The organism is Reyranella sp. (assembly GCF_965279625.1).
Lineage (GTDB): Bacteria > Pseudomonadota > Alphaproteobacteria > Reyranellales > Reyranellaceae > Reyranella.
The window spans coordinates 844883-957228 of record NZ_OZ257251.1; the positions used below are offsets into that span (position 1 = coordinate 844883).

A 112346-nucleotide genomic window follows, 5' to 3' on the forward strand; every position below is an offset into this window, starting at 1 on the left:
AGCGTGGTCGTCGTGCCGCTCACGCGGAAGCGTCACTCGTTGCTCTGAGAGCGACCCGTCAGTCGGTGGACGGCGCGCGATCGACCATAGGCAAAGTAGATGATCAGTCCGATCGCGATCCACACGACGAGCCGCGCCCAAGTCAAAGGCGCCAGTCCGGCCATCAGACCAAGACAGGACAGGATGCCCAGCAACGGCACCAACGGCACGGCCGGCACCCGGAAGGGCCGGAGGGCGTGCGGCTCCAGATGACGAAGCCGCACCACTGACGCGCAGACCATCAGGAACGAGAACAGCGTACCGACGCCAACCAGCTCGCTCAGCGTCTCGATCGGCGCCACGGCGGCGATCGCCGCGACGATCACGCCGATCAGGATCTGGCTCATCCAGGGCGTCTCGAGCCGCGGATGGATGCGGCTGAACACCGGCGGCATCAGCCCGTCATTCGCCATGGTCGCGAAGATGCGACATTGCCCATAAAGCAGAACGAGGATCGCCGTCGTGATTCCGATCAGCGCCCCGAGCTGGATCAGGGCCGCGAACCAGCCGATACCCAAGCGATTCGCCGCCAGCCCGACCGGCGCCGCCACGTTCAATTCGGGGTAAGGCACGACGCCGACGAGCACCCCCGCCACCAGGATATAGAGGACCGTCGAGATCACGAGCGCGCCCAGGATGCCGATCGGCATGTCACGCTGCGGTCGCCTTGCCTCCTGCGCACAATTGGAGACGGCGTCGAAGCCGATATAGGTGAAGAACACGACCGAGGCGCCGTGCAGGACACCGCTCCATCCGAAGGTTCCGAAGGTCCCCGTGTTCGCTGGCACGAACGGCTTCCAGTTGGCGACCGAGACATGGCTGATCCCGAAGCCTATGAAGGCCAGGATGACGACCAGCTTGATCGCGACCATGAGATTGTTGATGCGCGCCGACTCGCGTGTGCCCCGCACCAGAAGAAGGGTCAGCAGCGCCACGATCGCCGCGGCCGGCAGATTGGCGATAGCGGTCGCCGTCGTGCCGTCGGCGAGCTGGACGACCTGCCCGGTCGAAGTCGACAGCCGGGGCGGGATGGCGAGACCGACGGAGGCCAGGGTTCCGTTGAAATAGCCCGACCATCCGACGGCCACCGCCGCCGCGCCGATCGAATATTCGAGAATGAGGTTCCAGCCGACCAGCCAGGCCGCGAGCTGGCCCAGGCTCACATAGGTGTAGGTATAGGTGCTGCCTGAAACCGGCATCAGCGCCGCCAGCTCGGCGTAGCAGAGCGCGACGAAGGCGCAGGCGATGCCGGCCAGCACGAAGGACAGGACCACGGCAGGCCCGGCATAGAGGGCCGCCGCCGTACCGGTCAGGACGAAGATGCCGGCGCCGATGATGGCGCCGATGCCCATGAAGACGATACTGATGGGGCCCAGAACCTTGGGCAAAGAGGCAACATGGCTGGCCGGTGCCATGATATCGGAAAGCAACTTACGCGACGCGGCGCCCGTGAATTTCATGCGTATCCCCCGCCCTTCTCATAGCAAGAGCCGGCTGGACAACCCATATAAACTCCATGCGTACCCTCCTCCTCGCTGCCGTCTTCGCGATGGCCCTGGTCGCTGCGGCGGACCCGGCGCTTGCTCAGCTCGTGCCGGGATCGATCGGCAATGGCGGACGCATGCCCGACACCATGTCGCCGGGCGCCTTGCTGCCGCCGCCGGTGGCGCCTCCGGCGCCGGTCATGGCCCCCCCGGCGCCTCAGCCCAACACCTACTCCCTGAACCGCGACCGTCTCGAGAACCAGGGCTACAAGGTCCAGCGCCTGGAGCAGGAGAACGATGGGTCCTGGCGCGCCAGGGTGACGCGCGATCCCGTCCCGACCCGGCCGCAAGGCGTGCCGAAGCGGGTCACGATCCATCCCAACGGCCAGGTCATCGAGGAATACTAGGCCCGGCGCTTCCGCCTGAAAGCGCTGTGGTCCAGGAAATTGCAAAGCCGATGTCGGTTCGGGCGGCCCTCACCCGTCCTTGGGACAGACACATCGGAGTATTGCCATGAGAAAGATCGTAGCCGGCGCCTTCGTGAGCCTGGATGGCGTCATGCAGGCGCCGGGTGGTCCCCCGGAAGATCCGACGGGCGGCTTCGAATACGGCGGCTGGACGGTTCCCTATTGGGACGAGCCGATGGGCCAGTTCATGGAGGAGTGCTTCTCGCGGCCCTTCGATCTACTGCTCGGTCGCAAGACCTATGAGATCTTCGCCGCGCACTGGCCGTTCGTTGGCGAGGACGATCCCATTGGAAAGACCTTCAACGAGGTCACCAAGTACGTCGCCACCTCCTCGGCCGAGCCCCTTGCCTGGAAGAACTCGGTCGCGCTGAAGGGCGACGTCGCCGCGGAAATCGCCAGATTGAAGGAGGGCGACGGACCGGTTCTGCTGACCCAGGGCAGCAGCGTGCTTCTGCAGACCCTCCTGGCCCACGACCTGGTCGACGAGTTCCGCCTGCTCAGCTTCCCGCTGGTCCTCGGACACGGCAAGAGGCTGTTCGGGCAAGGAACGAAGGCGGGCGCGCTGAAGCTGGCCGAGAGCAAGGTCTCGACGACGGGCGTCACGATGAGCGTCTACGCGCGCACGGGCGCCGTAAAGACCGGCAGCTTCGAGCTGCCGGAGCCTTCGGACGCCGAACTGGCTCGCCAAGAGAGGATGAAGCGCGAGGGCTGAACCGCTACTGCCCCGTCTTGATGTTGGCGTCCTTGATGACCCTGGCCCATTTCGGGATGTCGGCCGCGATGGCGGCGCGCGTCTCTTCCGGCGTGCTGCCCACGAGGTCGAGCCCCATGACCGCGAACTTCTTCTGCATTTCCGGATCGGCCAGCACCTTGAGCGACTCCGCTCGCACCTTGTCGACGATCGGACGCGGCAGGTTGGCGGGCCCCATCAGCGCGAACCACGATGTCGCCTCGAAGCCCGGAAATCCCTGCTCGGCCAGAGTGGGCAGCTCGGGCGCACTGGAGGCGCGCTTCAACGAGGTGACGGCGATGCCGCGCACGCGGCCGTCGCGCACCATTGGCATCCCTGCCCCGGCATTCTGAATCCCTACAGGCACCACGCCACTCATCACATCGGTCAGGTTGGCTCCGCGATACGGAATGTGTTCCATCTTGATGCCAGCGAGGTGGCAGAAGAGCTCTCCCGCGATGTGCTGGGGGGTGCCGACACCCGGCGTTCCGTAGGAAAGCTTGCCCGGGTTTGCCTTAGCGTAAGCGACCAGTTCGGCGATCGACTTTACGGGCAGGTCGTTGTTCACCACGAAGACCGACGGCATGACCAGCGACGTCGAGATCGAGGTCATGTCATTCAAGGGGTCGAAGGGCAGCGCCTGCAGCGACGGCAGGATGGTGATCGCGGCATTTCCCGACCACATGAGCGTGTAGCCATCCGGCGGGGCCTTGGCGACCCGGTCGACTCCGATCGCACCGGAATTGCCCGAGACGTTCTCCACGACGACGGGCTGGCCCCAGGCTTCGGTGAACTTTTGCGCGAACATCCGGGCCGTGACATCGGTGGCGCTGCCGGCCGTGAAGCCGACCACGAGCTTGACCGGCTTGTCGGGCCAGTTGGTTTGAGCGAATGCCGACTGCGCGCAGACCAACGCGAGCACGCATGAAGTAGCCACGCGAATGAGACTTAACATGAGTATTCCTCCCGTAGGCGATCTGTGCCGCCTGAGGGAACAGTAGCATCTTCCAGCACACACAGAATTGCATCGCCGGTGCGGATAGATGAAAGGTAGCTGTAAGACCTACGTGCGATACCCATATTGATTTTCGGAGGTATGTTTGTGACGCTTTCCCATCCAGTAGACACCCACGTGGGCAGCAGGTTGCGCCAACGCCGCGCGCTGCTCGGCATGAGCCAGACCGACCTCGGTAAGGCTGTCGGACTTACCTTCCAGCAGGTTCAGAAGTACGAGCGCGGCTTCAACCGCATCAGCTCGAGCCGCCTGTTCGAATTCTCCAAGGTCCTCGATGTTCCCGTCACGCATTTCTTCGACGGGATGGATTCCTCGGTGGGCACCACCAAGCGCAAGCCGGGCCGTCCCAAGGCTGCCGAAAAGGCGACGGATGCTCTCAACACCAAGCGCGAAACTCTCGAGCTGGTGCGGGCCTACTACAAGATCCGAAGCAAGAGTCTGCGTACCAAGACCCTCGACCTTATCCAGGCCCTCGCCAAGGATTGACAGCCACCGGCAACATTCTTTCTTGAGATACGTTGAGGGGACTGCCGCGCCACCGTCGTGCCGTCTGCGGCTCTGGAGACGTTCGATGACCCATCCGCTGGCATTCGCCGCTTTGGTGCTGCTCGTTCCGGCGGTTGCCGCCTGCAATGACGGGCCGCCCCTGAAGGCACCGTCTGCCGATGCTCCCATGTCGACGGTCCGGTATCAGTGCCAGCAGAACAAGACTCTGGTGGCTGACTTTTACGACGGCAAGTCGAGCGTGGGGCCCGATGGGCGACCCATTCCCGGTGGCCGTGCCGTGGTCCAGCTGAGTGACGGCCGAAAGTTCAGCCTGCCGCAGACCCTGTCGGGCTCCGGGATCCGCTACGCCGATTCCAGCGGGACGTTCGTCTTCTGGAGCAAGGGCGACACGGCCTTCGTCGAAGAAGGCGCAAGCCAGGCCGTGACCTACGCCGGGTGCGTGCCGAAGCGCTGAGGCGCCTGGATCGAAGCGCTGAGGCGCCTGGATCACCGCCGCCCGGCGAGCGCCCGGTTCTCCAGGCGGCTCAGCAGCCGCACCAGCGGCCAGAGCAGCAGGAAATAGATCACTGCAGCCATCACGATCGGCGTCGGATTGTAGGTGATGCTCTGTGCCTGGCGCGCCTCGTAGAGCAGCTCCGGCACCGCCACGACCGAGCCCAGCGAGGTCAGCTTGACCACTTCCAGCGTGTTGGAGAGCAGGTCCGGCATCACGTTGCGCACGGCCTGGGGCAGCACGACATAGCGCATCGCCTGCATCCGGGTGAGGCCGGTGGAGCGCGCCGCCTCGACCTGGCCCCCCGGCACCGAGTCGATGCCGGCGCGGAAGATTTCTCCGTAGTACGAGCCGGTATTCAGAAAGAAGGCGATCGCCACGCAGGCGAAGCCGCCCAGCTCGAGGCCGGCGAACGGCAGTCCCGCGAACAGCAGGACCAGCAGGACCAGCGGCGGGAAGGCCCGGAAGAAGTCGACCCACGCCATCAATGGCCAGCGCACCAGCGGATGCTTGATCGAGGCAAGCAGCGCCAGGATCAGGCCACCGAACAGACCGAGCGGCACGACGATCAGGGACAGCAGGATCGTGTTCCAGAGGCCCGTCAGCACGATCGGCCAGGCCGCCTTCATGATCTCGATGTTGAAGAAGGCCTCGATCATCGCTTCCACGCGAACTTGGCCTCGACCCAGCGGGCCGCAACGACGACCGGGAAGAACAGCACCACGTAGGCCGCCGCCCCCATCATCAGCGGAGAGGGATTGTAGGAGTTGGACATCGCGGAGCTCGCCTGTCCCAGGATCTCGGTCACCGCCACGACGGTCCCGAGCGCCGTCCCCTTGGTGATCGAGATGGTGCGGTTGGTGAGCGGCGGGATGGTGAGCCGGAAAGCCTGTGGCAGCACGACGTTGAACAGCGTCTGGCCGAACGACAGGCCGGTCGAGCGCGAGGCCTCCCATTGGCCCTTCGGGATCGACGTGATGCCGGCCCAGAAGATCTCCTCGGAGAAGGCCATCAGGACGAAGGCGAGCGACAGCCAGGTCGACACGAAGCCGGACGGCGCCGGTCCTGCGTAAGGCAGGCCGAAGTACATCAGCACGATGATGACGAGCGGCGGCAGCGACCGGAACAGGTCGACGATGAAGATGATCAGCCAGTTGAGCGGCCGGATCGCGAGGCTGCGCAACAGGGCGAGCGCGAGCCCCGCCCCGAGGCCGGTGACCACGATCAAGAGCGCGAGCTCGATGGTCACCACCATGCCGGACAGGATGTCCGGCAGGTACTTCCACATGACCTTCGCATTGAAGAAGGTGTCGACGAACTTGTCCCAGCCGCTCATGCCAAGCCGGTCTCAGTGCCGCTGGATCTGGCCGATGAAGGCGCGCGTGCGTTCGTGGCTCGGAGTCTCGAAGATCGAAGCGGGCGGCCCCTGCTCCACGATCAGCCCGTCATCCATGAACACGACTCGATCGGCCGCATTGCGCGCGAAGCCCATCTCGTGGCTGACCACGATCATGGTCATGCCGCTCTCGCGCAGGCCGCGCATCACCTCGAGCACCGATCCGACCAGTTCGGGATCGAGCGCGCTGGTCGGCTCGTCGAACAGCATCACGCGCGGCTCCAGCGCGATCGAACGGGCGATGGCGACGCGCTGCTGCTGGCCGCCGGAAAGCTGGCCCGGCGTGTGGTCTGCACGCTCGGCAAGGCCCACGCGTTCGAGCGCCGCCCGCGCCAGCGCCTCGGCCTCGGCGCGCCCCTTGCCGGCCACCTTGCGCAGCGCCAGCATCACATTCCCCAGCGCCGTCATGTGCGGGTAGAGATTGAACGACTGGAACACCATGCCGATGCGGCGGCGGGCATGGTTGATGTCGGTCTTCGGGTCGAGCATGTCGATGCCGTCAACCACGATCGAGCCGGAGGAAGGTTCCTCCAGCCGGTTGAGGCAGCGCAGCAGGGTCGACTTGCCCGAGCCCGATGGCCCGATGACGAAAACCAGCTCACGCTCCGCCACCTTCAGATCGACCCCCTTCAGGACATGAAGGGTGCCGAAATGCTTATGGATCGCGCGCGCATCTACGATTGGGTTGGCTGTCATGACATCGGTCTGTCGCCTCGATCGAAGGCCGGCAGCGGAGGCCACTCTCCTCCGCTGCTCTCCCCTCGGGACGACGAGAAGGGTTCAGTTACACTTCAATTCGTGCGGCGTCGGGTCATATCCGGGCATGCCCGGCACGCCGTAGCCCGGCGTGACCACGACGGCCAGATCGTCGGCCGCCGGCTTCTTGTTGAACCACTTTTCATAGAACTTCGCCATCGTGCCGTCCTTCTTCATGCAGTCGAGCGCATCCTGCAGCTCGGCACGAAGCTCGGGCTTGTCCTTCGGCACGGGCGCAGCCCAATGGGCACGCGTTTCGGCGAGTTCGAGGTCGGCGATGAACTGCGGGTTCTTGGACGCGGCATAGACGATGGTCGTGTTGCCGCCCAGCGTCGCGTAGGCGCGGCCGGAGAGCACCGCCTGCGTGGCATCGGGCTGCGTGTCGTAGACCTGCACGGTGAAGCCGTGCTCCTCACCCATCTTCTTGGCGAGCGTCTCGTAGGGCGTGCCCTTGTTGACCGCCACGGCCTTGCCCTTGAGATCGGCCCAGCTCTTGATCGGTGCGCTGCCCTTCTTGATGCCGAACTGGAACGCGGTCCACAGATAGCCGGCGGTGAACAGCATGTTTTCGGCGCGCTCCTTGGTCACCGTCGTCGGCGCCGCAATGAAGTCGTAGCGGCCAGACTGCATGCCGGGGATCAAGGTCGAGAAGCTCACGGCATCGATCGTGATGTCGCGCTTCATGCGCTTGGCCGCTTCGGTGAAGACGTCGATCTGGAAGCCCTCGACGCCGCCGCCCAGCTTCGGCATCGCGTGCGGGGCAAATGTGCCGTCGACACCGGTGCGCAACGGCGGCTTCTTGTCCTGGGCGAGCGCCGGGCTCACGCACATCAGTGCCGCAACGGCCAGCGCTGCAAAGCGACGGTGCATCATTTCGTCAGTTCCCTTCCCATGAAATCCCCAAGCAGCAACGTTAGATCAGGCGTTGTTCAATAGCAATTTAGAGGCCATCCTGCGGCCCATGTCCGACCGAATCCTCGTCATCAATCCCAACTCCACTGACGCCGTCACCCGCGGTATCGACGCCGCCATGGAACCGCTGCGCATGCAGGGCGGCCCGGCCATCGAATGCGTCACGCTGAAGGACGGACCGCCCGGTATCGAGAACCAGGGCCATGTCGAACAGGTCGTGCCGCTGATCGGCGCGATGGTGAAGCAGCGCGACAACGACTGCTCGGCCTTCGTCATCGCCTGCTATTCCGATCCCGGCCTGCATGCCGCGCGCGAACTCACGACCAAGCCGGTGCTCGGCATTGCCGAATGCGGCATCCTGACCGCCCTCACCCTCGGCCAGCGTTTCGGCGTGATCTCCATCCTGAGGAAGTCGATCCCCCGCCACCTGCGTTATGTCGGCCAGATGGGCCTGAACGACCGCATGGCCGGCGACCGTGCGATCGGCTTGGGCGTCGTCGAACTCGCCGACGAGGCGCGCACCTTCAGCCGCATGGCCGAAGTCGCCGCCGAGCTGCGCGACGAGGATGGCGCCGACGTTCTGGTGATGGGCTGCGCCGGCATGGCGCGCTACCGCGACCGTCTGCAGCGCCACGTCGGCCTGCCCGTGGTCGAGCCCAGCCAGGCCGCCGTCTCGATGGCGATCGGGCGCTCCCGGCTGAACTGGGCGTAATTGTCATCCCGAGCGTAAGCCAGGGATCTTTCCGGAGCCCGAAGATCCCTCGCAAATGCTCGGGATGACGGGCACGGCCCGTCACTCGGCGGCTGCCTTCACGACCGGCGCCGCCGGGAAGTCCATGCGATCGTTGGTCCGGCAGTAACGGTCGGCGAACATGCGGCCCACCGGATGATACTTGTCCATGTGGACGCGCTTGGCCTTGTCGTCCCACAGCTCGTCGCGGATGTGGAAACGAAGCCCCTCGCCGATCACGAGCTGGCGGTCGTCCTTCACGTTGATGACCTGCCAGGTCTTGCACTCCATCGCCCACGGCGCCTCGGCGAGACGGGGCGTCTTGATGTCGACCGAGGGCGCGAGCTTGAGGCCAAGATAGTCGGGTTCGCCGACATTCGGCGGAAAGTCGCCACTCGATTCGTGCATCTTGAGCGCCAGCGGCTCGTCGGTGAGGTTGATCACGAACTCGCCCGTCCGCTGGATGTTCGTCCAGGTGTCCTTGAGGCGCCCGTCCGGCCGCTTGTTGATCGCGAACATGCAGAGAGGCGGATCTTCGGCGAAGACGTTGAAGAAGCTGAAGGGCGCCGCGTTGACCACGCCGGTCGGTCCCAGCGTCGTCACCCAGGCGATCGGCCGCGGAAGAACGAAGGCGGTCAGGACCTTGTAGCGCTCGTGCGGTGTCAGGTCGTCGGAAGCGTATTGCATTTCTGGGGCCCTCAGTTCGACGGTTCGAGCTTCACGCCGGTGCGCTCGCTGATGAGCTTGTAATGCTCCGGGCGGCGGTGCTTGGCGAAATTGAACGTGGTGTTGCGGATGTATTCCCCGAGGCCGAGATCGCAATCGTAGGAGATGACCTCGTCGTCCTCGGTCGTGCCCTTGGCCACGATCTCGCCGGTCGGCGCCACGATCACCGAGCCACCGTGCAGCCAGAACCCGTCTTCCTTGCCGGCCTTGGCCGTTGCCACGACCCAGATGCCGTTCTGATAGGCAGCCGCCTGCAGCGACAGCATGTGGTGGAAGACCCGCAGGTACGGCGGCTCATGCGGCGCGTAGACGTTGTCGCTGGGCGTGTTGTAGCCCAGCACCACCATCTCGGCGCCCTTCAGCGCCATGACGCGGAACGTCTCGGGCCAGCGACGGTCGTTGCAGATGCACTGGCCGACGATCACCTCGTCCTTGAACATCTTCCAGACATTGAAGCCCAGATTGCCGACCTCGAAATACTTCTTCTCGAGATGCTGGTACGGCACCGTCGGCCGGTGTTCGTCATGGCCCGGCAGATGGACCTTGCGGTACTTGCCGATCAAGCGGCCGTCGGGTCCCACCAGGATCGACGTGTTGAAATGATGCGTCGATCCCTCTTCCTCGGTCCGCTCGGCGTAGCCGAGGTAAAAGCCGATGCCCTTCTCGCGGGCCAGTTCGAACAGCGGCAGCGTGTCCGGACTCGGCATCTGGCTCTCGAAATACTTCTCGACCTCGTTGGGATCTTCCATCCAGTAGCGCGGGAAGAAGGTCGTGAGCGCGAGTTCCGGGAACACGATGAACTTGGAGCCGCGGCTGTCGGCCTCCTTCAACATCTCGATCATGCGCTTGACCACACTCGCCCGGCTGTCGGCGAGATGGATCGGCCCGAGCTGGGCGGACGAGACTTTCAGACGACGGGACACGGTTAACTTCCTTTCTGTCATCCTGAGCAAAGCGAAGGATCTCTCGCTTCGTATAGATACGGTTTAACTCCTGTCAGGTCCTTCGCTTCGCTCAGGACGACAGTGAGACTAGAACAGCGGCTTCAGGCCGAAGCGCGACATGGCCTGCAACTCAGGGGCACTCTGCCCGATCGGCTTGGATGAATCGGGCGAGGCGCAGGGCAGGAACTGACCCGAGCCGCGCTCGGCGTTCAGCTTGCCGTCCTCGACGACCACACGCCCGCGACTCACCACGGTGATCGGCCAGCCCTTGATCTGGCGGCCCTCGTAGGGCGTGTAGCCGACATTGTCGTGCAGGTCCTTCCACGTGACCGTCACGTCCTTGTCGGCATCCCAGATAGCGAAGTCGGCATCGGAGCCGACGGCAATCGTGCCCTTCTTCGGATAGAGGCCGTAGAGCTTGGCGTGGTTCGCCGAGGTCAGCGCCACGAACTGCTGCAGGGTGATGCGGCCCTTCTGGACGCCTTCCGAGAACAGCATCGGCAGCCGGATCTCGATCCCGGGCACGCCGTTCGCCATCTCCTTGAAGGTCGTCTTGTCGCCCTTGGGGATCTTGCCGCCGGCATTGAACTGGTACGGCGCATGGTCGGACGAGAAGGTCTGGAACGTGCCGTCCTTCAGCGCCGCCCACACCGCCTCCTGCGCCGCCGAATCGCGTGGCGGCGGGCTGCAGCACCACATGGCGCCTTCGACGCCGGGCTTGTCCATGTCATCGGCGGTCAGCGCGATGTATTGCGGGCAGGTCTCGCCGAAGATCTTCAGGCCCTTCTTCTGCGCCTGGCGCAGCGTCTCGATCGCTTCGATCTCCGACATGTGGACCAGCAGCAGCGGCGCATCGACCAGACGCGCGAGCGAGATCGCGCGGTTGGTCGCCTCGGCCTCGGCCAGGCGCGCATGGGCGATGGCGTGGAACTTCGTCGCGCCATGGCCCTGGTCGACGAGATGATGCGCCAGCCACTGGATCATGTCGTGGTTCTCGGCATGCACCATGACCAGCGCGCCGTCGCGACGTGCCACGGAGAGGATGTCGAGGATCTGGTAGTCGCTGACCTTCATCGCATCGTAGGTCATGTAGATCTTGAACGAGGTGTAGCCGTCCTTGATCAGGGCCGGCAGCTCCTGGCCCAGCGCCTGCGGCGTCGGATCGGTGACGATCAGGTGGAAGGCATAGTCGATCACCGCCTTCGGAGTCGCCGCCTCGTGATACTCGTTGACCACCTGCCGCAGCGACATACCGCGATGCTGGGCGGCGAAGGGAATGACCGTCGTCGTGCCGCCGAACGCGGCGGAGACGGTGCCGGTATAGAAATCGTCGGCGCACATCACGCCCATGCCCGACTTCTGCTCGATGTGGCAGTGGCTGTCGACGCCGCCCGGCAGGACGAACTTGCCGCCGGCATCGATCTCGCGCGTGCCCTCTCCCTTGATGCCGGGCCCGATCTCGACGACCTGACCGCCCTTCACGGCGATGTCTCCCTCCGTCTGCCGCTCGGCAGTGACGATGCGGGCGTTGCGAACGATCAAATCATACTCAGCCATGTCCCTACTCCGCCGCCTTGGCGAGACGGCCCGCGGCCGCCAGACGCCGTTCGAGGCGCGCAATCATCCCGTCGAGCTCCGTCTTGTCCGCCACCGTCAGCGCCGATCCGGGCGCACGCTGCTTCGGGCTCTTGATGGCGCCGCGCCGGAACAGCACTTCCTTGCGCAATGCCAAGCCGATCGCCGGCTGCACCTCGTGGCGTACCAGCGGCAGGTAGATGTCGAACAGGTCCTCCGCCTCCTCGCCCCTGCCCTGAGCGAAGAGGTCATAGACCTGCACCAGCATCTCGGGCCAGGCAAAGCCGGTCATGGCGCCGTCGGCGCCGCGGCGCATCTCCTGCGGATAATAGAGGCCGCCATTGCCGACCAGGATCGACACGCGGCGACGGCCGGGCTTGTTCTCGCCTTCGCGAACCTTCGTCAGCTTGGCGAGGCCCGGCGCGTCCTCGTGCTTCAGCATGACGAGTTGCGGGAAATCGTCGACCAGGCGCTCGAACACATTGACCGGCATGTAGACCCCGGTGGTCTGCGGGTAGTCTTGATAGACGACAGGAATTTCGGGCCCGAGCGCCTGGAAGACCTGCGCATAATAGTTGTAGAGGCCCTCGTCGCCCTTCAGTCCCGGCGACGGCGCCACCATCACGCCCGACGCGCCGGCCATCATCGCCTCATGCGAGAGGCGCCGCACGTTCTCGAGCCCGGCATGGCTCACGCCCACGATCACCTGCCGTCCTTGCGCCCGGCCGATCACGCGATTGACCACGGAGATGGATTCGTCGGCGGTCAGCTTGTGCGCCTCGCCCATCATCCCGAGCAGGGTGAAACCATGTACGCCGCAGCCCAAATAAAAATCGGTCAAGCTATCGACGCTCTGGAGGTCGACCGCGCCCTCGTCCGTGAAGGGCGTGGCGGCGATGATGTACACGCCCTTTGCCTGCTCATTCAGTTTAGACATCGTCGACACTCCTCGGCGCGGTTCTTGCAACGCCCCGGGTATGAGGTTGCAGCGATCATGCCACTCGTCGGGCGCTTGTCGAGCGTCGCGGCGTCGGCCAGTGTTCATACCCGAAGAGGGGCAGGTGTCGAAATAAATGGCACGGCATATCGCTCATCGATTGATGATTTCGCTTCCCGTCCTGCTGGGGGTGCTGCTCATCGGCTTCCTGCTGCTGCAGGTCGTGCCCACGGATCCGGCAACCGTCGTGGCGGGCCCGACCGCGACCAAGGCTGAAGTCGACGCCATTCGCAACGACCTCGGTCTCAACCAGCCGCTCTGGGTCCAATTCGGGCGCTATCTGGGCCGCGTCTTCCAGCTCGACCTCGGCCGCTCCATGATCTCCAACCGCGCCGTCGTCGACGAGATCGCCCTCACCCTCTGGCCGACCGTCGAGCTGATGCTGGCCTGCCTGATCTGGGCCGTGCCGCTCGGCATCACGCTGGGCACCCTCGCCGCCCGCCGGCGCGGCACGGTGATCGACCGCGCCATCATGGCGCTCTCGGTCATGGGCGTTTCGGTGCCGATCTTCTGGGTCGGCCTGCTGCTGATCCAGTATGTCGGCGGGGCAGGCCTGTTGCCGTTCCAGGGGCGCAACGGCCCGATCTGGACCGCCGACGGCTTCCTGAGCATCATCCTCCCGGCCGTGACCCTGGGCGCCGTCTTCGTCGGTCCGGTCGCGCGCATGACCCGGACGTCCCTGCTGGAGACACTGGGCGCCGATTATGTACGCACCGCCCGCGCCAAGGGCGCCTCGGACTGGCGCGTCACCATCCGCCACGCGCTGCGCAACGCGATGATCCCCGTGATCACGCTGGTGGGCCTGCAGATCGGCTTCCTGCTGGGCGGTTCGATCGTCACCGAGACGATGTTCGCCTGGCCCGGCGTCGGCCGCATGGCGGTGGGCGCCATCACCTCGAGCGACTTCCCGCTGGCACAGGGCGCGATCCTGATCCTCGCCGTCGGCTTCATGGCGATCAACCTGCTGGTCGACGTGCTCTACGCCTATCTCGACCCCCGGATCGCCCGCGGATGACCGACACCGCCCTTCCCCTGCAGAGCCAGGCCGACCAGCGCGCCATCGCCGCGATCCGGCGCAAGAACGCCGTGTGGCGGCGCATCCTGCGCGATCCGCCGGCGGCCATCGCCGCGCTCTTTCTCATCGTCATCGTCGGCGCGGCGATCCTCGCCCCCTGGATCGCACCCTTCGATCCCTATGCGTCCAACATGCGGCTGCGCCTCTGCCCGATCGGCGGCGCGCGCTGCCCGGATTTCCTGCTGGGCGCCGACAACCAGGGCCGCGACATGCTCAGTCGAATCCTGTTCGGCCTGCGCGCCACCCTGGGAATCGGCATCATCGCGGTCGTGGTCGGTGGCGGGCTGGGCGCACTGATTGGCCTATGCGCCGCCTATTTCAAGCGCCTCGACCAGCCGCTGATGCGTTTCATCGACGTCCTGCTTTCCTTCCCGTCGATCCTGTTCGGTCTCGCCATCGCGGCCGTGCTGGGCACAGGTCTCTTCTCGCTGGTCGTCGCGCTCAGCATCGCCTCGGTTCCGTCGATCGCCCGCATCGCCCGCGGCGCCGCGCAGTCGATCATGCAGCAGGAATACATGGAGGCCGGCCGCGCCGTGGGACTGGGCGACGGCGCTCTCATCTGGCGCTACCTCGCCCTCAACTGCTGGCCGACCATCCTGATCTACATGACCTTGCAGCTCGGCCAGGCGATCCTGCTGGGGGCGGCGCTGTCGTTCCTCGGCCTCGGTGCGCAGCCGCCGACCGCCGAACTGGGCAGCATGGCCGCTGACGGCCGTAAGTTCCTGTCGATCGCCCCGCAGGTCTCGACAATCCCCTGCGCGGCGATCTTCCTCGTGGTGCTTGCATTCAATGTCCTGGGCGACGCGCTGCGCGACGCTCTCGATCCAAAGTTGAGGCAATAAAGTCGGAACAACAGGAGGTGTGGGCATGAGAAAATTGACAGTGACGGCGCTGGCGGCGGTTGCCGTGGCGGGCGCCGCGGCGCCGGCGATGGCGCAGAAGAACGTGACGATCGTGCGCGAGATCGACACCGACCGCTACGATCCGCACAAGTCGACCTCTCGCTCGGGCGCCGAAGTCATCTACATGATGGGCGACACGATGGTGAACCTCGACTTCGACATGAAGACGTTGAAGCCGGGCCTCGCCAAGAGCTGGACGGTCTCGCCCGACGGCCTCACCTACACCTTCAAGCTGCGCGACGACGTGACCTTCTGCAGCGGCAAGAAGATGACGGCCAAGGACGTCGTCGCCACCTACGAGCGCTGGCTCGATCCCGAGACCAAAGGTCTCGTGAAGTGGCGCATGGGCGACGTCGACAAGGTCACGGCACCAGACGATGTCACCGTCGAATACAAGCTCAAGAAGCCGTTCTCCGAGCTGCTCTACCAGATGACGCAGTACTTCCACACGGTGCTGAACGTCGACCAGGCCAAGCAGCTCGGCGCCGACTTCGGCGTCAAGGGCTTCGACGGCACCGGCCCCTACTGCTTCGAGAGCTGGACGCCGCGCGACTCGACGGTGCTGACCAAGCACAAGGGCTACAACTGGGGTCCGCCGATCTATGACTACACCGAGGCGCAGGTCGACAAGGTGATCTGGAAGGTGGTGCCCGAGGAGAATACCCGCGTCACCGCGCTGCAGGCCGGCCAGGCCGATGCCAGCCAGTACGTGCCCTACTGGTCGATCAAGGAGCTGCAGGCCAACAAGAACCTCTCGGTGACCAAGGCCGAGAACTTCTTCTGGACCTACTTCATCGGCTTCAAGGTCGACAAGGAACTGGTGAACGACGTGCGCGTGCGCCAGGCGATGAACCTCGCCGTCGACCAGAAGGCGATCACCGAGGCCGTGACCTTCGGCTTCGCCGACCCCGCCTCGACGATGCTGATGCCCAACGTCCTCGACTTCAACGGCAAGCTGAACAAGGCGGCCTATGGAGAAAACATCAAGGAGGCCGACAGGCTGCTCGACGAGGCAGGCTGGAAGAAGGGCCCCGACGGCTTCCGCTACAAGGACGGCAAGAAGCTGGCGCCGGTGATCTACGGCATCTCGGGCGCCTTCAAGGAGATCGCCGAGGCCGTGCAGGGCGACCTGCGCAAGGTCGGCGTCGACCTGCAGATCCAGCTGTTCGACGCGACGGTCGCCTGGGGCAAGCTCGCCACGCAGGAGTTCGACGCCTTCGGCATGAGCTTCCCCTATGTCAGCGCCGGCGACGCGCTCAACCTCTACTTCCGGTCGACCAATGCGCCGACCCCGAACCGCATGAACTGGAAGGACAAGGAAACCGACGAGTTGCTCGACAAGGGTTCGACCGCACTCGATGAGTCGACGCGGGCGACGGCCTATCAGGCGGTGCAGCAGAAGGTGCACGACGCGTTCGTGTGGATCCCGCTGTTCCATGAGCCGCTGTTCGTCGTGGCGGGCTCCAAGCTGAAGCCCATCAAGGCCCACGGCAACTATGGCTGCGGCCTCTACAAGGGCCTGGGCCTCGCCTACAAATAGCCGGCAGACAGCAAGCAATCGGAGCGAAGCGCTTATGAAGACGACCAAGATCGCCGGCCTCGACCACGTCGTTGCGTGGGACGAGGCCGAGGGGCGACACGTCTATCTCGAGAACGCCGATCTCGTGTTCAAGGGCAACGAGATCGCCCATGTCGGACCGGGCTACACGGGCCCGGTCGATACGACCATCGAGGGCAAGGGGATGATGGCCATCCCCGGCCTCGTCAACGTCCACAGCCATCCCTTCTCCGAGCCCGCCAACAAGGGCCTCACCGAGGAGTATGGCAGCGACAAGCTCGGCCAGAGCTCGCTCTACGAATACCTGACGGTGTTCGGCCTCAATCCCGAGGATGCAGGCCCCTCCTCCAAGGTCGCGGTCTCGGAGCTGCTGAAGAGCGGCGTGACGACCATCACCGACCTGTCGATGGCCCGCGAAGGTTGGGCAGACGATCTCGCCTCCACGGGCATCCGCGCCGTCTTGTGCCCGATGATGCGCCAGGGCGTCTGGTACACGAAGAACGGCCACACGGTCGAATATGCCTGGGACGAGAAGGCCGGCGAGAAGGCCTTCGAAGCCTCGATGGCGACGCTCGACGAAGCCGCGAAGCATCCCAGCGGCCGGATCTCCGGCATGGTCGGCCCGGCGCAGATCGACACCTGCCGCGAGGGCTTCTTCAAGGAAGCGCTGCAGGAGGCCCGGCGTCGCGGCCTGGCGATGCAGACCCATGCGTGCCAGGCCGTCGTCGAGTTCCACGAGATGGTCCATCGCCATGGCAAGACGCCCATCGAATGGCTCGACTCGATCGGCGTGCTCGGGCCCGACCTCATCATCGGCCATGGCATCTTCCTGAACGACCATCCGCAAATCCACTACCCGCACGCCAACGACTTCGAGCGGCTGCGCGATTCCGGCGCCTCGGTGGCGCACTGCCCGACCGTCTTCGCGCGGCGCGGCATGGTGATGAACTCGATCGGCCGCTACATGGATGCCGGCATCACGGTCGGCATCGGCACCGACACCTTTCCGCACAACATGCTCGATGAGATGCGGCTGGTCTGCTACCTCGCCCGCGCCATCACCATGAACTACAAGATGGGCACGACGCGGCACGCCTTCGAGGCGGCCACGATCGGCGGCGCCAAAATGCTGCGCCGGCCCGATCTCGGCCGGCTGGCGCCGGGATGCAAGGCCGACTTCTCGCTGGTCGACATGAGTCATCCCTACATGCAGCCAGCGCACGAGCCTGTGCGCAGCCTGATCTACTCGGCAGGCGACCGCGCCATCCGGCACGTGTATGTCGACGGCACGCAAGTGGTGAAGGACGGCCAGGTCCTGACGGTCGATGTCCAGGCAGCGACCGCGGGCCTCGTGGAGGGCCAGCGCAAGCGACTCGAAACGGTGAGCCAGCGCGACTGGGCCGGCCGCACCGCCGACCAGCTCGCGCCCCCGGTCTACGGCACGCGCGATCGCCTGCCGCAGTCGCGGCCGGTGACCTGACCATGAAGCAGCCTGTCATCCCGAGCGAAGCGAGGGATCTTTGACGCAACAGGAAGGGTCCCTCGACCTGCAGCCTCGGGAGGACAGGAGTGCGCTCCTTGAGGTGAAGGGCCTGCGCACCGAGTTCCGCTCCGGCGGTAGTTCGTTCGCCGCCGTCGATGGCATCAGCTTTTCGCTGGCGCCGGGCGAGACCTTGGGGATCGTGGGCGAATCGGGCTGCGGCAAGTCGGTGACGTCGCTCTCGATCATGCGGCTGGTGCCCAACCCGCCGGGCCGCATCACCGCGGGCGAGATCAAACTGGAAGGCCGCAATCTCCTCGACCTGCCGGAAAGCGCCATGCGCGCCGTCCGAGGCGACGATATCGCCATGATCTTCCAGGAGCCGATGACCAGCCTCAACCCGGTGCAGACCGTGGGCAGTCAGATCATCGAGGCCGTCCAGCTGCACCGATCGCTCAGTGCCGCCGGGGCGCGCGCCCGCGCGTTGGAAATGCTGCAGCTAGTCAAGATCCCCTCGCCCGAGACGCGGCTCGACGAGTATCCGCATCAGCTCTCCGGCGGCATGCGCCAGCGCGTGATGATCGCCATGGCGCTGGCCTGCGATCCGAAGCTGCTGATCGCCGACGAACCCACGACGGCGCTCGACGTCACCATCCAGGCGCAGATCCTTGACCTGCTGCGCGACCTGCGCGAGCGCACGGGGGCGGCGATCATGCTGATCACCCACGATCTCGGCGTCGTCGCCGAACTCGCGCATCGCGTGATCGTCATGTACGCCGGCCGCATCGTCGAGGAGGCGCCGGTCGGCCTGCTGTTCGCAGACCCGCAGCATCCCTATACGCTGGGCCTGCTGGGCTCGATCCCGCGGCTGGGCAGCGACGGCGACGAGCGCCTCACCGCCATTGAGGGCGTCGTGCCCAATCCCTACGCGCTGCCGCCCGGCTGCCGTTTCAGCCCGCGCTGTCCGCTCGCCGATGAGCAATGCCGCGCCGAGCAGCCGACCTTGCGCGAAATCGCGCCCGGCCACCGCGCCGCCTGCTGGAAGGCGCCGCTCGATCTCGTCCTGGCCGAGGCCGCCGAATGACCACCGAGCCCCTCCTTTCCGTCTCCGGCCTCACCAAGCACTTCCCGGTGAAGCGCGGCATCGTCTTCCAGAGCGCGGTCGGCACCGTGCGCGCGGTCGACGGCCTCACCTTCGACGTGGCGCCCGGCGAGACGCTGGCGCTGGTGGGCGAATCGGGGTGCGGCAAGTCGACGACCGGCCGTCTCGTGCTGCGCCTGATCGAGGCCACCGAGGGTACGATCCGCTTCGCCGGCCGCGACGTGCGTGGCCTGTCCCGCGGCGCGCTGCGCGACCTGCGCCGCGACATGCAGATCATCTTCCAGGATCCCTACGCCTCGCTGAACCCGCGCCTCACCGTCGGCGAGACGCTGGCGGAGCCGCTGCGCCTGCACGGCCTGGCCTCGGGCGCGGCGCTGCGCCGGCGCATCGACGAGCTGCTGGGCGAGGTCGGCCTCTCGGCCTGGCACGCGCTACGCTATCCGCACGAATTCTCCGGCGGCCAGCGCCAGCGCATCGGCATCGCCCGGGCGCTGGCCTCTCAGCCCAAGCTGATCGTCTGCGACGAGCCGGTCTCGGCGCTCGACGTGTCGATCCAGGCCCAGGTCATCAACCTGATGCAGGACCTGAAGGGCAAGTTCGGCCTCTCCTATATCTTCATCGCCCACGATCTCGCCGTCGTGCGCCACATCTCCGACCGCGTCGCCGTCATGTATCTCGGCAAGATCGTCGAGCTGGCGCCCAAGCGCAGCCTGTTCGCCCGGCCGCGCCATCCCTACACCCAGGCCCTGCTGTCGGCCGTGCCGGTGCCCGATCCCACCGCCCAGCGCGCCCGCATCCGCCTCGCTGGCGACGTGCCGAGCCCGCTCAACCCGCCCAAGGGCTGCCGTTTCCACACGCGCTGCGCCCATGCCCTGGACCGCTGCCGCCAGGAGGAGCCCCTGCTTCGTCCCCTGCAGGACGGCGCCGGCGCCGAGGGCCAGGTCGTGGCCTGCCACTTCGCCGAAAGCATCGTGCCGCCCACTCTGGTCCCGGAGAACGATCCGCCCTACGCCCGCCGCCTGGCCGCCCTGCGCAAGCTCTCTGCAGCCGCCTAGACTGGATGACGCGCAAATTGCGAACCGTTCGCATTCGCGATATCATGCAACCGTGCCATCAGAAGTTACGACCGCGCTGTTCACGGAGCACCGACGCTCGCTGATCGAGTACGCGACCGGAATCGTCGGCTCTCGCGTCGAAGCGGAGGACGTGGTGCAGGAAGCGTGGCTGCGTTTCGACGCAGTGTCGCGGCGCCAGCTCCTCGATGAGCCTCTTAGCTACCTCTACCGGATCGTCCGCAACCTCGCGATCGATGGACGCCGCAAGCAGGGCCGCGAGGAGCGCCACGTCGTTGCGGGTACGGCTTCGCTGATCGAGGGTGTGGCCGAGGACCGGCCTTCGCCCGAGGCGGAGGTCGTGGCCCGCAGCGAACTGCAGGCCCTGCAGGCCGCCCTGCTCGAGCTGCCGGAGCGGACGCGGGTCGCCGTGGAGATGCACCGGATGGGCGGCGCGACGCTGAAGGAGATCGCTGCCTATCTTGGAATCTCGATCGGACTGGCCCATTCGCTGGTGATCGACGGTCTCGAACATTGCCGTGCCCGCCTCGCGCGCGCGGCGCCCGACCGGTAATCGGTCCGCGAATTCGAACTTTCCCTGAAATTCTGCCCCTCGCCCGTCGTGTAGGAAGTGTGGGAACTGCGCCGCCCAAGGAAAGCATGGCCGACAGACGCGAAGCCGCCAACGACACGATGCCCGATACCGCCAGCAAGTGGCTTCTCGCCCTTGCCGAGCGGCCGGACGACCGTGCGCTGCGCGCTGCCTTCGAACGCTGGCGCGGCGCGAGCGCCGACAACGCGCGCGACTGGGCAGAGATCAACCGGGCTGCATCGCTGCTCGCGACCTCGGTGCCGCCCAGCGAGCCGGGTTGGGCCAAGTTCCTGAGACAGCGCCGCGCCGCCGAAGCCGGCCGGCAACGTCGTCACCGCAGGATTGCCGGCGGACTGGCTGCCCTCGCGGCGGCGGCCTGCCTGCTGCTCTTCTTCCAGGGCAGCACCCTGCTTCTTCGATTCGAGGCCGACTACATGACCGCGAGCGCTGAACAGCGCCGCCTCGACCTCGCCGACGGCACCAACGTCGTGCTGGCGCCGCAAAGCGCCATCGTCGCCGACTATTCGAGCGCCGAACGCCGCGTAAAGCTGCTGAAGGGCGCCGCCTTCTTCGAGGTCGCGAACGATGCGCGCCCATTCGCCGTCGCGGCACGCGGCGTCGTCGCACGCGATGTCGGTACCGCCTTCGAGGTCAGGCTCGGCGCAGCCGCCGTCGAGGTGGCGGTACGCGACGGCATCGTCGACGTGACGGCGGCGAACGTCGCGGGGACGGAGCGCCTGCTCGCCGGACAATGGGCGCAGGTGACGCAAACGGGAGCCGTCGGCCGCGGGCAGGCGCCGCGCGACCTGGTCGCGGCATGGACAGCCGGACAGCTCGTCGTGAAGAACCAGCCGGTGAGCGATGTGATCGACGCCCTGCGTCCCTACTTCGAGGGCGTCGTCGTCCTGCACGGCCGAAAGCTCGCCGCGGAGCCGCTCACCGGCATCTACAATCTGGCCGATCCGGTGGGTGCCCTGCGCGCCGTGGCGCGAGCCCAGGGCGCGTCGCTGCACCAGATCTCGCCGTGGCTGATCGTCGTCACGGGCGACTGAGGATTTTCTTCAGAAGAATCTGAAAACAGGACGGTGTGCCGTCGTGTCGAGATCGGGGGCTGTTGATGCGTCGCCTGTCGCCATCGTGCGCGGTCCTCGAGCGGAGCGACGCGCATGCATTCGATGAAGACGGCGATCGGACTGGCACTGGCAGCAGGACTCGGCACGGCCGGCCTGCCGGCCCTGGCGCAGAGCCCACCCCCGCAGTCACCCCGCGCGGCGGCGCCCCGGGTCTTCAACTTCGACATTCCCGCGCAGCCGCTGGCCGATGCGCTTGCGCAGTTCGGTCACCCGAGCGGCCTGCAGGTCTCCGCTCATGGCGACCTGCTGCGGGGCCTGTCGTCGCCCGCCGTCAGCGGCATGCTGACCGCAGATGGCGCACTCGGCCGCCTGCTCGGCGGCAGCGGCATCGTCTACTCGGTGAGCGGCAACACGGTCGTGCTCCAAAAGCCCGGCACGCCTAACGCTCAGGGCGCTCTGCAACTCGATCCGGTGCAGGTGCAGGGCGCCTTCCCGGTGCCGAGCCAGGCCCTGATCGACAACATTCCGGCGCCCTATGCCGGCGGCCAGGTGGCGACCGGCGCGCAGCTCGGCCTGCTCGGCAATCGCGGCGTGATGGACACGCCCTTCAACCAGACGAGCTACACCGCGCAGAAGGCGCAGAACCAGCAGGCACGTACGGTGCGCGACGTGCTCATCGACGATCCATCGGTGCGCACGGTGTGGCCATCGGGCGGCAGCCTCGACGAGGCGATGTGGATCCGTGGCTTCTATGTCGGCAGCCTCGATACCTCGTTCAACGGTCTCTACGGTATGCTGCCCGTCGCCTCCGTGGCCGCGGAGTTGCCGGAGCGCGTCGAAATCCTGAAAGGCCCGAGCGCCATGCTGACCGGCATGGCCCCGGGCGGCGCGATCGGCGGCACGGTGAACGTGGTCCCGAAGCGCGCTGGCAGCGAGCCGCTCAACCAGGTGACGGCGGGCTATGCCTATTCCGGCCAGTTCGGCGCCCATGTCGATGTCGGCCGGCGCCTGGGCGACGACCAGCAGTTCGGCGCGCGCTTCAACGGCGTATTCCGCGCCGGCAACACCGCGATCGAACGCAATACCGAACAGGTCGGCCTGGCTTCGCTCGGCCTCGACTTCCGCGGCGACAATGTCCGCCTCTCCCTCGATCTCGGCTTCCAGTCCCAGATCATCGGCGGCCTCGTCTCCTACGTGCAGCCGGCGGCCGGTGTGGCGATGCCGAGTGCGCCGTCGAACGGCTCCAATTTCGGCCAGACCTGGACGAGCACCGACAAGAAGGACCTGTTCGCGGTGTTGCGCGGCGAGGTCGACCTGACGGAGAGCATCACCGCCTACGCCGCTGTCGGCGCCCATGATAACAAGGTGAGCAGCTTCTCCGGCGGCAATCCCGTGGCGACCAACGTCAACGGCGACATCACGCAGACCCCGTTCAAGCAGGACGTCTACAACAGCTTCTGGAGCGGCGAGGCCGGCATCCGCGCGAAGGTGCCGACCGGCCCCATCGACCACGAGCTCGCCCTCTCGGCCATGGCCTTCCGGCAGGAATCGGGCGCCGGCTCGGTGGTCGGCACGACGTTCACCTCGAACATCTACCGGCCGAACCTGATTGCGCAGCAGAACCTGCCCAATCCCGGCGCCAACAAGACCGGCCTCACGATGCTGTCGGGTTTCGCCTTTGCCGACACGCTCTCGGTCGCGGACAAGCGACTCCAGATCACCGCCGGAGGCCGTCTGCAGAACGTGAAGACGGCCAACTACGACCCGGTCTCGGGCGCGGAGACCTCGACCTACGATGCGAGCGCCTTCTCACCGTCGGTGGCGCTCGTCTTCAAGCCGTGGAGCAACGTCTCCGTCTACGGCAACTGGATCCAGGGCCTGCAGCCCGGTCAGCTCGTGCCGGCGGGCTTCGCCAATGCCGGCGAAACCTTCGCGCCCTTCAAGTCGACGCAGTTCGAGGTCGGCGTGAAGATCGACTGGGGCAAGCTCACGACGACGGTGAGCGCCTTCCAGATCGCACAGCCCAGCACCATCACCGACACGGCAACGAACACCCTCACGCTCGCCGGCCAGCAGCGCAACCGCGGTCTCGAGTTCAACGTGTTCGGCGAGCCCGTGCCCGGCGTCCGGCTACTCGGTGGCGCAATGTTGCTGGAGGCGATCATCACCCAGTCGCAGGGCGGCACGAACGATGGATGGCAGGCGTTCGGCAGCCCGGGCCTGCAGATCAATCTCGGCGGCGAATGGGACCTGCCGTTCGCGCCGGGCCTCACGCTGAACGGGCGCATCATCTACACCGCCGCGCAGTACATCGACCTCGACTACCCGCGCCGCACGATTCCCGACTGGACGCGCATCGACGTCGGCGCGCGCTACGTGTTCGAGAATGCCAGGAGCCCGACCGGCCATCCGGTCGCCCTGCGCTTCAACGTCGAGAACCTTTTCGATGCGCAGTACTGGGGTACCGCCTATTACGGCTATGCGATCCAGGGCTCGCCCCGCACCTTCCGGCTCTCTGCCACCGCCGACTTCTAGGCGACCGCATGCGGTTCGCCTTCGTCCTCGCACATCGCTGGCTCGGCCTCGCCCTCGCGGCGTTCCTGTTCGTGGCCGGGCTAACCGGTGCGGTCATCTCGTGGGACCACGAACTGGACGGCGTACTGAACCCGCATCTCGTCCGGACCCGGACCCCGGGCCCGGCCCTGCCGCCGCTCGAGCTGGCGGCGATTGCCGAGCAGCGCGACCCGCGAATCCGCGTCTCCTATGTGCCCATGATCCTGGAGCCCGGCGAGTCGCTGGCACTCAGCATCCTGCCGCGCATCGATCGCGCCAGCGGCCGGCCCCACGAGCTCGGCTTCAACCAGCTCTTCCTCGATCCGGCGACCGGCACGGAGCTGGGCCGCAGGGAATGGGGCGCGCCCTGGCCGGTCACGCGCGAGAACTTCGTCTCGTTCCTCTACGAGCTGCACTACTCGCTCCATCTTCCGGAGATGTGGGACGTCGACGAATGGGGCATCTGGCTCATGGGCATCGTGGCCTTCGTCTGGACGGTCGATTGCTTCATTGGCTTCTACCTGACCCTGCCCGCGCGCCGCCGCGCCGCCGCCGGCGCAAGGCCACATCCCCGCGGCTGGAAAGACTGGGCCGGGCGGTGGGCACCGGCCTGGAAGATCAAGCGCGGCGCCAGCGCCTGGCGCCTCAACTTCGACATCCACCGTGCCTTCGGCCTGTGCACCTGGGCTCTGCTCTTCAGCGTCGCCTTCACCGGCTTTTCGCTCAATCTCCATCGCGAGATATTCTTCCCGCTGATTCAGCTGGTCTCGACTGTGACGCCGACGCCGTTCGAGGGGCACATGCCCGGCGACGGGAAACATCCGATCGAACCGCAGGTCGGCTACGCGAACATCGTGGAGATCGCGCGCCGCGAAGCCGACCGCCGCGGCTGGCAGGCGCCGGTTGCCGGAATCTACTATGCGCCGAATTGGGGCATCCATACCGTGCAGTTCTCCCACACGAGCCGGAACCGCACGGAGGCCGGGATGCATCCGACACGCCTGTTCCTCGACGCGAAGGGTGCCGTGGTGGGCGAGCGTGTGCCGTGGACCGGGACGGCCGCCGACATCTTCGTGCAGGCGCAGTTTCCCCTGCATTCCGGCCGCATCCTCGGCACGGCCGGCCGAATCGCCATCTCGGTGATGGGGGTCGTCGTCTCCGCTCTTTCCGTCACCGGTGTCGTCATCTGGTATCGCAAACGCTTTGCACGGAGGCGATCTGCGCGCGCCGGAAGGCCCGCCTAGCAGGCCGTTGAAAAGTCGGAGTCATGGCAAATAACCGAAATAAACGAAATAAACGAAACAAATGAAACGAACGTCGCACCCCCCCTGAATCCTGTGCCGCGGCGAGCGCTGACGCAACAATGTTGCTCTCAGGTGCCTCTGAAAGGCGTCATTCAACAGTCTGCTGGCCGTCCCGGCTTACGCGGTCGCGCAGAACGACAGTTGATCGAGCGGAATCACTTCCTCGACGAAAGAGTCCAGGACGAGATCGTCAGACGATCCAAGATGCCAAAGGCAATTCACGTCGAGCGTGAGGATCGGCCTGTCCCACCATCGCGCGACGATATCCTGCAGCGCTTCCGCTTCGGTAGCCTCGAGATGATCGGTGAGATTGTAGAGACCTACGAGATAGAGATCTGTTTCCGGCCTGCCGAGGATCCGTTGAACCTGCCGTAGCGAGTTCGCGCCCGCCCGACATTCTGGATAGACACGCAGATAGAGGCGGCCGACGTTGATGTTGCCGGAGAACAGGCCGCGCACCTCGACACGCAACGGACCGAGCTGCCTGAGAGCGGCCCTCTCGTCGTTGGAAATGCGGTACGGCACATCCTTCGAGAGAGACCCGCAGATCGTCGCATGGAGTTTGCCGCGGCGCTTCGGCAGGACGCCCCAGGCGATCTTGTTCGCAAAGCGCGACTGCCTGAGTTCGCCTTCCAGCTCCTGATACGCGGCAGATTTCTCCAGCTCATCCGGCGGGACCGGCAGGACCAGCGAGAAAGCCCGTTCGTGCCGTCCCATGCGATAGCTTGCACCGGCCCGCGACGGGATCACGTCGGGATGATCCGGTGCGATCAGAGGCAGGTGCGCGAGACGATAGGCCTCGTCCAGCAGGAGCTTCTCTCCGGGCGCGAACCGCGTCCGGCTCCGGAGATAGCCGAGCTCCGAATCGGGACAGAAGACGTCCACGCGGGTTCCTAAGCGTCGGGCACGCCCGAGGTCGTCGAATACTCGAAGTGCAGCGGCGTCTGGGGATGGATGAGCGCGTAGGCCGAGCGCGCGGCGATCGCCGCCTCTGCGAAGCCAGTCAGGATCAGCTTCAGCTTGCCGGGATAGGTGACGACGTCGCCCACGCCGAAGATCCCGGCCTTGCTCGTCGCCGCGGTCGCGGGATCGACCTCGATCTGGCCGCGCTCGAGCGCCAGTCCCCAGTCCGCGATCGGCCCCAGCGACATCGAGAGGCCGAAGAACGGCAGCAGCACGTCGGCCTCGATGCGCTTCGTTGCCCCTTCGAGAGTGGAGACCGTTACCGCCGTGAGCTGGCCATTCTCGCCTTCGAGCCCGTGGAGCTGGTACGGCACGACCAGGTCGATCCTGCCCTCCTTCGCCAGCGCCTTGAGCCGTGCCTCGCTGTCGGGTGCGGCCCGGAACCGGTCGCGGCGGTGGATCACCGAGACGCGGGCCGCGATCTCGGCCAGCGACAGCGCCCAGTCGACCGCCGTGTCGCCGCCGCCGGCGATCACCACACGCTTGCCGCGGAAGGTCTCGCGCTGGGTGACGTAGTAGAAGACGCTCTTGCCCTCAAAGGCCTCGATGCCCGGCAACGGCGGGCGGTTGGGCCCGAACGCGCCGACGCCGGCGGCGATGATCACCGCCTTGGCCTGAAGCACGGTGCCCTTGGACGTCGTCACGCGCCAGAAGCCGCCGGTCAGCGGCTCCAGCGCCTGGACCTGCTCGCCCAGGTGATAGACCGGCCGGAAAGCCGCCGCCTGGGCCTTCAGCCGGACGATCAGCTCGGCCGCTTCGATGCGGGGAAAGCCCGGGATGTCGTAGATCGGCTTCTCGGGATACAGCGCCGTGCACTGACCACCGGCATCGTCGAGCACATCGACGACATGGCAGTTCAGGCGGACCATGCCGCACTCGAAGACGGAAAAGAGGCCGACCGGCCCCGCCCCTATGATGATGACGTCGGTCTGCTGCGTGTGTCCGGTGGCCATGGTCACAAATTGGCGCAGGTGATGCGCAAATGAAAGCCCCCCGAACGCACCCCAGAAGCGCAGAAGCGAGGGCCGGAATTGGTAGCTGGGGGCGACCTTGTAGCAGAAGAGGACATCACAGACCTGGCCGCTCCCCACCGGGGAGCCAGGGGCATAGCGGCGCAAGGGTTTTGCCGCAAGTGGCTCCCACCGCTATGGCGAGTCCAATATAAACCTTCCTGTGCCGCGAACTCCGCGGGATCAGGGCGGCTGGCTAACTTTCCAGAGCTTAGTGGCCCACGCGCACGGCGTTCCGGAGGTCCAGAGAAGCGGTGTGAGCCAGCTGCCTTTGCCGAGGACGTCGATTGAAGAGAAGACCAGATAAGCCGAGGCAGTCACGGCCTCTTCCCGCGACAACCGGTGCCCAAGGCGGCGACGCCGCTTTTGGAACCGCCGTTCGCGCCAGCCTGTGAGTTCATGTGGGGAGTGTCAGTTTGATGTTTGGTCCTGCCTATTTCCTTTCAGGCGATTCGTTTCTGAAAAGAACGGCTGTCGAGGATGCAGCTCGGCAGCGGCTTGAGCCGGTGTTCTCCAAGTGGATTGGCAGAGAGGAGATAAGAGTTCGGAGCGAGGAATCGCATTCGCGCCTCAATGTATCGGAGCGAGTCGCGCTCTTGGAGAAAATCGTTCCAGCGAATGAGGAAGCAGGACAGGAAGTGTTGATTGGAAGATCATCTGGCGGTCGCGTGGCGTCTTTGTTTGCCATGCGTCGGCCGATTAAAGCGGTCATTTGCTTTGCTTACCCGTTCCGACATCCGAGTAGTGTGTTGGAGTCGCTTCGCTTCAGCCACCTGGCTCATATCACGGTGCCTACGCTGATCTTCCAGGGGACACGGGATGCCTACGGAGCAATTGACATCACGGAGAACTACGCACTTTCGCCGGCTGTAACCGTGAGATTTGTAGACACCGACCACGATTTTGATTTGTCGCCGTCCAAGTGGGATGAAGTTGCCCAGAAGGTAATGAATTTCCTGCACAGCGTTCAGCAACGATCGCCGGCCAAGGGCGCGCGTTTCGACGAGGCCTTCTACCTGAGGACTCATCCTGATGTGGCAGTGGAGATTGCCGCTGGGGAGTACGTCTCTGGTGAACATCATTTCAAAATAAAGGGACGCAGGAAGGGTCGACGCTTCCGGCTTCTGGCCGACACTTGAGATTCTGGATTTTGGGTGTGGCTCGCCGTGTCGAAAAACGGCACTAAGCCGCCACGCGGCGCCGTTGCTGGGCTTCAAACGCCGAAAAGCCCCCACCGATCAGGGAACTCCCCGCTCCCACCAACCGATTGTGTAATGTTTTCAATCGGTTGGTGAAGGAGTTGGTAGCTGGGGGCGGACTTGAACCGCCGACCCCGGCATTATGAGTGCCGTGCTCTAACCAGCTGAGCTACCCAGCCATGGGTGGGGCGCTTTTATGCGGCCGTGCCTCGATCTGTCAAGAAAAGTACCGCTAAGGCCTGGCACTCCGGCTGCCGGCACTGATCGCGATCGGAGGGGGAACCGGAATACGCTCGATCCGACCATTTTCGAACGTCGCTCGATAGCCGGTTCCCGCACCGTCCGGCACATTCGGTCGCCGTGGGCTCCTCGCCCATGGATACGATGACGACATCGGTGTTTGGATCCGCGGGCCGGACACGCGGTGAACAGGCGGCCAGCAAAATGCCGATGACGGCAAGGATGTAGTGCTACGACCGCAGCAGTTCTCGAAGGTCTTCCCTAACACTCCATCTGCTCGATCGCCGCGACCAGCTTCTGGACATCCGCGGATGTACAGCCTGGCCGAGCCCAGATTGTTGACCTCGATCACGTGCAGGTCGCGGGTCGGCCTGACGCTGATGTCCAGGGCGTAGGCCCGTTGCGGCCGACAGAACTAGGCGCTGAGCGGGGCGCCGTCCATGTCGTCCACTGCCTCTCCCAGAAAGCGCAGGATGGTCGGCGCAATGTCGACGAGGCTGGTCGTGCGGCCGGCTTCGCCCCGGCCGAACTCGGGATGGATCAAGGTCAGGAACGGGCGGGTTTCGGCCGGACCCAGGCCGCCATGATGGCCGCAGCCGATTTCCGGGGTGCCCTCCCCGTCTTCGACCAGCCAGCGCGTGCCGGTGACACCGAAAGGGTTGCTCTCGTCGTGACGCGTCGTGTCCACGGCGGCCACCAGCGCGTCGGCCGTCAGGCCGGTCGCGGCCAGAGCCTCGCCCGTCAGGATCGAGCCGGCCCACGGTTCCTCGCGCATCTTCGGCAGGAGGTCGGCAACAGCCGCCCTTGCCGCGCCGGTCGCGTAGATCAGCGCCGACGTGCCCTGCGACGCGACGCCGATGCGGTCTTCCTTCATCTCGGCCTCGAGGCCGTTTCCGGCGAGCCAGTTGCCGATATGGACGGAGCGGCCGATCGTTTCGTGGCCGTGGTCCGACCCGACCACGAGCAATGTATCGAACCGGTCCTCATGCGCTTCCACCGTCGTGATGACCTGCGTCACCAGCCGGTCGGTGACCTCTAGCGCATGGAGATGCTCGGGCGAGCCCAGCGGATCGTGGTGCAGGGTGAGATCAGGGTTAGCGAGCCACAGGATGGCCAGCCGGAAGTCATCGGACGGGACGACCTCCTCGCAGAAGCGTCGCGTCATCTCGATGTCGCCGTCGAGATCGTGGCTCACGTCGAGATGGGCGTCGCCGGTCAGCGAGGCGCCGCCGGGGCCGAACGAGCCGGCGCGATGCAGCACCGTGCCGAAATGATCGGGGTCGAGAAAATAGGCCGCGCCGGGCGAGACGTTCGAATAGGCGATCTGGCCGCCCGACTTGGCCAGTCGCTCGGCCAGGGTGGGCACGCGCAGGGTTCGGCCGGTCACGCGGCGCATGGTCTCGCGGAAGGAGGGCGCGCCGACATTGTGCACGGTGATCCGGCCATCCTCGACCAGCGCCATCTGGTTGCCTTCGAGCCCGTGGCGGCCGGGAAAGCAGCCCGTCGCGATCGAGGCGGCGGAGACGCGCGTGACCGAGGGAAAGACCGCGCGATGATCGTCGGCACGGCGATGGCCGGCCAGCAGGCGCGCCAGGGTCGGTGTGTGGGCTTCGCTGACCCATTCGGCACCGAGGCCGTCGCACACGATCAGGATCGCCCTACGGGGCCGGGAAACGTTCATCAGACCATGATAGACCATGCCCGTCCCCGGGGAATCGTCATTCGGGCTGGATGCCTGCCTGCAAAACGATGCGGTCGCTCTTGGCCACCTCGTCGCGCACGAACTGGCGGAACTGTTCGGCCGTCGAGCCGACCGGCACCGCGCCCTGGTCGCGCAAGGCGCTCTGGACCTCGGCGGCGGCGAGCGCGCCGACCAGGCCGACGCGCAGCCTGTCGACGATCTCCTTGGAGGTGCCCTTCGGCACGGCGACACCGACCCAGGTGTTGAACTCGTATCCGGCAAAGCCCAGCTCGGCCATGGTCGGCACGTCCGGGAGAGCTTCCGACCGGACCGCGGAGGTCACGGCGAGCGCACGCAGCTTGGCCGAGCGGACCAGCGGCACCGCCGGCGGCACGCTGCTCACGGCCATGTTGATGTGCCCGCCCACGGCATCCTGCACCAGCGGGCCCGAGCCCTTGTAGGGGATGTGCAGGAAGCGGGCGTTCGCCATGCTCGACAGAAGCTCCGCCGCGAGATGCTGCGGGCTGCCGCTGCCGATGGAGCCGTAGCTGACGGTGTCGGGCTTAGCCTTCGCGATCTCGATCAGCTCCTGCAGCGACTGCGAGGTCGTCGCCGGTGCCACGAAGACCAACGGGAAGGTCGCCACCAGCGTCACCGGCTCGAAGTCGGTGCGCGGGTCGTAGGTCATGTTCTTGAACAGGCTGGCGTTGATCGCCATCTCGCTCGCCGCGCCGAACAGGACCGTGTAGCCATCGGCCGGCGCCTTGGCGACGCTCGCGGCGCCGATCATGCCCGTGGCGCCCGGCTTGTTCTCGATGACCACCGTCTGGCCGAGCACGTCCGACAGGCGTGCCGCCATCGCGCGCCCGGTGATGTCGGTGCCGCCGCCCGGCGGATAGGGGATGATCAGCTTGACCGGCTTGGCGGGGTAGCTGTCCGCGCGCACCGAGGATGGGGCTGCCGCCGAGAAAGCCAGAAGGAGCGCGGCAAGGGAATCGCGGCGCGAGAAGGGACGCTGGGGGATGTCGCTCGTCATGCCCGGCCTTATCCGGGCAATGGGTGACGCGGCGGTTACAGGATCATGTCGAACGTCGGATGAAGCCGCCGCCCAGCACGCGACTACCTGTCGCGGCGTCGTAGACCACGCAGGCCTGTCCGGGCGACACGCCGACTTCCGGCTCGGCGAAGCGCACGCTGGCGCCCTCCTCCGTCAGCTCGATCTCGGCGGGACGCAAGGACTGGCTGGAACGCACGCGAACCTGCACCGGCAGCGGACCGTCGACGGCCCCGGCGAGCCAGTTCACGTCATACAGGGCAATCTCGTCACGGCCGAGCGCCGAGCGCGGGCCGACGACGACGCGCCGGGTCGCGGGCTCGAGGCGCACGACATACAGCGGATCGTTTTCGGTGCCGTCGCGTCCGCCCAGCGCCAGGCCGCGACGCTGGCCGACCGTGTAGCGCACGATACCCTCGTGGCGACCGACGACGTTGCCTTCCATGTCGACGATGTCGCCCGGTTCGACGGCCTCCGGCCGCAGCTTCTGGACGACCGACGCATAGTTGCCGTTCGGCACGAAGCAGATGTCCTGGCTGTCGGGCTTGTCGGCGACCACGAGGTCGAAGCGCCCGGCCAATGCACGCGTCTCGCTCTTCGGCAGATCCCCCAGCGGGAAGCGCAGGAAGTCGAGCTGATCGCGCGTCGTGCCGAACAGGAAATAGCTCTGGTCGCGCGCCGGGTCGGCGCCGCGATGCAGCTCCGGTCCCGCCTCGCCCATCACGCGACGGACATAGTGACCGGTCGCCAGGGCCTCGGCGCCGAGTTCACGTGCGGTCCGCAGCAGGTCGCGGAACTTCACGGTCCGATTGCAGGCGATGCACGGTACGGGGGTCTCCCCGCGCGCATAGGCGTCGGCGAAGGACTCCATCACCTCGGCACGGAAGCGGCTCTCATAGTCGAGAACGTAGTGCGGAATCGACAGGCGCTCAGCCACAAGGCGCGCGTCCTGGATATCCTGACCGGCGCAGCAGGCGCCCGATTTCCCCACCGCGACACCATGATCGTAAAGCTGGAGCGTGACGCCCACGACGTCATAGCCCTGCTCCTTCAGGAGCGCCGCCGTCACCGACGAATCGACGCCGCCCGACATGGCGACGACCACGCGGGTGTCCGCGGGCGACTTGTCGATCCCAAGTGAATTGAAGGAGGAATGGCGGGACATGGCGGGGCCTATATAGGCCTCGCCCCGCGCTCCCGCCAGCCGGGGCTAGTCGCGCCGGTAGCCGTTGTCGCGGACGACCTTGGCCACGCCATTGCGGTCGTAGACGATCTGAACGCGGTCGCCCATCTGGACGTCGCCATCATCGTACTGGGCCACGGTAACGCGCTGTCCATCGTCGCGCTGGACGGTGACCTCGATGCCGCGCCGCGTCGCGTTCTGGTCGATCGCCGTACCGGCGATGCCGCCCGCCACCGCGCCGAGCAGACCGCCCACGACCGCGCCGCCGACTGAGTTCGTCGTGGCACCGCCGATGATCGCGCCGCCGGCCGCACCCAGGCCGCCACCAACCAGGGTGCCGTCGCTCACGCCCGAGCTGCGGCCGCCACGCACCGGCACTTCGCGGATGGAAACGACTCGACCGTTCTCGCCGCGATAGCTCGAGCCCTGTGAGGAGGTGTTGACCACGCCGGGCTGAACCGCGCCGCTGGTGCCATTACAGGCACTCAGTCCGATCGCAAGGATGGCTGGAACGAGAAGACCGACGCGCCATTTGCCGAACATCTGGAAGGACACCTTTCGCATTCTCAATCGAATTGAACGGGAGGGACTCAATCCGGGTTGCGCGAGGTGTCGCGCACCACCCGTGCGGCGCCGCGGCCATCCTGCACGATCTGTACGCGGTCACCGAGCTGAACGTCCCCGTCATCGCGCTGCGCGACCGTCACGCTCTGGCCGTCGTCGCGCTGGACGGTGACCTCGATGCCACGGCCGCCGCTGCGCTGCCCGTCGGCGATTGTGCCCGCGATGGCCCCGCCCACAGTGCCGAGCAGGAGGCCGACGAGACCGCCGCCCACCGTCTGGCTGGTGATCGCGCCGAGCGTGGCGCCGATGCCGCCGCCGATGATGCCGCCCATCAGGGCGCCATTGCCGCCACCGGAGCCGCCAGCCGCGCCCGCCAAACCGACCTCGCGAATGGAAACGACGCGGCCAGGGCCGCCGACCGGCGTGCTGTAGGCGACTTGTGTAGGCGCTCCGGGCGAAGGCGCGCCCGACGGGCTGCCGTAGACCGGCGCACTCGAACTCACGATGCCGGGCTGTACGGCGTTGGACGCGCAAGCACCCAGTCCCGCTGCCAGCACCAGCGGCAGCAGCAGAGGACGCATTCTCGTCGCAATCATGGGGACCCCTCCCGGATCATCGTGTGTCGCCCATATTTCCGGCCAAATTACGGCGTCCGAGGAGCTCCGAGCTAGTCGCGCTCGTCGATCCAGGCGGCCTGGATGGCTTCGAGGATCTTCTCGTTGGAGCGCGCCGCATCGTCCTCGAAATCCGGCAGCTCCATCACCCAGCGATGCAGGTCGGTGAAGCGCAGGTTCACGTTGTCGACGTCGGGATGGCGCTCCTCGAGCTCGATCGCGATGTCCTGGACATCGGTCCAGCGCAGCTTCCGGGCCATCGGCCTCTCCTACTTGTCGACCATCATGTTTCGGGTCGCCGCCGGAAGCTTCACTTCAAGCCCGTCGAGTGCCTCCGTTATCCGGATCTGGCATCCCAGACGCGAGGTGTGCGTGAGACCGAACGCAAGGTCGAGCATGTCTTCCTCGTCGTCGCTCGCCGGCGCGAGCTTGTCGAACCAGTTCGACTCGACGACGACATGGCAGGTCGAACAGGCGAGCGAACCTTCGCAGGCACCCTCGATATCGATGTGGTTGCGGTGCGCGATCTCGAGCACTGAAAGGCCCAAGGGCGCATCGACTTCCTTGCGCGACCCGTCCCTCAGGACAAACGTCATCTTAGGCATTTCTCGCTCTCTTGCTCCGCTACTCGCCGACCCGGCTTTCCAGATCGCCCATCGACATGCCCGACAGCGCCTCGCGGATGCCGCGGTCCATCCGCCGCTCCGCGAAGGGCTTGGACAGCGTCTCGAGCGCCTCGGCCGCCGCATTGATCTCGTCACGGCTCTCGCCGTTCATCGTCGTCTCCAGCCGGGCTCGCACCGCGTCGATCGCCGCGCGCTCCTCAGCCGACAGAAGATTGCCGTCCCTGGCAAGTGCCGCGTCCAGCGCCAGCAGACCGCGCCGCGCCTCGACCCTCGCCTCCGTCAGCAGACGAAGGTTCATGTCGGCCTCGGCATTGTCCATGCTGTCGTAGAGCATGTCGGCCATATCCTCGTGGCTGAGGCCGTAGGACGGTTTCACCTCGACCCTTTGCGCCACGCCGGTCGTCCGCTCCTCGGCCGAAACCGTGAGCAGGCCATCGGCGTCGACGGCAAAGCTCACGCGGATGCGGGCCGCACCGGCCGTCATCGGCGGAATACCCGATAGTTCGAAGCGCGCCAGACTGCGACAGTCCGCGACCATCTCGCGCTCGCCCTGTACGACGTGGATGGCCATCGCGCTCTGGCCGTCCTGGTAGGTCGTGAAATCCTGCGCGAGCTGCGCCGGGATGGGGGTGTTGCGCGGCACGATCTTTTCGACGATGCCGCCCATCGTCTCGAGGCCGAGCGACAACGGCGTGACGTCGAGCAGCAGCGTATCGCCCCCGCCCGTCAAAGCCTCGGCCTGCAGCGCCGCCCCCAGCGCCACGACCTCATCCGGGTCGATGTCCGTCAGCGGCGGCTTGCCAATCATTCCGGCGACCTTAGCCCGCACCAGCGGTACGCGCGTCGAGCCGCCGACCAGCACCACGCCCTCGATCTCCCCAGCCACCATGCCGGCATCGGTCAGTACGTTGCGCGAGATGTCGAGTGTCCGCGTAACGGAGGCCTCCACCATCGCGTCGAACTCGGCCAGTGTCAGCGTATGGAACGACGGAGTGCCCGCGATATCGAGCCGACCCGAGGTCTGGTCGCGGTCGGAGAGCTGCTCCTTCATGTGGCGTGCCAGGGCGAGAGCTGCCTTTACGGCCGTCTCGTCCAACTGGTCGGCGAGACCATCGCGCCTGCGCTCGGCCAGCATGCGCTCGGCAATGGCGCGGTCGAAATCGTCGCCACCCAGGGCCGTATCGCCGCCGGTCGCAAGCACCTGGAATACGCCCTTCTCGAGCCGCAGCAGCGAGAAGTCGAAGGTGCCGCCCCCCAGATCGTAGACCGCATAGAGCCCCTCTGAACCCTTATCGAGCCCATAGGCCAGAGCGGCGGCGGTCGGCTCGTTGACCAGCCGCAGCACTTCGAGGCCGGCCACGCGCGCCGCGTCGCGGGTCGCGGTGCGGGCGGCATCGTCGAAATAGGCTGGCACGGTGATGACGGCGCGCTCGACGGGCTTCTCGAGTGCGGCCTCGGCGCGGGCGCGCAGCGCCTTCAGGATTTCGGCGGAGATCTCGACGGGCGAGCGCGCCTTGCCGCCGATGCGCAGCTTCACCATGTCGGTTTCGCCGGTGCCCGGCTCGACTTCGTAGGGCAGCACGCCGGCCACGGCATGGAGATCTGAGGCCCCGCGCCCCATCAGGCGCTTGATCGAGGCCACGACGTTGCGCGGCTCGCTGGTCACCAATGTGCGTGCCTCGTCTCCTACGAGCACACCACCCGCGTCGGGATAGGCCACGACCGACGGCACGAGCGCCCTGCCCGTCTCGTCGTGCAACGCCGCCGGCTTGCCGTCGCGTGCGACGGCGACCACGGAGTTCGTCGTGCCGAGATCGATGCCGACCGCCAGCGAGCCCTCGCCGGCATGCGGCAGGGGCGTTTCGCCCGGCTCGTGGATCTCCAGCAAGGTCATGCCTGCGACCGATCAAGGTTCATACGTCGTGCCCTAGCCTCCTCGGCGAACTTATCGAGGTAGCGCAGGCGGAGGAGCGCCTTTCTGATGGCGGCCTTGTCGTTTGCCAAGAACAAACTGCCCAGCCCCGCCAGCGCCTTCTGGACGTGCTCGCGTGCCTGCGCCGCCAGTCCGTTCACCGCTTCCGACGTGGCCGCGTCGTGCAGTGCCTCGCGCGCTTCCATGGCTTCCATCAGCAGGTCCGGATCGTCGATCGTCTTGCCGTCGCCCGGCAGGTCCACGCCGGCCATCCCGGCCATGTAGAAGGCGCGGCTCAGCGGATCCTTAAGCGTGCGATAGGCTTCATTGACCGAAGCGGCCTCGGCCGAGGCCCGCGCCCGATCCTCGGGCGGCTTGGATACGAACCGGTCGGGATGCCACTGCCGTTGGAGGGCGAAGTAGGCCCGGTCCAGCGCGGCGGCGTCGAGGTCAAGCGCTGCCGGCAGCCCCAGCCGCGCGAAATGATCCATGGTCTTCAGACGTGGAAGGATTCGCCGCAGCCGCAGCGGCCCTTCTCGTTCGGGTTCCTGAACACGAAGCCCGACTTCAGCTTCTCTTCCTCGTAGTCCATCTCGGTGCCGATCAGGAACAGCGACGCCTTCGGGTCGACCAGCAGCTTGATGCCCCCGGCCTCGATAACCTCGTCCATCGGCTCCTGCTTGTCGGCGAACTCCAGCGTGTAGCTGAGGCCCGAGCAGCCCTTCGTCCGCACGCCGATGCGGATGCCGGCCGTTGGCTTGCCCCGGCCTTCGATCATGCCCTTGATGCGCTCGCCGGCGAGCGGCGTCACCGTCATCAGCTGCGGGCGCGGGCGGCGTACCCGCGGCGCGGCAGGCGCCGCCGGCTTGGTGGTTTCGCTGGTCGTGGTCATACGCTGGGCTCCGAAATGAGCTACTCGGCCTTCTTGGTCGCCTTGGCGCGATAGTCGGCAATCGCCGCCTTGATCGCGTCCTCGGCGAGGACCGAGCAGTGGATCTTCACCGGCGGCAGCGCCAGGTGACGCGCGATGTCAGTGTTCTTGATCGTCTCGGCCTCGTCGATCGTCTTGCCCTTCACCCACTCGGTGACGAGCGAGCTCGAGGCGATCGCCGAGCCGCAGCCGAAGGTCTTGAACTTCGCATCCTCGATCAGCCCGTCGGCACCTACCTTGATCTGCAGCTTCATTACGTCGCCGCAGGCCGGGGCGCCGACCAGGCCGGTGCCGACGTCTTCGGCCGTCTTGTCGAACGAGCCGATGTTGCGCGGGTTCTCGTAGTGATCGATCAGCTTCTCGCTGTAAGCCATGTCATTCTCCTCAAATTCCGTTGCGGCGCCCCAGGAGACGAAACCTCAGTGGGCGGCCCACTCAATGGACTTAATATCGATGCCTTCCTGGGCCATCTCCCAGAGCGGGCTCATCTCGCGCAGCTTGTTGACGTGGCGCACCAACTCGTCGACCGCCGTGTCGACCTCGTGCTCTGTCGTGAAGCGGCCGAGGCCGATGCGCAGCGACGTGTGGGCCATCTCCTCCTCCACGCCGAGCGCGCGCAGCACGTAGCTGGGCTCCAGCGAGGCGGACGTGCAAGCGGAGCCGGACGATACCGCCAGGTTCTTGATGCCCATCATCAGCGACTCGCCTTCGACATACGCGAAGCTGATGTTGAGGTTACCCGGGATGCGCTGCTCGAGATCGCCGTTGACGACGATGTCGGTGAGCTTGGCGCGCAGCCCGTTCAGCATGCGGTCCTGCAGCTTCTTCAGCCGCTTGGCCTCGGCATCCATCTCCTTCATGCAGATCTCGGCGGCCTCGCCCAGACCGACGCAAAGCGGCGTGGGCAGGGTCCCGGAGCGGAAGCCACGCTCCTGCCCGCCGCCGACGATCATCGGCACCAGACGCACGCGCGGCTTGCGACGCACATACAGCGCGCCAATGCCCTTGGGCCCGTAGATCTTGTGGCCCGAGATGCTCATCAGGTCGATGTTGAGCGCCTCGACGTCGAGCGGGATCTTGCCGGCGGCCTGAGCCGCATCGGTGTGGAAGAACACCTTCTTCTCGCGGCAGATCTTGCCGATCTCGGCCAGCGGCTGGATGACGCCGATCTCATTGTTCACGGCCATGACCGAGACGAGCACCGTCTTTTCCGTGATCGCCGCGCGCAGCACGTCGAGGTCCAGCAGACCGTCCTGGCGGACCGGAAGATAGGTCACCTCGAAACCCTGCTGCTCGAGATGGCGACAGGTATCGAGCACGCACTTGTGCTCGGTGACCGTCGTGATGATGTGGTTCTTGCGGTCCTTGTAGAATTCAGCCACGCCGCGGATCGCGAGGTTGTTCGACTCGGTGGCGCCGGAAGTGAAGATCACTTCCTTCTCGTCGGCGCCGATCAGCTTCGCGACCTGGCCGCGCGCCTTCTCGGTGCCTTCCTCGGCTTCCCAGCCGTAGGCGTGGCTGCGCGAGCCCGAATTGCCGAACTTGTGGGTAAAGTAGGGCATCATCGCCTCGAGCACCCTCGGATCCATCGGCGTCGTCGCCTGATAGTCGAGGTAGATCGGCTGGTCGTTGCGCCGGATTTGGGTAATGGCTGTCATGCTAACCCCTCGTTACTCCTACGCTGCCCTGGCCCTAGAACCGTTGTGGGAAATATCCGACTGTCGTACTCGGATATATAGGTTCTGCCATGCCGTGATCAAGCGTTCGATCTCGGTGTCCCTTGTATTCCAGCCCAGGCTGATCCTGGTCGCACAGGAAGCTTCCGCCGCCGGCACGCCCATCGCCTCCAGGACGGAAGAGCGCTGCACCTTGCCCGACGAACAGGCCGCCCCCGCGCTGATGCAGACACCGGCAAGATCGAGCGCCATGACCTGGGTCTCGGCGAGAACAGCCGGCATCGAAATGCAGGTCGTATTGCAAACCCTGGGCGCCTTTACGCCGAAAACTTTGGCTTCCGGCGCGATCTGGGCGAGAGAAAGTTCGAGCCGGTCGCGGAGCGCGGCCACATCGAGGCAGACACCCGCCTCGGCGGCAGCTGCACCGAAACCCGCGACACCCGAGACATTCTCGGTCCCCGCACGTCGATTGGATTCCTGCCCCCCACCCCGACGATCGGGCGAGAACGGCATACCGCTACGGACCAACAACGCCCCGACGCCCGTAGGGCCACCGATCTTGTGGGCGGAAAGACTGAGGTAGTCGACGCCGAGCCCGTGGAGGTCGACCGGCACCTTCCCGGCTGCCTGGACAGCATCGCAATGAACCAACGCCCCTGAGGTCCGCGCCAGGTGCACGACTTCGGAGACCGGCTGCAATACGCCGGTTTCGTTGTTCACCAACATCACCGACACCAGGGCCGGCTCGGCCGACGCTGCGAGCGCGCGCTGCAGAGCCGCGAGGTCGAGAACGCCATCGCTGTCGACGGGCAGGACTTCCGCCTGCGGAACGACGCGACGCACGCTGTCATGTTCGATGGCCGACACAAGCACCCGCCGGCGCCCCGCCCCCGCCAGGCCTAGATTGTTGGCTTCGGTACCGCCCGAGGTGAATATCACCTCAGCGGTCCTGGCGCCCACCAGAGACGCGACCTCACGGCGCGCCTTGTCGACGATCGCCCGCGCCTTGCGGCCAGCCCCATGGACCGACGAAGGGTTGCCGCCCACGCGCAGGGCCTCGACCATGGCGTCGAAAGCCGCCGGCCTCAGGGGGCTGGTGGCATTATGATCCAGATAGGCGAACGCGGGCATGGGGGTCGTCCGGAAAGACAGGTCGGCCTAGCTGGCCGCAGCCATCGTGTCGGAGTTCGCCACCTGAGGGGCCTCGATCAGGCGTGGCGCGAGCTTGCGCTCCAGCACGTCGAGCAAGGTCACCGAGTTCAGGAACAGATGGATCTGGTTGCCGAGTTCCTCCCACAGATCGTGGGTCAGACACTTGCTGCGGTCGGCACGGCAACCGGTCGCGCCCATTTCAGTGCAGCGGGTGGCGCTGATCGGCTCGTCGACCGCGAGAATGATCTCGGAGACCCGCGTGTCTGCGGAGCCCCTGGCGAGACGGTAACCGCCGCCGGGACCGCGCACGCTCTTCACCAGTCCGGCGCGACGCAGGCGGGCGAAAAGCTGCTCCAGATAGGACAGGGAGATTTCCTGCCGGGTCGCGATATCGGACAGGGAAACCGGCTTCACTTGCGCATGGCGTGCCAGATCGACCATCGCCATGACGGCGTAACGTCCCTTGGTGCTGAGCTTCACAGCATCCTCCTCACGGCCGAATTTGGCCGTCCTTCGCTACGGAAACGCCTAAAGTTCTTGAAAACCAAAGCGTTACTACGATATGCCAGCGCCCCAGACTGGGGCTCTGGGCAAAACCAACTGCGTAGCTCGGATTTAAATAATCCCAGTAGGTTGGTCAAGTATCAAGAATCCCCCCGAATCCGCCGCCGAATCGGTTACGACCGGAGGGTCGAATAAGGTGAAGAACCGGAGTTTCGATGCCTGACGTGATGTTTACCGGCCCCGAGGGTCGTCTCGAGGGTCGCTATCACCAGAGCAAGGAAGAACGCGCGCCCATCGCGCTGATCCTGCATCCGCACCCGCAGTATGGCGGGACGATGAATCATAAGGTGGTCTTTTCGCTGTTCCACGTGTTCGTGAACCGCGGCTTCTCGGTGCTGCGCTTCAACACGCGCGGCGTGGGTCGAAGCCAGGGACGCTTCGACAATGGCATGGGCGAGTTGTCCGACGCCGCCGCCGCGCTCGACTGGCTGCAGGGCATGAACCCCAATGCCAAGTCGTGCTGGATCGCCGGCTACTCCTTCGGCGCCTGGATCGGCATGCAGCTGTTGATGCGTCGCCCCGAGATCGATTGCTTCGTCTCGGTCGCGCCGCCCGCCAACTCCTACGACTTCGCCTTCCTCGCCCCCTGCCCCTCGTCCGGTCTCATCGTGGGCGCGGAAAAGGACGAGGTCGTGCCGCAGGCCGACATCCAGAAGCTCGTGGCGCGCCTTTCCCTTCAGAAGGGCATCACCGTCGAGTCGCGGACCATCAAGGGCGCCAACCACTTCTTCCACGACGCGCTCGACAGGCTCGCAGTCGATGTCGACAAATATGTCGCCCAGAGCCTGCTCAACCCGCCCGGCCGAGCGACCAGCAACAAGGAGCCCTGACCGGGGCTCTCTGGACTAAGGCTCGCTGAGGCGCCCGCCCGTCATCGGACGGGGGGCGCCGGTGGTCCCGGGGAACGTCAGCGGCAGGCCTTTCAGCGACCGCACCGCGAGGAAGGCGAAAGCCTGCGCTTCCAGCGCATCGCCGTCCCAACCGAGATCCGCCGCGGTAAAGACCCTGGCCCGTGTCTCGTCCGCGATGGCGCGCATCAGCGTCGGGTTGCGCGCGCCGCCGCCACAGATCACCCATTGCGCCACCGGCGCCGGAAAGTGCCGCGCGGCAAGGGCGATGGCGCGGGCCGTGCCCTGCGTCAGCGTGGCGGCACCGTCGGCGACGCTGAGGCCGTCGACCCAGGCGTCGTTGAAATCGCCGCGATCGAGCGACTTGGGCGGGGCCTTCGCGAAGAAGCGGTGCTCGGCGAAGCGCTCCAGCCTGCCGCGGTCGACCCTGCCCGCCGCCGCCAGCGCTCCATCCTTGTCGTAGCGTTGCCCGGCGCGACGCGCGCACCAGTCGTCGATCGGCCCATTGCCCGGCCCTGTATCGAAGGCGAGCAGCCTACCGTCGGCGCCGATCCAGGTGACGTTGCCCACGCCACCGACATTCACGACGGCGAGCGGCCGCGGCAGGTCCGCCGCCAGGGCGGCATGATAGACCGGCACAAGGGGAGCACCCTGCCCGCCCGCCGCCACGTCGGCGGCCCGCAGATCGTTCACGACCCGCACGCCCAGGGCCTGCGCGAGCACCGCGCCGTCGCCGATCTGCCAGGTGAAGCGCCTCTCGGGGCGGTGCGTGATGGTCTGGCCGTGGAAGCCCACGAGGTCGAGGGTCGACAGGTCCACCCCCTGCTCGCTCGACCAGCGGCGTGCCGCCGCCACGTGTGCAGCGGTCACCGCGTCCTCGGCTGCACGCGTCGCTTCCGACGGTTGCTCGGCACCGAAGACCGCACGAATGGTGCGCCGTACGTCGTCGGCATAGGGAACGGTCAGGCTCGGACCGAAGGCCGCAATGCGCTCGCCGTCGGTTTCGATGAGCGCCACGTCGATGCCGTCGAGCGAGGTGCCGCTCATCAGGCCGAGGGCCCGCAGGGGAGATGATGGCATGGCGGGAATGTGTTACACCCGCCGCCCTTCAGGAACAAACGGCCGGACGGCGAGATGGCGGACTTCAAGTCGGACTTCATGCAAATCGTGCACGAGCGCGGCATGGTGCATCAGTGCAGCGATACCGCACGCCTCGACGAACTGCTGTCGAGCGGCGTCCGCACCGCCTATATCGGCTTCGACTGCACCGCCGATTCGCTGCATGTCGGCCATCTGCTCCAGATCATGCTGCTGCGCTGGTGGCAGAAGAGCGGCCACAAGCCGATCGCTCTGATGGGCGGCGGCACGACCAAGGTCGGCGACCCATCGGGCCGCGACGAGACCCGCCAGCTGCTCACCACAGCACAGATCGATTCCAACATGGCGAGCATCAAGAAGAGCTTCGCCAATTACCTCACCTTCGGCGACGGCGCGACCGACGCGGTGATGGCCAACAATGCCGACTGGCTCGACAGCCTCCTCTACATCCCGCTGCTGCGCGACGTCGGCCGGCACTTCTCGGTCAACCGCATGCTCACCATGGACTCGGTGAAGCTGCGGCTTGAGCGCGACCAGCCACTGTCGTTTCTCGAATTCAACTACATGATCCTGCAGTCCTACGATTTCGTGGAACTCAACAAGCGCCACAACTGCATTGTCCAGATGGGCGGTTCGGACCAGTGGGGCAACATCGTCATGGGCGCCGATCTCGGCCGTCGCATGCAGGGCGCCGAACTGTTCGCGCTGACCTCGCCCCTTCTGGCGACCGCATCGGGCGCCAAGATGGGCAAGACTGCGGCCGGTGCCGTCTGGCTCAATCCCGAACGGCTCTCGCCCTACGAGTTCTGGCAGTACTGGCGCAATACCGAGGACGCCGATGTCGGCCGGTTCCTCAGGCTCTTCACCGACCTGCCGCTGACGGAGGTCGCCCGGCTCGAGGCTTTGCAGGGCCAGGAGATCAACGAGGCCAAGAAGATCCTGGCCACCGAGGTCACCTCGCTCGCGCACGGTAAGCACGCGGCCGAGAGTGCGGCCGAAACGGCGCGCCGCACCTTCGAGGAAGGCACCAAGGCCGATACGCTGCCGACCGTCGAACTGCCGCTCGCCCGATTGAAGGCAGGCATCACCGCCTTCGAACTGATGCACGAGGCCGGGCTCGCCGAGAGCCGCAACGAGGCGCGCAAGCTCATCAAGGGCGGCGGTGGGCGCCTGAACGACAAGCCGATCACCAGCGACAGCGCGACGGTGGGCGAAGCCGACCTCGATTCCGAAGGAACGCTGAAGCTCTCGGCCGGCCGTAAACGGCACGTGCTGGTGCGCGCCGTCTAGCGCCGGTCAGGGCGCGCGCTGGGGCTCCGGCGATGCGCCAGGCTGGGCGGGTGCCGCGCCGGTATTGGCGGGCGAGGTCAACAGGTCGCGCAGCGCCCCCGGCGCCATCGCCGACATCATGTTCACGTCCGTCTTAAGGTCGCCGAACGGGCCATATAGCTGGTAGGAAACCGCGAACAGTCCGCCGTCCTTGCCACCGGTCAGCAGGGTCCCGAGCAAGGGCACGTTGGACAGGAGATTGTTCAGCGCGAAGGCCGGCACCACCACACCGTTCAGCCGCGCAGTATCCTGCCCGAGGTCGATGACGCCCTGCGTGGTCAGCCCGATCGACTGACCGCTGGTGCGGCCGTTGCGCACCTGGATGAGATCCCCCGTCTTCGTCAGGTTGGCGCTCAGGCTGTCGAACTGCTGCAGGGCGTTGCCGGCGCTGCTCAACCCGTCGATCGCCGAATTAAGCGTGCCAATGTCGCGACGCGCGGTCATCCGCTGGAGCCGGAAAGGCCCCATCTTCAACGTGCCCTCCAGGGGAGGGTTTGCCCAGGTATCGTTGAACTTGCCTTCGATATGCAGGTAGCCGTTGACCAGGCCATCGATCCAGCCTGCCTCGGTGAGCAGCTGGCCGAAGTCGGCCACGTAGAAGAACAGCGTGCGGCCCTGTGCAGCCGGCGTGACCCGGAAAGTCGAGCCCTTGCCGCCCCCCATCGTCAGATCGGCGGACGCGAGGCGATCGCCAGTCATCTCAAGGCGGCCGTTGAGGTAGCCCAACGACCCTCGTTTCAGCAGCACGTTCTGCAACTGGATCGTCGCCCGGGTGCTCTGCCGCGAAACCGAAGCTGCGCCCTTGGGCTCGTGTGTCGCGACCTCGTCGCGTGCGTGCAGCATGTCGCGAACGCGCTGCAGTTCGAGCGACTGCCCCTTGATGGCGATGTCGACACCGCCCGCGCTCCTGCGCCAGTCGACGGCCACGTCGGTCTGACCGAGCGTGACCTGCGGCAGACTGATCTGCTGCACGCTGCCGTCGCTGCCGAACCTCACCTGCCCCTTGGTCTGCAGACCACTGCCGCGGCCCTCGAAGTCGGCCGTGGTGATCTTGCCACCTGGGGCGAGTTTAAGCGTCGTGGTGGCGAGTGCGTCCGTGCCGGCCTCCTTGCTCCAGGCCAGGGGGGCGACTGACAGTTTCGCGGCCTTCATGTCGAAGCGGCCGACGACTTCGCCCGTCCCATTGCTCGCGACCTGATAACTCAGCGTCGTGCCGATCGGACCCGCGACGTAGGGTTCGATCGAGGGAAATCCGGCCTTCTCGACGAGGCCCGCAGGTATCGTCCCCTTCACGTCGTACCGCCGCCGAAAGGGAGCCTTCGCCGCGAACATCTCGCGCCAGGTGACGTCGACGGCGCTGCCGTCGAGCTTGCCCTGTCCCACAACACTCAGCTCTGAATTGCCGTACTTCACGCGCGCCGTCGCGTCCGTGAGATCGACGTGGCCCAGAACGTCCTGCAGCGAAAAGGCGCTGAGTTGGGCATCCGCCGCGACCTCGATCTCCGCGACGGTCAATGCATCGATCAACGGAAAACCGAGGGAGACGTCGACCGCGACCTGCCCCCCCAGACGGCGATGGTCGTAGAGCGTCTCCTTCGGCAGGCCGAGCCGCGGCCGTGCGAGGAAGCGCATGACATCCTGCGCGGAACCGGTAATGGGCAGCCGTATCGCCGCCAATTGACCCGAGGGTTTGTCGAGCCCCGTCAGGTCGATCGTGCCGTCGGTGACCTTCAGATTGACCGCGCCGCCGCGGGCAATGTCGAAGTGCAGGCTGCCGTTTTCGTAGCGGGCCTTCCCGGACACATCCTGCATCTCGGGCATGTCCGGCATATAGCGCACGGTCAGGCCGCCGTAGTCGAGGAAGGCGACCATGCCCTCCATCTTGACGTCAGCAATGCTGTCGACGGGTGCGCTCGCCGAGAATTCGGCGGCGACGTCGACGGTCCCCGCAGTGACGTTGGCGATCGCCCACCTGCGCCCGCCTTCTGCGAATTCCAGCGGCCAGTAGTCGGCGAGCTTGTCGACCGGAATGCGCCGGATCTCGGCGCGTCCGGCGAAGTGCCGCGTGTCCGAAACACGATGACCGGCCCCGGTTACGACCACCCTCGCCGCGCCGAAGTCGAAGTCGACACGCTCGATCTTCGAGGTGTGCTGCACATTGTCGATGCTGAACCGCGCGTCCATGGAACGCACCTCATGCGCCACCGGCAAGATGCCCGGCAGGGTCACGCTGCCATTGGCGCCGGTGATGTCGACGGCGACCGTCTTGAGTTCTCCGTTGCCCGTCCCCTCGATCTGCAGGCGTCCCGACAGGGCCAGGTCGACACCGCGCAGGATGGAAAGATCGGACGAAAGATCGGCGAATATCCAGGGCTTGAATCCCGAGACCTTGGCCTCGAGCGAAATGCGGCTGCGGTCGCGCGTGTAGACCCCGGCCAGCGAGAGGTCGACGGGGTCGCCGTGCCCGGCGAATCGGGCATTGGCCGTGATGAACACCCCCGCCGCGTCGCGCCGGAGCTTCGCCGTGGCATCGGGCGCGGTCCAGGCCAGCCCCGATTTGAGATCCCGGATCGTGACGTTGGCCCGCTCGACCAGCACTGAATCCAGCTGGCCGATCAGCGATTGATAGTTCGGCTCCGCCAGCAGCTGGTCGACCAGGATCGATACGGCCTCACCCTGCGCGCCCCCTTCCGGCGACGTGAATATTCGCTGGAAAGCCCCGCCTTCGCGGGCGACATCGGCCTCGATGACGGGCCGGATGATCGTGATCGAGGTCGGCAGGAGCATGCCCTGGACGACCGAGCGCGGTTCGAAGGTCAGGGCGGCCTCGGGCGCGGTGGCGATGACCTGGCCCTGCCCGTTCGTGAAGCGCAGGCCCGTGAACGCCAGCCTGATCGGCCGGCTGATGCCGCTCCATTCGAAGAATATCCGATCGAAGTCCGGATGAATGTCGTTGCCCGGTGCGTCGATCAGCCGGGCGATCCGAGGCCTCATGAAGTCGAGATCGACGGGGCCGGCCATCAGCCTCAGCGCCGCCACGACCACCAGCGCGGTCGCGGCAAGCACCAGACCGACCGCAACACGCACAACTACCCGGCAGGTCCGCTTGACCAAACTCGACTCTTCCGTTTCTTGACGATGGCGGCGCGCTTGGGCAAGCGTTCCGCTGCATATGAGAATTTACCCGTCGACACATTGAATGTCTTGGCTTTCGACTGCCCACCTTCCGCGTCCGCACGATCCCGAACGGCAAGCCGTGGCGTGGACGCGCTGGGATGAGCGCGCCGCACGGCCCGACGATCCCTCAGCCGTCGCGCTGCTCGATGCTCTGTTCGGCAACAGTCCCTACCTGACGGAGACGGCGCTACAGAGCCCGGATTTTATGACCGATCTATGGCGTCTTGGTCCGGACGCCGCGGCCGTCGACCTGACGGCCGAACTCGCCGCCGTTCGAGGCGAAGCCTCGGCAGGTGCGGCACCAGCTGACATTGCGTCCCGGCTCCGACGCCTGAAGCGCCGCGTGGCGCTTGCCATTGCGGTCGCCGACATCGCCGGCGTCTGGCCACTCGACCGTATCACCGGCCAGCTCAGCGACTTCGCGTCGGGCTGCCTCTGCGCCCTCACCGATTCGATCCTCCTCCAACTCGAACGCGACGGGCAGCTCACGCTCGGCGGAAATCCCGACGGCGCAGCCTTCACGGTCCTCGGCATGGGCAAGCTGGGCGGCGGCGAGCTGAACTATTCCAGCGACATCGACCTGATCCTCTTCTACGACCGCGATGCGCCGGCACTGTCGGGAAACGAACAGGTGGCGCGCCATTTCGTGCGCGCCGCCCGCCTGCTGGTCCAGCTCATGTCGGAGGCGTCGGCAGACGGCTACATCTTCCGCACCGATCTGCGGCTCCGGCCCGATCCCGGCTCGACGCCGCTCGCCATGTCGGTCCAGGCGGCAGAACTCTACTACGAGAGCGTCGGCCAGAACTGGGAACGCGCCGCCATGATCAAGGCGCATCCCGTGGCTGGCAACGAAGCCGTGGGGGCCGCCTTCCTCGCCGACATGACGCCCTACATCTGGCGCAAGCATCTCGATTTCGCGGCGATCCACGACATCCATTCGATCAAGCGACAGATCGATGCCCATCGCGGCGGCGGCACGGTCAAGGTCATGGGCCACAATGTGAAGCTCGGCCGCGGCGGCATCCGCGAGATCGAGTTCTTCGCACAGACCCAGCAGCTCATCTTCGGCGGCCGCAACCCCTCCCTCCGCCTGCGCGCCACCTGCCCTACTCTGCGCGCGCTCGCGGCCGCGGGTCACGTCACTGAAAAGGCGGCGGACGAGCTGATCGAGGCCTATGGCTTCCTACGCCGCGTCGAGCATCGCCTGCAGATGATCGACGACCGGCAGACCCATTCGATACCGGCCGACGAGGCGGGCGTCGCCGCCGTCGCGACCTTCCTCGGCTATGAAACGTCGCAGGCATTCCAGGCGGCCCTGCTGCAGACCTTGCGCCTCGTCGAGGGCCACTACGCCAAGCTCTTCGAGGAGGCGCCGAGCCTCGCCGGCCCGGGCGGCAACCTGGTCTTCACGGGAACCGACGACGATCCTGGCACGCTGGAGACGCTGACGTCCCTGGGCTTCCGCGATGCCTCGGCCGCCGCCGGCATCGTGCGGCGCTGGCATCATGGCCGCTACCGCTCGACCGCGACGGCGCGCGCCCGCGAGCTGCTCACCGAATTGATGCCCGGCCTGCTGAAGGAGCTGGGCGGGACGGCTGCGCCCGACCAGGCGCTGCTGAACTTCGACCTGTTCCTCAGCAACCTGCCGGCGGGAGTGCAGCTCTTCTCGCTGTTCAAGGCCAACCCCGCCCTGCTCGAACTGCTGGCGACCATCATGGGCAGCGCGCCGGGCCTCGCCGCCCATCTCGCCCGCCGCACCCTGCTGCTGGATTCGGTGCTGTCGCCCGACTTCTACGGGCCGCTGCCGCCGGCATCCGAGATGACGGCAGATCTGGCCGCCACGCTTGCCCGCGTCGATCACGAACAGGACATTCTCGACCTGGCGCGCCGCTGGGCCAACGACCGCCGCTTCCAGGTGGGCGTCCAGCAGCTGAAGCGCATCGTGACGCCCGCAGAGGCAGGCCACGCCTATTCCGACATTGCGGCAGCCACGATCTCCGCGCTCTGCGACCGGGTGGAGCGGCGTTTCGCGGAGACCCATGGCGGCTTCCAGGGCCAGCGGCTGGCGGTGCTGGGGCTGGGCAAGCTCGGCAGTCGCGAAATGTCCGCCACGTCCGACCTCGACCTGATCTTCGTCTACGATATTCCGGGCGGCATGGAGGCGTCAGATGGGGCCAAGCCGCTGTCGCCCATCCAGTATTACACGCGGCTCAGCCAGAAGATGGTGACGGCGCTGACCGCTCATACCAACGAGGGTGCGCTCTACGAGGTCGACATGCGCCTGCGTCCATCCGGCCGCTCCGGACCGCTCGCCAACTCGCTTGAAGGCTTCGAGACCTATCATGCGCAGTCGTCATGGACGTGGGAGCACATGGCGCTGACGCGGATGCGCGTCATCCATGGCCCGCAAGCGCTGGTCGAACGCCTGAGCGAGATCGTGAAGGGCACCCTGTGTCGCTCGCGCGATCCCGGAGCGCTGGTCCGCGACGTCGCCGACATGCGAGACCGCATCGCCCAGCATGCGCCGCCCAAGAGCCTGTGGGATTTCAAGCACCTGCCCGGCGGCCTGTTCGACATCGACTTCGTGGCGCAGTACCTGGCGCTCCGTCACGCCTGCGAACACCCCGCCATCCTCGATCCGCATCCGGCCGAGATGCTGCGGCGCATGGCGTCGGCGGGGCTCATCGACCCGGCGGACGCCGACCGGCTGCGCGCCACGCGGACCCTGCTGTCGGACGTACAGAGCCTGCTGCGCCTCACGCTCAACGGCGACGAGGCGGCGTTCGACGAGACGAAGGCGCCGGAGGGACAACAGCGCCTGATCGCCGCCACCGAAGGCGCGACCGATCTGGTGGCGCTGCGGGCACGTATCGAAACCGAATCGAAGACGGTGCGTGCTATATACCAGCGCATCGTGGAGGCGCCGGCCCTGGCGGCTGGCTGGCAACCGAGGAGCAGGAAATGAGCGTCGTCGAAGGCAAGAAGGCCCCGGATTTCACCGCTGCGACCGATGGCGGCGGCACGCTCAAACTGTCGGCCCTGCGCGGCAAGCCGGTGGTGCTCTATTTCTACCCGAAGGACGACACGCCCGGCTGCACGACCGAGGCCTGCGGCTTTCGCGACGGGGCCGCGGCCTTCAAGAAGCTGAAGGCCCAGGTGGTCGGTGTGTCCAAGGACAGCGTCGCCCGCCACGACAAGTTCAAGGCCAAGTACGAGCTCAACTTCCCGCTGGTGTCCGACGAGGACGGCAAGGTCTGCGAGAAGTACGAAACCTGGATCGAGAAGAGCCTCTACGGCCGCAAGTACATGGGCATCGACCGCGCCACCTTCCTGATCGACGGCGACGGGGTGGTCCGGAAGATCTGGCGGAAGGTCAAGGTCGCCGGCCACGTGGAAGAAGTCCAGGAAGCCCTCAAGGCGCTTTAGCAGCCTGCCGCAATAAGTTTTTCAAAAGGACTGGCGAGCAACAGTCACCACGACGCCCGATTCGGGGGGGGGGGTGCGACTCCGGCTTCGTTTGTTGCGTTTATTTCGTTTGTTTCGTTTATTCGCCGGGACTCAGGCGTTTTCAACGACCTGCCGACGGGCCGCTTTGCCGTCCCATGCGGTTCAGGCTCTTCAGCGCCCGGATCGTCTCGCGCAGGCCGAGGTGCAGGACCTTGTCGCGCCGGATCACGATGGCCAACTTGCGGTAAAGACGCGGCGAGAGCGGTCGCACCACGAGGTTGGCGCGGTCGGCGGCCTCGCGCACGGCGACCGCCGGCAGGATGGCGCAGCCCAGCCCCGCCTCCACCAGCCGCTTGATGGCCTCGACGCTGCCCAGCGCCATCTTCGGCTTGAGTTCGACGCCGCCCTGGAAGAACCATTGATCGGCCACCACCCGCGTGTGGCCGCCGGGCTCGAACATGATGACCGGCAGGCGGGCCATGATCGCGGGCGTGACCCGGTGCGGCAGCGCGACGCCATCGCGCGCCGTCACCGCCACGAACTCGTCGTCGAGCAAGGCCGTCACGTCGAGGCCCCGGCCGCTCGCGGGCAACGTCACCAGGCCGATATCCAGCGCATTGTCCTGCACGCCCTTCACGATGTCCGAGGTGTTGCCGGTGGCGATCGTGATCTCCAGCTCCGGCAGGCGCCGGCGGAGGTCGCGCAGCAGCGGCGGAAGGCGGAAGATCGCCGCCGTGGCGCCGGTGCCGAGACGGACGCGCCCAACCTCCCCGCTCCCGAACCGCGCCAGCGCTTCGAGCAGCGACGCCACGGCGCCGTCGATCCGGGCCGCATGGTCCAATAGTTCGCTGCCCGCCGCCGTCGGCATCGCACGCCTGCCCATCCGTTCCAGCAGCCGCACGCCGAGGCGCTTCTCAAGCTGACCGATCTGCTGGCTGATCGCCGGCTGGGTCAGGTTGAGATGGGAGGCCGCGGCGGAGAACGAGCCCAGGCGCACGACTTCGGTGAAGGCATGGAGGTGATCGAGATTGAGGCCGCGCATCTCAAATTCCTGCTTATGCTTTTCATAAGATAACAAGATTTTCCTTATGCCTCCACCCGCCGCAAAGTGCCCGCATGTCGCTTCACAACGGGTTTGGAGACATCGTCATGGAGATCGGTCGCTATATCGGCGCCTCGCCCTGGTCGCGCCTCCGCCAGCGCGCGGCCCTGCGCAATCTGGACGACCGGCTGTTGTCGGACATCGGCCTGTCGCGCGAGCAGGTTCCATCGGGAGGGACTGTGATGAGAACGGCGGTCGATGTGCGCGACGCCCGCGAAGGCGACATGCGCTTCGTGCAGGAAATCTACGCCCATCATGTGCGGCACGGGCTGGCGAGCTTCGAGGAGGATGCGCCCAGCGTCGCCGAAATGATCGGCCGCCGCGAAACTGTGCTGGCGCTCGGGCTGCCCTATCTCGTGGCCGAGTTGGACGGCCGCCTCGTGGGCTACAGCTATGCCACGCTCTACCGCTCGCGCCCGGCCTATCGCCACACGATCGAGGATTCGGTCTATGTCCGCGACGGCTTCGCGGGCAACGGCATCGGCCGCGAGCTGCTGTCCACGCTGATCAAGCGGTGCGAGAGCGGCCCCTGGCGCCAGATGCTGGCCGTCATCGGCGACAGCGCCAATGCGGGCTCGATCGGCCTGCATGGCAGCCAGGGCTTCCGCCCGATCGGCAAGCTCGATGCCGTCGGCTTCAAGTTCGGCCGCTGGGTCGATTCGATCCTGATGCAGCGGCCTCTCGGGAAGGGCGACCGGGCCCTTCCCTGAAGTCCACGCTCCTACTTCTTCGACGGCGACCAGCCGTAGATCTTCTGCAGCGAGCCGCCCATCAGGATCTCGCGATCGCTGTCGGACAGGCGGTCGGTGACGCGGAAGGCGTCGACGCCCTCCTTGTAGGTGAGCAACGCCACGGCGCGGGTCCAGTCCGTGCCCCACATGCAGCGATCCAGGCTGAAGGCATCGAAGATGCGGCCCAGCGGATCCCAGATATCCTTGTAGGGGAACTTCTCGTGGCTGAGGGTGCAGGCGCCGGTGATCTTCACGACGACGTTCTTGTGCGCCGCCAGCGCCAGCAACTGCGGTAGCTCGTGCCAGGGCTCCTTCGGGGCCGGCGGCGCCATCGGCTGTTCCAGGCCGAGATGATCGATCACCAGGGTGGTGTTCGGGTTGCGCTTGGCGAGTTCGGCGACCTGCGGGAGGCGACCGCGCGCCATCAGGTTGACCGGCAGGTCGTGTTTGGCCGCGGCGGCCAGGACGCGGTTGATCCCGGGGTCGGCCGCGTCGGTCGAAATCTCCGGCGTGAACATGATGCGGATGGCGACCGTGCCGTCCATTGCCGCCCAGTCGGCGATCGTGCCTTCGACCGCGGGATCGTTGGCATTGACCGGCTTGATGACGCCGAACCGGCCCGGATGCGCCTTCTGCACGCCGACCGCATAGCTCTCGTCCCAGCGGTACATCGTGTAGACCGAGACCAGCAGCGCGCCGTCGACACCGACGGAATCCATCGCCTTGATCATGTCCTCGGCGGTGACCTCTGGCGGGCCTGCAAGCACTGCCGTCCACGGGCGGCCCGGGTGGTTGCGCTCGTAGCAGTGAACCTGGGCGTCGATCGTCGGCATGCGTTTCTCCCGTGGTGAGTTGGCGAACGGTACCTTTGCCTCCGCATTTGTCATGGGAATTCGGGCGGCCCCTTCACCATGCGGTACGATTCCCGCAGCGCGATTCAGGCATCGATCCCGTAAGACTCGACGTCACGCTCACCCCTCTCCGCAGGAGGATGTTGCAATGGCCGTCGAGGGCAAGGAGTCGGTCGGACAGATCGGCATCAGCCTCATCGTTCAGGACGTGGCCGCCGCGGCCGATTTCTATCGCGACGTGATCGGCGCCGAGGAGATCCGGCGCAGCTTTGCGCACAACCCCGGCGAACCGCCGGGTCCGGAACCGCTCGGTGCAGAATTGCTCCTCTCGGGCGCTCGCCTCTATGTGGCGAAGGAAAATCCGCGCTGGCGCGAGGCGCCCCGACCCGACTGGCCACGTTCGCCTCTCTCGGCCGGAGCCTCCTCCGGCTTCCTGATCGTCTATGTCGACGACGTAGACGATGTGTTCGCCCGCGCCCTGGCCGCCGGCGCGACATCTCTTGCCCGGGGGCAAGGTCCCGAAGAAACCTACTGGGGCGACAAGGTCGTGCGCATCATCGATCCTTTTGGCCATGGCTGGGTGCTCCAGAGCCGGCTCGAAGACGTCGCAGAGGCCCATCTGGCGGTTCGCTTCGAAGCCCAACGCGACCGCCTCCGTGCAGGCCGCGCCGCGCCGCCGGCATGACCGTCGAAGCCGTGCGCGCCTTCCTGTCGGCGCATGCCCCCGATCTCGAAGTCGTCGAGTTGGAAGCCAGTACCGCCACCGTCGAGATGGCGGCACGGGGTCACGGCGTCGCGCCGGCGCAGATTGCCAAGACGCTGTCGCTGCGCATCAAGGATCGCGCGCTGCTGATCGTGACGTGCGGCGATGCGCGGCTGAACAATCGCAAGATCAAGGATGTGCTGGGCGGCAAGCCGCGCATGCTGGGCGCCGACGAGGTCGTTTCCCTCACCGGCCATCCGGTGGGCGGCGTCTGCCCGTTCGGCCTGGCGACGCCGCTCCCGGTCTATTGCGACGTTTCCCTCAAGGCTTTCGACGAAGTCGTACCCGCCGCCGGCTCGATCAACTCGGCCGTACGCATCGCGCCGGAGCGCATGGCAACCCTGGTGAACGCCGAATGGATCGACGTCTGCGACCGGCCGGAGTCTGCATGAAGCTCTTCAGCGCCATCGCCGTCCAGGGCGTCGTCGAGCCGCTGATCCCTGCCTTCGAGCAGGCGCACGGCTGCAGGCTCGACGTCACCTGGGCCACGGCGCCCCTGCTCCTGAAGCGGCTACAAGCCGGCGAGAAGGCCGACGCGCTGATCCTCAACCGTGCGGTCACCGACACGCTGCTTGCCTCGGGCGGGATCGTCGCCGGGTCCGATGCCGTGATCGCCAGCTCCGCCACCGCCATTGCGGTGCGCGCGGGCGCGCCGAAGCCCGACATTTCCACGCCGGATGCCTTGAAGCGCACGCTGCTGGAAGCCAGGGCGATCTCCTACACCGATCCCGCGGCCGGCGGCGCGAGCGGCATCTATTTCGCGAAGCTGCTGGAGAAGATGGGCATCGCGGACGAGATCAACGCCAAGACGAAGTTCCCGCCACCCTCGGGCTACTCGGCCATGTTCCTGCCGACCGGCGAGGCCGACCTCGCGGTCCAGCAGGTGCCGGAGTTGCTGCATGTTCCCGGCGTCGAGATCGTCGGGGCCCTGCCCGGCGATCTGCACATGGTCACGGTGTTCGTGGCCGCCATTCCAACCGACAGCGCTCACCCGCTGTTGGCCGGGGCGCTGATCGAAAGCCTGCGCACGACCGAAGCGAAAGCCCTCTTCCGCGCAAAAGGCCTTGAGCCGGGCTGATCCGGCTCAGGCCTTCACGACCTTCTGCTCTTCCAGCCGGTCGGTGGCCGGCGGCGGGGTGCGCGAGAGGTCGGCGATTTCGGCGCGCAGCTCCGGCGTCATGTCGACGTTCACCGACGCGAGCGAGTCCTTGAGCTGGTCGAGATTGCGCGCACCGATGATCGGCGCGGTGATGGCGGGATGCGCCCCCACCCAGGCGATGGCGGCGCTGACCGGATGCAGCCCCTTCTGCTGGCAAAGGGCGACGTACTTTTCGGCCGTCTCGAAGGCCCATTCCTCGCCGTAGCGCGCCTCATACATCTTGTTGGTCTTGAGCCGGCCGGAAGCCTGCCCGAAATACTTGCCCGACAGGAGACCGGCGGCCGCGGGGCTGTACGGCATGACACCGATGCCGTTGGCCGCCGCCATCGGCAGCAGCTCGACCTCGGCCTGGCGCTTCACCAGATTGTACATCGGCTGGATGACCTGCAGGCGGGCCCAGTTGTTGCGCTCCTGGATGTCGACCGCGCGCTGGGTCTGCCAGGCCGACCAGTTGCTGACCGCGGGATAGATCACCTTGCCCGCGCGCACGAGGTCCTCGAGGCCGCGCATCATCTCGTCGATCGGCGTCACCGGATCGAAGCGATGCAGGAACAGCACGTCGATCCGGTCGGTCTGCAGGCGGCGCAGGCTCGCCTCTACGGCCTGCACGACGTGGCGCCGGTTGGCGCCGCCCGCGTTCACGTCGGGGCCCGTCTTGTTGAAGCACTTGGTGCTGATCACCAGGTCGTTGCGATGATCCTTCGCCAGCCGGCCCAGGATCTCCTCGGACTTGCCCTTGTTGTACTCGTTGGCCGTGTCGAAGAAGTTGATGCCGGCGTCGCGCACCGCCTTGTACATCGAAGCCGAAGTGGCCTCGTCGGCGTCGCCGCCGAAGGACATGGTGCCGAAGCAGAGTTGCGAGACGTGGATGCCGGTCCGGCCGAGGAGCTTGGTTTTCATGGCTGTCTTCTAGCATGCGGCGACACGGTTCGGCAGCCGCCATGGAAAACCACGCCGCTTCCCCTTATGAGAATCCCGACGAGTTCGAGCAGGGTGTGTCGTGGCGAGAAAGACAATCGCGAAGAAGCCGAAGGCCGCCGCGCCGCGGCGCAGCAAGGCCAGCCGTCCCAACCTGCCGGAACGCATCCTCGACGTCGCGGAAGAACTGTTCGGGCGAGTCGGCTACGGCGGCGCGACCACGCGGGCCATTGCCAGCCGCGCCCGCGTGAACGTCGGCCAGCTCCACTACTATTTCGAGTCCAAGCGCGCGATCTTCGAGGCGGTGGTGGCGCGGCACGGCAAGGAAGTGACCGAGCGGCGGCGCCAGCTCCTGCTGGAGGCCAAGGCTCGCTATCCGCGCGGGATCGTCCCGCTCGCCGTGCTGGTCGATGCGCTGGTCCGCCCCCTGCTGATGGCCGAGCCGCGGGCCGGCGGGCGCCGGGCCTCCATGCAGATGCACGCCCGCCTCTTCACCGATCCCGACGACACCGCCAGCCTCGTACGGGCCGGCATCTACGACGAGACCAACGCGCTCTACGTCGACGCCATCCGGCGCGCCTTGCCGAAGATCCCGGCGAAGACGCTCTACTGGCGCTACTATTTCATGATGGGCGCCTACGTCTGGACCCTGCTGCAGCCCGGCCGCCTGGAGGCGATCTCCCAGGGCCGCTGCGATCCCGCGGACATGGAAACCGCCATCCGCGAGATCGTGCCCTTCGTCTGCGCCGGACTCGCCGCGCCGGTCGGGCGTTAGAGGCTTTCCGACTCAAGTCGGCAACTCAAACACGACCTCACCCTTGTAAGTCGGCGTCTGCCGGATCGGCTAGACTAGCCGGCGCGGTGGCGGCGGGTAGACCGACTCACCCCGGGGCGTCGAAGCTCGTTCCTCAGCAAGGTCGCCCGTCCGTCGTTCCAGCGAACCCGAACAGTCGCGTGGGCCGCATCGCGAGCTCGCTTTCGCAAGGAAGGGTTGCCATGGAACACCGTCGCATTGTCGGCATCGACGTGTCGAAGGACCGACTGGATGTGCATGTCCTGCCGTCGCAGGAGGCCTTTGCGGTTTCCCGCGACGCAACAGGCCTCGTCGAGCTGTGCCGCCGCCTGGGCGACACGGTGGACCTCGTGGCGGTCGAAGCCACTGGCGGCTACGAGACCCTCGTCGCCGCGACCCTCTCGGACCACGGCATGCCTGTGGTGATCGTCAATCCGGCACAGGTCCGGGCCTTTGCCCAGGCGCTGGGACAGCGTGCCAAGACCGATCCGATCGACGCGTCGGTCATCGCCCGCTTCGCCGAGGCCACCCGGCCCCAGATCCGGCTGCTGCCCGATGGGGCCGCTCGCCTGCTTTCCGATCTGATGGCGCGCCGGCGCCAGATCGTCGAGATGATTGCGTCCGAACGTCAGCGCCTGTATCGCACCGAGCCGCCGCGCGTGCGCAAGAGCATCGAGCGATTGTTGAAGGCTCTTGAGCGCGAACTCGGCACTATCGACCATGACATCGATGGCGCCGTGCGCGGTTCACCGCTGTGGCGGGAGAAGGAAGACCTGCTGGCATCGGTGCCAGGCATTGGCTCGATCATCGCCAGGACCTTGCTGGCCGAACTGCCCGAGTTGGGGCGGCTCGATCATAAAAAAATTGCAGCGCTTGCCGGCCTGGCTCCCTACACACGCCAGTCCGGTCTCTGGAAGGGCAAGGCCCGCATCGGGGGCGGACGGGCGGTGGTCCGAACGGCCCTCTTCATTGGCGCCCAAGTCGCCAAGCGCTGGAACCCACCCTTGAAAACCTTCTACGAGCGCCTCATCGCCGCCGGTAAGACCAAGATGGTCGCCACCATCGCCGTCGCCCGCAAACTTCTTGTCATCCTCAACGCCATCCTCAGAGACAGGACACCATGGCAAAACGCTTGACCTCAGACACAGTCGCTGAGGAGCGGTCCGCAGGACCGCGTCTCGAAGGGCGGGAACGCGCACCTTGCCTGTTGCCCATCCTTCGAGACGCGCCGCTTCGCGGCGCTCCTCAGGATGAGGTGACGCGGGGCAATTCCGAGCCGAAAAGCTAGGCCGTCTTCACGCGGCTCTTCAGGCGGCAGCGGCATTTGTCGAACTGGTGGAGTTCCACCATGTTGCCGCACGGATCGTTGAGGAAGAGCTGCTCGGCGTCGGGGCCCGTCGCGCCCTTGAGCGACCAGTAGTCCGCACCGAGCCGGTCGAGTTCGGCCTTGGTCTCGACGATGTTCTCGACGGCCAGCGCCACGTGCGGCACCGTCGGGTCCTTGCCCGGCCCTTGCGCGAAGCGCGACGGCAGGTCGCCGCCGATCAGGTGGATCTGCCCGACGTCGCCGATGTTGATCCACATGCCGGGAATGCCCGGGATCTCCGGCCGACCCGTGTCATGCTCCAGGCCGAGCACGCCCTTGTAGAAACTCTTGAGGTCTTCGATCGTCTTGTCGTCGGCGTCGATCCGCACGCCCTGATGATGAAGTTCGAGCACCTTGATCGCCATCTCTGCTCCTCCCGAGCGCTGTCTGATTGACGCGAAGTATCGTGATCGCGCGCGACATGGTCAATCGACCAACAAATTAGGTCGCTTGACCTGAACGCGCGACGCAAGCATCGTTGCGACAAGAACAAGCGCCACGGCGCCGGGAGGAATTCGATATGCGGACCAAGCGGGCCGCCGACTGGACACCGTCGGCGACGTTGCCCAACACGCCGGTTTCGTTCACCGGCGTCACCTACGCAGAGATGCTCGACCGCGCCCGTGCGCTGGTGCCGGCGATCGCGGCCCGCGCCGAGACCTGCGAGAAGCTGCGCCGCCTGCCCGACGACACCGAGCGCGACCTTCACCGCACCGGCCTCTTCCGCATGGTCCAGCCGGCGCGGGTCGGCGGCGCCGACCTCGATGTCGGCATCCTGGTCGAGACCTGCGCGGAGATCGCGCGCGTGTGCCCGTCGACCGCGTGGAACCTCGGCAACCTCTCCAGCCATCACTGGATGCTGGGCTACTTCCATCCCGAGGCGCAGGACGAGATCTGGGACGCCTCGCCCGACGTGCTGATCGCCACCTCGCTCATCTTCCCGGCCGGCCGCGGCCGCAAGGTCGAGGGCGGCTACGAGGTCTCGGGCCGCTGGCCGCTTTCCTCCGGCGTCGACAATTCCGACTGGAACATGCTGGGCTTCATGGTGCGCGAGCGCGACGACGGCCCGCCCGTCGACCAGCGCTTTGCCCTGGTCCACCGCTCGCAGTACGAGATCATCGACACCTGGCATGCCGTAGGTCTCTCCGGCACCGGCTCGAACGACGTCGAGATAAAGAACCTCTTCGTTCCCGACCTTCGCACCATCTCGGCCTGGACGATGAACGGCAAGGCGCATGCCGGCTCGACGGTCAATCCCTCGCCGCTGTTCCGCCTGCCCATGCTGGCCCTCGGCCCCTACGTCCTGTCGGGCGTGATGCTGGGCTGCGCGCGCGGCGCCTACGAAACGGTGGTGGGCACGGCCCGCAAGCGCAACGCGACCACGACCGGCCAGCCGGTGGGTGCCAGCCAGCCCGTCCAGATCAAGGTCGCCGAGGCGAGCGTCCGCATCGATACGGCCGAGATGCTGATGCGCCGCGCCTGCGAGCATGCGATGGCGGTGGCGCGCTCCGGCGCCGACGCCGCCCACGAAGACAAGCTGCGCTACCGGCGCGACGCCTTCTTCTCCGCCCGGCTGTGCCTCGAGGCCGTCGACATCCTGATGGGCATCGCCGGATCGGGCGGCCTCCACCTCGCCGGCCCGGTGCAACGTCTGTTCCGCGATGCGCACGCAGCCAATGCGCACATCATGTTCTCGACCGACGTTCAGGGTGCATTGTTCGGACAACACGCACTCGGCATGGCCGGGCCACCGCCGCTGCTCTGACCAGAGCGGCGGCCATTAAGAAGCTCAACGACTGGGAGGAAATAAGAATGTCAGTGTCATCGTTCATCGCGAAACTGGCCGGCGCCACGGCGCTGGTCGGCCTGTCGGCTCTCACTGTCCAGGCGCAGACCTCGGGCGAGCCCGTCAAGATCGGCGCGATCGTTTCCGTCACCGGCGCCGGCGCCGGCCTCGGCGTGCCCGAGCGCAACGGCCTGCTGCTGGCCGAGAAGGACATCAACGCCAAGGGCGGCATCAAGGGCCGTCCGATCAAGATCATCGTCGAGGACGACGCGTCCAATCCCGACACCGCGCTCAGCAAGGCCAACGACCTGATTTTCGGGCAGAAGGTCCAGGCGCTGCTCGGCCCCTCCCTCACCGCCAGCACCGTCGCGGTCGGCGGCGTGACCCACGCCAACAAGATCCCGCAGATCGCCTTCACCGGCATCGGCCCGGCGGTCGAGCGCGAGCGCAAGTGCGTGGCGCACGTCCTGCCGCCGCAGCGCCTCAACGCCACCGCGCTGCTCGAATACGCCAAGAGCATCAAGGCGACCAAGGTCGGCGTGCTGCATGACGCGGGCTACGGCAACGTCGTGATGGCCGAGCTGAAGCCGCTCGCCGACAAGTACGGCGTGAAGCTGGTCGCGGTCGAGAAGTTCGAGATCGGCGCAACCGACACCACCACCCAGGCGGCCAAGGTGAAGGCGGCGCAGCCCGACGCGGTGTTCATCATCGCCACCTCGGCGACGCCGTTCCGCAACGTCAAGCAGATCCAGATCGCCCAGCCGGTGGTCGCCGCGATCGGTTCCTCGTCCTACGAATACGTGAACGCGATGGGACCGGCCGCCGACAACATCGTCATCCCCGAGTTCGTGGTCGGCGAGGATCCGCTGCCGCACCAGAAGGATTTCGTGGAGCTCTACAAGAAGACCTACAACTCGACGCCGAAGAACTACGAGGCGGCGGCCTGGGATGCGGCCCACATCATCGCCGCGGCCCTCAACAAGGCCGGCGCCGACGCCACCGGCGAGAAGCTGTGCGACGCCATGAAGGCGCCCTACACCGGCGTGCTGGCCAACTACGACTTCTCGGCCGACGACATGACCGGCATTCCGATCTCGAGCTTCGTCTTCTCGAAGCTGGTCGGCGGCAAGTACACGCGCACGCCCTTCCGCGTCGCCCAGTAGCGGTCCCGGCGGCGCAGGTCCCCTCGCGGGTCCTGCGCCGCGCCTTCTTTCGCGCGGAAGCATTATTCCATGACCCTGAGCCTGGTCCTGCAGGCCCTGTTCGCGGGCGTGACGAACGGTATCGTCTACGCGCTCGTCGGCATGGGCCTCTCTGCCATCTTCAAGGGCAGCCGCGTCATCAATGCCATGCAGGGCGAATTCGCCGTGATCGGTGCCATGACGACCGTGCTGCTGCTGACCAAGACGGGTTGGCCCTATGCCGCCGCCATCGCCGGCGGCGCGGTTGCCGGCGCCCTGGTCGGCGCCTTCATCGAGGTCGCGTTCGTGCGCTACATGGCCAAGAAGAATGCGAGCGAGGACAGCTTCCTGCTGCTGACCATCGGCCTCGCTCTCACCCTGTCGGCCAGCGTGCTGTTCTTCATCGGCCGCGACGGCCACCTGCTGCCGCCGCTCGGCGGCGAGGGCGTGCTGATCATCCTCGACGCCGTCATCCAGTTCCACGCGCTGTGGCTGATCGCCATCGGCATCGGCGCCACCCTGGCGTTGCGCGCCTTCTACCACCGCACCACGATCGGCCTGTCGATGATGGCGGCCTCGATCGACGCCGACGGCGCGGCCACCACCGGCATCAACGTCGCGCGCATGCGAACCTTCACCTTCGTGCTGGGCGGCCTGCTGGGCGCCCTCGGCGGCATCCTGGTAACGCCGCTGATCGGCGTCGACTACCAGCTCGGCCTCAATCTCACCCTCAAGGGCTTCGCCGCCGCCGTGCTGGGCGGGCTCACCAATCCGCTGGGCGCCGCCGTGGGCGGCCTCACGCTGGGTCTGGTCGAGTCGCTGGCCATCATCGGCATCTCGTCGAGCTACAAGGACGTCGTCGCCTTCTCCGTGCTCATCATCATCATGATCCTGATGCCGCAGGGCATCCTCGGCCGCGCCGGCCGGCGGGGAGGCTGAGCCCATGGCCCCGCGCACCCTCCTCTGGCTGGCCGTCGGCCTCGTGGTCTGGGCCGTGCTGCCCTTCGTCGTGCCGCGCTACATGGCCGACCTGCTGGTGTTCACCGGCATCTATACGGTGGCCGGCCTCGGCATCGGCCTGCTGCTCGGCCATTGCGGCATCGTCAACCTGGCGCAGGCGACCTTCTACGGGCTCGGCGCCTATGCCAGCGCCTACTGCACGGTCATGATGGGCCTGCCCAGCGTCGTCGGCTTCCTCGCCGGCGCCGCCATCAGCATGGCTCTGGCCTATGTCATCGGCCGCCCGATCCTGCGCCTCACCGGCTACTTCCTCGCGCTGGGCACGCTGGCCCTTAGCGCCATCGCCAGCGCGCTGTTCTTCGAATGGGACTGGCTGACCGGCGGGACCCTGGGCATCGGCGGCATCCCCAAGCTCGACCTGTTCGGCTTCCTGCTCGACCGGCCCTCGCGCTACTACTTCTTCGTCTGGATCGTGGCCTTCGCCTGCATGGCGGTGGCGCGCAACCTGGTCGACAGCCGCACCGGCCTGATGCTGCGGGCGATGCGCGATTCCAGCACCGCGGCAGCCGCCCTCTCGATCGATCTCCAGGCGCTGCGCACCAAGGTGTTCGTCGTCTGCGCCCTGTTCGGCAGCCTGGCCGGCAGCCTCTTTGCCCACCACGCCTCGTTCGTCAGCACGCAGAGCTTCACCGTCGACCGTTCGATCAGCTTCCTGCTGATCCCGGTGATCGGCGGCGCGACCTCGATCCCCGGCATCGTCGTCGGCGCACTGTTCGTCACCTTCCTGCCCGAACTGCTGAGCAAGCTGGGCGACATCCACCAGATCCTGTTCGGCCTGGCGCTGGTCGCCGTCGTCGTCCTCATGCCCGAGGGGCTGGTCGGCGCCTTCGCGAAGCTGCGGACCCGGCTCGCCCGCAAGGGAAGCAACAATGGCTGAGCCCCTCCTCGCCCTCAATGAGGTCGGCCATTCGTTCGGCGGCCTCTCCGTGCTGCGTTCCGTCACCTTCGACGTGCCCGGAGGCGGCATCATCGGCCTGATCGGACCGAACGGCTCGGGTAAGACGACGCTGTTCAACATCGTGACCGGCTACATCCGCCCGCTGTCCGGCACCGTCACCTATCGTGGCGCCGTGCTGGGGCGCGACACGATCCAGCAGCGCGGGCTCACCGGGCTCGTCCGCACCTTCCAGACGCCGCAGGTCTTCGAGCAGATGACCGTGCTGGAGAACGTCATGGTCGGCTGCACCAAGCTGACGCGCACCACCATGCTGCAGGACCTGCTGCGCACCCCGGCCGCGCGCGGCCAGATGCGCGAGATCCGCGAGCGCGCCGAGGCGGCCTGCGAGCGCTTCCAGCTGACGGCTTTGCGCGACCTGCCGGCCGCCAGCCTGACCGCGGGCCAGCGGCGCATCCTCGAGATCGCCCGCGCCGTGGCCGGCGAGCCGCGCCTGCTGCTGCTCGACGAGCCCTCCTCGGGCCTCAACGTCCAGGAGATCGACGATCTGCGCGACTGGATCGTTCGGCTGAACCAGGAAGGCATCACCATCCTGCTGGTGTCGCACGACATGGGCCTGATGACCGTCGCCCGCACCGTGCACACGCTCTATTTCGGCGAGATCATCGCCAGCGGCGACATGGCCGCCATCCAGCGCGACCCGCGGGTCCGCGAAGTCTATCTCGGGGTCTGAGCCGTGCTGGAAGTGACCTCCGTCTCCGCCGGCTACGGCGCCCTCACCGTCCTGCGCGACGTCTCGCTCACGGTCGGCGACGGCGAGGCCGTGGCCCTGGTCGGCGCCAACGGCGCGGGCAAGACCACCCTCGTCCGCACCGTCTGCGGCCTGTTGCGCGCCCGTGGCGGCCGCATCGTCAAGAACGGCACCGACATCACCGCGACGCCCGCACATGACCTCGCCAAACATGGGCTGGCCGTGGTGCTGGAGAACCGCCGCCTGTTCGGCGAACTGTCGGTGCGCGAGAACCTGATCCTGGCCGAGACGGTCGGCCGCAAGGTGCGCGGCGCCGACCTGCGCTTCTCCTGGGACGAGGTGACGGACCTGTTCCCCGTCGTGAAGGAACGCATGGCCTCGCCCGTCGAGCTGTTGAGCGGTGGCCAGCAGCAGATGGTGGCGATCGCCCGCGCGCTGCTGCTGCAGCCCGACCTGCTGATCATGGACGAGCCCTCGACAGGCCTCGCGCCCAAGGTCGTGAAGGACATCCTGCTGGTCATCAAGGCGCTGCGTGAGCGCGGCATGGGCCTGCTGTTGATCGAACAGAATGTCGGCATCGCCTCGGAGATCACCGACCGCGCCTATGTCATGTCGGTCGGCAGCATCGTCCACGAGATCGGTCCCGGCGAATGGCAGTCCTTCCTCACCGACGAGCGGCTGGTGAAGGCCTATCTCGGCTGACGCGGCCGCCGCTACCTCCGGCGGATCGCCGGGTTGAGCGGCACGGCGCCGCCCGCGACGCCGCCGGCATCGTAGGCATCGGGTGAGATGAAGCGCCCCGGTCCGGCCTCGACGGTGCGCAGTTTCAGACCGAGCTTTGCCAGTTCGCTCTCGACCACCGCGGCCTTCAGCACGACCAGCCCGCGGCCGCTGCTCTGGATCACCCTGTCACGCTCCGCCTTCATCGCCACCAGCCGGTCGGCGATGGAGGCGCACATGCCCAGGGTGAAGGACGCGTTCGCGAGATGCCGCTCCTGGTGGCGGAAGCGCTTGTAGTCCGCCGAGACCTTGTAACGGCCGAGCTCGGCCCGGACCGCGCCATCGATCAACTCGGTCAGGTAGTGCGCCACCTCGACATCGGCGGGCAGGCCGAAGAAGACGTAGCGCGCCTCGCCGGACGCGTTCTTCTCGCGCCAGACGCGGCAATCGCAGAAGGCGGCGATGGCGCCGATGCATTCGTCGATCGGGATGCGCTTCTTCAGATGGGTCTCGTAGACCCGCTCCTCGCACTGCGTCTCGCGGATCTCGACGTCGCTCAGCGAGAGCTCGTAGCGGTCGAGCAGCTCGGCCACCTTGGCCGCCGCCGCCAGCGCCTCGCCCTCGGTGCAGCCATTGTCGATCGTCTTGGCGCGCAACGCCTGGATGCGGCCCCGGAGCTTGTCGAAAGCCGAAGCGTCCACCGTCGTCACGGCCGCACGACCGGTGGCGAGGGCGGCGTCGAGCGCTTGCTGCGGAATTGCCGGTACAGGGCGAAGGCAACCCCGATCGCCAGGCCCGGCAGCGCCGAGAAGAGGCCGATCGACGCCGCCCCCATTTCACATCCGCCCGAATCCCCGGGCGTCCCACAGCGCGGATCGAACAGATGCGCGAGGGTCAGGACCGTGATCGCCACCACGATCGGCGTCACGACCAGACCGAGCAGGCCGAACCCCAGAATCCGTCCGATGAGTCCGGGCATCAGCCGGCCACCCGCCGCGCGGCTGCCTCGAAGCGCTGGCGGCGCATCTCGACCCTCGGATCGTCCATGTCGGGGGCCGTCGGCTCGGGCACCCAGCCGTCGCGGCCGGGCACGTAGGCGCGATTGGTCTGCAGCGGGTTGCGGTTGACCAGGGGCCGCGCATGCATCGGATGACGCAGGCTGCGAACCTCGTGCTCGATCTCGAACAGCGCCCTGCCGGTGACCGGATCGGCGATGTGCTGGAAGCGGTACTGGTGCTGGTTGCTCTCCTCGGTCAGCAGGCCGCGTTTCACCAGCCCGCAATAGGGGCCGGAGAAATTGGCGACATAGACCTGGATGTGATGCCCGTCATAGGCCTCGGGCGCGGCATCGCTCTCGCGGAAGATCAGCTCCTGCCCGATGCCGACCGAGACGTGCGCGGCCAATCCGGCACCCGCCTTCTCCACGCGCGCGCCCGTCGAGAAGACCTCGCGGTAGAAGCCGGCGATTCCCTCGGCCGCCCCGTGCGGCACGTCGAACTCGACATAGGCCATCCCAAGCGCCATGCCGTCGAAGCGCGACGACGGATCGTGACAGACGATGCGGTTGCCCCAGGGACAGGTCGTCTCGACATGGTCCTCGTGCTCGACGAAGGCGAACCGCGTGTCGCCCAGCAGGCCCTTCACCCGGCCGAGCCGCTGCAGCAGCGATTCGCGGTCGGGGATCACGAGACCGATCCGTCCGCGCAGGCGTTGCGCCCGGGCCATCGTCGGCAGGTGGAACTGACTGCGCCCGACATTGACCCACATATTGTCGATGCTGGTCATCATGTAGGGATCGCGCGTCAGGCCGAGGCCGCTCATGTAGAAGACGGTGGCCAATCCCTGGTCGGCAATCCCGAGATTGACGTGCTCCAGCGCCACGACGTTGCCCACGTCCTCGGCGCTGCGGTCGTACTGTTTCACACCCGGCTCGTTCATGGCCTGCCCTCCTGGACCTGTCGCAGTATAGAGACCGCAGGGCAGGCCTGACAGGCGCCGACCCGGCTCATTCAGTCCTCGGCAGTCTTTCAGGAGTGCTCTTCGCCGGTGCGCTCAAACGGAAAGTGATCGCGGATGTGCCGGTTGAAGAACTCGCCCTTGGAGAAGGCCGCCTTCATCGCGTCGTAGGTTTCCTGCGGCACGCCCTGGTAGGTGTAGCGGCGGCGCGACTGGAAAACGACGTCGAGCTCCCGCCGCCGCCGGTCGTAGTGGTAGGAGCGGATGACAGTCGAGGGCATGATCGGATAACGCCCGGCACCATCATCGGATGCGGCAAAGGAGGGAGCCATGAGTTTAGAGTCCGAGGGAAGCCGGCCGAGCATCTCGCCGACGGGTCCCCTGCGTCCCGCCTTTCCCGTCTGGGGCCTGTTCGGTCGGGGGCTGCTGTACGTCGTCGGCCAGGTGCTGGTCGTCCCGGCGCCGTGGACCGCCACGGGCTTATACCGGTTCCTGTGCGAACATGTATCTCTCCCCGACGGGAGACGCCTTCGCTTCGCGGGCCAGCCGGGCGACATCTGGTACATCCTGATCGGGCTTGCCGCGCTGGGATGGCTGCACAATGTCCAGCATGCCGGCGTGAGCGGCGCTGTGACATTGGCGACCATCCTGCTCACCGTCCCGGTCGTGCGCTGGTTCTGCGCCAGCGTGCGCACCGAGGACGGCCGGCTCAGCATCTCCTTCAACGGCGAGGCGCTGGCCTGGCTCGGCTGGCACATCCTGCTCATCGTCTCCCTCCTCACCATCATCGGCTGGGCCTGGGTCCTCAAGGCCATGATGCAGTGGATCTGCCGCAACATCAGCGGCACCGCGGGCTTCACCTTCACCGCGACGGGGCCGGCGATCCTCGGTCACGCGCTGCTGCTGATCCTGATGTGTGTGTTCATCCTCCCGATCCCGTGGGCGATGCGATGGTACGCCGACTGGTTTGCCCGCCAGTTCTCCGTGGTCGCGCCTAGCGCGGCTGGCTGACCCGGCGCCACAGGCCGAACAGGCCCACGCCGAAGGCGAGCGTTGCGCCGATGAGGAAGCCGGTGGCGTAGCCTCCGGTCAGCGACAGGGCCGCGCTGAACAGCAGCGGCAGGACCAGCGCGCCGGCATCGCCGAACGCCAGCACGGCGCCCGTGGTCGCGCCGATCCGGCCGACCGGCGACAGACGCGCCACCTCGGCCAGCAACACGCCGTGCCAGCTAACGCCGGTGACGCTCAAGGCGGTGGCGATCAAGGCCGCCGCCCAGGTGGGCCAGTCGGGATCGATCGACGCCGTCAGCACGGCAGCACCTGCCATGCCGATGCCCAGGAAGGCGAGCAGCGTCGCGGGCGGCACGAACCGCGAGGCCAGCCAGCCCCAGCCGATGCGGGCCGGCACCGCCACGGCGATGGCGATGGCGAAGACCTGTCCCGCCCGCTCGAGGTCGTAACCCAGGCCGCGCACCAGATAGAGGACGAAGAAGCCGGTGAAGAGCGACTGCAGGCCGACGAAGCTGAACATCGCGACGCACAGGATGCGCAGCGCCGGGTCGCGCAGGACGCCGACGACGTTGGCCCGTATGTCGGCGGGCGAAAGCGGCTGGGCGGGATTGCGGTCGACGTCGAAGCCCGCGCGCAGCGGCTGCAGGGCCAGCACGATGAGCAACGAGATCAGCGCGATGACGAGCAGCGCCACCCGCCAGCCGGCTTCGACCACCAGCGCCGGCGCCACGACACCGGCCAGCATCAGCCCGACCGGCACGCCGCACTGCTTGATCGAGAAGACCAGCGGCGCCAGGTTCCGGGGCGCCAACCGCCCCAGCAGATGCGAACTCGAAGGCGTGGAGACCGCCTGCCCCAACCCGCCGATGAAGGCTCCCGCCGCGAAGAACGGCAGCCAGCCCAACGTCGTGACGGCGAGGCCGATGCCCAGGGCCGCCATGCCGACCTGCGTCATGCGCACCGCACCATAACGCAGGATGAAGCCGCCACAGCCCAGGGTCGTGAGGAAGGCCGCCACCGAGCCGATCGCCAGATAGACGCCGACCAGGGCCGCCTCGATGCCGAGATCGACCACGATGGCTGCCGCGATCAGCGGCACCGTCGACCGGCCCAGGGTGGCGAAGGTCTGCTGCACCGTCATTGCGCCGAGCGCGACGTAGAGAGGACTGGCGATGAGGCGGCTCCGGCGATGCTTCGATCGAGAGTGCCGCCCCGCCTTCAGAATGCAAACAGATTGTCGCGGAAATGCGCGTGCGCGTACGCTGTGCGAACCAGGCCGCGCCGCTGCAGCTCCGGCACCAGCCCGTCCGTAATCTCCGAGACGTAACGACGGCTGAGCGGGCCGCTGAACATGAAGCCGTCGCCGCCCACCTGCTCCATCGCCTCTTCCATCACGTCGGCGACGTGCCGGACCGTGCCGACCACCGGATGCTCGAAGCCGAAGCTGTAGTTGCTCGCCACCTCGCGCAGGGTGCGGCCCTGTGCGAGGAAGCGCTTCAAGGTGCCCTGCTGCCCGTTGGTCGTGAGCTCAGCCAGCGGTGCATCGAGATCGAAGGTCGAGAAGTCGATGTCGGTCAGGCTGCCCATCATCGCGAGCGTCACTTCGGGCGCGGCCTCGCGCTGGGCCTGCCGGCGTCGCACGCGCTCCTGCGCCTCCTCGTCGGTCTCGCCCAGGGTCGGGGCAACAACGAACAGCACCTTGCAGCTGTCGGGATCTCGGCCCAGTGCCACGAGACGCTGTCGCATGTCGTCGCGCACCGAGCGCCGCGATCACGATATCCATGTGCCGGGCAGCGAAGGCCTTGCCCTGCGGCGAGCCGCCGGCCTGAACCAGCACCGGCCGGCCCTGCGGCGGCTGCGCCGTGTTGAGCGGCCCGCGCGAGGAGAAGAACCGTCCTTTGAAATCGATGGCATGCACCTTGGCGGGATCGACGAAGGTGCCGCTCTTCTCGTCCATCACGACGGCGTCGTCGTCCCACGACGACCAGAGCTTCGTCGCCAGCTCGACGAACTCGTCGGCCATTTCGTAGCGCAGGTCGTGTTCGAGATGCGCGTCCAGGCCGAAATTCTGCGCCGCGCGCTCGGCGGTCGAGGTCACGAAGTTGCAGCCGACCCGGCCCTTGGACATCAGGTCGAGCGTCGCGATCAGGCGCGCCAGGAGGAACGGCGGATAGAAGCTGGTCGAAATCGTCGGCACGATGCCGAGATGCGTCGTCGCCTGCGCGATCAGCGGGACCAGCGGCAGCGGATCGTTCTTCGGCGCCCGCAGGGCCCGCCTGAGATAGAAATCCATCGAGCCGCCGTAGTTGTCCGGGACGAAGACCGAGTCCTCGAGCAGCAGGCAGTCGAAACAGGCGCGCTCCAGCGCCTTGGCCAGTTCAATATGCAGATCGGGCTGCGCCCAGTCGCGCGCGTCGACGCCCGACCAGGGCTGGTTCCAGCCGTGCACGCCGAAACTGTTGCCGAGAAACCAACCGAGATGGAACCGCGACGCCGCCAAGAATTTCCTCCGCCTTCTATCCCGGCGGAGATGCAATCGACGGACCAGCTAGGTTCGACGCAGTGAGATAGAACTGGAGCGCGCAACTCCAGTTGCGCTCGAGCTTCCTCGACCTGGCAAGATTATGAGCGCCACTGGAGTGGCGCGCTCCGATGAAGCCTCAGACCTTGACCGTCATGTCGACGGTGCGCGCCTTGTGAGCGTAGAGGTCGATCTTGGACCACATGCGGGCGAGAGCCACGTCATCGGCTTCCTTCTCCGTCGCGTAGGGCCCGTGCCAGGCAATCGTCTCCGGCACCGGCTTGTTCCAGTTGGCGCGGCGGTCCTCGATCTCATACTCGGCTTCGAACACGAACCACATACCCGGCATACTCGGCTCCTGCTCTTTACGCGGCTTCCTTGTCCGTGCCCTCGCCCACACGGGCGGCGAGCGAGGCGGCCATGAACTCGTCGAGATCGCCGTCGAGCACCTTCTGCGGGTCCGACCGCTCCACGTTGGTGCGCAGGTCCTTCACCATCTGGTAGGGCTGCAGCACGTAGGAGCGGATCTGGTGACCCCAGCCGATGTCGGTCTTGCTGGCTTCGGCTTCCAGCCGCTCGGCCTCGCGCTTCTGCAGCTCGACCTCATAGAGGCGCGCCTTCAGCATCTGGATCGCCTTGGCGCGATTCTGGTGCTGCGACCGTTCCTGCTGCACGGCCACGGCGATGCCGGTCGGCAGATGGGTGATGCGCACCGCCGAGTCGGTCTTGTTGACGTGCTGGCCGCCCGCGCCCGAGGCGCGATAGGTGTCGACCCTCAGGTCCTTGTCGACCAGCTCGATCTCGATATTGTCGTCGACCTCGGGATAGACCCAGACCGAGGCGAACGAGGTCTGGCGCCGCGCATTGCCGTCGAACGGCGAGATGCGTACCAGCCGGTGCACGCCGCTCTCGGTCTTCAGCCAGCCATAGGCGTTGGGACCCTCGACCTTGTAGGCGCACGATTTGATGCCGGCCTCTTCGCCCGCGCTCTCCTCGAGCCAGCTCACCTTGTAGCCGCGGCGCTCGGCCCAGCGCGTGTACATGCGGGCCAGCATCTCGGCCCAGTCCTGCGCCTCGGTGCCGCCGGCACCCGCATTGATCTCGATATAGGCGTTGTTGGCATCGGCCTCGCCGGAGAGAAGCGTCTCGAGACGCGCCGCCTTGGCTTCACCCGTGGCCTCGCGCAACGCCTTCTCGCACTCGGCAATGGTGGCCTCGTCCTTCTCGGCCTCGGCCATCTCGATCAGACCGACATTGTCGTCGACGGCCGCGCGCAGGCGCTTGATCGCACCGATTGCTGCTTCGAGCTTGGTGCGCTCGCGCATCACCTTCTCGGCTTCCTTCGGATCGTTCCACAGCGCCGGATCCTCGGCGCGCGCGTTCAACTCATCGAGACGTACGACCGCACGGTCGTAGTCAAAGACGCCTCCTGAGGAGTTCGAGCGACTCCTCGATCTCGTTCACCATCGCTTGGGCTTCGGCGCGCATTACGGATCCGTTTCGAACTGACTAATACGTCTCGCCGGTGCCCGAGAGACCCGGACGCCGGGGGCTGCCCGCCTGCTGCGGGCCCTGCGTGGGGTCTATAGCGGAATAAGGGGCCGATCCGTCAAGCGGTGTGACCATATAGCCTTCCGAACCCGGCTCGGTGCCCGGCTTGAAGACCTCGTCGATCGTCCCGCCCTCGTAGCTGAAGCGCACCATGCGCAGGCCCGGCGGCACGCGGAACGGCGTGGGCGGCTTGCCCTTGAAGATCTCCTTGGCGATCGCCTCGTAGATCGGCACGGCATTGCCGCCGCCGGTCTCCTGCGAGCCCAGCGTGCGCGGCTCGTCGAAGCCGATATAGACGCCGATGGTGATGTCCGGCGTCGAGCCCAGAAACCAGTTGTCGTGCGCGTCGTTCGTCGTACCGGTCTTGCCGGCGATCGGACGGCCGAGCGCGGCCAGACGACCGGCGGTGCCGCGGGTCGTCACGCCCTGCATCATGCTGACGACCTGATAGACCGACGCCGGATCGTGGAAGGGCTTGCGCGAATCGACCAGTTCCGGCGCTGCGGGCGTGTTTCTTCCCTCCGTCTCGCCGCACCCACGGCAGGTGCGAGGCTCGTGGCGATAGACCGTCTTGCCGTTGCGGTCCTGCACGCGATCGACCAGCGAAGGCGTGATCTCCAGCGCGCCGTTGGCCAGCATCGCGTAGGCCATGGTCATGCGGAGCAGCGTCGTTTCGCCGGCGCCCAGCGCCATCGGCAGGTAGGCGCCCATGTGATCGGTGACGCCGAACTCCTTGGCGACGTCGACCACGCGCTTCATGCCGACCTGCTGGGCCATGCGCACCGTCATCAGGTTGCGCGACAGTTCGAGACCGCGGCGAACGGTCGTCGGCCCCAGCATGTCGCCGCCATAGTTCTTCGGCGTCCACAGCGGCTGGCCGTAGCCCGGGTCGTAGACGAACGGGGCATCGAGCACGATCGAGGCCGGCGTGAAGCCCGCGTCCATCGCCGCGAGGTACACGAACGGCTTGAAGGCCGAACCCGGCTGGCGGGCAGCCTGGACAGCGCGATTGAACTGGCTGCGCCCGTAGGACCAGCCACCCGACAGGGCCAGCACGCGGCCGGCCTGGGTGTCCATCACGACGACACCGCCCTCGACGTTGGGCACCTGACGCAGCGCATAGGTCTTGGGCGGATAGGGCTTGGCACCGGCCCCTGCCGGCTTCTCCACCTTCTCGACGACGATAACGTCGCCCACGGAGACGACGTCGCGCGGGCCGCGCGGCGCGGCGCCCAGCGTCTGGCTCTGCAGGGTCGGCCGGGCCCAGGTCATCTCGGCGAACGGCACGGTGCCCTCGCCGCCGTCCGGAAGTCCGACGAGCTGGACCGACTGCGCGTCGACCTTGCTGACGATGGCGAGCTGCCAGGACGGCGGGCCGGCCAATGGCCGTCGCTGGACGATGCGACCGAACTCCTCTTCCCAGACGCTCATATCGGGGATCTTGGCGTAGGGTCCGCGCCAGCCGTGCCGGCGGTCATAGGCGATCAGCCCGTCGCGCAGCGCATTGTCGGCGGTCGCCTGGATGGCGGGATCGAGCGTCGTGCTGACGGTGAGGCCGCCCTCGTAGAGGCCCTTCTCGCCATAGGCTGCCATCAGGTTGCGGCGTACTTCCTCGGCGAAGAAGTCGGCCTGTGCGACCTCGGTCGTGCCGCGGCGGCGATATTGCAGCTTCTCGGCCCGGGCGGCCTGCGCCTCGGCAGCCGTGATGTAGCCGTCCTCGGCCATGCGGTGGAGGACATAGTCGCGGCGGGCGTAGGCTTCCTTCTCGTTGCGCACGATATTGTAGCGGTTCGGCGCCTTCGGAAGGGCCGCGAGATAGGCGATCTCCGACAGCGACAATTCGTCGAGCGACCGGTCGAAGTAATTGAGCGCAGCCTGGGCCACGCCGTAATTACCGGAGCCCAGATAGATCTCGTTCAGATAGAGCTCGAGGATGCGCTCCTTGGAGTAGGTCTCCTCGATGCGGAAAGCGAGGATGGCCTCCCGGATCTTGCGCGAGAGCGTCGCCTGGTTGGTGAGCAGGAAGTTCTTGGCGACCTGCTGCGTGAGACCCGAGGCGCCCTCCGGCCGTTTGCCGGGATTGGCGACATTGGCGACCATGGCGCGAACGACGCCGATGAAATCGATGCCGGGATGGGTGAAGAAGCGCTGGTCCTCGGCGGCGACAAAGGCTTCGAGCACGCGCTTGGGCATGGCCGCGACGGGCACGAAGATGCGCTTCTCGCGCGCATACTCGGCCAGGAGCTTGCCGTCAGCAGCATAAAGCCTGGTCAGGGTCGCCGGCTGGTAATCGGCGAGCTGCTTGTGGTCGGGCAGCCCATGGCTGAAATGCCAGAACAGGCCTGCGACGGTGCCGGTGCCGACGATGAGGGCGGCGGTGGCGAAAGCCAGACAGATCTTGATGAAGTTGAGCACGGTCACTTTCTACGCGGCGCCCAAAGGGCCTTCAATGTCGCAGAATGGCCAAGACTTATGCCTTTCTTGTGGCGCCAACCCCAAAATAGGCATCCACGGAGGCACGAAGCGCCCGCGCCAGCGCCATCTGATGCTGGCGCACGGTCAACAGTTTTTCGTCCTGCGAATTGGAGAGATATCCCAACTCGACCAGCGCCGCCGGAATGTCGGGCGACGTCAACACGGCAAAGCCGGCCTGCCTGTGCGTGCGCGGCAGCAGGCGCACGCCGTTGCGGGCGAAAGTGGCGACGACCGTGTCGGCCAGCCGCCGCGAATCGTTGACCGTCCCGCGCTGGCTCATGGCCACGAGGGTTTGCGCGACATTGTCCGGCTGGTCCGACAACCTCATGCCGGAAACCACGGCGCCGGCACGGTTCTCGCGGGCGGCCAATGCCGCCGCCTCGCGGTCGGTGGCCTCCTCCGAGAGCGTGTAGACCGAGGCGCCGCGTACATCGTGGTCGCTATGGGCATCGGCGTGGAGCGACAGGAACAGATCGGCCTTGGCTGCCTGGGCCCGCGCGACACGCTCGCGCAACGCCACATAGTTGTCGGTATTCCGCGAAAGCAGGACCCTATAGCGGTTACCGGCGAGCAGCTCGCGCTGCAGATCCCGCGCGATGGCGAGGACCACGCTCTTCTCCTGCGTGCCGCGACTGCCCAGGGCGCCAGGATCGCGGCCGCCATGCCCCGGATCGAGGAAAACCAGCTTCGGCTTGTCCATAGGAACAGGCGGCGTCGGCTTCCCGACCGACTTGGGACGCCTCTTCGAGGGAGCGGCCAGGGCGCCCCGCGAGCCCATTCCAAGCACGCTCACGCCGGCCAGAACGGCGAGCAGATGGCGACGACGGAAGTCGGACATGGCAAACGCCAATGAAGAAAGGGATGAAAATAATTCGAATATTGTTAAAGCAATACCAGAAGAGGCCACATAATATCAAATTGTTTCAATAACTTAAACGGACCAATTCAAGAGACACAATCTTTTGATTGTCGGCCCGTTTGCAACCCCGTATGTTGCGTTCGCGAGCAGTCGCCGTCGTTCGTAGCGCGCCTTAGGGTCGCGCTCCGACGGCAGTTTCCGAGCCAGGCTGGGCTCGCGCCCTTGCAAAGACAATGGGGGCGCGGCCGGTCTGCGGAGAGACTGTCAGGCAGGCGGTGGCTATCAGGAAACTCGAGGTTGGCAGGACCCTGTCGTGGTCCGGCGGCGCGAAGCTTCCCCGTCTTGGCCGGAGTTGGCCGTTCGACGGGTCGATGACGCGGCGCTCCCCTCGCACGACGGAGGCGGCATGGCCGCCGGTCGCTCGCACCGGTTGGGATCGGACGCCTCGGAGCGAGCCCATGGCAAGGCGTATGCTCATCGATGCAACTCACCCCGAAGAAACCCGGGTCGTTGTGGTCGATGGAACGAGACTTGAAGAATTCGACTTCGAAACCGCGAGCCGCAAGCCCCTCAAGGGCAACATCTACCTCGCGAAGGTCATTCGCATAGAGCCGTCGCTCCAGGCGGCCTTCGTCGAATATGGCGGCAACCGACACGGCTTTCTGGCCTTCTCGGAAATCCATCCCGACTACTACCAGATCCCCGTCGCCGACCGCGAACGGCTGATCGCCGAGCAGCATCGCCTGCACGACGAGGCAGAGGAAGACGAACCGCGCCGCAGCAACCGTATCGATCGCACCGACATCGAGGAAGCCCGCGCCGACGCCCTCGAGGCGGCGTCCGTCAGCGAGCAGCCGCTTGGCAGTGAAACGACGAGCGAGGCGCCGGAGAGCGAGCCCGCCGCCGAAGCCGCCTCCGCCCCCGAGACGGAAGCAGTCGCGGCTGAGGCACCGGCCCCCGAGGCAGCTCCGTCCGAAACCGCCGCGGCAGAGGAAGCACCGGTCCACGAGGCCGAGCCGCAGACCCAGACCGCGGAAATCCCCGTGGAGCGTCTCGACGGCCCGGTTCATGTCGATACCGCCGAAGCTCCGCCCCTGGAATCGGTGACCGAACTTGCGGCCGACGGCGAGACGGCCGCGGCCGCCGAAGGCGCCGAGCCGGCATCCGAGCTGCCGGCCGAGCAAAACGGCGAGGCCTCACCGTCCGAAGCGACCGACCCTGCTGAGGCGCCGCAGCCCGACACCACAGTCGAGACGCTGGGTGGCGACGAGGTGGTGGTCGAGGAGCGCGAGACGCGCGAGCGCCGCCGCCGCAACCCGATCCGCCAGTACAAGATCCAGGAAGTCATCAAGCGCCGGCAGATCCTGCTGGTGCAGGTCGTCAAGGAAGAGCGCGGCAACAAGGGCGCCGCCCTCACCACCTACCTGTCGCTGGCCGGCCGCTACTGCGTCCTGATGCCCAACGCCGGTCGTGGCGGCGGCATTTCGCGCAAGATCTCCAATCCGTCCGATCGCAAGCGGATGAAGGAGATCCTGAGCGACCTCGACGTGCCGCAGGGCATGGGCGTGATCCTGCGCACTGCGGGCCTCGAGCGCTCCAACATCGATATCAAGCGCGACTACGAATACCTCTCGCGCCTCTGGGATTCGATCCGCGAGATCACGATGCGCTCGACGGCGCCGGCGCTGATCTACGAGGAAGGCGATCTGATCAAGCGGTCGCTGCGCGACATTTACGACACCGACATCGCGCAGGTCCTCGTCGAGGGCGAGGCGGGCTTCCAGGGCGCCGCCGAGTTCATGCGCCAGCTCGTGCCGCATCAGGCCAACAAGGTCGAACTCTACCGGGAGCCGATCCCCCTCTTCCACCGCTACCAGGTGGAAGCCCAGTTCGACGCGATGCATTCGCCGACGGTCCAGCTTCGCTCCGGTGGCTACATCGTCATCAATCCGACCGAGGCGCTGGTCGCCATCGACGTCAACTCGGGCCGTTCGACCAAGGAACGGAACATCGAGGAGACGGCGCTTCGCACCAACCTCGAGGCGGCCGAGGAAATCGCCCGCCAGGTCCGCCTGCGCGATCTCGCCGGCCTGATCGTGATCGACTTCATCGACATGGAGGAGACGCGCCACCAGCGCCAGGTCGAGCACAAGGTGAAGGATTCGATGCGCTCCGATCGCGCACGCATCCAGATCGGACGCATCTCGGCGTTCGGCCTGCTCGAGATGTCGCGCCAGCGGCTGCGCCCCAGCCTGCTGGAGCACTCGACGGAGGTTTGCCCGCACTGCGCCGGCAGCGGCCGCATCCGCTCGCTCGAGTCCGCCGCGCTCCACGCGCTGCGCGCGATCGAGGAGGAAGGCGTGCGCCGCCGGTCCAGCGAGATCGCCGTCAGCGTGCCGCCCAACGTCGCGCTCTACCTGCTCAACCAGAAGCGCCATTCGCTGTCGGAGATCGAGCACCGTTACGGCTTCACGGTGATCATCGAGGCCGACGACGAGCTGCATGCCGCCGATTGCGAGATCGAGCGCGTGCGTTCGCGCCGCGACGATCATCGCAGCGCCGACCGGCCGGCCCCCGAACTGGCGCGCGCCACCTACGAGGAAGCGTCCGACGACGAGGCAACGGACCGCGAGGCCGATGTCGTCGAAGCGCGTGAAGGTGAAGAGCGCGGCGAACGCGAAGAAGAGCGGAGCGGTGGTGAGGATGGCGAAGGCCGGCCTCGCAGCCGCAGTCGCAGCCGGAGCCGCCGTCGTCGCCGTGGTGGTGGCAGCGGCACGGGCAGCAACGGGACGAGCAGCGGCGGCAATGAAGACGGCGAGAGCTCCTCTCTCCCGCTGGCTGCGGGCGAGGCCCGCGAGGGCGAGGAGGCGCGCGCTCACGAGCCACGCGACAACGGCGCCGACGACTATGACGCCGAGGACAATGCGCCCAACGGCGATGCCGATGGCGTACACACTGACGAGGGCAGCGCCGAGGGTGAGCGTCCCGACGGCGAGCGCAATGGCGATCAAGGCGCAAACGGCAGCCGCCGCCGCCGCGGCCGCCGTGGTGGCCGCCGCCGGCGCCGCGAGAACGGCGAAGGCGAGCCGATGCCGGGCGAAGGCCAGGAGGCCGGTAGCGATGCCGAGTCCCAGGATGAAGGACGTGCCGAGAACGGCCACGACATGGGCGAGACGACCGCCAGCCACGAGCCGGAACCCGCGCCGCTGGCGCCGATGGAAGGCATGCCGGTCGAGCACATGCCGGTGGAACGCGCGCCCTACGATCCCGGCCCACCGGTGAACGTGGAAGCGGCTCCGCCGCTTGCGCCGGAGCCCGAACCTGTGGTCGCCTCGGCGCCGCAGCCGATCGCCATCCCAGAACCGGAACCAGCTCCCGCGCCGGCTCCGCCGCCGGTCCCGGTGATCGACGCGCCGCCGGAGAAGCCCAAGCGCGGCTGGTGGCGCCGCTAGGAACGGCGCACACCATGCGTCGCCGCTCCCTGATCGCCGGCGCAGCAGCGCTCTCGCTCGGCGGCGCGGCGAAAGCAGACACGTTCCCGAACGGCCCGATTCGCATCCTCGTGCCGTTCGGACCGGGGTCGGCGACCGACCAGAGCGCGCGCAACATCGCCGAAGGCCTCAACAAGACCTTCGGCGTCCCGGCCGTCGTCGAGAACAAGCCCGGCGCCAACGGCGCGATCGCGGCCGAAGCCGCGGCCAAGGCCAAGCCGGATGGCCAGACGATCTTCGTCTGCTCCAACACGGCAGCGGCATCCAACGTCGCGCTGATGAAGTCCCTGCCCTACGATCCGCTGAAGGATTTCGACCCGGTCACGATCATCGGCCGCGCGCCGGTGTTCATGATCGTCAATCCCAAGGTCGAGGCGAACACGGCTGCCGAATTCGTGGCCCTGTGCAAGCGCCAGCCGGGCCGAATCAACTTCGGTTCGGGCAGCGCCTCGACCCGCATCTCGGGCGAGTTGCTCAAGGCCAAGGCGGGCATCGACATGCTCCACGTGCCCTACAAGAGCACCCCGGCGGCGCTGCAGGACACGATGGCCGGCCACGTCCAGATGTGCTTCGCCGACCCGGTGACCAGCCTGCCCCAGGTGAAGGCCGGCACCGTGCGCTGCCTCGGCGTCGGCAGCCGCGGCCGCTACAAGCTCACCCCCGACATCCCGACCCTGATCGAGCAGGGCATCCCCGACTTCGAGCTGATGACTTGGACGGGCATCCTCATGCCGCGCGGCGTGCCGCAGCCCGTGATGGCGAGGCTCCGCGAGACCATGCTCAAGTCCATCACCGATCCCGGCTATGTCGAGCGCCAGGCACAGGGCGGCTCCGAGATCGCGCCCTGCTCCCCCGACGAGATGCGCCGGATCATGGCCGCCGAGATCGAACTCTATCGCGAGATGATGAAGGTCGCCGGCATCGAGCCGGAGTGAGCTAGCGGGCGGCCCACCCCGGCTCGTTGCATTCACATTGGTGCAACGATTGGAGCGCCCACTCGTTGGAGTCCACGACGGCCCATCGCGCTCTTTCCCTTCGTTATATTTATTTATATATATCGAAGGTCACCCCCCGGCCTGGCGCCCTCCCAACTTCAATCCAAGGATCTGACCATGCAGCACGCGAAGCACTTCTATATCGACGGCAAATGGGTGGACCCGATCGTGCCCGCCCTGCTCGACGTCATCGATCCCTCGACCGAGGAGGCTTACGTTCAGATTTCGGTCGGCAGCGCCGCCGACGTCGATCGTGCCGTGGCCGCCGCCAAGGCCGCTTTCCCCGCTTTCTCCCGCACCAGCCGCAAGGAGCGGCTCGACCTGCTGCGCGCCATCCTGGCCGAATACAACAAGCGTCGGAACGACGTGGGCGACGCCATCTCGCGCGAGATGGGCGCGCCGCTCGAGTTCGCGCGCACCATCCAGGCCGGCCGTGGCACGGCGCATCTCGAGCGCATGATCTCGGTGCTCGAAACGTATCCTTTCGAGACGGTGGAAGGCACGACGCTGATCGCGCGCGAGCCGATCGGCGTCTGCGGCCTCATCACGCCGTGGAACTGGCCGACCAACCAGATCGCCTGCAAGGTCCTGCCGGCCTTGGCCGCCGGCTGCACCATGGTCCTGAAGCCGTCGGAAGAGGCGCCGATCGATGCCCTCATCTGGACCGAGATCATGCACGCCGCCGGCACACCGAAGGGCGTCTACAACCTGGTCCAGGGCTCCGGCTCTGTGGTCGGCGAGGCGATGTCGAGCCATCCCGACATCGACATGATGTCGTTCACCGGCTCGACCCGCGCCGGCATCCGCGTGGCCCAGGCCGCCGCCCTCACGGTCAAGCGCGTGGCGCAGGAACTCGGCGGCAAGTCGGCCAACATCCTGCTGCCCGACGTCGACTTCCAGATGGCCGTCACCAAGGGCATCAACAGCATGATGGTGAATTCGGGCCAGTCCTGCACGGCGCCCACTCGAATGTTCGTGCCGCAGGACCGTCATGACGAGGTGAAGCAGATCGCCAAGGCTGCGGCCGAGAAATTCGTGGTCGGCAACCCGCAGGATCCGGCCACCAGGCTCGGCCCCGTGGTCAATGAGTCCCAGTTCAACAAGATCCAGGGCCTGATCCAGAAGGGCATCGACGAGGGCGCGGAACTGGTGACCGGCGGCGTCGGCCGTCCGGAGAACCTGAACCGCGGCTTCTACGTGCGGCCGACCGTGTTCGCCGGCGTCACCAACGATATGACGATCGCGCGCGAGGAAATCTTCGGGCCGGTCATCTGCATCCTTCCCTACAAGGACGAGGAAGAGGTCATCCGTCTCGCCAACGACACGATCTACGGCCTCGCCGCCTACGTGCAGGGCAGCGATCTCGAGCACGCCCGCAAGGTCGCCGCGCAGATGCGCGCCGGCAACGTCCATGTGAACTATCCGATGGGCGACACTGCCGCCCCGTTCGGCGGCTACAAGCAGTCGGGCAACGGCCGCGAGTATGGCAAGTGGGGACTCGAGGAGTTCCTCGAGACCAAGGCGGTCATCGGCTACAAAGCGGCCTGACGCCTCATCGTCGAGCCAGCGCCGAGCGGTCGCAGCTCGGTTGCTGGCATTCGCGGCGGACCATCTGCATACTTCGGCGATGCAGCATTCCGAATCGTCACCTTCGCCCGTCGACATTGCCATCGTCGGGGGCGGTGCCAGCGGCGTGCTGCTCGCCGCGCAGCTCGTCCGCAAGTCCAACCTGCGCGTCGCACTGATCGAGCGCGACGCCCATCCGGGGTTAGGGGTCGCCTATTCGACGCACTGCCTCGGCCACCTGCTCAATGTCCGCGCCAGCGACATGACGGCCCTGGCCGACGAGCCCGACCACTTCGTGCAATGGCTGGCGCGCGACGGCCGCGGCTTCGGACCGACGGATTTCGTTCCCCGCGCCATCTACGGCCAGTACCTGCAGGACCTGCTGGCCGATACCGTCCGGCGTTCCGACGGCCGCCTCGAGATGATCGGGGGCGTCGTCGTCGGCATTCGCCACGAGAAGGACGGTGTCGAAGTCGATATCGAGGACCATGTCCCGCTCCGGGCTCGCAAGGCTGTCCTGGCGACCGGCCATCGCCCACCCTCGAAGGATTCCGGCGCCTATCGCGGAAATCCCTGGCGCGAGGACGCCATCGCCGGCCTCGTGCCCGATGCCTCGATCCTGCTGATCGGCACCAGCCTGACGATGATCGACGTGCTGATCTCGTTGCTGGAGCACGGCCACAAGGGCCCCATCGTCGCCCTGTCGCGGCGCGGGCTGGTGCCGCATCACCATCCGCCGGCGCCAATCCCCACGCCCGACGCCGACACGAGCGATCTCTTCACCGGCAGCCTGTCGCAACGCACCGCCCGGTTCCGCGCCAAGCTGCGGGCCGGCCTGGGCTGGCCAGGCCTCATGCAGCTCCTGCGGCCGCACAACAACGAACTCTGGCATGGACTCGACCTGGACCAGCGGCGCCGCTTCCTGCGCCACCTGCGCCCGTGGTGGGACATCCATCGCCATCGCGTCGCGCCGCACATCGGCGAACAGATCGATGCGGCCAGGGCACGCGGTCAGCTGTCGATCGTCTCGGGGCGGATCGAGATCGGCCGCACGACGGACGACGAGGTCGAAGTCACCATCATCCGTCGCGGATCGACCGAGCGGGACCAGCGCCGCTTCGACCGCGTCGTCGACTGCCGCGGCCCGCGCAACGAGGTCGACGTCCGCCTGCCCCTCCACGCGCAACTGGTGAAGGACGGGCTGCTGCGACCCGATCCCCTCAATCAGGGCCTCGATATCGCCGAGGACGAAGCGCTCCTGTCCAGGGAGGGAACTCCCTCGAAGCACCTCTTCGTCCTGGGTCCGCCGACGCGCGGCCGCTACACTGAAATCGTGGCGATTCCCGATATCCGGATCCAGGCGGCGGCCGTGGCCGACCAGCTCATCGCGCAGCTCCGCGAGCCGTCTGGTCTTGCCGTCAGTCCAGCCGCATAATTGCGGAATGGGACGCCGACCAGCCAAAGCCGCAGCCAAACCGGCCGACAAGACTTCCTTGCATCTCCGGATCGATTTCGGCGGTGAACGCTCGATCGGACCCGGAAAGGTCCGCCTGCTCGAACTGATCAACGAGACCGGATCGATTTCCGCCGCGGGTCGCGCGCTGGCCATGTCCTACCGCCAGGCCTGGCTGCTGGTCGACGAAATGAACCAGATGTTCCGTGAACCCGTGGTGACCGCCCAGACCGGCGGCGGCGGCGGCGGCGGCACGTCGGTGACGGAGACCGGCAACGACATCGTCCGCCTGTATCGCGAGATGGAGCGGCGGGCCTACGGCGCCTCCTCACCTGAAATCCGCTCGCTGGCCCGCCTGCTCACCCCGCCCGAGGCCAAGCTCCACTAGGCTTCCCGGCGACTTGCACCCGGCAGGCCGCTTGCGTCTTCGCGCGTTATATCTTAATGGATATAGCGTAATTCACGGCAGCGAGGGGTCGGCCATGGAGATCGTCGGCAAGGGCTTGACGGACTGTCAGGTGGACCCGACAGGCGTTTCGTTCCGTCTCGGTTTCGAAAGCGTCGACGGCCAGCCGGCCTCGGTGATCCTGCCGGTCGATTGCCTGCGCGCGCTCCTCATGACCCTGCCCCACGTGATCGAGAAGGCCCTGAAGGCACGCTACAAGGACGATACCTTGAAGGTCGTCTATCCGATGGGCGGCTTCTCGCTCGAGGCCGCCGCCGGCAGCGACAGCACCATCCTCACGATGACGACGCCCGACGGATTCAAGGTGTCTTTCGCCCTGACACCCGCGGATGCCGGCGGGCTGGCCACTTCGCTGGTCCGCAACGACGGGGCGCAGCCGCACGCCACTTTCAACTAGATGTCCTCAAGCCGATGAGGGGCGCAGATCAACGAATCGATTTCGGCCAGGCCGCCGAGGTCAGCGGAGAGTTGCTTCCGCAGGGCAACGCCGTACTGATCACCCTGGTCGGTCACGATGGCAGGCGCTCCACCCTCACGATTCCGGCCGCGGATCTGCAGCGGCTGGTGCCACTGCTTCTCCTGCTGGGCTGCGCCCTGCCGCAACACGAGCCGCCCGGTTCCAAGCTCTCCCTGGTGCCGACGGATTCACTGAGCGTCGGCGGCCTGCCCGGCGGTGAGACGCTGCTCGCCGTGGCAGTCGGCCCCGCCACGGTCGGTTTCTCCATGCCCGCATCGGCCGCCGAGAAGCTGGGACGATCCCTGCTCCTCGCCGGCGGCAATGCGATGGAACCTACTTCAATACAGTGAAGCCCTGCTTCTCGAAGAACCGCTTGGCCGCCGGCGTCTTCAGGAAGTCGACGAAGGCCTGCGCCTCCGGATTGGTCGAGGTCGAGAGCAGCGCCATCGGATAGATGATGGCCGGGTGCGAATCGGCGGGGAATGCGCCGACGATGCGCACGGCCGGATCGGAGGCGGCATCGGTCCTGTAGACGATGCCGAGCGGCGCCTCGCCACGCGAGACCAAAGTCAGCGCCATGCGGACGTTCTCGGCCTGGGCCACGCGCTCGGAGACCGATGGCCAGACGCCGAGATATTCCAGTGCCGCCTTGCCGTACTTGCCGGCCGGCACCGCCTCGACGCTGCCCATCGCCAGACGCCCGTCATTGCCCAGCACGCCACGCAGGTTGAACCCTTTGTCGATCTTGAGATCGATCTTGGAGTCCTTGCCGGCGATCAGGACGATCTGGTTGCCGAGGAAGTCCGAGCGGCTCGCCGGCTTGATGAGCTTGCGCTCCGCGACATAGTCCATCCAGGGCACATCGGCCGAGATGAAGATGTCGGCCGGAATGCCGCCCTCGATCTGCTTGGCCAGCGCCGAACTGGCGGCATAGGAGATCTTGGTCGCCTTGCCGGTCTGCTTGGTCCAGGCGGCCGAGGCCTCGTCGAGCGCATTCTTCAGGCTGGCGGCGGCGAGGATGACGACATCCTTGCCCTGGGCGGCCGCCTGGTGCGCGACACCGCCCGCCGCCAGCACGAAAGCGGCCACGGCGAGTACAGACGTGAATGTACGACGAGTACCCAGCATCTAGTCCTCCAGTTCAAACGACACGCGATATATCCCATTGTACATATCGTATATCCACCAGATTCACGTATTTCGTAGATAAACGACGGTCGTTATGAATTAATGGATATGAAGAACCCTTGACCCTATGCTTCCGCCGAAGCCTCGGGAGGACTCATGCGGATCAGCGCCAGGAACCGGTTGAAGGGCACCATCGTCGAGGTCAAGAAGGGCCAGACGACTGCCCATGTCCGGATCGACGTGAAAGGCATCATCGTCACGGCGGCCATCACCAACGAGGCGGTCGACGAGCTCGGCCTGCAAGCCGGCCAGGAAGCCTATGCTATCGTCAAGGCATCCGACGTCATGGTCGGCCTCGACGACTAGCTCGACATGGTCCGGCTGAACGAGATCCGCCGGGGCGAGCGGGCGGTCGATCCGCCGGACCGCTTCGACGCCTCCCTCCATTTCATCGGGCGTATCCGCACGCCCTGGACGTCGCGGCTGGAGACGCCGCGGCAGGGCCGGCTCGACGGCCCGACCTGCCGCCTTGAGTTCGATGCCCCTTGGGCCGACGGCCTGCTCGGGATCGCCGAGTTCGAGCGGCTGGAGGTCCTCTACTGGCTGCATGAATCGCGGCGCGATCTCGTCCACCAGAGCCCGCGCAACGATGGCCAGGCGCGCGGCGTCTTCTCGCTGCGCACCCCCGTGCGGCCCAATCCCATCGGCACGTCGATCGTCCGGCTCGTAAAGATCGAAGGACCCGTCCTGCTCGTGCGCGGCATGGACTGTCTCGACGGCACACCGCTGCTCGACGTGAAACCCGACCGAACGCTGTTCGAGCCGCTGGCGCCGGCACAGCCCGGCGATTTCCAGATCGGCGACAAATGAAAAGGCGCAGCGCCCTCGCCCTGCTCGGCGCGTCGGATGTCTACGGCGTGCCGGTCGCCCTGGGACGGATCGATAGAGGCCGTACCGTCGTTGCACCGGCCAGACCAACCTCCGAATGAGAACGGCGCCCTCATGGGGCGCCGTTCGGGTTCAGAGCCTTCAATGAAGACGGCGTCTTCAGGCGGCGTAGCGGCTCTCGGTGAGCGCCGGCCACAGCTCGTCCTTGCCGGCCTTGGCGAAGGACTCGCCGATCTTCTCGCCCCAGAAGCTCTCGCTGCCGAAGTCGCGGCGCCACACCCAGAGCCTGCGCGTGTAGTGGTGCAGGATATGTTCGTGAGTGAAGCCCATCGCGCCCATCGACTGGTGCGAGATGGCGGCGATGCGGTGCGCGAAGTCGGAGCACTGGGTCTTGGCAGCGGCGATCGAGAAGCTGCCCCCCGTCTCCAGTCCGCCCTCGTCGGCGTCGCGCGACGCGGCTTCTGCCGAGGCGATCGTCGCCGCCACGTAGCTCGCCAACTCGGCCAGCATGTGCTGGATGGCCTGGAACGTGGAGATGGGGCGGCCGAACTGGACGCGTTGCTTGCAGTATTCCGTCGCGGTCACGAGCACCTTGTCGGCGGCGCCCGCCATCTGCATGGCGCGGGCGAGGGCCGCGAGTTCGAGCGCGCGGTCGGCACTGATCGCTGAAGGCGCCGAGAACTCGGGCGTGGCCCCGTCGAACGTCACGGTGCCATAGGGCTCGCCGGCATGGCTCGGCGTATCCTCGATCTTCACCGCGTCACGCGGCACGACGACCAGCGTCGCCTTGCCGCCGGCCGTGACGATCGAGACGAAGCGTTCGGCGACGCCAGCGAACGGCACGCGCGCGACCTTGCCGGAGACGCGATTGCCCTGGAGCGACAGCTCGCCCAGCGCCACCGTCGACGGTCCGCTCGCCGGCTTGCCGCCCGCGGCCGCAATCAGCAGGTTGGCCAGCGCGGTCTCGGCGACCGGCACCGGCACGGCATGCTCGCCGGCGACACGCAGCATCGCCATCAGGTCGGCCACGGTGCCACCGACGCCTTCCTGCTCCTCGGGAACGGCAATCAGCGGCAGGCCCATCTCCTCGATCTCCTTCCAGAGATCGGCAGGCCACACGCCCTTCTCGACGCCGTTCACGACGTCCTTGCCGGCGCGCTCTGCGAAGAAGCGGCTGGCGGTCTCCAGCAGCATGTCACGGGTATCGCGGTCCATGATCTGTCTCCTTCAGCGCAGGCCGAGGCCGCGGGCGACGATGCCGCGCAGGACCTGGGTGGTACCGCCCTGGATGGTGTAGCTCGGGGCCATCATCGAAGCGTATTGCGCGACGTCGAGGAAGTCGGCGAGATCGTCCTCGGTCGTGGCATCGGATTCCGCCAGCGCGCGCGCGATCTCCGGCAGGTCCTGCTGGTAGATCGTTCCGAGATCCTTCACCAGCGACGCTTCGATGGCGGGCGACTTGCCGCCCTGCATCATGCCGGCGACCGCGGTCGACATCTGCCGCAGGGTCCACAGCCGCGCGATCAGGCGGCCGAGGATGGCGCTCGCGCCCTTGGCCGGCTGGCGGCCGAGCACACGCACCAATTCGCGCAGCACGTAGACGTTCTGCATGAAGCGTTCGGGGCCCGAGCGCTCGAAGGCCAGCTCGCTCGTGACCTGCAGCCAGCCGTCGCCCTCGTTGCCGATCAGGCAATCCTCGGGGATGAAAGCGTCGGAGAAGGTCACCTCGTTCCAGTCGTGGCGGCCGGCGAGATTGATGATCGGACGAATGGTCACGCCCGGCGTCTTGAGGTCGACCAGGAGCTGGCTCAGACCCTTGTGGCGGTCGCCATGCTGCCCGGAGGTGCGTACCAGCGTGATGCAGTAGTGGTTGCGATGCGCGCCCGAGGTCCAGACCTTGGTGCCGTTGACGCGGAAGCCGCCCGGCACCGGCTCGGCGCGCGTGCGCACGGAGGCGAGGTCGGAGCCGGAATCAGGCTCGCTCATGCCGATGCTGAAGTAACATTCGCCGCGCACAATGCGCGGCAGGATGGCCTGGCGCTGCTGTTCCGTTCCGAACTTCAGCAGCAGCGGGCCCGACTGACGGTCGGCGACCCAGTGGGATCCGGCCGGCGCGCTGTTGCCGAGAAGCTCCTCGGTCACCACCAGGCGGTCGAGAAAGGTACGTTCCGCGCCGCCATACTGCTTCGGCCAGGTAATGCCCAGCCAGCCCTTCGCGCCCAGCGCCTTGCTGAACTCTGGAGACGGCGTGTTCCAGCTCGCGAAGCGATCCTCAGATTTGATCTTGGGCAGCGTTTCCTTGAGGAACGCGCGGACCTCGCCCCGCAAGGCTTCGGCCTCGGGGGGCAGATGGAATGGCGGGAATTCGAGCTTGGGAATGGACATCATCATCTCGACAGTTGGATGCCTCATCTCTGTCGGCTAATCCTGTGCCGCGCAACCCGGGAGTTTCGAGGGTCGAATGCCCCGCCGTCCACCACGCCTGCCGCCGCTCTTGGCGGAATTCGACGATGAAGAACGCGAGGCCGTCCTGGCCGCGAACCGCGCCTTCTACAAGGCCTTCAACGATCGCGATGCCGCCGCCATGGAGCAGATCTGGGCCCCCACGGGCTCGGTGATCTGCCTGCATCCGGGGCAGGCCGCCCTCTACGAGCGCGCGGAAATTATGGCGAGCTGGCGTGCCATCATGAAGCACCCCGAGGCACCGCGCGTGCGCTGCACAGAGGAATGGGTCGTCGGTCGCCCTGGTCTTGCGCTCGTCATCTGCCGCGAGGTGCTGCCCAACGGCCAACTCATGGCGAGCAATCTGTATGTGCGCATGACCGACGGCTGGCACATGACAAGCCACCATTCCGGCCCGGTGCCGCCGGTCGCGACCGGGCGCGCGACACCCGCCTCCTCATCCCCGGCGCGAGACCGGCGCAAGCTCCACTAGCGGGAGATGGGACCGCCGGCGCGCAGCAGCGGCTTCAGCCGGGCATAGGGAATGTCGACCGTATAGGGACCGGCCGAGTAAGGGCCGACCTCGTACTGGTTGAAGTAAATCTGCAGCTTGTCGGCCTGCCAGCAGAAGTGCCCGCTCGTGTTGACGGTCTTGGTGAGCTTGATCGGCTGCAGCGCGTCCTCGAAGCCGGGATTGTCGACGAACTGCTTCTTGAGATCGGCGCCGACGATCGCGACGACCTCCTTAAGCCACGACGAGCCGGGTGCGAACACACCCTCGGGCGTGACGACCTTGCCGGTCCGGAGGTCCACCAGCGTGCAGCTCGTGCTGCCATAGCCATGGGCTCCGCCGGTGAAGACCCAGAAGGTCAGCGCCACGGTGATGACATTGGGATCGGGGCGAAAGAGCGAGTAGCCCTGTTCGGCCTGCCATTCCTGCTCGCGATCGACGCCGGCATCGGCAGTCGGTGTGGTTTCGCGCGCAGCCTTCGCTGCCGCCTCGGAATAGAGGCGATTGATGGACGTGAAGTCTGCCGTCGTGCCGGCAAACCGCGGATAGCGGAGGTCGATCGCATAGGTCACTTTTCCGACCTTCCCGGCCTTCTCGATCGACTGGTCCTCGATGAAGGGATAGGGACCCGCAGCCGAAGCCTTCAGATCGGCAATGCGATCGGCATAGCGTGTCTTCAGGCAGCGCACGATGACATCGGGATCGTCGTTCGGGACGCAGGCGCGGTTGCGGCCGACGATCCAGCGCACCTGGCTCTTCTCGAGACTCTCCTTGGCCGGTCCACTCAGCTTGGCGAGGAGCGCCGCATAGAGGCCGGACAGCTCGCGGTCTGCCTTCGCCATGACCGGGTCCTTGCAGATCGCCCGCTCCGCGCCATTGGACGCCTTGGCGCAATCGAAGCTCGGCCCGCTTTGCGCCAGGGCAGCGACCGGAAAGAGCGCGACCAGAGCTGCGACGGCAAGAGCTCTCATACCCGCCTCCATTGCTTCAGGCGGCGCACCGCCTCCTCCATCTCCGCGGTCGAGCCCGCGAATGAGATTCGCAAGGTGCCCGCCCCCCGCGCGCGGTCGAAGTCGATACCGGGTGTCGTGGCCACGCCGGCTTCCCGCAGCATCCGGCTGCAGAAGTCGCGGCTGTCGTTGGTGAGGTGCGAGACGTCGGCATAGATATAGAACGCGCCCTGGGCGGGCGTCAGCCGGTCGAGGCCGGCCGCCGGCAGGCCGGCCATCAGCAGGTCGCGATTTGTACGATAGCGCTTCACATGGCCATCGAGCTCGTCGCGGCACTCGAAGGCCGCAAGCGCCGCATGCTGGCTGAGCGTCGGCACCGATATGAAGAAATTCTGCGTCAGCCGCTCGATCGGCCGCACCATGTCGGGGGGCACGACCAGCCAGCCCACGCGCCAGCCGGTCATGGAGAAATACTTGGAGAAGCTGTTCACCACGATCGCCGTGTCGGACACTTCCACGGCCGAGTGGGTTTCGCCCTCGTAGACGATGCCGTGGTAGATCTCGTCGGAGATCAGCCTCACCCCATTGCCGTTGCACCAATCGGCCAGCGCCTTCAGTTCGGCACGCGTCACCATCGTGCCGGTGGGGTTGGACGGGCTCGCAACGATCAGCCCGTCGAGAGGCCCCGCTTTCTCCAGCGCCGCGACCGTCGGCTGGAACCGATCCGCCGCCGAGGTCGGCAGATCGACCGCCTCCAGATTGAGCGCCGCCAGGATGTTGCGGTAGGCCGGATAGCCGGGAGCGGCGAGTGCCACCCGGTCGCCGGCGTCGAAGCTCGCGAGAAACGCCAGCGGAAACCCGCCGGAAGATCCCGTCGTGACGACGACCCGCTCCGGCGAAACGTCGGCGCCGTAGGCCTCACGGTAGTGACGGGCAATACGTTCGCGAAGTGCCGGCATCCCGAGCGCGGCGACATATCCGATCCTGTCCGCGTCAAGGGCGGCATGGGCTGCCGCGAGCGCACCCTTCGGGGCCGGCGTGCTCGGCTGTCCGACCTCGAGATGGATGACCACGTCGCCCGCCGCTTCCTTCTCGGCGGCGGCCGCCATCACATCCATGACGATGAAAGCATCGACACCGCCCGAGCGGCGCGAGAGCTTGCCTGACATGTTGCTGCCTATTGAGGGATGGTCGAGAGGCCGGCGCCCGCGGGATCCGCCCCCGTTCGGCAGGTTTCGGGTTTGCCGCGCAGTCCCGAGGGACAGACGATGGCATTCACGAAGCCGCCCTGTGCCCGGCGGTTTGCGAGAACCGTCGCCAGATTGCGATCCTGGTCGACGACTTCACGCGCGACGTAGCCGACGGCCTGAGCGGCCGTCGGGCCGCCGCCGCCCGCAGCGGCGAAGGTGAACTCGCCATTGCCGGGATTGGCGATGATCATCGGACTGACTGAGGCTGCCTCGGCATTGGGCGAGCCGAGCATGATGCCACTGCCGGGAACGACGACGCGCGCGCCGAAGAGCTGCCCCATCGAGACCGCACAGGCAGCCGCCCCACCCTTGCTGTCGACGGCGGCGAATCCCGCGAAGCCGCCGGAATCGACCGGTGTACCGCCGGCCGGCTGCTGCCCATTCCAGCCCGCAAGGACGGCGGCGCCGGCCGCCGGCGCAGGCGCCACGTAGACGCGGCTGCGAAAGTGACTGACCGACATGGGGGCCGACGCGATCGGAACTGCCGCGCGCAGCGTATCGACCGGGAGGCTGCCACCCGCCTGCGAGACCTGTTCGGAGAAGGTGCGCGCCAGGGCGCCCTGGAAGAATTCCGCCCCGCCACGCTGACGAATGCTGCCCAGTACGCCGGCCAGGTCTGGCTGGGTGAGAAGCGCTCCCTCCGTGACGCTGCCGAAGATCCGCCGCGCCTCGGCGTCCGCGCCGAGTAGAGACCCACCCGCCTGCATGTCGCGCGCCAGGGCGCGGGATACCTGGAAGCCGAAACGGGCCAGCCGCTCCGCCGGCGACACCGTCTGTTCCCAGCGCAACTGGCCGTGGCGGACATGCATCAAGGTAATGGCGCGCACACCCGTGGGCACCGAGAAGGGCGTACCCTTCACTGCGCCCGGCGCCGCGACCGGTGCGAACACGAAGGATTCACCCTTCTTCGTCTTCTCGTCGTGGACGATGCACGCGCCGGATGCGCCGAGCGATGCCGCGGACGGCAGGGTCACAGCGAGTGCAAAATACATCGCGACGGCGGCATCGGTGGCATTTCCACCGGCCTCAAGAATTTCGCGCCCGACCTCGGCCGCTCGCCCTTCCTCGGCAGTGGTCGCTGCAAAACTGCTGCCCTTGCTGACGACCGAATAGCCTCTCGTGTTTTGCGGCTGATTGGCGGGATTGGCGGCATTCTCGGCGCGCTCCCGTTCCCGGTCCGTCTCACTAAAGCCACAACCGGCCAGCAAGAGAACGCCGATCAGGGCCGTGTTGCGCAATTGACGCGGTCGCCGCCCGTTCCTAGCTTGCCTGAGCCCCGTGTCGACCTTGTTGAAACGCATCACCACCCTCTTATGTCTGGCGCTGTTCGCGCTGGCACCGTTTCGTGCCGCGACGGCTCAGCAAGGTCAACGCCTCAATCTGATCCGTGACGCCGAGATCGAGAGCACGATCCGCACCTTCACGATCCCGATCTGGAAGGCCGCAGGTCTCGACCCCAACGGTGTCGAGATCATGCTCGTCCAGGATGGCTCCCTCAACGCCTTCGTGGCCGGCGGCCAGCGCATCTTCATCAACACCGGTCTGATCATGCGGACCGAGCGGCCGAACCAGTTGATCGGCGTCATGGCGCATGAAAGCGGCCACATCGCCGGCGGTCATCTCGCCCGCATGCAGGAGGAACTGCGCAACCTGTCCACCCTGCAGATTCTCGAGACCATCCTGGCCGGCGGCGCCATGGCGGGGGGAATGGCGGGCGGCGCTGCCGCGGGCGGCAGCGGCGGCGGCCATGGCGGCGGCACCGGCCGGCCGATGGTGCCGGGTTCGCTGATGTCTTTCCTCAAGTACACCCAGACCCAGGAGAGCGCGGCCGACCAGGCGGCGATCACCTACCTGCAGCGGACCGGCCAGTCGCCCAAGGGCACGGTCGAGTTTCTCCGCTACCTGCAGCGCGAGGAGAAGCTCGCGATCAACCGCCGCGACCCCTATCTGACGACCCATCCGCTGACTCCGGAGCGGATCTCGGCCTTCGAGCAGGCCGCCGCGAACTCCCCGTACGCGAATACACCCGACACGCCGCAATTCCTCATGCTTCACCAGCGCATGGTGGCAAAGCTCTACGGCTTCGTGGCGCCCGACACGGCCCTGCAGCGATATGCCGAAGCCGACCGGTCGTTGCCGGCGCGGTACGCCCGTGCGATTGCGCTCTATCGAAAGGGGGCGCTGGGCTCGGCGCTGCTGACGATCGACGCGCTGCTCAAGGAATATCCCAACGATCCCTACTTTCATGAAGTGCGCGCTCAGATGCTCTACGAGAACGGGCGCGCTGCGGAGTCCATTGCGTCCTATCGCCGTGCCGTACAGCTCGCGCCGGCGGCGGCGATCCTGAAGATCGACCTCGCGCGGGCGCTGCTCGACGTGAACAATCCCGACAACGACCGCGAGGCGATGCGCAACCTCGACCTCGCCATGCAGCAGGAGTCCGACAACTTCGAACTCTGGCGTCTCATGGCATCGGGCTACTCCAAGCTCGGCAATCAGGGTATGACCTCCCTCGCCCGGGCGGAGATGGCGACCCTCCGAGGCCAGCGTGCCGAAGCCCAGTCCCATGCGGAAACTGCGTCTCGCCAGCTTACCGCCGGGACGCCTGCGTGGCAGCGCGCGCAGGATCTGAAAGCCTACATCAACAGCCGGCCCCGTAAATAGTCGGCTCTGGAGAACAAACGATGCGTTCCCTTCTACTGGCCGCAGTGGCCGGACTGATGATCGTCGGTGCCGTCGCGGCAACCCGCACCATCTTGCCAGACGCCGCGACCGCGTCTGCGGCTCCCCCCTCCAACAGCGCGGCCTCTGTGCCGGCCGACCTCGGCAAGAGCATCCGCGCGTACCTGATGGCAAATCCGGAAGTGCTCGTCGAGGCGATGCAGGAACTCGAGCGCAAGCAGGACACGCAGCGCGATGCCGTGGCGATCAAGGCGATCAGCCAGAACGAGGCCGAGCTGTTCCGCGACGCCGACAGCCCCACCGCCGGCAATCCGTCGGGCGACGTCACCATCGTCGAGTTCAACGACTACCAGTGCCCCTATTGCAAGCGCGCCTACCAGGCGGTGAAGTCGGTCACCGCCGCCGACGGCAAGGTGAAGATCATCTACAAGGACCTGCCGATCCTGGGCGAGCCCTCGCGCATCGCAGCCCTCGCCGCCCTCGCCTCGATGAAGCAGGGCAAGCATCAGGCCCTGCACAATGCGCTGATGGAGTTCAACGGCAAGCTCGACCGGGCAAAGATCCTCGAGATGGCGGCTTCGGTCGGCATCGACGTCGCCCAGCTCGAGAAGGACATGGAAGACCCCAAGCTCAAGCAGATGATTGACCGCAACATGGCGCTCGCCGGCGCCCTCGGCGTGCGCGGCACGCCGGCCTTCGTCATCGGCAAGCAGTTCGTGCCGGGCGCGGTCGACGCCGACTCGCTGAAGGCGCTGATCGCCGACGCCCGCAAGAGCTAGCGCGATACCGTTGCAGTCAGGCCGAGCGCGTTCACGAGATCGGCGCCCGGCTTGAGGAGATAGTCGAGCTTCTCGAGGCCCAGAGCAGGTTGCGGCAACGCGTCGAGCGTGAGCGTGCCACCCTGCTCGACGAACCGGGCGACCGCGTCGAACATCTTCGACATGTCCTGCGTTATCAGCACGCCAGCCGGCTGAAAGCGCCGAATCTCGGCCGCGAGTGCCGCCCGCTCGGCGGCGGCCGGCTGGCCGCTCAGCCGCGCTTTGGCCTGCAGGCCGCGCTGCAGGAGACTCTTGTCGGCGAAGACCAGCCTTGCCGAGGAGAGCGCCGCTTTGGTGCCCAGCAGGCCGAAGAGATCGGCCTCGTCGATGGCTCGCCAGAATTCGTCGTCGGTATCGATCACCTGGGCGGTCAATGAAATCTCGGCGAGATCATGGCCGCTCAGCTTGCAGCCTTCGACCTTCAGGGCGTGGCGGGCTCGGTCCTCGAGCGTGCTGCAATCGAAGCCCAGCCTCACTTCCTTGAGGTTCATGGACTGCAGGGCGAGGAGCATTCCCAAGGCCTCGACGCTGCGCAGGGAGGGTGCCAGCACGAAATCCTCGACGCGTGCGCGGGAGCGACTGAACTCGCCCTCAGGCACCGTCTCGACGGAGACACTGCCCAGCGACAGGCCGTAGCGCGTCATGAGATCACCGCCGAAGCCGGACATCCGCCCTTCGGCCACGGGAACTCGACCGATCGGCATGCCGGGTTCCCAGTCGATCGACGAGGCGTTGGCGATCGGCCGGCGCAGATCGATACCGCGTGCCGTGGTGTCGGCGACCGTGAGACCAGCCATCCGGGCGTCCGCCGGCTTCACCTGGAAATCCTTCATCTCCAGCGCATCGATCAGGCCGTGCGCGTAGCCCGCGAGGGAAAGCCGCCCCACGCTCTGGCTCATCTGCTCGAGCGAGACGTAGATGAAATCGCGCTGCTCAAGGTGCTCTACGGACAACGCCCCCAGCAGGCGGGCGACCATCACCTGGTTGCGAAAAGGCCCTTCATAGGTCGAATCGTAGCGCGGCAGGTCGATGTTGGTGCCGGTCAGCTCGCCGATCGCCCAGGAATTGCTCGCATCGGGTTCGGCCAGCCGGAAATTGCGCATATGCAGGCGCGCCACATGAAGAGGATCGCCCCAGTCGAGTCCCCGGAACGGCAGGCGTCCCTTCAGCAACTCGTCCAGCGGCCACGCCACCCCCGAGACTTCCCACTCATCAATCTTCAGCTCGCCATTCGGACCGCCCACCACGTTGCGCAACGAGACGCCGCGCCCCCAAAGCCCCACCTTCACCGCCTCGACCTGAACGCCATTGCGCGCAAGGTCCGATTTCAGGCGAGAGGCGGCGAAATCCTCCGCAAAAGGCACGGAAGCGGCGCCAATACCGACCAGCGCCAGCACGGCGCCGAGAACGAGAACGGATTTTCTCACGGTTCCGCGTCCGGCTGCTTCGAGGGTTGGGCCGCGTCGAAAGCGGGAAGCTTCATGCAGGCATCATAGATGCGCTGGATCGTAGGATAGCGCTTCATGTCGACCTTAAACCGCGTGGCGTTGAAGACCTGCGGCACCAAGCACATGTCGGCCATGGTTGGCTGGTCGCCGTGACTGAACGTCCCCTTCCCAGCGCCATTTGTCAGCATTGCCTCATAGGAGTCGAAGCCGGCTTCGATCCAGTGCCGCGACCAGGCGAAGGCGCTCTCCTCCGTCTGCTCGAACTTGTGACGGAGGTAGGCCATGACGCGAAGGTTCTGGATCGGATGAATGTCCGCACTCACGATCAGCGACAGCGCGCGCACATGGGCGCGGCCGACCGGGTCGCGGGGAAGCAGCGGAGGCTCAGGATGGGTTTCCTCGAGATACTCGATGATCGCCAGCGACTGCGTCAGCACCGCCCCGTCGTCGAGCACCAGCGATGGCACCAGCTTCTGCGGATTGAGCGTGGCATAGTCCGACGAGAACTGCTCGCCCCTCCGCAGATGCCGCGACGCATGTTCGACCGCAATGCCCTTCAAGTTGAGGGCAATGCGCACGCGGTACGCCGCCGAGGACCGAAAATAGCCGATGAGCTTCATGACCGCCTCCGCGGCCACTGTAGCACGGCTCAGGCGGGCGGCGTGTAGCGCACGACCTTCTGGTCGATCGCCCCGAAGATCGACTTGCCCGCACGATCGAACATCTCGATGCGGATATGATCGCCGAAGCTCATGAACGGCGTCACGGGCTTGCCACCGTCGATCGTCTCGCGCACGCGCCGCTCGGCGATGCAGGAGCAGCCGACGGCCGAATCGCGGTTGGCCACCGTACCCGATCCGACGATCGTCCCCGCTTCGAGGTGCCGTGTGCGTGCCGCGTGCGCAATGAGCTGGCCGAAATCAAAGGTGAGATCCGTGGCGGCATTCGGATGACCGAATTCCTTGCCGTTGAGCGTGGAAATCAGCGGCCGGTCGAGCCGGGCGCCGTTCCAGTCATCGCCCAGCTCGTCGGGCGTCACGGCGACCGGCGCAAAGGCCGTCGCGGGCTTGCCGTGGAAGAAGCCGAAGCCCTTGCCGAGCTCGGTCACGATGACGTTGCGCAGCGACACGTCGTTCAGGATCGTCACCAACTTGATGTGCTTTCGCGCCGCCTCCGGTGAGATGCCCATCGGCACATCATCGACCATCACGCCGATCTCGCCCTCAAAATCGATGCCCCAGGCCTCGTCCGCCATCTCGATCTCGTCGTTGGGACCGATGAAGGAGTCGGAGCCGCCCTGATACATCAGCGGGTCGGTCCAGAAGGACGGCGGCATCTCGACGCCGCGCGCCTTGCGCACCAGTTCGACATGCACGACGTAAGCCGAGCCGTCGGCCCATTGATAGGCACGCGGCAACGGCGCCGCCAGCGCCGTCGTATCGATCTCGAACGAGCCCACGGCCTTGTCGTCCTCGAGTTGCTCGGCCAGCGCCCTCAACCTGGGCGCGATCGTCGCCCAGTCGTCGAACGCCTTCTGCAGCGTCGGCGCCACCGTCGTGGCCCGAACGCCGCGCGTGAGGTCGCGGTTGACCACGATCAGCGTGCCGTCGCGGCCGCCTTCCTTGAGCGATCCCAGTTTCATTGTGGCGTCTTCCCTATTCCGCGGCCTGCTTCACGTCCGGCGGCCGCCAGGACTTGACATATCCCTCGAACTCGACGCCGGCCGGCATCACCGCGACATCGACCGCGTCTCTTGTGTCGATCATCACCGCGACCTCGTCGGTCTCGGTCTTGCCGCCCTTGGTCGCGGCATTGAACGCCTTGGGATGCGGCCCGTGCGTGAAGCCGGTCGGATGCACCGTCATCATGCCCGGATGGATGTTGTCGCGGCTGAAAAAACTGCCCTTGTGATAGAAGATCACTTCTTCGAAATCGTCGTTGTTGTGGAAGAACGGCAGCCGCAGCGCCTCCGGGTCGCTCTCGAACGGCCTCGGCACGAAGGTGCAGACCACGAACCGGCCGGTGGCCCATGTCGTGTGCGCCGACGGGGGTAGGTGCGCGCGATGGCTCATCAGCGGCCGCAGGTCGCGCCAGTTGATTCGCACGACGCTGAGATCGCCATGCCAGCCGATCGCGTCCAGCGGATTGAACGGATAGGTCACGGTCGACAGCGTGTTGCGCCGCTTCACCGAGACCTTCCAGGTATGCTCGTCCTGCTGCGCGCGGAAGGCCTCGTCGATGCGCGGCGTGTCGAGCATCGCCGGATCGAAGATCGCGTGCCGGCCCACCAGCCCCTTCTCCGGCAGGGTGAAATGATCGTTGGTCGCCTCGATCATCAGCGACACGGTGGGCTTCGCAGGCTCCAGCCGCCACATCGTGCCGCGCGGGATGACGAGATAGTCGCCTTCCGCATAGTCGAGATGCCCGTAGTCGCAGAACAGTGCGCCGTTGCCCTCGTGGATGAACAGGAGTTGATCGCCGTCGCTGTTGCGCGCCAGCTCGGGCATCGGCCCTTCGAGACGCCAGAAGCGCATCTGCAGGTGGCTGTTGTCCATGACGAGCGGGGAGTCCCAGGGATTGGTCCGGGCCGTCGCCAGTTTGTTGAGATCGAGCGCGCGCGGCCGGATCGGACCGTCGAATTCGATCCAGTCGGTCGGCTTGTGCTTGTGGTGGAACTGCGCGGAGGGGCCGAAGAAGCCCTCCTTGCTGATCTCGCGCTCGTAGGTGCCCTCCGGCAGCCGGACATGCGCCTGGCGCGAGGCGGTGCCCTCGACCTGGCGCAACGGAATCCAGTTCTTGGCCATGGTTTCCTCCGTCCTTCTCTCGTTTCGTTTATTCCGATTACTTCGTTTGGCTCGCTTTTCTAAGCCTTCAACACACCGCGCCGGATCTGGTCGAGCTCGATCGATTCGAAGAGGGCGCGGAAATTGCCCTCGCCGAAGCCCTCGTTGCCGCGGCGCTGGATGATCTCGAAGAAGATCGGGCCGATCACGGTCTGGGTGAAGATCTGCAGCAGCAGGCCGCCTCCCTTGGTGGGGGCGCCGTCGATCAGGATGCGATCGGCCGCAAGCCGCGCCAGGTCCTCGCCGTGTCCCGGCAGGCGTTCGTCGACCTGTTCGTAGTAGGTGTCCGGCACGGTCTGGAACGGCACGCCCTTGGCCTTGAGGGTCTCCACCGTCTCATAGATGTCGCCGGTGCCGAGCGCGATGTGCTGGATGCCTTCGCCGTGATAGGCCGACAGATATTCCTGGATCTGCGACTTGTCGTCGGTGCTCTCGTTGATCGGGATGCGGATCTTGCCGCACGGGCTGGTCATCGCCTTGGACTTGAGGCCGGTGAGCTTGCCCTCGATGTCGAAGTAGCGAATCTCGCGGAAGTTGAAGAGCCGCTCGTAGAAGTCGGCCCACTCGGCCATCCGGCCACGATGCACGTTGTGGGTCAGGTGGTCGATATAGGTGAGGCCAACGCCTTTTGGGTTGTGATCGACGCCCGGCAGATATTCGAAGTCGACGTCGTAGATCGAGCCGCGCTCGCCATAACGATCTACGAGATAGAGCAGCGAATCGCCGATGCCCTTGATGGCGGGAATGTTGAGCTCCATCGGGCCGACCTTGCCTTCGACGCCCCAGGCGCCGAGCGACAGGGCCCGCTTGTAGGCCGCGCCGGCATTCTTCACCCGCAGCGCGATCGCGCAGACGCTGGGCCCGTGCACGCGCGCGAAGCCCTGGGCGAAGCTCTCCTTCTCTGCGTTGACGATGAAGTTCACGTCACCCTGGCGGAAGAGCGAGACGTCCTTGGAGCGATGCTTCGCCACCTTGGTGAAGCCCATGCTCTCGAACAGGACGCCGAGCGCCGCGGGATCGGGGGCCGTGTATTCGACGAACTCAAACCCGTCCGTGCCCATCGGGTTCACTTCGTCGATCTCCAGGATCTTGGCTTCGCTGACACTCGCCATGTTTGACCTCCCGGCTGAATTAGTTTCAAATGTAACTATTATGCCGACCGCAGCGCAAGCCCTCGAACTGGAGAATTTTCTCCCCTACCGGCTGTCCGTCCTCGCTCAGCTCGTGAGCGAATCGTTGCACGATCTCTATGCCGAGCCGTTCGGGCTGAGCGTCACCCAGTGGCGGGTGATGGCGGCCCTGGGTCGGTTCGCTCCCCTCACCGCCTCCGATGTGGGCCAGCGGATCGTCATGGACAAGGTGGCGGTCAGCCGGGCCGTCGCCGGCCTGATGAAGCACGGCCTGGTGGAGCGGGCGACCGATCTCGAGGACCGCCGGCGGGAACCTCTCAGGCTGACGGCCAAAGGCCGCACGATGCATGACAAAATCGTGCCCCTGGCGCTGAAGTACGAGTCCGCACTCTATGAGGCCCTGTCGACAGAGGAGCGCGCCACCCTCAACGGCTTGTGTGATCGGCTGTTTGCACATGCCAAGCTGTTGAGAAACCGCCCCTGAGGGCGCCTTGTCGCCCCGACTCCCCATGCTATAACGCCCGCCTCGTATCACTCTGGGAGGCAGGATTGGCCGCTAAGGCCGCCCAACACCCGCCGGTCACAAAGCCGGTGCTGGTTCTGAACGGGCCGAACCTCAACATGCTGGGCAAGCGTCAGCCGGAGATCTACGGCCATGAGACGCTGGCGGACGTCGAGACGGCGTGCCGCGCCGAGGCCGCGCGTCTGGGCCTGGGCGTGGAATTCGCCCAGAGCAATCACGAGGGCGTGCTGGTCGACCGCATCCAGGCCGCCCGCGAGGGCAATTCCGGAATCATCATCAATGCCGGCGCCTATACGCATACGTCGGTGGCCCTGCTCGACGCGCTGAACGCCGCCGAGTTGCCAGCCGTCGAGGTTCATCTTTCAAACATCTACAAGCGTGAGCGCTTCCGCCATCATTCGTACATCAGCCCGGCTGCGGTCGGCGTGATCGCGGGTCTCGGCACTCAAGGCTATCTCCTTGCCCTCCAGGCGCTGGCGCGCCTGCTGGCACGCTGACCAACATCGGGAGCGTTTCTCCATGGCAAAGTTCGAGCTGGATACCGAGTTCGTCCGCAAACTGGCGGCGATCCTCGAGGAAACCAAACTCGGCGAGATCGAGCTGGCGGATGGCGAGCGGCGCATCCGCGTGGCCCGGCCGGCCGCACCTGTCGCGCAGGCGGCGCCGGTCATGATGGCTGCGGCGCCGGCTGCCGCTTCGGCTTCCGTAGCCGCAGCCGCCGCTGCGCCCGCCGTCGCGGATCTCTCCAAGCATCCCGGCGTCGTGAAGTCGCCGATGGTCGGCACCGCCTATCTCGCCCCGGAACCCGGCAAGCCCAATTTCGTGGCCGTCGGCGACAAGGTGACCGCCGGGCAGACCCTGCTGATCATAGAGGCAATGAAGACCTTCAACCCGATCAAGGCCCCCAAGGCCGGCACGGTCACGCAGATACTGATCGAGAATGCCCACCCGGTGGAGTTCGCCGAACCGCTGATGATCGTCGAGTAAGGGCCGCCCGTGCCGATGTTCGACAAGGTCCTGATCGCCAATCGCGGCGAGATCGCGCTCCGCATCCACCGCGCCTGCCGCGAGATGGGGATCCAGACCGTCGCGGTCCATTCCACCGCCGACAGCGATGCAATGCATGTGCGACTGGCCGACGAGTCTGTGTGCATAGGGCCGCCTCCCGCCCGCGACAGCTACCTCAACATCCCTGCGATCCTCTCGGCGGCGACGATCGCCGGCGCCGATGCGATCCATCCCGGCTATGGTTTCCTGTCGGAGAATGCCCGCTTCGCCGAAGCGGTCGAGGCGCACGGCTTCACCTTCATCGGCCCGACGCCGCAGCATATCTCCATGATGGGCGACAAGATCGTCGCCAAGCAGACCGCCAAGGAACTCGGCCTGCCTCTGGTGCCGGGCTCGCCCGGCCCGGTCGAATCGATCGAAGAGGTCGTGGAACTCGGCGCGAAGATCGGCTGGCCGGTCCTGATCAAGGCGGTTGCGGGTGGCGGTGGACGCGGCATGAAGGTCGTGGTCAACGCCGAGGCCGCCGCCGAGGCCTTTTCGCTCGCGCGTGCAGAGGCCAAGGCTGCCTTCAGCAATGACGCGGTCTATCTCGAGAAGTACCTTCCTCGACCGCGCCACATCGAGATCCAGGTGCTGGGCGACGGGCTGGGCGCCGGCATCCATCTCGGCGAGCGTGACTGCTCGCTGCAGCGCCGGCACCAGAAGGTGCTCGAGGAGGCGCCCTCGCCTGCGCTCAACGCCGAGCAACGCAACAGGATCGGTGAACTGGCGGCCGATGCGGTCCGCAAGCTCAAGTATCGCGGCGCCGGCACGATGGAGTTCCTCTTCCAGGACGGCGAATTCTACTTCATCGAGATGAACACCCGCCTGCAGGTCGAGCACCCGATCACCGAGGCGGTGACCGGTATCGACCTGGTGCGCGAGCAGATCCGCATCGCCTCCGGCGCGCCGTTGACGCTCACCCAAAAGGACATCGTGATCCAGGGTCATGCGATCGAGTGCCGGATCAACGCCGAGAATCCCGAGACCTTCGTGCCCTGCCCCGGCCTCGTTACCGACTATCATGCGCCCGGCGGGCTGGGCGTGCGCGTCGATTCGGGCCTCTACGCCGGCTATTCGATCCCACCCTATTACGATTCAATGGTCGCCAAGCTCATCGTCAACGGCAGCAGCCGCAACGAATGCCTGATGCGCCTGCGCCGCTCGCTCGAGGAATTCGTGATCGGCGGCATCGACACCACCGTCCCGCTGCACCGCCGCATCATCGGCGAGCAGGCGTTCATCGACGGCGACTACGACATCCACTGGCTGGAGAAGCTGGTCGGCCTCAAGAAATAGTGCCGGCATGCTGGAGATCACCCCCGACCTCCTTCTCCAGGCCTATCGCATCGGCGTCTTTCCCATGGGAGAGAGCCGCGACGATCCCAAACTCTATTGGCTGGATCCGCGCATGCGCGCGGTTCTGCCGCTCGAAGCCTTCCACCTGTCGCACCGTCTGGCGCGTACGGTTCGCAGCGGCCATTTCGAGGTGAGCGCTGACACCGCCTTTGCCGAGACGGTGCGCGCCTGCGCCGAGCCGCGGCCGGGCCATCCCGAGAGCTGGATCAATGAGCCGATCGTCGCTCTCTATACGGAGCTCCACGCGCGCGGCCACGCCCACAGCGTGGAGTGCCGCGTCGACGGCAGGCTGGTGGGCGGCCTGTATGGCGTCTCGGTGGGGGCCGCCTTCTTCGGTGAAAGCATGTTCAGCCGCGAGCGCGACGCCTCGAAGGTCGCGCTGGTCCATCTCGTGGCGCGGCTGATCAGGGGGGGATTCACCCTGCTCGACTGCCAGTTCATGACCGAGCATCTTCGCAGCTTCGGCGCGATCGAGATCGCGAGGGACGATTTCAAGGCGTTGCTGGCCCAGGCGATCGACCGCCCGGCAGCCTTTCAGCGCGAGCTGGGTGGCGAAGATCCCTGCGCCATGGTGCAGGAGAGCACCCGCAGATCGTAGACGCCGTGGTCCAGTGCGGACAAAGACGGCGTCGAGGCGAACATCCACCCGGCGAACAGCTTCTCTTCCGCCTGGCCAGGCTTGTGGTCGATGATGGTGAGATAGGCGACCGACTCGGGCGGCGCCTCCGGCACGTTCACGAGGCAATCGCCCACGGTGATCTCCAGCGTGCCGAACCGGGTCGACTTCCCGACCGGCGCATAGAAGCGCTGGGTACGGGCCGTCACCTTGTCGAGTCCCTGCAGCTCGGCCGACCGGATACCAGGCCCGTCGGGCACCGGCCGGAGGTTGGCGTTGCCCGGACGTTGGGGCGGTTGTTGAGGCTGCTGCTGTTGTGGCGGCGTCTGCGCCAAAGCCGCACCGATGCCCGCCGCGAGCACGGCGAGCGCGATCACCCCGCGCATCGTCACCCCTTGGCGTGGGGTGACGTCAACCCGTCGATCAGTTCGTGAAGCGCCTGCTTTATCTGCGTGGCGTCGCATCCCATCAGAACTCCGTCCTCCAGCGCATCGGCGCAGAGGCTTTCGATCTCCTGGATATTCTGGTTCAGGACTTTGATCTTTTCGAGGCATGACACTGGCTTGCCGTCCGGCTGCCGCCAGACCGGCGGCTCCTTCGGGGACTGAGCGCCCATCACTTGCTTCCCGTGCTTCCGAACATGAACTTGGCGATCAGCTCCGTCAGGGGAATAGCGTCCTGCGTATGCTCGATCTCGCCGCCGTTCTTGAGCATCTGCTTGTCGCCGCCCGGCTCGAGAACGACGACCATGCCACCCAACAGCGATTCGCCCACGATCTTGGCGTGCGTGTCGAGCGGCAGGTCGACGTTCGACGACAAACCGAGGCGCACGACGGCCTGATAGGTCTTGGGATCCAGACTGAAGCCGGTCACGCTCCCGACCTTGACGCCACTCAGCGTTACGTCGGCCCCCCGCTTCAGCCCATCAATGCGCCCGAAGCGCGCCACGATTTCGTAACCCTCAGGTCCCGCTCGATCGGATTTCGAGAACGCGTAGAACACGAAGAAGCCGGCCACCACCAGCACCAGCGCGCCCACGATCGTCTCGACAATATTACGGCCCACGCTCATTCCCCCCGCGTTTGCCAGCATCAGCCGGGACGCCATGCCTCGTAAGGGGGTTTCGGCTTGTCACCTGCGGACAGTGAATGGCCCGGCGGCCGGTAGGCGTGGTCGGTACCCGTAAGGTTGGGCAGGTGTTCCTTTTGCCAGGCCTTGCGCGGCGAGCCGCCGGCCGGCGGCGGCTCGGCGAGCGTGTGATGAAGCCAGCCATGCCATTCGGCCGGAACGCGCGATGCCTCGGCCACGCCGTTGTACATGACCCAACGCTTGCGCCGCATCCCGGGAACGATGCGCTTGTCCTGGAAGTAACGATTGCCTTCGGCGTCCGTGCCGACCAATTCGCCGCGCATCTTCGTAAAGAGCCAGGTGCCGATGATCATGAACCAACCACTTCGTAGGTGATGCGCGCTTGTACGCGGGCGTTCGATTGCGTGCAACGCGACGTGAACGATGCGTCACTCTGCTTGATTAACGACATCACAATGAGGCGTTTCGTCGACTGTTGCGCACTTGCATCATCTAGTACCATCAACAGCGTGTGCTACAAAATATAGTTGCGCCCACAAGATTTTGTAATTTACTATTACTTCGTGCCCATATGTGCGTGTCCGATGTGTATCGGACACCCCCCCGCGACAGGGAACCAGATTGGCGGGATCGGGCACGGGGGATCGTCGATGCGCTTCGAGCGTCGGTATACGCAGGCAGGAAAATCGCCATTCGCTGGAATGGCCTTTCGCGTTGCCAATTCCGAGATCCGCAATCCCGACGGCTCGATCGTCTTCCAGTTGAAGAACATCGACGTGCCGGCCGAGTGGTCGCAGGTCGCGTCGGACGTCCTCGCCCAGAAGTATTTCCGTCGCGCTGGAGTGCCCGCTCGGATGATCCGCGTCACCGAAACGGACATGCCCGAGTGGCTGTGGCGATCGGTACCCGACGAGGCTGCCCTCGTTGCGATGCCGGAGGCCGAGCGCTTCGGCGGCGAGAGCAGCGCGCGCCAGATTTTCCACCGGATGGCAGGCGCCTGGACCTATTGGGGCTGGAAAGGCGGCTACTTCGACAGCGAGGAGGACGCCCGCTCCTTCTACGACGAGCACTGCTTCATGCTCGCGGCACAGATCTGCGCGCCCAATTCGCCGCAATGGTTCAACACCGGCCTGCACTGGGCCTACGGCATAGACGGTCCGGGCCAGGGCCACTGGTTCGTCGATCATCTCGATGGCGAGGCCCATCGCTCGGCGTCGGCTTATGAGCGGCCGCAGCCTCATGCCTGCTTCATCCAGAGCGTCTCGGACGACCTGGTGAACGAGGGCGGCATCATGGATCTGTGGATCCGCGAGGCACGCCTCTTCAAGTATGGCTCAGGCACCGGCTCCAACTTCTCCCGCCTGCGCGGTGAAGGTGAGAAGCTTTCCGGCGGCGGCCAATCGTCCGGCCTGATGTCGTTCCTCAAGATCGGCGACCGCGCGGCCGGCGCCATCAAGTCCGGCGGCACGACACGTCGCGCGGCCAAGATGGTGACGGTCGACATCGACCATCCCGACATCGAGGACTTCATCTCCTGGAAGATGCTCGAGGAGCAGAAGGTCGCAGCTCTGGTTGCCGGATCCCGGCTCGCCAACCGTCACCTCAACGCCATCATCCAGGCCTGTCTCGAGGACCAGCAGGGCGAGGCGGCGTTCGACCCGCGGCAGAACTCGAAGCTGCGTCGCGAGATCGTGGCAGCTCGGCGTGCCGAGTTGCCCGAGAACTACATCCAGCGAGTCATCCAGTTCGCCCGCCAGGGCTATCGCCACATCGACTTCCCGGCCTTCGACACGGATTGGGAATCGGCCGCCTATGCGTCCGTTTCCGGACAGAATGCCAACAACTCGGTGCGCGTCACCGACGCGTTCCTGCGCGCGGTGGAAGAAGACCGGCAATGGGCTCTGACCGAGCGCACGACCGGTAAGGTCTCCAAGGTGGTCGGCGCGCGCCTCCTCTGGGATCAGGTCGCCGAAGCGGCCTGGCATTCGGCCGATCCGGGCGTTCAGTACGACACCACGATCAACGATTGGCACACCTGCCCGGAGTCGGGGCGTATCAACGCCTCCAACCCGTGCTCGGAATACATGTTCCTCGACGACACGGCGTGCAATCTCGCCTCGTTGAACCTGATGCGGTTTCGACGCGACGATGGCTCGGTCGACGTCGAGGCGCTGGAGCATGCGAGCCGGCTCTGGACCGTCGTTCTCGAGATCTCCGTCATGATGGCGCAGTACCCATCGCGCCGCATCGCCGAGCTTTCCTACCAGTACCGCACGCTGGGTCTGGGATACGCCAATCTCGGCGCCCTCCTCATGGCTTTGGGCCTGGGCTACGACAGCGCCCGGGGTCGCGCCATCGCCGGCGCCCTCACCGCGATCATGACCGGCACCGCCTACGCCACGTCGGCGGAGATCGCGGGCCTGATGGGCGCCTTCCCCGGCTTCGCGGCCAACCGCGAGCCGATGCTGCGCGTCATCCGCAACCATCGCCGCGCAGCACACGGCGCGAACGAGGCCTATGAAGGGCTGTCGATCGCGCCGCAGGCTCTCGACGCGGCCAACTGCACGGACGCCCGGCTCGTCGCCGCGGCCCGCCATGCCTGGGATCGTGCGCTGGAACTGGGTGAGCGCCACGGCTTTCGCAACGCGCAGGTCTCCGTCATCGCGCCCACCGGCACGATCGGCCTCGTGATGGATTGCGACACAACCGGGATCGAGCCCGATTTCTCCCTGGTCAAGTTCAAGAAGCTGGCCGGCGGTGGCTACTTCAAGATCATCAACCAGACCGTCCCGCTGGCGCTTCGTACGCTGGGTTACGACGAGACCGAGATCAGCCGCATCGTTGGCCATGCCGTGGGCCAAGGCTCGCTCGCTTCGGCGCCTTCCATCAATCACGAGAGCCTGTCGGCACGCGGCTTCGATGCGGCGACGCTGCAACGGATCGACCAGGCGATCACCACGGCCTTCGATATCCGCATGGCCTTCTCGCGCTACACACTGGGCGAAGCCTTTTGTCGCGAAGCGCTTGGCCTCGATGACGAAGCACTCGCCGATCCGAAGCTCGACATCCTGTCGCGACTTGGCTTCTCGCGCAGCGACGTCGCCGCCGCGAACATCCATGCCTGCGGGACGATGAGCGTCGTAGGCGCACCCGATCTCAAGCGCGAACATCTTTCTGTGTTCGATTGTGCGAATCCCTGTGGACGAGATGGCACACGCTTCTTGTCTGCAGAGAGTCACATACGCATGATGGCTGCAGCACAACCCTTCGTATCGGGCGCCATTTCCAAGACCATCAACATGCCGAACGCGGCAACGGTCGAGGACTGCCGCAAGGCCTATGAAATCTCGTGGAAGCTCGGATTGAAAGCGAACGCCCTCTATCGTGACGGCTCCAAGCTCTCGCAGCCGCTGTCTGCGATGGCACTGGGCGACGACACGGCGGCGAACGACGATCTTGCCGATCTGTCGCCTGCGGCGCGGGCCCCCATCATTGCCGAGCGGATCGTGGAACGCATCATCGAGCGCGAAGTCCGGGCCGGCCGCGAGCGCCTGCCGCAGCGTCGCAAGGGCTATACGCAGAAGGCCATCGTGGGTGGCCACAAGGTCTATCTCAGGACCGGCGAGTACGAGGATGGCCACGTCGGAGAGATCTTCGTCGACATGCACAAGGAAGGCGCGGCGTTCCGCAGCCTCATGAACAACTTCGCCATCGCGATCTCGATCGGCCTGCAGTACGGCGTGCCGCTCGAGGAATTCGTGGAGGCCTACACCTTCACGCGGTTCGAGCCTTCGGGTCTCGTCGAGGGCAACGACGCGATCAAGATGTCGACGTCGGTTCTCGACTACATCTTCCGCGAGCTCGCGATCTCCTACCTGGGACGCAACGACCTCAGCCACGTCGAGCAGGCGGACCTCCGGCCCGACGGTGTCGGACGCGGTGAGGTCCAGGGCGAACTGCCTCCGCCCGGCACCAACGCCGCCGAAGCCGCCGCCGCCGCGGTCAGCCGCATCGCAAGTGTCGGTTATCTGCGCAGCAACCTTACCGCATTGAATGGCAGGACTGCCGGCAATGTCGCGATCGCTCCCAAGGCGATCGTCGGCGCCGCCCTGCCCAACGGACTGACCGACGGACCAGCCGTCGCTTCGGCGCACATCGCCAAGGCGGCCGTCGTCAGCGTCGCGCTCGGAGAAACATCCTCCTCGCCCCTGGGACTGGCCCTCGAGGCAAGGCTCAAGGGATTTGAAGGGGATGCCTGTCCGGAATGCGGCAACTTCACCATGGTTCGCAACGGGACGTGCCTCAAGTGCACGACCTGCGGCGGCACCACCGGCTGCAGTTGAGCATGCGTGGCGTAGCGTACCAGCGTACCCCGGGGGCCTCACGGTTGGGGAACCCATAGCTAACCATAGGAGACAGTTATGGCTGCTAAGAAAAAGGTTGCGAAGAAGAAGGCTGCTAAGAAGAAGAAGCAGTAATTAGGAAAGGGCGGAGGTCAAAGGTTACTTTGGCCCCTCTAACAACGCCTTTAGGCTTCCGCGTGGGCGCCCTCTCTCAGGGCCCCACCGGAAGCCCCCTAAACAGAAGACCAGCATAAAGCCGATCCGACACTCCCGCTCGCGGGCGTGGAAAGGCGAAACTAGCCAAAGCGTCCGGCGACCTCGGTCTGCCGGACTTTTTTCTTTCCGGCTTGAACCCTGCCCGCTTTGCGCTTACATGGCGGAACATGGGTACTGACCAGTCAGTCAATACAGAAACTGCCAAGTCGGCCCGCGTACGGCGACCGGAAGATCGTGCCTCCGAGATCGCCCGCGCCGCTCTGGAGCTCTTTGTCACGCGAGGCTTCGCCGCCACCAAGCTCGAGGACGTCGCCAAGGCGGCGTCGGTCAGCAAGGGCCTCCCCTATCTCTACTTCAAGAACAAGGAAGAACTCTTCAAGGCGGTCATCGCCGAGGCCATCGCCGGTCCGCTGTCACGGGCAAATGACGTGATCGACCGCTTCGAAGGAACGAGCGAGGACCTGCTCCGCATCCTGGTGGCCGGCTTCCGCGCTTTCGAAGAGACCCCTGCCGGCGGGGTCGTGAAGCTGATCCTGGCCGAGGCCGGAAACTTCCCCGACGTCGCCGACTTCTACTGCACCGACTTCGATGTGCGGGGACGTGACCTTTTCATCCGCACGCTGCGCCGCGGCATAGCAAGCGGCGAGTTCCGCCCACTCCCCGATCTCGAAACCACCGCGATCGTCATCCTGCAGCCGCTCGCCATGTTCTCGGTCTGGAAGCGCTCCCTGGCGCCGTTCGACCCCAGCAAGGTCGACGGTGACCGTTTTTACACCGCCTATCTCGATTTCGTTCTCAAAGGGCTACGGCCATGAAGACCAGCGCCAAGATCATCATCGCCATCGTCGGCGCCGCCGTCATCCTGGGAGGCGGTGCCTTTGCGTGGAAGAACGGCAAGGGCACGACGCCGGCAGGCAGTGGTCCGGCTGTCACCAAAGCCGCGGACCGTACCCTCGAACTGATTCCGGCCGAGGTCCACACCATCAACCCGCGCGGTCTGGTCGATGTGGTCCGCTTCACCGGCACCACGCAGCCGATCGACCAGACCATTGTGAAGGGGCGCGTTGCCGGCCGGTTGGCCGAGGTTCTGGTGCGCGAAGGCGACCGGGTAACCCAAGGCCAGGTGCTTGCGCGCTTCGAGACGACAGAGTTGCAGGCCAAGATGAACGAGCGGCAGTCCGCGCTCGAGGCCGCCCGTGCCGACGCGCGCTGGACGGCACGCGACCGGTCCGACAAGGAGACACTGGCCAACCGCAACATCGTCTCGCAATCGGCGGCCGACCAGGCGCGCGCGACAGCCGAGAATCGCGCTTCCATGGTGGCCGTCGCCGAGGCCCAGCTCGACGTGGCCCGCAAGAACCTGGCCGATGCCGAGGTCAAGGCGCCTTTCGACGGCGTCGTTGGCGAGCGCATCGCCAACCAGGGCGAATCGCTGCCGATCGACGGCAAGATCCTGGCCCTTCTCGACACCAGCCACGTCGAGATATCCGCGCAGATGCCGGCCGCCGACGTCATCCGCATGAAGGTGGGCCAGGCCGCCCAGGTCACACTCGAAGGGTTCGGCGATCGCGTCTTCAACGGCAAGATCACCCGCATCAGCCCGACCACACAGGCCGGCTCCCGATCGATACCCGTCTACGTCGAGATCACGGATCGTCACGAGGCGCTGCGCGGCGGCCTGTTTGGCACCGGCAGCGTTACCGTGCAGGAGAAGGGTCACGCCCTCGCCGTCCCGGCCTCGGCGATGCGCAAGGACGACCAGGGCGAGTACGTGCTGATCGTCGAGGACGGCACGCTGGTCCGCAAGCCGGTGGGTGCCGTCCGAACCTGGTCGCGCGGCGAGCTCGTCGAGGTGAAAGGCCTGGAGTCGGGCATGACGGTGGTCTCGGCCCCCCTGCCCGGCTTGCACGCCGGACAGAAGGTCAAGCTCGTCGAGACACGCTAGGAGACGGCCGTGAAGCTCACCCAGATCGCGGTCGACAATCCGGTCTTCGCCACCATGATGATGGTGGCGTTGCTGGTGATGGGCCTGTTCTCCTATCGCCAGCTCGGTATCGACCAGTTTCCCAATGTCGATTTTCCCATCGTCGTGGTCACCACGGACTATCCCGGCGCGTCGCCGGAGACGGTCGAGAGCGAGATCAGCCGCAAGATCGAGGAATCGGTCAACGCCATCGCCGGCCTCAAGACGCTCACCTCGCGCTCGCTCGAGGGCAAGTCGATCGTCATCGCCGAATTCGAACTGTCGGTCCCTTCCGCCGTCGCCATCCAGGACGTCCGCGAGAAGGTCCAGATGGTCCGGGCGTCCTTCCGGCCGGAGATCAAGGAACCGCTGATCCAGCGCTTCAATCCCGACGACCAGCCGATCGTGTCGATCGCCGTTCGATCGGACGTCCGCTCGGTACGGGATCTCACGACGCTCGCCGACCAGATCATCATCAAGCGACTGCAGACCGTGCGCGACGTCGGCCGTGCCACCATCGCCGGCGGGCTGAAGCGCCAGATCAACATCGAGCTCGATCCCGGCCGCATGCATGCGCTCCGCGTCGGCGTGAACGACATCATGCGGGCGATCAAGGACGAGAATCAGAACTTTCCCGCCGGCAACGTCCAGCGCGGCAACGACGACCGCGTAATCGAGGTCACCGGCCGCGTCGTCGAGCCCGGCGACTTCGCCGACCTGATCGTGGCCCGCCGCGGCCAGGCGCCCGTCTATCTCCGGCAGGTGGCCAACGTGGTCGACGGACAACAGGAACTCGAGAACGTCGCCATGCTGAACGGCGAGCGGGCGCTCGCCATCGACGTGGTGAAGACCCAGGGCTCCAATACGATCGAGGTGGCGCGCGGCGTCCGTCGCGCCGTCGCGGAGTTGCAGGCCTCCCTGCCCGCCGACGTGAAGCTCGAGATCGTGCGCGACAGCTCGCGCGGCATCCAGAACTCGGTCGACAACGTCCAGCAGACCATGATCGAGGGCGGCCTGCTGACCATCGCCATCGTCTTCCTGTTCCTGCATTCCTGGCGCAGCACGGTGATTACGGGCCTCGCGCTGCCGATCTCGGTGTTCGGCGCCTTCATGGTGATGGCCGCCTTCGGTTTCACCTTGAACGTGCTGACCCTGATGGCGCTGAGCCTCGCCATCGGCATCCTGATCGACGATGCGATCGTGGTGCGCGAGAACATCATGCGCCATATCGGCTTCGGCAAGTCGCACCGCCAGGCCGCCATCGACGGCACAAACGAGATCGGGCTGGCCGTGCTCGCCACCACCTTCTGCATCGTGGCGGTGTTCCTGCCCGTCGCTTTCATGGGCGGCATCATCGGCCGCTTCTTCTTCCAGTTCGGCGTCATGGTCTCGGCCGCCGTGCTGATCTCCCTGTTCGTGTCCTTCACCCTCGACCCGATGCTGTCGTCGGTCTGGTACGACCCGCAGGCCCATGGCAACGGGCGCTTCGCCCGCATCGTCAATGGCGCGCAGGAAAAGGCCAATGGCGTCTAT

The 112346-nt window shown here is 66.3% G+C and carries 113 protein-coding genes and 1 tRNA gene (2 of these 114 running past the window's edge); 55 read left to right on the plus strand and 59 right to left on the minus strand.

What is annotated here, in order from left to right; translation table 11 throughout:
- Positions 1–48: the 3' end of a benzoylformate decarboxylase gene (gene mdlC / locus ACQY78_RS04035; RefSeq protein ID WP_428682983.1), read on the plus strand. Its footprint begins 1554 nt before the window's first position; the window shows 48 of its 1602 coding nt (coding positions 1555–1602); its start codon lies off the left edge, out of view; its stop codon occupies positions 46–48.
- On the opposite strand, the gene ACQY78_RS04040 is transcribed toward mdlC, so the two are convergent.
- Positions 33–1499 (minus strand): amino acid permease, encoded by a 1467-nt coding sequence (locus ACQY78_RS04040; protein ID WP_428682985.1) that lies wholly within the window; start codon positions 1497–1499, stop codon positions 33–35. The two genes, mdlC and ACQY78_RS04040, sit on opposite strands and share 16 nt — an antisense overlap.
- A 56-nt stretch (positions 1500–1555) precedes the next feature.
- Here ACQY78_RS04040 and ACQY78_RS04045 point away from each other — a divergent pair, with 56 nt between their 5' ends.
- Complete coding sequence (locus ACQY78_RS04045; RefSeq protein WP_428682987.1) at positions 1556–1930, plus strand: hypothetical protein; 375 nt, start codon at positions 1556–1558, stop codon at positions 1928–1930.
- 106 nt (positions 1931–2036) lie between these two features.
- Entirely contained in the window at positions 2037–2702 is a 666-nt protein-coding gene (locus ACQY78_RS04050) for a dihydrofolate reductase family protein (protein WP_428682989.1), read from the plus strand.
- 4 nt (positions 2703–2706) lie between these two features.
- On the opposite strand, the gene ACQY78_RS04055 is transcribed toward ACQY78_RS04050, so the two are convergent.
- Positions 2707–3642 (minus strand): Bug family tripartite tricarboxylate transporter substrate binding protein, encoded by a 936-nt coding sequence (locus tag ACQY78_RS04055; protein ID WP_428682991.1) that lies wholly within the window; start codon positions 3640–3642, stop codon positions 2707–2709.
- A gap of 210 nt (positions 3643–3852) precedes the next feature.
- On the opposite strand from ACQY78_RS04055, the gene ACQY78_RS04060 reads away from it, so the two are divergent.
- Together ACQY78_RS04060 and ACQY78_RS04065 are read left to right on the plus strand one after the other, a co-directional pair.
- Positions 3853–4221: a helix-turn-helix domain-containing protein gene (locus ACQY78_RS04060; RefSeq protein WP_428682993.1), complete on the plus strand. Its 369-nt coding sequence runs from the start codon at positions 3853–3855 to the stop codon at positions 4219–4221.
- An 85-nt stretch (positions 4222–4306) separates the two neighbouring features.
- On the plus strand, positions 4307–4696 hold the full coding sequence (locus ACQY78_RS04065; RefSeq protein WP_428682995.1) for an MliC family protein: 390 nt from the start codon (positions 4307–4309) through the stop codon (positions 4694–4696).
- A 32-nt stretch (positions 4697–4728) separates the two neighbouring features.
- Here ACQY78_RS04065 and ACQY78_RS04070 read toward each other — a convergent pair whose 3' ends face one another.
- The 4 genes from ACQY78_RS04070 to ACQY78_RS04085 form a co-directional block, all read right to left on the minus strand.
- Positions 4729–5394, minus strand: a complete 666-nt coding sequence (locus ACQY78_RS04070; RefSeq protein ID WP_428686322.1) for an amino acid ABC transporter permease — start codon at positions 5392–5394, stop codon at positions 4729–4731.
- Entirely contained in the window at positions 5391–6071 is a 681-nt protein-coding gene (locus ACQY78_RS04075; RefSeq protein WP_428682997.1) for an amino acid ABC transporter permease, read from the minus strand. The genes ACQY78_RS04070 and ACQY78_RS04075 overlap by 4 nt, the downstream gene beginning before the upstream one ends.
- A 12-nt stretch (positions 6072–6083) precedes the next feature.
- A complete protein-coding gene (locus tag ACQY78_RS04080; RefSeq protein WP_428682999.1) occupies positions 6084–6827 on the minus strand; it encodes an amino acid ABC transporter ATP-binding protein in 744 nt (247 codons plus the stop codon).
- A gap of 84 nt (positions 6828–6911) precedes the next feature.
- Positions 6912–7760, minus strand: coding sequence for a transporter substrate-binding domain-containing protein (locus ACQY78_RS04085; RefSeq protein ID WP_428683001.1), 849 nt, complete (start codon positions 7758–7760; stop codon positions 6912–6914).
- 88 nt (positions 7761–7848) lie between these two features.
- On the opposite strand from ACQY78_RS04085, the gene ACQY78_RS04090 reads away from it, so the two are divergent.
- Complete coding sequence (locus ACQY78_RS04090; RefSeq protein WP_428683003.1) at positions 7849–8511, plus strand: aspartate/glutamate racemase family protein; 663 nt, start codon at positions 7849–7851, stop codon at positions 8509–8511.
- An 81-nt stretch (positions 8512–8592) separates the two neighbouring features.
- Here ACQY78_RS04090 and ACQY78_RS04095 read toward each other — a convergent pair whose 3' ends face one another.
- The 4 genes from ACQY78_RS04095 to ACQY78_RS04110 form a co-directional block, all read right to left on the minus strand.
- Positions 8593–9216 carry a flavin reductase family protein gene (locus ACQY78_RS04095; RefSeq protein WP_428683005.1) on the minus strand — a complete coding sequence of 208 codons (624 nt, stop codon included), beginning with the start codon at positions 9214–9216 and terminating at the stop codon, positions 8593–8595.
- Positions 9217–9227: 11 nt separating this feature from the next.
- Positions 9228–10178, minus strand: coding sequence for an N-carbamoyl-D-amino-acid hydrolase (locus tag ACQY78_RS04100; protein ID WP_304850439.1), 951 nt, complete (start codon positions 10176–10178; stop codon positions 9228–9230).
- A 108-nt stretch (positions 10179–10286) separates the two neighbouring features.
- Positions 10287–11756, minus strand: a complete 1470-nt coding sequence (gene hydA, locus ACQY78_RS04105; RefSeq protein WP_428683007.1) for a dihydropyrimidinase — start codon at positions 11754–11756, stop codon at positions 10287–10289.
- 4 nt (positions 11757–11760) lie between these two features.
- The gene (locus tag ACQY78_RS04110; RefSeq protein ID WP_428683009.1) at positions 11761–12711 is read right to left on the minus strand and encodes a dihydrodipicolinate synthase family protein; all 951 of its coding nucleotides are present in this window, start codon (positions 12709–12711) and stop codon (positions 11761–11763) included.
- Between the two features lie 136 nt (positions 12712–12847).
- Here ACQY78_RS04110 and ACQY78_RS04115 point away from each other — a divergent pair, with 136 nt between their 5' ends.
- The 10 genes from ACQY78_RS04115 to ACQY78_RS04160 all read left to right on the plus strand — a co-directional run bounded on the left by ACQY78_RS04115 (position 12848) and on the right by ACQY78_RS04160 (position 25402).
- A complete protein-coding gene (locus tag ACQY78_RS04115; protein ID WP_428683011.1) occupies positions 12848–13786 on the plus strand; it encodes an ABC transporter permease in 939 nt (312 codons plus the stop codon).
- The gene (locus ACQY78_RS04120; protein WP_428683013.1) at positions 13783–14688 is read left to right on the plus strand and encodes an ABC transporter permease; all 906 of its coding nucleotides are present in this window, start codon (positions 13783–13785) and stop codon (positions 14686–14688) included. Before ACQY78_RS04115 ends, ACQY78_RS04120 begins: the two co-directional genes overlap by 4 nt.
- A 25-nt stretch (positions 14689–14713) precedes the next feature.
- Positions 14714–16288: an ABC transporter substrate-binding protein gene (locus ACQY78_RS04125; protein WP_428683015.1), complete on the plus strand. Its 1575-nt coding sequence runs from the start codon at positions 14714–14716 to the stop codon at positions 16286–16288.
- 34 nt (positions 16289–16322) lie between these two features.
- The gene (locus ACQY78_RS04130; protein ID WP_428683017.1) at positions 16323–17786 is read left to right on the plus strand and encodes an amidohydrolase family protein; all 1464 of its coding nucleotides are present in this window, start codon (positions 16323–16325) and stop codon (positions 17784–17786) included.
- Positions 17787–17889: 103 nt separating this feature from the next.
- Positions 17890–18870 carry an ABC transporter ATP-binding protein gene (locus tag ACQY78_RS04135; protein ID WP_428683019.1) on the plus strand — a complete coding sequence of 327 codons (981 nt, stop codon included), beginning with the start codon at positions 17890–17892 and terminating at the stop codon, positions 18868–18870.
- Positions 18867–19943 carry an ABC transporter ATP-binding protein gene (locus ACQY78_RS04140; RefSeq protein ID WP_428683021.1) on the plus strand — a complete coding sequence of 359 codons (1077 nt, stop codon included), beginning with the start codon at positions 18867–18869 and terminating at the stop codon, positions 19941–19943. Before ACQY78_RS04135 ends, ACQY78_RS04140 begins: the two co-directional genes overlap by 4 nt.
- A gap of 52 nt (positions 19944–19995) precedes the next feature.
- Positions 19996–20514 (plus strand): sigma-70 family RNA polymerase sigma factor, encoded by a 519-nt coding sequence (locus ACQY78_RS04145; RefSeq protein WP_428683023.1) that lies wholly within the window; start codon positions 19996–19998, stop codon positions 20512–20514.
- An 86-nt stretch (positions 20515–20600) separates the two neighbouring features.
- On the plus strand, positions 20601–21584 hold the full coding sequence (locus tag ACQY78_RS04150; RefSeq protein WP_428683025.1) for a FecR family protein: 984 nt from the start codon (positions 20601–20603) through the stop codon (positions 21582–21584).
- A 114-nt stretch (positions 21585–21698) separates the two neighbouring features.
- On the plus strand, positions 21699–24140 hold the full coding sequence (locus tag ACQY78_RS04155) for a TonB-dependent siderophore receptor (protein WP_428683027.1): 2442 nt from the start codon (positions 21699–21701) through the stop codon (positions 24138–24140).
- A gap of 8 nt (positions 24141–24148) precedes the next feature.
- On the plus strand, positions 24149–25402 hold the full coding sequence (locus tag ACQY78_RS04160) for a PepSY-associated TM helix domain-containing protein (protein WP_428683029.1): 1254 nt from the start codon (positions 24149–24151) through the stop codon (positions 25400–25402).
- Positions 25403–25579: 177 nt separating this feature from the next.
- Here ACQY78_RS04160 and ACQY78_RS04165 read toward each other — a convergent pair whose 3' ends face one another.
- Positions 25580–26347 (minus strand): hypothetical protein, encoded by a 768-nt coding sequence (locus tag ACQY78_RS04165; RefSeq protein ID WP_428683031.1) that lies wholly within the window; start codon positions 26345–26347, stop codon positions 25580–25582.
- 8 nt (positions 26348–26355) lie between these two features.
- Positions 26356–27378: an NAD(P)/FAD-dependent oxidoreductase gene (locus ACQY78_RS04170; RefSeq protein WP_428683033.1), complete on the minus strand. Its 1023-nt coding sequence runs from the start codon at positions 27376–27378 to the stop codon at positions 26356–26358.
- Between the two features lie 476 nt (positions 27379–27854).
- Here ACQY78_RS04170 and ACQY78_RS04175 point away from each other — a divergent pair, with 476 nt between their 5' ends.
- Positions 27855–28574 carry an alpha/beta family hydrolase gene (locus ACQY78_RS04175; RefSeq protein WP_428683035.1) on the plus strand — a complete coding sequence of 240 codons (720 nt, stop codon included), beginning with the start codon at positions 27855–27857 and terminating at the stop codon, positions 28572–28574.
- A 162-nt stretch (positions 28575–28736) separates the two neighbouring features.
- Here ACQY78_RS04175 and ACQY78_RS04180 read toward each other — a convergent pair.
- The 15 genes from ACQY78_RS04180 to ACQY78_RS04250 form a co-directional block, all read right to left on the minus strand.
- Positions 28737–28813 (minus strand) — tRNA-Met (locus tag ACQY78_RS04180).
- Between the two features lie 476 nt (positions 28814–29289).
- On the minus strand, positions 29290–30573 hold the full coding sequence (locus ACQY78_RS04185; RefSeq protein WP_428683037.1) for an alkaline phosphatase family protein: 1284 nt from the start codon (positions 30571–30573) through the stop codon (positions 29290–29292).
- A 19-nt stretch (positions 30574–30592) separates the two neighbouring features.
- Positions 30593–31591, minus strand: coding sequence for a Bug family tripartite tricarboxylate transporter substrate binding protein (locus tag ACQY78_RS04190; protein ID WP_428683039.1), 999 nt, complete (start codon positions 31589–31591; stop codon positions 30593–30595).
- A gap of 43 nt (positions 31592–31634) precedes the next feature.
- On the minus strand, positions 31635–32774 hold the full coding sequence (mnmA, locus tag ACQY78_RS04195; RefSeq protein WP_428683041.1) for a tRNA 2-thiouridine(34) synthase MnmA: 1140 nt from the start codon (positions 32772–32774) through the stop codon (positions 31635–31637).
- A gap of 45 nt (positions 32775–32819) precedes the next feature.
- Positions 32820–33356 (minus strand): hypothetical protein, encoded by a 537-nt coding sequence (locus ACQY78_RS04200; protein WP_428683043.1) that lies wholly within the window; start codon positions 33354–33356, stop codon positions 32820–32822.
- A gap of 26 nt (positions 33357–33382) precedes the next feature.
- Positions 33383–33952, minus strand: a complete 570-nt coding sequence (locus ACQY78_RS04205; protein WP_428683045.1) for a hypothetical protein — start codon at positions 33950–33952, stop codon at positions 33383–33385.
- 71 nt (positions 33953–34023) lie between these two features.
- Positions 34024–34230 carry a Fe-S cluster assembly protein IscX gene (iscX, locus tag ACQY78_RS04210; protein ID WP_428683047.1) on the minus strand — a complete coding sequence of 69 codons (207 nt, stop codon included), beginning with the start codon at positions 34228–34230 and terminating at the stop codon, positions 34024–34026.
- A gap of 9 nt (positions 34231–34239) precedes the next feature.
- Positions 34240–34575: a ferredoxin family 2Fe-2S iron-sulfur cluster binding protein gene (locus ACQY78_RS04215; protein WP_428683049.1), complete on the minus strand. Its 336-nt coding sequence runs from the start codon at positions 34573–34575 to the stop codon at positions 34240–34242.
- Positions 34576–34594: 19 nt separating this feature from the next.
- Positions 34595–36490 carry a Fe-S protein assembly chaperone HscA gene (hscA, locus tag ACQY78_RS04220; protein ID WP_428683051.1) on the minus strand — a complete coding sequence of 632 codons (1896 nt, stop codon included), beginning with the start codon at positions 36488–36490 and terminating at the stop codon, positions 34595–34597.
- Positions 36487–36999 carry a Fe-S protein assembly co-chaperone HscB gene (gene hscB / locus ACQY78_RS04225; RefSeq protein ID WP_428683053.1) on the minus strand — a complete coding sequence of 171 codons (513 nt, stop codon included), beginning with the start codon at positions 36997–36999 and terminating at the stop codon, positions 36487–36489. Before hscB ends, hscA begins: the two co-directional genes overlap by 4 nt.
- A 5-nt stretch (positions 37000–37004) precedes the next feature.
- Positions 37005–37400, minus strand: coding sequence for a HesB/IscA family protein (locus ACQY78_RS04230; protein ID WP_428683055.1), 396 nt, complete (start codon positions 37398–37400; stop codon positions 37005–37007).
- Positions 37401–37420: 20 nt separating this feature from the next.
- Positions 37421–37813, minus strand: a complete 393-nt coding sequence (iscU, locus tag ACQY78_RS04235) for a Fe-S cluster assembly scaffold IscU (RefSeq protein ID WP_425065555.1) — start codon at positions 37811–37813, stop codon at positions 37421–37423.
- A gap of 45 nt (positions 37814–37858) precedes the next feature.
- The gene (locus ACQY78_RS04240; protein WP_428683057.1) at positions 37859–39097 is read right to left on the minus strand and encodes an IscS subfamily cysteine desulfurase; all 1239 of its coding nucleotides are present in this window, start codon (positions 39095–39097) and stop codon (positions 37859–37861) included.
- Positions 39098–39115: 18 nt separating this feature from the next.
- On the minus strand, positions 39116–40246 hold the full coding sequence (locus ACQY78_RS04245) for a cysteine desulfurase family protein (protein ID WP_428683059.1): 1131 nt from the start codon (positions 40244–40246) through the stop codon (positions 39116–39118).
- Positions 40247–40273: 27 nt separating this feature from the next.
- On the minus strand, positions 40274–40747 hold the full coding sequence (locus tag ACQY78_RS04250; protein ID WP_428683061.1) for an Rrf2 family transcriptional regulator: 474 nt from the start codon (positions 40745–40747) through the stop codon (positions 40274–40276).
- 239 nt (positions 40748–40986) lie between these two features.
- Between ACQY78_RS04250 and ACQY78_RS04255 the strand changes: the two genes are divergently transcribed.
- Complete coding sequence (locus tag ACQY78_RS04255) at positions 40987–41661, plus strand: alpha/beta hydrolase (protein WP_425065551.1); 675 nt, start codon at positions 40987–40989, stop codon at positions 41659–41661.
- A gap of 15 nt (positions 41662–41676) precedes the next feature.
- On the opposite strand, the gene ACQY78_RS04260 is transcribed toward ACQY78_RS04255, so the two are convergent.
- Positions 41677–42759 (minus strand): anhydro-N-acetylmuramic acid kinase, encoded by a 1083-nt coding sequence (locus ACQY78_RS04260; RefSeq protein WP_428683063.1) that lies wholly within the window; start codon positions 42757–42759, stop codon positions 41677–41679.
- 54 nt (positions 42760–42813) lie between these two features.
- On the opposite strand from ACQY78_RS04260, the gene tyrS reads away from it, so the two are divergent.
- Positions 42814–44067, plus strand: a complete 1254-nt coding sequence (gene tyrS, locus ACQY78_RS04265; protein WP_428683065.1) for a tyrosine--tRNA ligase — start codon at positions 42814–42816, stop codon at positions 44065–44067.
- 6 nt (positions 44068–44073) lie between these two features.
- Here the strand turns inward: tyrS and ACQY78_RS04270 are convergent, their stop codons facing one another.
- Positions 44074–47220, minus strand: a complete 3147-nt coding sequence (locus ACQY78_RS04270; protein ID WP_428683067.1) for a DUF3971 domain-containing protein — start codon at positions 47218–47220, stop codon at positions 44074–44076.
- A gap of 85 nt (positions 47221–47305) precedes the next feature.
- Between ACQY78_RS04270 and ACQY78_RS04275 the strand changes: the two genes are divergently transcribed.
- Both ACQY78_RS04275 and bcp read left to right on the plus strand, forming a co-directional pair.
- Entirely contained in the window at positions 47306–50248 is a 2943-nt protein-coding gene (locus ACQY78_RS04275; RefSeq protein ID WP_428683069.1) for a bifunctional [glutamine synthetase] adenylyltransferase/[glutamine synthetase]-adenylyl-L-tyrosine phosphorylase, read from the plus strand.
- Positions 50245–50709, plus strand: a complete 465-nt coding sequence (gene bcp / locus ACQY78_RS04280; RefSeq protein ID WP_428683071.1) for a thioredoxin-dependent thiol peroxidase — start codon at positions 50245–50247, stop codon at positions 50707–50709. Before ACQY78_RS04275 ends, bcp begins: the two co-directional genes overlap by 4 nt.
- Positions 50710–50851: 142 nt before the next feature.
- Here the strand turns inward: bcp and ACQY78_RS04285 are convergent, their stop codons facing one another.
- On the minus strand, positions 50852–51772 hold the full coding sequence (locus ACQY78_RS04285; RefSeq protein WP_428683073.1) for a LysR family transcriptional regulator: 921 nt from the start codon (positions 51770–51772) through the stop codon (positions 50852–50854).
- 107 nt (positions 51773–51879) lie between these two features.
- Between ACQY78_RS04285 and ACQY78_RS04290 the strand changes: the two genes are divergently transcribed.
- Positions 51880–52542 carry a GNAT family N-acetyltransferase gene (locus ACQY78_RS04290; RefSeq protein WP_428683075.1) on the plus strand — a complete coding sequence of 221 codons (663 nt, stop codon included), beginning with the start codon at positions 51880–51882 and terminating at the stop codon, positions 52540–52542.
- 11 nt (positions 52543–52553) lie between these two features.
- Here the strand turns inward: ACQY78_RS04290 and ACQY78_RS04295 are convergent, their stop codons facing one another.
- Positions 52554–53396, minus strand: coding sequence for an amidohydrolase family protein (locus ACQY78_RS04295; protein WP_428683077.1), 843 nt, complete (start codon positions 53394–53396; stop codon positions 52554–52556).
- A 166-nt stretch (positions 53397–53562) separates the two neighbouring features.
- Between ACQY78_RS04295 and ACQY78_RS04300 the strand changes: the two genes are divergently transcribed.
- Genes ACQY78_RS04300 through ACQY78_RS04310 form a run of 3 tightly spaced genes read left to right on the plus strand, consistent with a single transcriptional unit; the run spans position 53563 to position 55255 of the window.
- Entirely contained in the window at positions 53563–54099 is a 537-nt protein-coding gene (locus ACQY78_RS04300) for a VOC family protein (RefSeq protein ID WP_428683079.1), read from the plus strand.
- Positions 54096–54569 carry a YbaK/EbsC family protein gene (locus ACQY78_RS04305; RefSeq protein WP_428683081.1) on the plus strand — a complete coding sequence of 158 codons (474 nt, stop codon included), beginning with the start codon at positions 54096–54098 and terminating at the stop codon, positions 54567–54569. Before ACQY78_RS04300 ends, ACQY78_RS04305 begins: the two co-directional genes overlap by 4 nt.
- Positions 54566–55255, plus strand: coding sequence for a substrate-binding domain-containing protein (locus ACQY78_RS04310; RefSeq protein WP_428683083.1), 690 nt, complete (start codon positions 54566–54568; stop codon positions 55253–55255). Before ACQY78_RS04305 ends, ACQY78_RS04310 begins: the two co-directional genes overlap by 4 nt.
- 6 nt (positions 55256–55261) lie before the next feature.
- Here the strand turns inward: ACQY78_RS04310 and ACQY78_RS04315 are convergent, their stop codons facing one another.
- The gene (locus ACQY78_RS04315) at positions 55262–56236 is read right to left on the minus strand and encodes an aldo/keto reductase (RefSeq protein WP_428683085.1); all 975 of its coding nucleotides are present in this window, start codon (positions 56234–56236) and stop codon (positions 55262–55264) included.
- Positions 56237–56336: 100 nt separating this feature from the next.
- Here ACQY78_RS04315 and ACQY78_RS04320 point away from each other — a divergent pair, with 100 nt between their 5' ends.
- Positions 56337–57029, plus strand: a complete 693-nt coding sequence (locus ACQY78_RS04320; RefSeq protein ID WP_428683087.1) for a TetR/AcrR family transcriptional regulator — start codon at positions 56337–56339, stop codon at positions 57027–57029.
- Between the two features lie 221 nt (positions 57030–57250).
- Positions 57251–58183, plus strand: coding sequence for an IS110 family transposase (locus ACQY78_RS04325; RefSeq protein WP_428676352.1), 933 nt, complete (start codon positions 57251–57253; stop codon positions 58181–58183).
- Between the two features lie 148 nt (positions 58184–58331).
- On the opposite strand, the gene ACQY78_RS04330 is transcribed toward ACQY78_RS04325, so the two are convergent.
- On the minus strand, positions 58332–58778 hold the full coding sequence (locus ACQY78_RS04330; RefSeq protein ID WP_428683089.1) for a VOC family protein: 447 nt from the start codon (positions 58776–58778) through the stop codon (positions 58332–58334).
- A gap of 155 nt (positions 58779–58933) precedes the next feature.
- On the opposite strand from ACQY78_RS04330, the gene ACQY78_RS04335 reads away from it, so the two are divergent.
- From ACQY78_RS04335 to ACQY78_RS04360, 6 genes are all read left to right on the plus strand, one after another.
- Positions 58934–60178, plus strand: a complete 1245-nt coding sequence (locus ACQY78_RS04335; protein ID WP_428683091.1) for an acyl-CoA dehydrogenase family protein — start codon at positions 58934–58936, stop codon at positions 60176–60178.
- A gap of 47 nt (positions 60179–60225) precedes the next feature.
- Complete coding sequence (locus tag ACQY78_RS04340) at positions 60226–61362, plus strand: ABC transporter substrate-binding protein (protein WP_428683093.1); 1137 nt, start codon at positions 60226–60228, stop codon at positions 61360–61362.
- 69 nt (positions 61363–61431) lie between these two features.
- Positions 61432–62319, plus strand: coding sequence for a branched-chain amino acid ABC transporter permease (locus ACQY78_RS04345; protein WP_298304755.1), 888 nt, complete (start codon positions 61432–61434; stop codon positions 62317–62319).
- A 4-nt stretch (positions 62320–62323) separates the two neighbouring features.
- Positions 62324–63277 carry a branched-chain amino acid ABC transporter permease gene (locus ACQY78_RS04350; protein WP_428683095.1) on the plus strand — a complete coding sequence of 318 codons (954 nt, stop codon included), beginning with the start codon at positions 62324–62326 and terminating at the stop codon, positions 63275–63277.
- Positions 63270–64028, plus strand: coding sequence for an ABC transporter ATP-binding protein (locus ACQY78_RS04355; protein WP_428683097.1), 759 nt, complete (start codon positions 63270–63272; stop codon positions 64026–64028). The genes ACQY78_RS04350 and ACQY78_RS04355 overlap by 8 nt, the downstream gene beginning before the upstream one ends.
- A 3-nt stretch (positions 64029–64031) precedes the next feature.
- Positions 64032–64748, plus strand: coding sequence for an ABC transporter ATP-binding protein (locus ACQY78_RS04360; protein ID WP_422013276.1), 717 nt, complete (start codon positions 64032–64034; stop codon positions 64746–64748).
- Between the two features lie 11 nt (positions 64749–64759).
- Here ACQY78_RS04360 and ACQY78_RS04365 read toward each other — a convergent pair whose 3' ends face one another.
- The 4 genes from ACQY78_RS04365 to ACQY78_RS04380 form a co-directional block, all read right to left on the minus strand.
- Entirely contained in the window at positions 64760–65476 is a 717-nt protein-coding gene (locus tag ACQY78_RS04365) for a DUF7168 domain-containing protein (protein WP_428683100.1), read from the minus strand.
- The gene (locus ACQY78_RS04370) at positions 65473–65745 is read right to left on the minus strand and encodes a hypothetical protein (protein ID WP_428683102.1); all 273 of its coding nucleotides are present in this window, start codon (positions 65743–65745) and stop codon (positions 65473–65475) included. Before ACQY78_RS04370 ends, ACQY78_RS04365 begins: the two co-directional genes overlap by 4 nt.
- On the minus strand, positions 65745–66704 hold the full coding sequence (locus ACQY78_RS04375; RefSeq protein WP_428683104.1) for a hypothetical protein: 960 nt from the start codon (positions 66702–66704) through the stop codon (positions 65745–65747). The genes ACQY78_RS04370 and ACQY78_RS04375 overlap by 1 nt, the downstream gene beginning before the upstream one ends.
- Positions 66705–66793: 89 nt before the next feature.
- A complete protein-coding gene (locus ACQY78_RS04380; RefSeq protein ID WP_428683106.1) occupies positions 66794–67003 on the minus strand; it encodes a KTSC domain-containing protein in 210 nt (69 codons plus the stop codon).
- Between the two features lie 49 nt (positions 67004–67052).
- Here ACQY78_RS04380 and ACQY78_RS04385 point away from each other — a divergent pair, with 49 nt between their 5' ends.
- A complete protein-coding gene (locus ACQY78_RS04385) occupies positions 67053–67733 on the plus strand; it encodes a hypothetical protein (protein ID WP_428683108.1) in 681 nt (226 codons plus the stop codon).
- Here ACQY78_RS04385 and ACQY78_RS04390 read toward each other — a convergent pair.
- From ACQY78_RS04390 to ACQY78_RS04420, 7 genes are all read right to left on the minus strand, one after another.
- Entirely contained in the window at positions 67717–68874 is a 1158-nt protein-coding gene (locus ACQY78_RS04390; protein WP_428683110.1) for an MFS transporter, read from the minus strand. The genes ACQY78_RS04385 and ACQY78_RS04390 overlap by 17 nt on opposite strands.
- A 77-nt stretch (positions 68875–68951) precedes the next feature.
- Complete coding sequence (locus tag ACQY78_RS04395; protein WP_428683112.1) at positions 68952–69323, minus strand: hypothetical protein; 372 nt, start codon at positions 69321–69323, stop codon at positions 68952–68954.
- Positions 69262–70233, minus strand: coding sequence for an NtaA/DmoA family FMN-dependent monooxygenase (locus ACQY78_RS04400; protein WP_428683114.1), 972 nt, complete (start codon positions 70231–70233; stop codon positions 69262–69264). The genes ACQY78_RS04395 and ACQY78_RS04400 overlap by 62 nt, the downstream gene beginning before the upstream one ends.
- Before the next feature lie 160 nt (positions 70234–70393).
- The gene (locus tag ACQY78_RS04405; protein ID WP_422036332.1) at positions 70394–70603 is read right to left on the minus strand and encodes a hypothetical protein; all 210 of its coding nucleotides are present in this window, start codon (positions 70601–70603) and stop codon (positions 70394–70396) included.
- Positions 70604–70619: 16 nt separating this feature from the next.
- Positions 70620–71742, minus strand: a protein-coding gene (gene prfB / locus ACQY78_RS04410) for a peptide chain release factor 2 (RefSeq protein WP_428683116.1) whose coding sequence is annotated in 2 segments (ribosomal slippage) — positions 70620–71672 and positions 71674–71742 — 1122 coding nt in all. Because the reading frame shifts where the segments join, the coding sequence is not laid out codon by codon here.
- A 21-nt stretch (positions 71743–71763) separates the two neighbouring features.
- Complete coding sequence (locus ACQY78_RS04415) at positions 71764–74220, minus strand: penicillin-binding protein 1A (protein WP_428683118.1); 2457 nt, start codon at positions 74218–74220, stop codon at positions 71764–71766.
- Positions 74221–74275: 55 nt separating this feature from the next.
- The gene (locus ACQY78_RS04420) at positions 74276–75118 is read right to left on the minus strand and encodes an N-acetylmuramoyl-L-alanine amidase family protein (protein ID WP_428683120.1); all 843 of its coding nucleotides are present in this window, start codon (positions 75116–75118) and stop codon (positions 74276–74278) included.
- A 479-nt stretch (positions 75119–75597) separates the two neighbouring features.
- Here ACQY78_RS04420 and ACQY78_RS04425 point away from each other — a divergent pair, with 479 nt between their 5' ends.
- From ACQY78_RS04425 to ACQY78_RS04455, 7 genes are all read left to right on the plus strand, one after another.
- On the plus strand, positions 75598–78591 hold the full coding sequence (locus tag ACQY78_RS04425) for an Rne/Rng family ribonuclease (RefSeq protein ID WP_428683122.1): 2994 nt from the start codon (positions 75598–75600) through the stop codon (positions 78589–78591).
- Between the two features lie 14 nt (positions 78592–78605).
- Positions 78606–79565 (plus strand): Bug family tripartite tricarboxylate transporter substrate binding protein, encoded by a 960-nt coding sequence (locus ACQY78_RS04430; RefSeq protein ID WP_428683124.1) that lies wholly within the window; start codon positions 78606–78608, stop codon positions 79563–79565.
- A 177-nt stretch (positions 79566–79742) separates the two neighbouring features.
- Positions 79743–81173, plus strand: coding sequence for an aldehyde dehydrogenase family protein (locus tag ACQY78_RS04435; RefSeq protein WP_428683126.1), 1431 nt, complete (start codon positions 79743–79745; stop codon positions 81171–81173).
- Positions 81174–81252: 79 nt separating this feature from the next.
- Complete coding sequence (locus ACQY78_RS04440; protein ID WP_428683128.1) at positions 81253–82626, plus strand: FAD/NAD(P)-binding protein; 1374 nt, start codon at positions 81253–81255, stop codon at positions 82624–82626.
- 58 nt (positions 82627–82684) lie between these two features.
- Positions 82685–83032 carry a winged helix-turn-helix domain-containing protein gene (locus tag ACQY78_RS04445; protein WP_428683130.1) on the plus strand — a complete coding sequence of 116 codons (348 nt, stop codon included), beginning with the start codon at positions 82685–82687 and terminating at the stop codon, positions 83030–83032.
- A gap of 94 nt (positions 83033–83126) precedes the next feature.
- Complete coding sequence (locus ACQY78_RS04450) at positions 83127–83507, plus strand: hypothetical protein (protein WP_428683132.1); 381 nt, start codon at positions 83127–83129, stop codon at positions 83505–83507.
- 14 nt (positions 83508–83521) lie between these two features.
- Positions 83522–83917, plus strand: coding sequence for a hypothetical protein (locus ACQY78_RS04455; protein WP_428683134.1), 396 nt, complete (start codon positions 83522–83524; stop codon positions 83915–83917).
- Here ACQY78_RS04455 and modA read toward each other — a convergent pair.
- Positions 83901–84695 (minus strand): molybdate ABC transporter substrate-binding protein, encoded by a 795-nt coding sequence (modA, locus tag ACQY78_RS04460; protein ID WP_428683136.1) that lies wholly within the window; start codon positions 84693–84695, stop codon positions 83901–83903. The genes ACQY78_RS04455 and modA overlap by 17 nt on opposite strands.
- A gap of 156 nt (positions 84696–84851) precedes the next feature.
- Here modA and ACQY78_RS04465 point away from each other — a divergent pair, with 156 nt between their 5' ends.
- Positions 84852–85061 (plus strand): TOBE domain-containing protein, encoded by a 210-nt coding sequence (locus ACQY78_RS04465; protein ID WP_428683138.1) that lies wholly within the window; start codon positions 84852–84854, stop codon positions 85059–85061.
- A gap of 6 nt (positions 85062–85067) precedes the next feature.
- Entirely contained in the window at positions 85068–85565 is a 498-nt protein-coding gene (gene tsaA, locus ACQY78_RS04470; RefSeq protein WP_428683140.1) for a tRNA (N6-threonylcarbamoyladenosine(37)-N6)-methyltransferase TrmO, read from the plus strand.
- A gap of 177 nt (positions 85566–85742) precedes the next feature.
- Here tsaA and ACQY78_RS04475 read toward each other — a convergent pair whose 3' ends face one another.
- Together ACQY78_RS04475 and ACQY78_RS04480 are read right to left on the minus strand one after the other, a co-directional pair.
- A complete protein-coding gene (locus tag ACQY78_RS04475) occupies positions 85743–86798 on the minus strand; it encodes an acyl-CoA dehydrogenase family protein (RefSeq protein WP_428683142.1) in 1056 nt (351 codons plus the stop codon).
- Between the two features lie 12 nt (positions 86799–86810).
- Positions 86811–87995 carry an acyl-CoA dehydrogenase family protein gene (locus ACQY78_RS04480; protein WP_428683144.1) on the minus strand — a complete coding sequence of 395 codons (1185 nt, stop codon included), beginning with the start codon at positions 87993–87995 and terminating at the stop codon, positions 86811–86813.
- Positions 87996–88044: 49 nt separating this feature from the next.
- Here ACQY78_RS04480 and ACQY78_RS04485 point away from each other — a divergent pair, with 49 nt between their 5' ends.
- A complete protein-coding gene (locus tag ACQY78_RS04485) occupies positions 88045–88518 on the plus strand; it encodes a YybH family protein (RefSeq protein ID WP_428683146.1) in 474 nt (157 codons plus the stop codon).
- Here ACQY78_RS04485 and ACQY78_RS04490 read toward each other — a convergent pair.
- The 3 genes from ACQY78_RS04490 to ACQY78_RS04500 are packed head-to-tail and all read right to left on the minus strand — an operon-like array spanning position 88515 to position 92037.
- Positions 88515–89507 carry a DUF3298 domain-containing protein gene (locus ACQY78_RS04490; protein WP_428683148.1) on the minus strand — a complete coding sequence of 331 codons (993 nt, stop codon included), beginning with the start codon at positions 89505–89507 and terminating at the stop codon, positions 88515–88517. The two genes, ACQY78_RS04485 and ACQY78_RS04490, sit on opposite strands and share 4 nt — an antisense overlap.
- Positions 89504–90655 carry a pyridoxal phosphate-dependent aminotransferase gene (locus ACQY78_RS04495; protein WP_428683150.1) on the minus strand — a complete coding sequence of 384 codons (1152 nt, stop codon included), beginning with the start codon at positions 90653–90655 and terminating at the stop codon, positions 89504–89506. The genes ACQY78_RS04490 and ACQY78_RS04495 overlap by 4 nt, the downstream gene beginning before the upstream one ends.
- Before the next feature lie 8 nt (positions 90656–90663).
- Entirely contained in the window at positions 90664–92037 is a 1374-nt protein-coding gene (locus tag ACQY78_RS04500; RefSeq protein WP_428683152.1) for a gamma-glutamyltransferase, read from the minus strand.
- On the opposite strand from ACQY78_RS04500, the gene ACQY78_RS04505 reads away from it, so the two are divergent.
- Entirely contained in the window at positions 92027–93400 is a 1374-nt protein-coding gene (locus tag ACQY78_RS04505; protein WP_428683154.1) for a M48 family metalloprotease, read from the plus strand. The genes ACQY78_RS04500 and ACQY78_RS04505 overlap by 11 nt on opposite strands.
- A 20-nt stretch (positions 93401–93420) precedes the next feature.
- Positions 93421–94197: a DsbA family protein gene (locus tag ACQY78_RS04510; protein ID WP_428683156.1), complete on the plus strand. Its 777-nt coding sequence runs from the start codon at positions 93421–93423 to the stop codon at positions 94195–94197.
- On the opposite strand, the gene ACQY78_RS04515 is transcribed toward ACQY78_RS04510, so the two are convergent.
- The 5 genes from ACQY78_RS04515 to hppD are packed head-to-tail and all read right to left on the minus strand — an operon-like array spanning position 94194 to position 99639.
- The gene (locus ACQY78_RS04515; RefSeq protein WP_428683158.1) at positions 94194–95663 is read right to left on the minus strand and encodes a hypothetical protein; all 1470 of its coding nucleotides are present in this window, start codon (positions 95661–95663) and stop codon (positions 94194–94196) included. The genes ACQY78_RS04510 and ACQY78_RS04515 overlap by 4 nt on opposite strands.
- Positions 95660–96304 (minus strand): maleylacetoacetate isomerase, encoded by a 645-nt coding sequence (maiA, locus tag ACQY78_RS04520; protein ID WP_428683160.1) that lies wholly within the window; start codon positions 96302–96304, stop codon positions 95660–95662. The genes ACQY78_RS04515 and maiA overlap by 4 nt, the downstream gene beginning before the upstream one ends.
- 29 nt (positions 96305–96333) lie before the next feature.
- Positions 96334–97326, minus strand: coding sequence for a fumarylacetoacetate hydrolase family protein (locus ACQY78_RS04525; protein WP_428683162.1), 993 nt, complete (start codon positions 97324–97326; stop codon positions 96334–96336).
- A 13-nt stretch (positions 97327–97339) separates the two neighbouring features.
- Complete coding sequence (locus ACQY78_RS04530) at positions 97340–98488, minus strand: homogentisate 1,2-dioxygenase (protein ID WP_428683164.1); 1149 nt, start codon at positions 98486–98488, stop codon at positions 97340–97342.
- A gap of 59 nt (positions 98489–98547) precedes the next feature.
- Entirely contained in the window at positions 98548–99639 is a 1092-nt protein-coding gene (gene hppD / locus ACQY78_RS04535; RefSeq protein ID WP_428683166.1) for a 4-hydroxyphenylpyruvate dioxygenase, read from the minus strand.
- Positions 99640–99679: 40 nt separating this feature from the next.
- Here hppD and ACQY78_RS04540 point away from each other — a divergent pair, with 40 nt between their 5' ends.
- The 5 genes from ACQY78_RS04540 (at position 99680) to aat (ending at position 103184) form a co-directional block, all read left to right on the plus strand.
- A complete protein-coding gene (locus ACQY78_RS04540) occupies positions 99680–100141 on the plus strand; it encodes a MarR family winged helix-turn-helix transcriptional regulator (RefSeq protein WP_428683168.1) in 462 nt (153 codons plus the stop codon).
- Positions 100142–100206: 65 nt separating this feature from the next.
- The gene (aroQ, locus tag ACQY78_RS04545; protein WP_428683170.1) at positions 100207–100677 is read left to right on the plus strand and encodes a type II 3-dehydroquinate dehydratase; all 471 of its coding nucleotides are present in this window, start codon (positions 100207–100209) and stop codon (positions 100675–100677) included.
- 22 nt (positions 100678–100699) lie between these two features.
- On the plus strand, positions 100700–101167 hold the full coding sequence (gene accB / locus ACQY78_RS04550) for an acetyl-CoA carboxylase biotin carboxyl carrier protein (RefSeq protein WP_428683172.1): 468 nt from the start codon (positions 100700–100702) through the stop codon (positions 101165–101167).
- Positions 101168–101182: 15 nt separating this feature from the next.
- Positions 101183–102526 (plus strand): acetyl-CoA carboxylase biotin carboxylase subunit, encoded by a 1344-nt coding sequence (gene accC, locus ACQY78_RS04555; RefSeq protein WP_428686323.1) that lies wholly within the window; start codon positions 101183–101185, stop codon positions 102524–102526.
- A 7-nt stretch (positions 102527–102533) separates the two neighbouring features.
- Positions 102534–103184 (plus strand): leucyl/phenylalanyl-tRNA--protein transferase, encoded by a 651-nt coding sequence (aat, locus tag ACQY78_RS04560; protein WP_428683174.1) that lies wholly within the window; start codon positions 102534–102536, stop codon positions 103182–103184.
- Here the strand turns inward: aat and ACQY78_RS04565 are convergent.
- The 4 genes from ACQY78_RS04565 to ACQY78_RS04580 are packed head-to-tail and all read right to left on the minus strand — an operon-like array spanning position 103121 to position 104644.
- On the minus strand, positions 103121–103588 hold the full coding sequence (locus ACQY78_RS04565; protein WP_428683176.1) for a DUF2155 domain-containing protein: 468 nt from the start codon (positions 103586–103588) through the stop codon (positions 103121–103123). The genes aat and ACQY78_RS04565 overlap by 64 nt on opposite strands.
- Positions 103589–103590: 2 nt before the next feature.
- Complete coding sequence (locus ACQY78_RS04570) at positions 103591–103818, minus strand: hypothetical protein (RefSeq protein WP_428683178.1); 228 nt, start codon at positions 103816–103818, stop codon at positions 103591–103593.
- Positions 103818–104309, minus strand: coding sequence for an outer membrane lipid asymmetry maintenance protein MlaD (gene mlaD, locus ACQY78_RS04575; RefSeq protein ID WP_428683180.1), 492 nt, complete (start codon positions 104307–104309; stop codon positions 103818–103820). The genes ACQY78_RS04570 and mlaD overlap by 1 nt, the downstream gene beginning before the upstream one ends.
- Complete coding sequence (locus ACQY78_RS04580; RefSeq protein WP_428683182.1) at positions 104294–104644, minus strand: NADH:ubiquinone oxidoreductase subunit NDUFA12; 351 nt, start codon at positions 104642–104644, stop codon at positions 104294–104296. The genes mlaD and ACQY78_RS04580 overlap by 16 nt, the downstream gene beginning before the upstream one ends.
- A gap of 297 nt (positions 104645–104941) precedes the next feature.
- Here ACQY78_RS04580 and ACQY78_RS04585 point away from each other — a divergent pair, with 297 nt between their 5' ends.
- From ACQY78_RS04585 to ACQY78_RS04600, 4 genes are all read left to right on the plus strand, one after another.
- Complete coding sequence (locus ACQY78_RS04585) at positions 104942–108634, plus strand: vitamin B12-dependent ribonucleotide reductase (RefSeq protein ID WP_428683184.1); 3693 nt, start codon at positions 104942–104944, stop codon at positions 108632–108634.
- A 383-nt stretch (positions 108635–109017) separates the two neighbouring features.
- Positions 109018–109665, plus strand: coding sequence for a TetR/AcrR family transcriptional regulator (locus ACQY78_RS04590; protein WP_428683186.1), 648 nt, complete (start codon positions 109018–109020; stop codon positions 109663–109665).
- A complete protein-coding gene (locus tag ACQY78_RS04595) occupies positions 109662–110795 on the plus strand; it encodes an efflux RND transporter periplasmic adaptor subunit (RefSeq protein WP_428683188.1) in 1134 nt (377 codons plus the stop codon). The genes ACQY78_RS04590 and ACQY78_RS04595 overlap by 4 nt, the downstream gene beginning before the upstream one ends.
- A 9-nt stretch (positions 110796–110804) precedes the next feature.
- Positions 110805–112346: the 5' portion of an efflux RND transporter permease subunit gene (locus tag ACQY78_RS04600; protein WP_428683190.1), read on the plus strand. 1572 nt of this gene lie beyond the right edge of the window; 1542 of the gene's 3114 nt are visible here — the first part of the coding sequence; the start codon lies at positions 110805–110807; its stop codon lies off the right edge, out of view.

Coding starts and splice junctions, on each gene's coding strand:
- ACQY78_RS04040 (WP_428682985.1), bottom strand. CDS start 1,499: ATGAAATTCACGGGCGCCGCGTCGCGTAAGTTGCTTTCCGATATCATG.
- ACQY78_RS04045 (WP_428682987.1), top strand. CDS start 1,556: ATGCGTACCCTCCTCCTCGCTGCCGTCTTCGCGATGGCCCTGGTCGCT.
- ACQY78_RS04050 (WP_428682989.1), top strand. CDS start 2,037: ATGAGAAAGATCGTAGCCGGCGCCTTCGTGAGCCTGGATGGCGTCATG.
- ACQY78_RS04065 (WP_428682995.1), top strand. CDS start 4,307: ATGACCCATCCGCTGGCATTCGCCGCTTTGGTGCTGCTCGTTCCGGCG.
- ACQY78_RS04070 (WP_428686322.1), bottom strand. CDS start 5,394: ATGATCGAGGCCTTCTTCAACATCGAGATCATGAAGGCGGCCTGGCCG.
- ACQY78_RS04075 (WP_428682997.1), bottom strand. CDS start 6,071: ATGAGCGGCTGGGACAAGTTCGTCGACACCTTCTTCAATGCGAAGGTC.
- ACQY78_RS04080 (WP_428682999.1), bottom strand. CDS start 6,827: ATGACAGCCAACCCAATCGTAGATGCGCGCGCGATCCATAAGCATTTC.
- ACQY78_RS04085 (WP_428683001.1), bottom strand. CDS start 7,760: ATGATGCACCGTCGCTTTGCAGCGCTGGCCGTTGCGGCACTGATGTGC.
- ACQY78_RS04090 (WP_428683003.1), top strand. CDS start 7,849: ATGTCCGACCGAATCCTCGTCATCAATCCCAACTCCACTGACGCCGTC.
- ACQY78_RS04095 (WP_428683005.1), bottom strand. CDS start 9,216: ATGCAATACGCTTCCGACGACCTGACACCGCACGAGCGCTACAAGGTC.
- hydA (WP_428683007.1), bottom strand. CDS start 11,756: ATGGCTGAGTATGATTTGATCGTTCGCAACGCCCGCATCGTCACTGCC.
- ACQY78_RS04110 (WP_428683009.1), bottom strand. CDS start 12,711: ATGTCTAAACTGAATGAGCAGGCAAAGGGCGTGTACATCATCGCCGCC.
- ACQY78_RS04115 (WP_428683011.1), top strand. CDS start 12,848: ATGGCACGGCATATCGCTCATCGATTGATGATTTCGCTTCCCGTCCTG.
- ACQY78_RS04120 (WP_428683013.1), top strand. CDS start 13,783: ATGACCGACACCGCCCTTCCCCTGCAGAGCCAGGCCGACCAGCGCGCC.
- ACQY78_RS04125 (WP_428683015.1), top strand. CDS start 14,714: ATGAGAAAATTGACAGTGACGGCGCTGGCGGCGGTTGCCGTGGCGGGC.
- ACQY78_RS04130 (WP_428683017.1), top strand. CDS start 16,323: ATGAAGACGACCAAGATCGCCGGCCTCGACCACGTCGTTGCGTGGGAC.
- ACQY78_RS04140 (WP_428683021.1), top strand. CDS start 18,867: ATGACCACCGAGCCCCTCCTTTCCGTCTCCGGCCTCACCAAGCACTTC.
- ACQY78_RS04150 (WP_428683025.1), top strand. CDS start 20,601: ATGGCCGACAGACGCGAAGCCGCCAACGACACGATGCCCGATACCGCC.
- ACQY78_RS04155 (WP_428683027.1), top strand. CDS start 21,699: ATGCATTCGATGAAGACGGCGATCGGACTGGCACTGGCAGCAGGACTC.
- ACQY78_RS04160 (WP_428683029.1), top strand. CDS start 24,149: ATGCGGTTCGCCTTCGTCCTCGCACATCGCTGGCTCGGCCTCGCCCTC.
- ACQY78_RS04170 (WP_428683033.1), bottom strand. CDS start 27,378: ATGGCCACCGGACACACGCAGCAGACCGACGTCATCATCATAGGGGCG.
- ACQY78_RS04175 (WP_428683035.1), top strand. CDS start 27,855: ATGTTTGGTCCTGCCTATTTCCTTTCAGGCGATTCGTTTCTGAAAAGA.
- ACQY78_RS04185 (WP_428683037.1), bottom strand. CDS start 30,573: ATGGTCTATCATGGTCTGATGAACGTTTCCCGGCCCCGTAGGGCGATC.
- ACQY78_RS04190 (WP_428683039.1), bottom strand. CDS start 31,591: ATGACGAGCGACATCCCCCAGCGTCCCTTCTCGCGCCGCGATTCCCTT.
- mnmA (WP_428683041.1), bottom strand. CDS start 32,774: ATGTCCCGCCATTCCTCCTTCAATTCACTTGGGATCGACAAGTCGCCC.
- ACQY78_RS04200 (WP_428683043.1), bottom strand. CDS start 33,356: ATGCGAAAGGTGTCCTTCCAGATGTTCGGCAAATGGCGCGTCGGTCTT.
- ACQY78_RS04205 (WP_428683045.1), bottom strand. CDS start 33,952: ATGATTGCGACGAGAATGCGTCCTCTGCTGCTGCCGCTGGTGCTGGCA.
- iscX (WP_428683047.1), bottom strand. CDS start 34,230: ATGGCCCGGAAGCTGCGCTGGACCGATGTCCAGGACATCGCGATCGAG.
- ACQY78_RS04215 (WP_428683049.1), bottom strand. CDS start 34,575: ATGCCTAAGATGACGTTTGTCCTGAGGGACGGGTCGCGCAAGGAAGTC.
- hscA (WP_428683051.1), bottom strand. CDS start 36,490: ATGACCTTGCTGGAGATCCACGAGCCGGGCGAAACGCCCCTGCCGCAT.
- hscB (WP_428683053.1), bottom strand. CDS start 36,999: ATGGATCATTTCGCGCGGCTGGGGCTGCCGGCAGCGCTTGACCTCGAC.
- ACQY78_RS04230 (WP_428683055.1), bottom strand. CDS start 37,400: ATGACCACGACCAGCGAAACCACCAAGCCGGCGGCGCCTGCCGCGCCG.
- iscU (WP_425065555.1), bottom strand. CDS start 37,813: ATGGCTTACAGCGAGAAGCTGATCGATCACTACGAGAACCCGCGCAAC.
- ACQY78_RS04240 (WP_428683057.1), bottom strand. CDS start 39,097: ATGACAGCCATTACCCAAATCCGGCGCAACGACCAGCCGATCTACCTC.
- ACQY78_RS04245 (WP_428683059.1), bottom strand. CDS start 40,246: ATGCCCGCGTTCGCCTATCTGGATCATAATGCCACCAGCCCCCTGAGG.
- ACQY78_RS04255 (WP_425065551.1), top strand. CDS start 40,987: ATGCCTGACGTGATGTTTACCGGCCCCGAGGGTCGTCTCGAGGGTCGC.
- ACQY78_RS04260 (WP_428683063.1), bottom strand. CDS start 42,759: ATGCCATCATCTCCCCTGCGGGCCCTCGGCCTGATGAGCGGCACCTCG.
- tyrS (WP_428683065.1), top strand. CDS start 42,814: ATGGCGGACTTCAAGTCGGACTTCATGCAAATCGTGCACGAGCGCGGC.
- ACQY78_RS04275 (WP_428683069.1), top strand. CDS start 47,306: ATGTCTTGGCTTTCGACTGCCCACCTTCCGCGTCCGCACGATCCCGAA.
- bcp (WP_428683071.1), top strand. CDS start 50,245: ATGAGCGTCGTCGAAGGCAAGAAGGCCCCGGATTTCACCGCTGCGACC.
- ACQY78_RS04285 (WP_428683073.1), bottom strand. CDS start 51,772: ATGCGCGGCCTCAATCTCGATCACCTCCATGCCTTCACCGAAGTCGTG.
- ACQY78_RS04290 (WP_428683075.1), top strand. CDS start 51,880: ATGGAGATCGGTCGCTATATCGGCGCCTCGCCCTGGTCGCGCCTCCGC.
- ACQY78_RS04295 (WP_428683077.1), bottom strand. CDS start 53,396: ATGCCGACGATCGACGCCCAGGTTCACTGCTACGAGCGCAACCACCCG.
- ACQY78_RS04300 (WP_428683079.1), top strand. CDS start 53,563: ATGGCCGTCGAGGGCAAGGAGTCGGTCGGACAGATCGGCATCAGCCTC.
- ACQY78_RS04305 (WP_428683081.1), top strand. CDS start 54,096: ATGACCGTCGAAGCCGTGCGCGCCTTCCTGTCGGCGCATGCCCCCGAT.
- ACQY78_RS04310 (WP_428683083.1), top strand. CDS start 54,566: ATGAAGCTCTTCAGCGCCATCGCCGTCCAGGGCGTCGTCGAGCCGCTG.
- ACQY78_RS04315 (WP_428683085.1), bottom strand. CDS start 56,236: ATGAAAACCAAGCTCCTCGGCCGGACCGGCATCCACGTCTCGCAACTC.
- ACQY78_RS04325 (WP_428676352.1), top strand. CDS start 57,251: ATGGAACACCGTCGCATTGTCGGCATCGACGTGTCGAAGGACCGACTG.
- ACQY78_RS04330 (WP_428683089.1), bottom strand. CDS start 58,778: ATGGCGATCAAGGTGCTCGAACTTCATCATCAGGGCGTGCGGATCGAC.
- ACQY78_RS04335 (WP_428683091.1), top strand. CDS start 58,934: ATGCGGACCAAGCGGGCCGCCGACTGGACACCGTCGGCGACGTTGCCC.
- ACQY78_RS04340 (WP_428683093.1), top strand. CDS start 60,226: ATGTCAGTGTCATCGTTCATCGCGAAACTGGCCGGCGCCACGGCGCTG.
- ACQY78_RS04345 (WP_298304755.1), top strand. CDS start 61,432: ATGACCCTGAGCCTGGTCCTGCAGGCCCTGTTCGCGGGCGTGACGAAC.
- ACQY78_RS04350 (WP_428683095.1), top strand. CDS start 62,324: ATGGCCCCGCGCACCCTCCTCTGGCTGGCCGTCGGCCTCGTGGTCTGG.
- ACQY78_RS04355 (WP_428683097.1), top strand. CDS start 63,270: ATGGCTGAGCCCCTCCTCGCCCTCAATGAGGTCGGCCATTCGTTCGGC.
- ACQY78_RS04370 (WP_428683102.1), bottom strand. CDS start 65,745: ATGCCCGGACTCATCGGACGGATTCTGGGGTTCGGCCTGCTCGGTCTG.
- ACQY78_RS04375 (WP_428683104.1), bottom strand. CDS start 66,704: ATGAACGAGCCGGGTGTGAAACAGTACGACCGCAGCGCCGAGGACGTG.
- ACQY78_RS04380 (WP_428683106.1), bottom strand. CDS start 67,003: ATGCCCTCGACTGTCATCCGCTCCTACCACTACGACCGGCGGCGGCGG.
- ACQY78_RS04385 (WP_428683108.1), top strand. CDS start 67,053: ATGAGTTTAGAGTCCGAGGGAAGCCGGCCGAGCATCTCGCCGACGGGT.
- ACQY78_RS04390 (WP_428683110.1), bottom strand. CDS start 68,874: ATGACGGTGCAGCAGACCTTCGCCACCCTGGGCCGGTCGACGGTGCCG.
- ACQY78_RS04395 (WP_428683112.1), bottom strand. CDS start 69,323: ATGATGGGCAGCCTGACCGACATCGACTTCTCGACCTTCGATCTCGAT.
- ACQY78_RS04405 (WP_422036332.1), bottom strand. CDS start 70,603: ATGCCGGGTATGTGGTTCGTGTTCGAAGCCGAGTATGAGATCGAGGAC.
- ACQY78_RS04420 (WP_428683120.1), bottom strand. CDS start 75,118: ATGTCCGACTTCCGTCGTCGCCATCTGCTCGCCGTTCTGGCCGGCGTG.
- ACQY78_RS04425 (WP_428683122.1), top strand. CDS start 75,598: ATGGCAAGGCGTATGCTCATCGATGCAACTCACCCCGAAGAAACCCGG.
- ACQY78_RS04430 (WP_428683124.1), top strand. CDS start 78,606: ATGCGTCGCCGCTCCCTGATCGCCGGCGCAGCAGCGCTCTCGCTCGGC.
- ACQY78_RS04435 (WP_428683126.1), top strand. CDS start 79,743: ATGCAGCACGCGAAGCACTTCTATATCGACGGCAAATGGGTGGACCCG.
- ACQY78_RS04440 (WP_428683128.1), top strand. CDS start 81,253: ATGCAGCATTCCGAATCGTCACCTTCGCCCGTCGACATTGCCATCGTC.
- ACQY78_RS04450 (WP_428683132.1), top strand. CDS start 83,127: ATGGAGATCGTCGGCAAGGGCTTGACGGACTGTCAGGTGGACCCGACA.
- ACQY78_RS04455 (WP_428683134.1), top strand. CDS start 83,522: ATGAGGGGCGCAGATCAACGAATCGATTTCGGCCAGGCCGCCGAGGTC.
- modA (WP_428683136.1), bottom strand. CDS start 84,695: ATGCTGGGTACTCGTCGTACATTCACGTCTGTACTCGCCGTGGCCGCT.
- ACQY78_RS04465 (WP_428683138.1), top strand. CDS start 84,852: ATGCGGATCAGCGCCAGGAACCGGTTGAAGGGCACCATCGTCGAGGTC.
- tsaA (WP_428683140.1), top strand. CDS start 85,068: ATGGTCCGGCTGAACGAGATCCGCCGGGGCGAGCGGGCGGTCGATCCG.
- ACQY78_RS04475 (WP_428683142.1), bottom strand. CDS start 86,798: ATGGACCGCGATACCCGTGACATGCTGCTGGAGACCGCCAGCCGCTTC.
- ACQY78_RS04480 (WP_428683144.1), bottom strand. CDS start 87,995: ATGAGGCATCCAACTGTCGAGATGATGATGTCCATTCCCAAGCTCGAA.
- ACQY78_RS04485 (WP_428683146.1), top strand. CDS start 88,045: ATGCCCCGCCGTCCACCACGCCTGCCGCCGCTCTTGGCGGAATTCGAC.
- ACQY78_RS04490 (WP_428683148.1), bottom strand. CDS start 89,507: ATGAGAGCTCTTGCCGTCGCAGCTCTGGTCGCGCTCTTTCCGGTCGCT.
- ACQY78_RS04495 (WP_428683150.1), bottom strand. CDS start 90,655: ATGTCAGGCAAGCTCTCGCGCCGCTCGGGCGGTGTCGATGCTTTCATC.
- ACQY78_RS04500 (WP_428683152.1), bottom strand. CDS start 92,037: ATGCGTTTCAACAAGGTCGACACGGGGCTCAGGCAAGCTAGGAACGGG.
- ACQY78_RS04510 (WP_428683156.1), top strand. CDS start 93,421: ATGCGTTCCCTTCTACTGGCCGCAGTGGCCGGACTGATGATCGTCGGT.
- maiA (WP_428683160.1), bottom strand. CDS start 96,304: ATGAAGCTCATCGGCTATTTTCGGTCCTCGGCGGCGTACCGCGTGCGC.
- ACQY78_RS04525 (WP_428683162.1), bottom strand. CDS start 97,326: ATGAAACTGGGATCGCTCAAGGAAGGCGGCCGCGACGGCACGCTGATC.
- ACQY78_RS04530 (WP_428683164.1), bottom strand. CDS start 98,488: ATGGCCAAGAACTGGATTCCGTTGCGCCAGGTCGAGGGCACCGCCTCG.
- hppD (WP_428683166.1), bottom strand. CDS start 99,639: ATGGCGAGTGTCAGCGAAGCCAAGATCCTGGAGATCGACGAAGTGAAC.
- ACQY78_RS04540 (WP_428683168.1), top strand. CDS start 99,680: ATGCCGACCGCAGCGCAAGCCCTCGAACTGGAGAATTTTCTCCCCTAC.
- accB (WP_428683172.1), top strand. CDS start 100,700: ATGGCAAAGTTCGAGCTGGATACCGAGTTCGTCCGCAAACTGGCGGCG.
- accC (WP_428686323.1), top strand. CDS start 101,183: ATGTTCGACAAGGTCCTGATCGCCAATCGCGGCGAGATCGCGCTCCGC.
- aat (WP_428683174.1), top strand. CDS start 102,534: ATGCTGGAGATCACCCCCGACCTCCTTCTCCAGGCCTATCGCATCGGC.
- ACQY78_RS04565 (WP_428683176.1), bottom strand. CDS start 103,588: ATGCGCGGGGTGATCGCGCTCGCCGTGCTCGCGGCGGGCATCGGTGCG.
- ACQY78_RS04570 (WP_428683178.1), bottom strand. CDS start 103,818: ATGGGCGCTCAGTCCCCGAAGGAGCCGCCGGTCTGGCGGCAGCCGGAC.
- mlaD (WP_428683180.1), bottom strand. CDS start 104,309: ATGGCGTCCCGGCTGATGCTGGCAAACGCGGGGGGAATGAGCGTGGGC.
- ACQY78_RS04580 (WP_428683182.1), bottom strand. CDS start 104,644: ATGATCATCGGCACCTGGCTCTTTACGAAGATGCGCGGCGAATTGGTC.
- ACQY78_RS04585 (WP_428683184.1), top strand. CDS start 104,942: ATGCGCTTCGAGCGTCGGTATACGCAGGCAGGAAAATCGCCATTCGCT.
- ACQY78_RS04590 (WP_428683186.1), top strand. CDS start 109,018: ATGGGTACTGACCAGTCAGTCAATACAGAAACTGCCAAGTCGGCCCGC.
- ACQY78_RS04595 (WP_428683188.1), top strand. CDS start 109,662: ATGAAGACCAGCGCCAAGATCATCATCGCCATCGTCGGCGCCGCCGTC.